This window comes from Micromonospora sp. BL4, from assembly GCF_003667505.1.
Taxonomy (GTDB): domain Bacteria; phylum Actinomycetota; class Actinomycetes; order Mycobacteriales; family Micromonosporaceae; genus Micromonospora.
Window position 1 is genome coordinate 1 of sequence record NZ_RCVJ01000030.1, and the last position, 98,018, is coordinate 98,018.

The window sequence follows — 98,018 nt, forward strand, 5'->3', positions numbered from 1 at the left end:
TTCCGACCCCTCGTCCTCGCCGCGGTCGCTCTCCTGGCCACCACCGCGGCGCTCGTCCTCCCGGCGCACCCCGACCGGGCCGAGGCCGCCATCGGCCCGATCACCTGGCAGGACGAGTTCAACGCCCCGGCCGGCGCAGCGGTCGACCAGAGCAAATGGCGCTTCGACATCGGCGGTGGCGGCTGGGGCAACAACGAGCGGCAGTACTACACCAACAGCACCAGCAACGCCGTCCACGACGGACAGGGCAACCTGGTCATCACTGCCCGCCGGGACAACCCCGCCAACTACCAGTGCCACTACGGGCGCTGCGAGTACACCTCGGCGCGGCTGCTGACCGCGTCCACCTTCACCCAGACGTACGGCCGGTTCGAGGCCCGTATCAAGATCCCGCGTGGCCAGGGCATCTGGCCGGCGTTCTGGATGCTCGGCACCGGCGGCGGGTGGCCCGACGCCGGCGAGATCGACATCATGGAGAACATCGGCCGGGAGCCCAACACCGTGTACGGCACCGTGCACGGGCCGGGCTACTCCGGCGGCGGCGGCATCACGGGCAGCCGCACCCTCGGCGGGCCACTCGCCGACGGTTTCCACACCTACCGGGTGGACTGGGAGCCGAACGTGATCACCTGGTACCTGGACGGGGTGCAGTACCACCGGGTCGACCCGGCACGGCTGAACGGTAACCGGTGGGTGTTCGACCACCCGTTCTTCATGATCCTCAACGTGGCGGTCGGCGGCAACTGGCCCGGCTACCCGGACGGCTCCACGCAGTTCCCGCAGCAGATGCTCGTCGACTACGTCCGGGTGTCCGGCTACACGCCCGGCGGTGGCGGCCCGGCCCCGGGCACCAGCCGGATCCGGGGCGCGCAGAGCGGGCGCTGCATCGACATCCCCAGCGCGAACCCGGTCGAGGGCGCCAAGCTGCAGATCTGGGACTGCAACACCACGGCGGCGCAGGCCTGGACCTTCGCCTCCGACGGGACCGTCCGGGCGATGGGCAAGTGCATGGACCCCGCCTGGGCCGGCACCGCCAACGGCACCGAGGTCAACCTGGTCTCCTGCAACGGCAATCCCGCACAGCGCTTCACCCTCAACGCCGCCGGCGATCTGGTCAACCTGAGCTCCAACCGGTGCGTGGACGTCCGGGACGCCAACCCCGCCAACGGCGGCAAGCTGCACCTGTGGGACTGCATCGGCGCGGCCAACCAGAAGTGGTCCCGCGTCTGAGGGCGCCATCAGCCAGCCAGTGGGCCGCCCGAGAAACTCTCGGGCGGCCCGCCGCGTGCTCCACGGATTCGACCGATGACGCTAGAGCTGCCGCGCTGCCCGCTATGTTCGGATTCGACCAATAAGTCCGGCAGCACCGGGAGTGAACTCATGTCGCACCACCTCGACACCCCTCTCGCCGCCCAGAGCGGTCAACTCTTCATCAACGACCTGTTCGTCTTCAACGGTGAGCGCGCCACCGTCTTCGTCATGGACGTCAACAGCTCGGTGACGAAGGCCGACATCAAGCGTGGCTTCCACGCAGAGGCACGCTACGAATTCAAGATCCACTTCAACGGCGGGGAGTTCGAGGAGTTGACCTACCGGGTCGCCTTCGGCGAACCGGACGGCACCGGAAAGCAGACGCTGATGGTGTACGAGCTCACCGGAGCGGATGCCCGCGACGACGCCGCGATGGGCACTCCCGTCGTCGAGGGTCGGACCGGTGAGGTGTCGAGCGGCGGGAACGTCCGGATCTGGGCCGGGCGGATCACCGACCCGTTCTACATCGACCTCGATCAGCTCGCGACCGTCAACGCCGCGTTCAAGAACGGCGCGAAGCTGGACCGCTCGGCGTGGAAGGCCGACGCGGCCAAGAACACCTTCGCCGGCACCACCGTCGAGTCGATCGTCCTCGAGGTCTCCCAGGACGAGCCGCTGCTGCGCGACGGCACGCAGATCGGAGTCTGGTGCACCACCAAGCTGGCGACCGACGCCGGCGGGTGGCGGCCGATCAACCGTGGCGGCCACCCGATGATGTGGCCGATCTTCTGGCCCACCGACACCGACTTCTCCAACCCGGCCAACGCCCGACACCCCAGCAACGACCTCAAGGAGGACGGCGACGAGATCGCGTCCGCGGTCGCGCGGGTGGTCGCGGCGAACGGGACCGCGCCGGATCCCCAGGCGTACGGCTGGAGCGTGGCAAGGCAGCTGTATCCCGACGTGCTGTCGTACCAGGTGGGGACGGCGGCCAACTACGGCTTCGCGGCCCGCAACGGCCGCACGCTGGCCGACAACGCGCCCGAGGCGATGTTCTCCCTGGTGCTGAACACCGGCGTGACCTCCGGCCTCACCCCGGAGGTGACCAAGGCCGCGCGCGCCGACGCCTTCCCGTACGTGGTGCCGGCCTGACCAACCCCCTACACCCGCCTGACCTGGCGTTTCGTAGACGTGAACGGCCGATCAACGATCGCCCGATTCGTCCGAAACCGCACATTTTGCGCCGTTAGGCTCCTGACGCTACTGATGGGCGATTTCACGACGAAGGAGACTTGATGCGCAGGAAACTTCTCGCCGGACTGGCCGGTGTCGCCGCCGTGGTGGCACTCGCGGGGCCGGCCGCGGCCGAGGACACGATCGTGACCCTCACCGTCGACGCGGCCGGTGGCCTCTCGATCACCGTGCCCGCGACGGCGAACATCGGCCACGGCGTCGAGGGCTCGACCGTTTCCGGTCAGCTCGGCCCGGTCACCGTGCTGGACCAGCGCGGGTCCCTCACCCCGAACTGGACCGCCACCGTCATCTCCACCGACTTCGTCACCGGCGGCGGCAGCTCCGGGGAGACGATCCCCAACATCAACGTCCTCTACTGGTCGGGTTCCGCGACGGCGACCGCCGGTGGCGGCACCTTCACGCCGGGCCAGCAGACTGCGGCGCAACAGCAGATCATCAACGTTCCCCGCACGGCGTTCAGCCACACGGGTGGCACCGGCAACAACTTCGCGACCTGGAATCCCACGCTGGTGGTGAACATCCCGGACGGAACCGTCGGGGGTACCTACACCGGGACGGTGACACATTCGGTGTTCTGAGCCGCTCGGCCGGCTGGTGCTGCTGGCCTCGATCGCTCTCGTGGCGCTCGGGGTACCGGCGGCGCCAGCCGTCGCCGTGCGGGAGCAGCGACACGAACCCGCCGGGGATCCCGCCGCGATCAGCATCCGGATGCTGGACATCCCCGCCAGCCGGGCCGAGGATCCCCGAGCCCGGGTCTACATAGTGGATCACCTCCGGCCCGGTACGACGATCAACCGCCGGGTCGAGGTGCACAACACCTCCGGGGACGAGCAGAAGGTCGAGCTCTACGCCGGGGCGGCGTCGGTCGAGAACAACGCCTTCACCGTTCCCGACGGTCGGGCCGGCAACGAGCTCAGCAAATGGATACGGCTGAGAACGACGAAGGTCGAGCTGGCTCCGGGCGAGCGGAAGCCGGTCGGCGTCGACATCGCCGTCCCGAGAAGCGCCTCGAAGGGCGAGCGGTACGGTGCGATCTGGGCGCAGGTCACCAGCGCGACGAAGGGGACCGGCAACGTCACCCAGGTCCACCGGGTGGGCGTCCGGGTCTATCTCGACATCGGTCCGGGCGGTGAGCCGCCGACGGACTTCCGCATCGAGGGGCTGGCCGCGCAGCCCGGAACGGGCGAGTTCCCGGTCGTCACCGCGAAGGTCACCAACACCGGCGAACGGGCGCTGGACATGACCGGCCACCTGTCGCTGAGCAAGGAGGCGGTCCGGGCCGGGCCGTTCAAGGTCACCAACGGCGTGACGATCCTGCCGGGCCAGAGCGGGCAGGTCCGCATCGAGATGAACCAGGCCCTGCCCGCAGGTGTCTGGGACGCGCGGGTTCTCCTCGCCAGCGGCACAGTGCAACGCACGGCGGACGGGCGGATCACCCTGCCCGTCGCGGCGCCGATGGTGGTCAAGGCGTCGACGGGGCCGGGCTGGCTGGTCTACTCGCTCGGCGCCGCGACGGCGTTGCTGGTGCTGGTCGCGCTGGCCGTCTGGTATTTCACCCGCCGCCAACGGGCCGGCATCGCGCGCGGTCGCCGGCTGGCCTGACTCTCGATTCACCCTGGGCTGCCCGGCCGTTCCTCCCGGAACGGCCGGGCAGTGTGGTCCGCCGGCACGTCCGGACCGGACGCCACCGCTTCGTGCCGTCGGAGGCGCCCATCGCGGAGATGTGCAGCGGCGATCGCCGGCTAGATCACCGAGTGCGTCACGGTCGCCGTGTACTCGCCGACCACCAGCCCCGGCGGAAGCGTCACCGACAGGGTGGGGCTCCAGGTGGCCGAGTTGGCCCCGCTGGGGCCGGACCAGCCCGCCGCCGTACGCGGGGCGTCCAACACGGCGCCGGGCTGCGGCAGGAAGGTGCCGACACCGCTGGTGGCGACGGCTGGCCCGGAGGCGTACCTGATGCTGTCGGTCGGGATGATCCCACCGCCCGCGCCGGTGCCGGTCGTCAACGCCGTCGTTGAGACGACACTGACCCAGCCGGCGGAGTCCGGGCCCCGGTCGTCGACCACGGTCACCGGGCCGAGCTGACCCGAGACGGCTGGCGTGTCCGAGGTGACCACGCCCAGCGAGGCGACGGCCGGCACGCTGATGGACAAGCCGCCCGCCGGGTCGACGACCATTTCGACCGGTCGGGTCGCGCTCTGGTTGAACGAGTCGCTCACCTGGACCGTGAACGACGAACTGCCCGCCGTGGTGGGGACGCCCGAGAGCAGTCCGGTGACCGGGTCGAGGGTCAGCCCGGCCGGCAGGCTTCCGGCGCTGACCGACCAGGTGAACGGGGCCGTGCCACCGTTCACGCCGAGCTGGTCGCGGTAGGGGACGCCGACCCGGCCGGCCGGCGGTGGCGAGAAGTTCAGCGTTGGTGGGGCGTTGACCGTCACCGCCGTGGAGGGCGCCGACTGGGCGCCGGTGCCGCCCGCGTTGGCGGCGGCCACCCGGAAGGTGTACGTGGAGCCCGCTGTCAGGCCGCTGACGACCTGGGTCGTGACGGCGCCGGGATAGGTCCGAGGCGCCTGCGCGACACCGCCGAGGTACGGCGTCACGGTGTAACCGGTGATCGCCGAGCCCCCGTCGGCCGGGGTCGTCCAACTCACCGTGGCCGCGTTGGTTCCCGGGGTGGCCGAGGTGATCGTCGGGGCCCCCGGCAGGGTGTACGGGACCACGGCCGCCGAGGCCGGGCTGGCCGCACCGGCGCCGTACGCGTTCACCGCCGTGACCCGGAACGCGTACGAGGCGCCCACGGTGAGCCCGGTCAGCGTCCGGCTGGTGGTGGAGGCGTCGAACGAGAGCGTCGGCTGGGTCACCCCGTCCCGGATCGGCGTGACGAGGTACCCGGTGATCGGGCTGCCGTTGCTCGTCGGCGCGGTCCAGCTCACGACGGCGCTGGTGATGCCCGGGACCGCGGTGGGCGCGGCCGGGGCGCCGGGTGCGGCGGCGTAGACATAGTTGGCCGACCCGGCGGAGCCTCGGGTGACGACGGTGACGTCCACCGCCGCCGGGGCCGACCGGGCGGGCATCGTGGAGATGCCCAGCGTGCCGTCGGTGTTGGCGGTGAAGCAGCCGGCGGCCGGGCCGGACCTGCACGGCAACAGCAGCACCGCCGTGCCGGCCCGCTGCTCGGCGGCCGTACCGATGGTGATGGCGGTGGCGCCGGTGAGGTTGCTGCCGCCGACGGTGACCGGGACCCCGCCGGCGATCGAGCTCTGGGCCGGCGTGACGGTGACGCCGCTGGGAGCGGTGGCCGGCGCGAGCGGCGTGGTGGACGTGGAGTAGCCCGGGTTCGCGTCGATCGAGGACGAGGTCGCTACCGTCGCCGTCTGGATCAGTGTCGGCGTCACACCGGTTCCGGTCACGGTCGCCGTGACCGTGACCGGTGGCAGGGAGCTACCCCCGGAAAAGGGCCCGTTGCTGTTCGTGCAGCTGATGGTCTGGCCCGCCGGTGGACCGCAGATCCAGCCGGAGCCGACCGCGCCCCGCGGCACGACGCCGGCCGGCACGGTCTGGGTGATCGAGATCGGGGAGTTCTCGGTGGCGCCGGGATCGACCCCGGCGGTGATCGAATAGGTGACCGGGTCACCGGGCTGCGGAGTGGCGCCGACCGAGCTGGTCTGGGACACGTTGAGATCGGGCACCGGATTGAAGGTGACCGCGCGGACGTTGTCGATCTCATGGAAGTCGGTCACCGAGCCGGTGGAGCCCACCCAGCCGAAGGCGAGCTGTCGGGGGAAGCCGGCGGCGGTCAACCAGGACGGTGATGGATACAGGCTCGGCGGCACGACCGGAAGCGCGCCCGCCAGGATGCGCGCTTCCCCGCCCACCGGCGTGAACCGGACCCGGTACTGCCCGGCGGGCGTGGTGAGGCCGGTGTCGGTGGTGAACGGGGAGGACGTGGTGTTGACGACCACCTCGACCGGCACCACCGACGCGGCCCGGGTGGCGGCCCGCAGCGGCAGGCCGGGCGTCGAGGTGCTCCCCGCGGTGCTGTTGACCGCGCAGTAGCCGACCCCGTTGCGGCCCGGACCACGGATCACGACCTGGCCGGGAACCCGCCCGTTGGTGGTCGAGATGTAGGGCGGGTTCGTGCAGCCGGTGCCCTGGTAGAGGCTGTTGCTGAAGTTGCCGAAGACGTCCAGCCCGATGCCCAGGTAGCCGTTGGACAGACCCACTGAGCCGCCGTTGAACGCCGCCGAATAGCCCAGCGATCCTCCCGGCTGGCCAATGATGGACGGGGACAGCGGGTTGGCCGGATCAACCGCGGCGAGCGCGAACGCGATGCCGTCCGCGCCCGGGTTGGTGCCGCCGTACTGGTAGGTGTTGAAGCTGACGTGCAGGCCCTGCGACGTCGGCACGCTGACCGCGCCGAACACCCCGCCCTCCCGCGTCGCGGTGGCGGGAGTGAGGCGCAGTTTGCCCGTGCCCTGTGGATCGGTGGACGTGGTGCAGCTCAGGAGCGGGCCGGTGGTCGGATTGCCCGCCGCGCTCAGGCAGGCTGCGTTGCTGGTGATCGAGGGTGGCACGCCCGGCACCGCCACCGCGCCGATGCCGTTCGCGGTGTTGTTGCGGAACGTCTGGTCGAACAGCACCGAACCGGCCGCCGAAGCCGGCCGTGGCGCGACCGCCAGGGCTCCGACGGTGACGGCGGCCACCAGCGCGGCGGCGCTCGTTCGACGCCGGCCCGGGAACGACATGCGTACTCCCAGCTTTCACTTCCATCTCAATCTGGACTATAGCCATGTTTGAGGCATCAAGGTCGCGTGCTGGGATAAAGACCATGAAAGCGGACCGACCTCGCCGGTCACGCCGGGGAGGTCGGTCCGCAGGGGGCTGGAGGCGCTGTCAGCCCTCGATGTCTCGCGGGTCGCGGCTGCGCGGGTACGTGTTCTTCTCCCCGATCGTGCCGTCCTGCTTCTTGATCACGTGCTCGACGCCACGGTCGGCTGCCATCTCGCGACCCTGGGCCTGCGCGTCGGCCTTGGAGTCATGCGTGGTGCTGGCCCGCTCGTTGCCCTCGGGCCGGTTCTTCCACTGCCCGTCCTCGTGGTACGTGTCGACGTCACCCTTGGTCATCGCCGGCTCCTCCCTGCGTCTGAACTGTCACCTCATCAGTTGCCCGGAGCCGTTCTGGGCAAACGTGGGTCGCAGGGTCCTCAACAGACGATGACGCTGCCCGTCACGTGGACTGGCAGTTGCTGCTCGTCCGCTTGATGATCTGTTCGCGCTCGTCGGTGGTGATACCCGACGGCTCCCCGTCGAAGTGCGTCTCCACCTTGTCCCAGCCGCGGCGCTGCTCGTAGTGCAGGTGGGGGGCGCCGGAGTTGCCGGTGCTGCCGAGCTTTCCGATCTGGTCGCCCTGGGCGACCCGCTGGCCCTCCCGGACCAGCGGCGGCTCCAGCAGGTGCAGATACTGGGTCTCCCACTTGCCGCCGTGGTCGATCTTCACCCAGTAGCCGCCACCGCGACCACGCGGGCCCTCCGGATTCTCCGGGTTACGCCCGCCCACCGACCCGTTGACGCCCGCCACCGTGACCGTGCCGGCGTACGACGCGAGCACCGGTCGCCCCCACGCCTCACCTTCGGTCGGAAACAGGTCGACGTCGAAGTCGTCGTGGCCGGGATAGGTGCTGAGCTGCCAGGTCTCGCCGCACGCGACGGGAAGTTGAAAGAGCGGACGCGGGCCGGGCGACCGCAGCATCGGTACGACGACCAGGGCGGTGCCGATGAGGGCCACGACCGCGACGACCGCGAGGAGAACCCGGACGGTGCGAGTGCGGACGCGGCGGTGGCTGCGGACTCTGGTGGGGTGGCCGGTCGTCACCGCACCGAGCATGGCAGACCCCGGCAACGCGGCGACTCCGGGTCACGCTCGCCGCCCGAGGTGACATTGCAGTCGTATCGCCAAACGGGTACGGTGGGATGCAATGCAGTTGCATTGAATACCAGAGAGGTCCCCTCATGCACGTGATCCCGCTGTCCGAGGCAACCCCCGACCTGGTCGACCTGGTGGGCGGCAAGGCGGCCGGGCTGGGCGAGCTGATCCGGCTGGGCGAACGGGTCCCCGAGGGGTTCTGCGTCACGGCCGAGGCTCACCGGGTCGGTGTCATCCCGCAGGCGGAGATCGTCGCCGCGTACGAGCGGCTCGGCGCGGGCCCCGTGGCGGTGCGCTCCAGCGCCACGGCGGAGGACCTGCCGGACGCGAGTTTCGCCGGGCAGCAGGACACCGTCCTGAACGTCACGGGCGCCACCGAGCTGATCGCCGCGATCGAAAAGTGCTGGGACTCCCTGCACACCGCCCGCGCGACCGCTTACCGCGAGGCCCGTGCCATCGATCACGAGGCGGTGCGGACGGCCGTCGTCGTGCAACGCATGATCACCCCTGCGGTCGCGGGAGTGCTGTTCACCGCGAACCCCCTGACCGGCCGCCGCGACGAGATGGCGGTCGACGCGGCGCCGGGGCTCGGCACCACCGTGGTGGACGGCGCCACGACCGTGGACCACTACGTCCTCGACGGCGTCGCCCGGGACGACGCGGGATGCCTGACGGCGGCGCACCTGGCGGAGCTGCGGACCACCGGTGCGCGGCTACAGGATCACTTCGGCCGCCCACAGGACGTGGAATGGGCGATCGACGGGGACGGCCTGCTGTGGTTGTTGCAGTCGCGGCCGATCACCAGCCTCTTCCCCCTCCCTCCCGGGACCGGCAAGCCCCTCCCCCGCGTCTACCTGGAGTTCGGTCACGTTCAGGGCATGCTGCAACCGGTCACGCCGATGGGCATGGCCACACTGCGGACCCAGATCGCCGCGATGCTCGCCTCGCTCGGCGTCCGCGTCGAGATCGTCGACATCGGCGGCCGCCTCTACGGTGACCTGACCGAGCTGGCCCGGAGCCGGTCGTCCCGCAAGCGCCTGGTCAAGCTCATGGCGGTCGACTTCGGCCCCCGGGCGCAGGCGGTGATGGAGCACGTCCTGACGGATCCGCGGTTCGCACCGACCACGGGCAGCACCCGACGCGGCGCGACGGGCGGAGCCGCGTCCCTGCGTACGGCCGGCCGCGCGGTGGTGGGGATCCTGCGCGCGCTGGCCCGTCCCGACGCGGCGCGGATCCGGATGTTCGAGGCGATCGAGCAGATGAGACAACGGTCGGCCGCTCCCGGCGACCTGCGAACCGCCGCCGACCGCCTGCGCTTCCTGCGGGCCGAGGACACCGAGGACAGCGCCGACGCCATCATGTGGCCCATCGTGGCGGGGATGCTCGCCGCCGCGTTGCCGGCTGCGCTGCTCAAGGGTGTCGCGAGCGCGGACGAGATCCACCGTGTGCTGGGCGGGATGCCGCACAACGTGACGATCGAGATGGATCTGGCACTCTGGCGGCTCGCCCGGGGCGCGGACGAGCACCGCCGACTCCTGCTCGACACCCCACCGGACGAACTGGCCGCGCGCCACCTGCGCGGCGAGCTGCCCGACATCGGGATGGCCGCGTTCCTGGACGCCTACGGTCATCGCGGCGTCGCCGAGGTCGACCTCGGCGTACCGCGCTGGGCGGAGGATCCGGCGCCGGTCTTCGCGGCGATCGCCAACTACCTGCGGGTCACCGACCTCGAGCAGGGGCCCGACCGGCGGTTCGAACGGGCCGCCGCGGCAGCCGAGACCGCGCTCAAGGACCTGGTCGTACGGGCCCGCCGTCGCCGGCCGGTACGCGGCACGATCGCCGGGTTCCTGCTCCGCCGCGCGCGGTCGTTGGCCGGCCTGCGGGAGGCCGGCAAGTTCGCCGGGCTGTACCCGCTGCGGGAGACGCGCCGGCAACTGCTGCTCATCGGCGCCGACCTGACCGGCGCCGGACTGCTGGAGCAGCCCGACGACATCATGTTCCTCACCCTGGACGAGGTGGAGGCCGCCGTGCACCAGGGCACCGACCACCGGGTCACGGTCGGTGCCCGCAGGGCGGTGCACCGCCGGGAGCTGCGCCGCAGGTCGGTACCGGTGGCGTTGCTGTCCGACGGCACCGACGTGGAGACCGTCCTGCCGGCGGCCCCCGCCCCCGACGGCACCCTCGCCGGTGTGGGCGCGTCGGCGGGCCGGGTGACCGGCCCCGCCCGGGTCGTGCACGACCCCGGCACCGCCCACGTCGAGCCCGGCGAGGTTTTGGTCGCCGCGACCACCGACCCCGGCTGGACGCCGTTGTTCCTCACCGCCTCGGCGCTGGTCACCGAGACCGGCGCGATCATGGCGCACGGCCCCACCGTGGCCCGGGAGTACGGCATCCCCGCCGTCATCTGCGTGCCCGACGCCACCCGGACCATCTCCACCGGTCAGCTCGTCACCGTCGACGGCGGCGCCGGAACCGTCACCGTCCACCGACCGCCGGCTCACGACCACGAGGACGAGGAATGACCGACACGAAGGTCCCGACGAGGGCGAAGGTGACTCCGCTGCTCCGCCGTGCGGCCGCCATGGAGGGAGCCATGTGGCGCAGCCTGTACGTGTGGGCACGGCGCAAGCCCCTGCCGCTGGCACCGGGCGACGACCCGTTCGGCTACCTCGGCGTGGTCAAGCCGATCCTCGGCATCTTCATCGCCCTGTCCGTCGTGGAGATTCCGATCTTCGACCTCATCGTCACCCACGTGGTGCCGTGGCGGCCGGCCCGCTGGATCGTGCTCGGCCTCGGCATCTGGGGTCTGCTCTGGATGGCCGGCCTCTACGCGAGCATGCAGATCCACCCGCACATCGTCGGTGACAAGGGCCTGCGGGTACGGCTGAGTTCGGGCATCGACATCTGGATCCCGTGGACGGACATCGAGGCCCTGCGCAAGCGTTACCGCTCGCTGCCCTCGAGCAAATCGGTGCAGGTCGAGCAGGAGGGCGAACGCCGCGTCCTGAACATCTCGGTCGGCAGTCAGACCAGCGTCGACGTCGTGCTGCGCCGGCCGACGACCTTCGACCTGCCCAAGGGCCGGTCCGAGCCGATGGACGAGCTGCGGCTCTACGCAGACGATCCCGACGGCCTCCTGCGCAGCGCTCGCGGCACCCCCGCGACCGGAACCGTCCGCCGGTAGCTGCCGCGCGCTGGCGGAGTGTCCGGGCCAACCACTCTGAGATGATCGAGGTCATGCCCAAGAAGGTCGATCACCAGGAGCGACGCACCCTCATCGCTGACGCGCTGATGCGGGTCGCCGCGGATCAGGGCCTGGAGGCCGTCAGCCTCCGTCACGTGGCTGCCGAGGCCGGCGTGTCCGCCGGCATGGTCCAGCACTACTTCCGCACCAAGGACGAGATGATGGCGTTCGCGCTGAGCGTGGTCCGCGAACGCGGCCAGATCCGGGTCACCGGGGCGATGGAGCGACTGGGCCCGGACCCCTCCCCCCGGCTGCTGCTGCGCACGATGATCGCCGCCCTGCTGCCACTCGACGAGCGGACCCGCGACGACGGCCGGGTGGCGCTGGCGTTCCTCGCGTACACCGCCGTGCGGCCCGCGGCCGCGCCCAGCCTGCGCGAGGACACCGCGCAGCTGACCGGGTTCATCGCCAGCCTCCTGCCCCCTCGGAACGCCGACGCCGCCGCGGCCGGCCTGCTGGCGCTCATGGAAGGGCTGGGCGTCTATCTGCTGGGTGGGCAGTACACCGCGGAGCAGGCCATGGCGGCGCTGGATGCCCACCTCGACCTGCTCTTCGGCGTCGACGCTGCCTGAGCAGCGGCCGACGGGAGCCGAACGCGCTCAGCAGCGGGGCACGTTCGGGATGTACCCGTCGTAGCCGGTCAGCACGTACGCGTCGGAGACGTAGCGGTTGGTGCCGATCCGGTTCCAGACGGCGGTCGTGCCGTACGGGCCGGTGACCGTGGTCCCGACGGCCTGGCAGTAGATGGCGACGGTGGCGCCGTCGGCGACCGAGCCGACGACCGGATAGCCGGCGCCCGGGCCGGAGCGCACGTTGAGGTTGGCCGACTCGGTGTTCACCGTGCCGGACCCGATGCCGGTGATTCCGTTCACCAGTTGCAGGTAGTAGGTCCAGTTCCAGTTCGGGCCGGGGTCCGTGTGCGTCGCGCCGGGCACCTCGACGTGCCCGATGATGTGCGCCCGGTCCCTCGGGATGCCGTACTTCGTCGTGAGGGTGCGGGTGAGCGCCGCCGACGAGCGGTACATCGCGTCGGTGAACCAGGCCGGGTTGTCGACGTACCCCTCGTGCTCGATGCCGATCGACTGGGTGTTGTAGGTCCAGTTGCCGGCGTGGTGGGCGATGTCCTTCTCCCGGACCGACTGGGTGACGGCCCCGTCGGAGGACCGGAAGGTGTAGTGCGCGCTGACCTTGGCCGCCGGGTTCTGGAACCAGCTGATGGAGCCGGCGTAGGAGCCCTGCGTCATGTGGATGACCACGCGGGTGACCGGGTGGCTGCCCGGGCGGCTGGCCACCGTGTAGTTGCTCGTGCTGGCCGGCGCCCACGCGGCCGGCCCGTAGTCGGTGCTGAGGGTGCCGATTCCGCCGAGCACCGCGGCCCGCTCCAGGACGCCCCGCCGGGGCGCGACCGGCCGACCCGCCACCGCCTCGCCGCGCGCCGAGGTGAATCCGGCGCGCAGCAGGTCGTAGACGTTGTCCGCGTGCAGCCGCGCGATCGACGGGTCGCTGGCGCCGCCGTACCGGGCGATCGGCGCGTACCAGGCGTTCACGTCGTCGCGGGTCGCGGCGGTGAGGCCGGCCTGATCGGCGTACGCGCGCAGCACGGCGGCCGCCCCGAGAACGTTCGCGGCGGGTTCGGTCCGCAACGCGGCCTGGCTCAGCCGGGTGAGCGCCACCGCCTCGTCCAGGGTGCGCACCTGCGGGTTGCTCGCCAGGTGCATGAGCCCGTACCCGCCGGCGGCGCTCGCCGTACCGGCGTGCATGTCCAGCCGCGACTCGGCGTACCCCAGCGCCAGCAGCAGGTCGCGCGGGACGTCGTACCGGGCGGCAGCGGTGTCGAACGCGGCGTTCAGCGGGCCGGACGACACCGGCGCCCCGGCCGGGTCGGCAGCCGCCGGTGACACGGCCACGACGGAGCCGGCCAGGGCGGTGGTCAGGGTGAGCAGGCCGCCGAGCAGGAGCCGACCCCGGCGGAAGGTGCGTACGGCCATTGCCACTCCTTGCGATGGATGGGGTCGGTCTGCCGGTGAGCCGCCGGCCTCGGCGGTCCGGCTAATCAGCACCAGCCGTTGACCGGACCGTTCACACCGGTCCAGAGGTAGGCGTCGGACACCCAACTGCCGTCGCTCAACCGGTCCCAGAGCGCGGTGGTGCCGTACCGCCCGGTGTGGGAGGTGCCGTTGGCGGAGCAGGAGACGGAGACGGTGGCGCCGTCGGCCAGCGAGCCGAGCGCTCCGTAGCCCGTGCCGGGCCCGGCGCGACGGGTCAGCGCCCCGCCGCCGTTCGCGTCGACCACCGCCTGGGTGAGGCCGAGCGCGCCGTAGTTGTACAGACCCGCTCCCGCACCGGCCCAGGCCGAACCGTGCCGTGCCCCGCCCTGGTACGCGGCGGCGCCGTTGGCCAACACCCACTTGCCGATGTCGTGGTCGGCGATCGGCACGTACGCGCTGTTCTGCCGCAGCCCGAAGTGGACGTGCCGACCGTAGGCGGCGCCGCCGCAGGTGACGTCGGTGCCGGTGTTGCCCAGGAAGGCGCCCTGACCGACGCTGGCGCCGTTGACGGAGATGCTGTTCCAGAGGTGGTAGTAGTCGGTCGAGTAGCCCCGGTCGTGAATGACCCGGATCCACCCCTGACACATCGTGTACGCCGCGCCGGCCCGGGCCGCTCGGACCACCTGGTCGCCGCCGGCCAGGTCGACCGAGCTGTACGGCGACTCGTTCCCGCCCCAGCCGTGCGGGCCGCTGGTGAGCGTCCACGTCTGGCCCACCGCGAACGGCAGGGCCATGCCGGTCCGGTAGTCCCCGCCCGCGTACATCGGGGTCGGGGTGGTGGTGAGAACGGTCCTCTCCCGACCGTTCACCAGGGGTGATTCGGCGGACAGGTCGCCGAAGGCCGCCTCACCGTCGAAGGCGACCCGCCACCCGGACGGGTCCTGCCGGGCGATGAAGACCGACCCGGTCGGGTGGGCGTCCTCCTGGCGAGGCGCGAGGGCGACGGCGGTGCCGAACGCCCACCGGCCGCTGGTGCGGCTGACGGTGATGCGGGTGTCCCGCGCGGCCACGGCCGTGTGCGGGTCGGCCGAGCCGAGCAGTTTGGCGGTCACCGCGGCGGTGAGGGCGGGGGTGTCGGCCGTAGCGGCGGCGGCGCTGGGCGCCGCCCCGATGAGGCTGGTGACCGTCAGCAGGGCCGTGGCCGCGCCGGCGGACCATCGTCGAGCGTGTCTCATGGTGACCTCGCTTCCGGGATGTGGGGTCAGGCCGGGACCACGGAAAGCCGGGGGCCGGCGGCGGGCGGCGTGCCGGCCAGGCTGAGCAGGGTGTGTCCGGTGGCGTTGTCGACCACGGCGACCCGCACCGCGTCGGGTTCCCGGTCGGTCAGTGGCACGGCGAACACCGCCGTCACCAGGCGGCCCTGGTATCGGGCGGCATGCCCGACGAAGCGCCAGTCGCCGTCGTCCCAGTGCTCGCGTACGTCGGAGCGGAGCAGCGGCGCCACCCGCCGGTAGGCGTCGCTGAGCTGCAGTTGCTGCACGGTGGCGAGCAGCGGCACGCCGGAGCCACCACGCAGCGGATGGGTCAGCCGGGCCCGCAGCCGGCGCAGCGGCAGCAGCCAGACGTGGTCCAGCTCCGGCGAGAGCGCCACCACGGCGGCAAGTTCGACGAGCAGCACGCCGACACCGGCCGGCGGCCGCCCGGCCAACGCGGTCGACCAGCCCTCGGTGGCCAGCAGAGCCAACCCGCCCGCCACCGCCAGCAGTCCGGCCCGTGCCAGGCTGCGCCCGGAGACCGGGGTGGGCCGGGCACTCAGGCAGCCGCAGGAGGAGGTCGGGGCGGCGCGGCGGGCGTACGCGAGGTAGCCGAGGAAGGCGACGGCCAGCACGGTCGCGGCCAGCGCCTCGGCGCGCAGGACGGGTGGCAGCAGGAGCAGCCCGCCGAGGGTCACTTCCATGCCGCCCAGCAGCCGGTACGCGGGCAGCGCCCGGTCCTGCCCGACCAGCCGGGCGAGCGCGGACCGGTTGGCGGCCGCTGCGGCGTGCGTGCTGACGAGCTTGACGCGGGCGGACCAGATCAGTACCGCGCCCACGACCAGTGGCTGGAGCGTCGCGATCAGGTCGATCATGATTCTCCCCTCGAATGTCTCCGGCGGGCGGCACGCCGATGCGCGGAGGCGCGCCGCCCGGGGGTCCGGTCAGGCGGCGGCGTAGACGGTGGCGATGTCGACCTCGTTGGTGTCCGGGTGCCAGGCGCCGAGCACCTGGACGTGCCGACCGACCCGCAGCAGCGACAGGTCGCTGACCGCCGGGGTGCCGTTGTAGACCGCGGCGGACCGGTCGGGCACGACGTGCGCGACGATCCGTCGACCCTGGTGGTCGAGGTGCAACACGTTGCGGCCGACCGCGGCGATGTGCCCGTGCAGGTTGACGATGTTGAGCCAGACGGAGTCGGCGGCGAGTGTGCCGTCGGGCAGGCGGACACCGCGGGCGTAGAGCCCGTCGCCGATGGCCACCTTGTCGAACGTGGTGGGGTGCAGCTTCCAGATGCTCGTGCCGTCGGTGATCCGGATCGAGTGCAGCACGGTGTCCGAGCCGGTGACCAGCAGCATGCTGCCGGAGATCTTGCTGATCCGACCCTCGGCGAAGTTCGGGTCGGGCGCGCCCGAGTCGATGGTCGCGGGTTCGGCGGCGAAGGCCGCCTCGGGGGCCAGCGAGCCGAGGCCGGTGGCCCCGACCACGCCGCCGAGCGCCGCGGTGGCGAGCAGCCGCCGGCGGTCCAGGGTCTGGTTCATGGTGGCGCCCTTTCGTTCAGACCGTGTCGACCGAGCAGGGCCGGAGCCCCGCGGAGAGACTGGCGATCGCGCTGTACGCGGCCGGGGTGAGATCGATGATCCGGTTGCTGCCGCAGGCGGAGCCGCAGCAGGTGCGCTCGCCGCAGAACAGGTCGGTCTGCGGCCCGCAGTCGGCGATCGTGGTGCCGACCCGGGCGCCGTTGCAGAGGTTGGTGGTGTAGTGCCGGAAGCCGCAGCCGCGCCGGGCCATCCCGGTCACCCCGCACCGGTCCGGGCGGGTGATGGCCAGACACGCGTCCGAGGTGTTCGGCCAGGCGTGCTGGTAGTTGCCCGAGCTGCAGGTGCCGCAGGCGCCGCCGCCGGCCGTGCCGCAGGGACCCCAGGCGCTGCCGCAGCAGAACCAGGACACCTCGCCTCGCAGAGCTGCCATGGGTGCCTCCTCTCTGGCATGAGGATTAACAGAGACGGATATCAATATTGATGACGATTGTTGTGTAGCAAACTGTCGAAGTCAACGGACTGATCGAAGGTTTTCTACGTACTGTTTGCCGCGTCCGGCGTCGGCACCCCTGGTGAACGGGCGAGGATGGGCCGATGAGCCGCGTTCTTCGGTCCTGGCCGGTGCTGGTGGAGGAGGCGCACCGGGCAACCCCCTTCGAGATCTTCTTCGGGACGGCCCTCTATCTCGTCGGCCGGTTCCTGTTCCTGCGGCTGACCGTCCGCACCTCGCCGGGTCAGCTCGTCGGGATCGGTGTGACGCTGCTGCTGGTGCCCGTCGCCGGGTTCGTGCCCGCACAGGTGGCCATGGGCCTGCTCGCCGCCTTCCTCGCCACCCTGGCCCTGTACGAGAGGCTGACCCTGACCGCGCTGGTCGACTAGCAACGTCGCGTCACCGACCACTGCGGATCGACGAGGATTGTGCCGGGCCCGTCCCGCGTGACAGTGTGCGGAGACTCGGGGCCGGAGGGGGCGGTTGCACATGCTGACGATCGATGAGGTGACCGTCGGGTACGGCGACGCGCCACCCGTCCTCCGGGACGTGACGGTGACGGTCCGCCCGGGTCGGGTGCTGGCGTTGACCGGGTCGTCGGGCGCGGGCAAGACCACCCTGCTCAACGCCATGGCGGGGCTGCTGCGGCCGCGCGACGGCGCGGTGACCGTCGAGGGACATCGGCTGCGCGACCGTGATCACGCGGTGGACCACCGGATCGTTCTCATCCCGCAGGACAACGGGCTGGCCCCGATCCTGACCGCCGCGGAGAACGTGCAGGTGGCCCTCGTCGCCGGCGGCGTGGCACCACCCGAGGCGCGCCGGCAGACCGCCGCGACGCTCGCTCAGCTCGGTCTCGCCGGCCAGGCCGACCAACTGGTCGAGGAGCTGTCCGGAGGCCAGCAGCAGCGTACGGCCATCGCCCGCGGCCTGGCGCTGCGCGGCGGCGTGCTGCTGGCCGACGAGGTGACCAGCGAACTGGACGCGGGCAACCGGCAACGGGTGCTGGATCTGCTGCACGACGAGGCCCGGCGGGGCGCGGCCGTCGTGTTCGCCACCCACGACGCCGAGGTGGCCGCCTCCTGTGCGGCGGAGCTGCACCTGGTCGACGGGCGGGCGGAGATCGTGCGCGGTTGAGACCCGGCCGGTAGGTAACCGGTCCGCATCGATCCGCACACGCGGGGCGGTGGGCGCGTTGGCTGCTCGATAGCGTGACCGTCAATGCTGGCCATCATCGGGGGAGCGCTCGCCGCCCGCCGGGCACAAGCCCTGGCGGTGCTCCTGCTCGCGGTGCTCGCCAGTGCCGCCGCCGCGGCCGCCCCCAGCTACGTGGCCGCGGCCGGGCGGGCCCTCGCCAGCGACGAGTTCTCCACCGCCGACCCGGACGAGCTACGGCTGCGGCTCGTCGACCCCACGGAATACCCGGGAATGCCGGGCAACCCGGCCAGAGGCGTGTTCGGCGTTCAGGTCGAGCGACTCGCGCCGGCCGGGTTCGCTGTCGTCCTCGGCGCGCAGAGCGGCGGCGTCGCCACCGGCCCGGCCGGGCGCATCACCTCCAACCTGATCTTCCGAACTGGCGTGTGCGAACGGGTCGCCGTTGTCGGCGCCTGCCCCCGGTCCACCGCCAAGGACCAGCTTCCCGAGGTGCTGGTCAGCACGAACACCGCTGCGCATCTGGGCGTGGCCGCCGGCGGCGAGTTCACCTTCGGCAAGGTGCCGGTGCGGGTGGCCGGCGTCTACCGCCCGCTGGACGCGACCGACCCGTTCTGGCTCGGCGGCGAATACCTTCGGCCACCCGCACCGGGCTCGGCGTCCGCGTCGGCCGTGGGCAGCGCAGCGGACGCCATCTTCACCGCCGAGTCCGCACCCCTGGCCGACGAACAAGCCATCCTGTATCGATCGACGGCCGACCTGTTCGTTACCGAACAGATGTTGTCCACCCGGTCGGCGCAGGACCTGCGGGCCACCGTCGCGGCGGTGACGCGCGACGGGAGCCGCGAGGGTTTCGGTGCCGGCACCGCACTGCCGCGCCTGCTCGATCGCATCACCCTGCAGCGTGAGCAGCTGGCCGCGGGGGTGACGCTGGGTGCCGGGCTGCTCGTCCTGCTCTGCTGGCTGGTGCTGTTCGTGGCGGTCAGCTCGGCGGCCGACGAGCGCCGACCGGAACAGGGCCTGCTTCTCCTGCGCGGGGTGCAGCGCCGACGGCTCTGGGCACTGGCGATCGGCGAGCACGCCGTGCCCGTGCTGGTTGCAATTCCCCTGGGCTGCCTGGGCGGCCTCGCCGCCGCCGACCTGCTCGCCGCGCAGACCCTGCCCGCCCGTGCCGATGTCATGGTGGACGCGACCGTGATCGGCTACGCCGCCGTCGGCGCCGCCGGCGCGCTCACCGCGGTGCTGCTGGCCCAGGTGCGGGCCCTGTCCGCACCGGTCGTCGACCTGCTGCGCCGGGTGCCGGCACGGATGCGGGGATGGCGGGCGACCGTCGGCGACATCGTCGCGGTGTCCATCGCGGTGGCCGCCGTGGTGCAGTTGCGCTCCGGCGGGTCGCCCTCGGGGTTGGCCCTGCTGGCACCGCTGGCCGGCGCGCTCGCCGCGGGCGTCCTGCTGGCGCGGGTCGCCATGATCGCCGGAGCGGCGGTGGGGGCGCGGCTGCTCGCCCGGGGCCGGACGACCATCGGCCTCGCCCTGGTCCAGGTGGCCCGCCAGCCACGCTTCCGGCCACTGATCGCGCTGCTCACCGTGGTTGTGGCGATGCTCGCCTTCACCGCCGCGACGAGCGAGGTCGCGTCGGCCGCCTACGCGGATCGGGCCACCGTCGAGGTCGGGGCACCCCGCGTGGTCGGCGTCGACGCGATGTCGCACCGGCACCTGCTGGAGTCCGTCCGGGCCGCCGACCCCGAGGGTCGCTTCGCGATGGCCGCGACGGTGAAGGATGTGGCCACCGGAGCCGGCACATCGGTGCTCGCCGTGGACTCCGACCGCCTGGCGATGGTGGCCGCGCCACACCCGTCGTACGGCGTGGCCCTGGCGGACGTCGCGCGAGAGCTCCGCCCGGATCCGCCGGGAGCACCGATCCTGCTGCGGGGGCGTCAGCTCACCGTGGCCCTGTCCGCGAGCTACGACGAGGAGGCCTTCGGCGGCAACCGTGTCCGCCTCTTCGTCTCGGTCGCCAGCAGGGCCGGCACCCGCCGGATCACCGCCCACAAGGACATCAAACCCGACCTGCGGGAATACCGCGTGGAGGTGCCCGAGTGCGCGCAGGAATGCCGGTTGGTCAACCTCGAGATCGTCGCTCCGGTCACCCCCGGCCCGTTGACGGTTCGCTTCGAGGAGTTGCGCACCGGTGACAGCGACGCCGAGCGGCTGACCGGTGCGGAGTTGACCGATGTTCGGCGGTGGCGGCAGTCAGACCCGATGGACACGGTGCTCACCACCACGAGTGGCCCGGATGCCGCTCTGGTTTTCGACGTGGCGGAGGGCCGACGGTCCCGGTCGCTGGGCATCGCCGTCGTCGATGCGCCGTTCCCGTTACCCGGTTGGTCGACTCGGTCCAAGGCGACGCCCGTGCACGGGATTCATCCGTACGAGGGGATCGACGGCTCGGTGACCCAGGCGTTGATCGAGGGCCTGGCGGACGGGCTGCCCCGACTCGGGCCATCCGGCATGATCGTCGACCTGGAGTACGCCGACCGGCTCGCCGTCGCCGGCCAGACCGGTGTCAAGGAGGTCTGGATGACGCCGACCGCGCCGCCGGACATCCTCGATCGGCTGCGGGCCCAGGGCCTGGTCGTCAAGTACGACCGGACGATCACCGGCGTGAGCCAGGACTTCGACCGGCAGGGTGCGGCGCTGGCGTTGCGATTCAACCTGTTCGCCGCGCTGGCCGGGGTCCTCATCGGAGCGGCCGGCCTGATCGCGGCGGCGGCGGCCGATCAACGCAACCGGGTCGCGATGCTGGTGGCGCTCCGACGGCAGGGGCTGCGCGCACGAGCCGTCCGCGGCGGCTACGGGTGGCCGGTCGCGGTCGCCACCGTGTCGGCCGGTCTGGCGACCCTGGTGATCTGGCTCCTCACCCGCGGTGGGCAACGCCTGTTCAGTGACGGCCGGTCGCCGGTCCCGTTGCCCGACTGGCCGGACGTCGGCCGACTGCTGTTGTTCGCGGCGCCCACGGTCGCGCTCTTCGCCGTCACCGCGGCGGTGCTCGGCCGGTTCGTCGCCGCCTCGGTTCGTCGCCGGACCGGCCGATGACCGCCGCACCGCCCGCGGAGGGCGTACCGGTCACCTGCCACCGGCTGATCCACATCTACTCGACCGGGACCGGGGACGTGGTCGCGCTCTCCGGGGTGGACCTGCAGATCGCCGCCGGCGAGATGCTCGCGCTGGTCGGGCCGTCCGGCTCCGGCAAGTCCACCCTGGTCTCCATCCTCGGCGGGCTCATGCGGCCCAGCGCCGGCCGGGTGTACGTGGGCGAGCACGACCTGTCCCGGCTCTCCCCCGCCGAGCTGGCCGCCCTGCGCGGGCCCACGGTCGGCACGGTGCTCCAGGGCGCCGAGCGCAACCTGCTGCCGTACGTGTCGCTGTCGCGCAACATCTGGTTGGCCCAGCGGCCGGCGGCGCGGCTCGCCGGGCGTCGGCTGGATCCCCCGGAGGCGATCCTGGAACTGGTCGGTCTCGCCGGCGCCGGCGCGCGCCGCTCCGGCGACCTGACCCCGGGGGAGCGTCAGCGGGCCGCGCTGGCGCAGGGGCTCGCCGCCGGGCCCGGCCTGCTCCTGGTCGATGAGCCGACCAGTCAGCTCGACGGCGCCGGGCGCGACGAGGTGCTCTCCGCGCTGGCCACCATCAACTCCGAACGGGGGACGACGGTGGTCGTGGTGACCCACGACGGTGACGTCGGCGCCCAGTTGGGCCGAGCCGTCACCATCCGGGACGGTCGGGTGGGCGCCGAGGGCCGCAACGGCCGGGACTTCGCCGTGGTGGCCGGGGACGGCACGATCCAGCTGCCCCCGGAGACGTTCGCGGCCTTCCCCGCCGGGACGCTCTTCGAGGTCGACCACACCGACGAGTCGATCACCCTGCACGCCACGGTGCACCCGTCGACGCCCCGCAACGACGAGGTGGCGAGGGGCAGCGGCCTCACGTGAGCGGGGACGGGGATTCGGCGCCGGGCAGCACCAGTTTCGGCGTACCGGACCCGTCGGCCGGGACGGTCCAGACATCGGGCCGGCCGTCGCTCTGGCGCAGCGTGTAGGCCAGCGTGCCGGCGTCCAGCCAGGCCGCCTGGTCGTCGACGCTGGCCGTCTCCGCCGTCGCGGTCACCCGCATGGTCGCCAGGTCGAGGACCGACAGCCGCCAGCCCTTCGCCGGGTCGGCGTCGATGGCCTGCTTGAAGGCGATCCGCGTGCCGTCCGGCGACAGCGACGGACATTCGACGTTCTCCTTCACCGTCTCCACCCGGCGGGCGGCGACGTCACCCCGCACGAGGTACCGCTTTCCGCCCGTGGACATGGTCGCGTAGAAGACGTTGTCGTCGGCGGTGAAGGTGACGCCCCAGTAGTTGATGTCGGGGTTGCGGTGGGGGCGGCCGTCCCGGGTGACGGCGAACTCCTCGAGTGACAGCACGGCCGCGCCGGTGGTGGTGTCGAGGATTCCGGTGCGCGTGGAGAACCCGCTGGTGGTGTAGGAGTCGCCGCCGACGAACGTGGTCCAGGAGACCATCCGGCCGGAGGACGAGACCCGCGCCCGGTTGGGCAGGCCCGGCACGGGCAGAGACCGCGTCGGTCGCAGCGCGGCGTCGAGGACGACGACCTGGTACGTCCAGGGTGTCTCCGGCTTCAGGCAGACGCCGGTGCCGGCCGCCGCGTACACCCGAAGGCATTCCAGGCCGGACACGGTACGCGGCCCGGCGGGGTCGGCCGCGGCGACGGACGAGACGTGCCGGTCGGTGATCGCCAGCAGGCGCGGCCCGGGCGTCAGGGTGACCGCCTGGTCCGTGCCGGCGGCGGGCGACGGGGTGCGGTCCCGTTGCGCGGCCGTGGCGGTGTAGGCGGCCGCCACGCTGCCCAGCAGCACCGCCGAGACGGCCACCACGGCGAGCTTCGTTCGGGTAGACATCGCGGTCATCGGGGCACCTTCCGGGTGAACAGGCGGGACGGGGAGGCCAGCAGGAGCACCGTGGCGACGAGAACGACGGCGACGGCGAGCGCCGCGAGCCGGATCGCGGCCTCCGGTCCCCACGCCTGCCAGGTGAGACCGAACAGGACCGAGGAGACGAGGTACGCCAGCGCCTGACCGGTCTGCACGAGCGCGATCCCGGTGGTCCGCAGCCGCGGTGGGAGCACCGGCCCGGCGAGCGCGATGAGCACGCCGTCGGTGGCCGCGTAGAACGTGCCGTACAGCGCCAGCGTCAGCGCGAGCACCGGCCAGCCGTGGACCGGGCCGGCGAGCAGCAGATACGTCGCGCCGAGGGCCGCGTAGCCACCCACCACCACCGGCAGCCGGCCGATCCGGTCGGCGAGCACACCGAGGGGAGCGGCGAGGACCAGGTAGGCCAGGCTGGTGCCCACCGCGAGCAGCGGAAACCACCGCAGGCCGAGGTCCTCGCAGCGCTGGAGCAGCAGGTAGACGAAGCCGTCGCCGATCGTGGCCAGCCCGAGCAGCGCCGCCGCGAGCAGCAGGCGGCGGGCGGGGCGGCTGCGCAGCAGGCCGAGCGCCTCGCGTACGGAGACCTTCGGGTCGTCCGGGCCGGCCGTCGCCGCGCCGGGCGGGCGTTCCCGGACGAAGAGCACGAGCACGACGACCGCCAGCGCGGCGACGCAGAAGCTGGTGACGAAGACCGCGTCGTACGACTGCCCGACGGCCAGCAGGACCGCGAACGCGGCCAGTGGCCCGAGGAACGCGCCGACGCTGTCCATCGCCCGGTGCACACCGAACGCACGACCCAGCGCCTCGGGTGGCGTGGAGAGCGTGATCAGCGCGTCGCGCGGTGCGCTGCGCAGGCCCTTGCCGAGCCGGTCGACGGCGATGACGGCGCCGATGGCCGGCACCGACCGGCCGGCGAGCAGCAGGCCGAGCTTGGCGACCGCCGAGAGCGCGTAGCCGACGCCGGCCACCAGCTTGCGCCGGCGGAACCGATCGGCGGCGAAGCCACCGACGACCCGCAGGAGGGCGCTCGCGCCGGTGTGGACGCCGTCGAGCACGCCGAAGGCCAGTGGGCTGAGTTGCAGACCCAGCACCAGGTAGAGCGGCAGGACGGCGGTCACCATCTCGGCGGAGACATCGGTGATCAAGCTGACCGTGCCCAGTGCGACGACGTTGCCGCTGACCAGGGCCAGCCCGCGGCGGGGCCGGCCGGAGTCGGGCGGGTCGGCGTCCGGCCGGGAGACGGTCGACAGGTACACGAGCATCTCCTCGAATCGGTGGGCTGACGGTCAGCCATCCTGCGGAACGAATCGGACCGGAGACAAGGGACCGACGGTGGCGAACAGACACGCGGCGGGTGAACTCGGGAAGAACATCGAAAAGTTTCGCTGCACGAGCGTACTGTTCATCTGGCCGTAGTCCGCCGGTTCGGCGACCTTCCTACGTTCCTTGCGCCTGACACACGCAGAGAAGGGGTCCTGGATGGACATTCGATTGCCTCGCCCGTCGGTGACGCTGGGGGCGGTCGCGGTGCTCGTCGCCGCCACCGCCGCCGTCGTCGTGACCGGCGCAGGAGCGGCCTCGGCGGCGACCGTGACCTTCACGCCGGTCGCCGACACCTACGTCCAGAGCGACACGGCGTCCACCAACTACGGCACGTCCACGCAGATCATCGTCGACAACTCCTCTGTCCGGCGGTCGTTCCTGCGCTTCACCGTGAGCGGCGTCAGCGGCACGGTGACCACGGCCAAGCTGCGGCTGCGCACCATCAGCGGCAACAGTGGCAGCGACTCCGGTGGCACGTTCCGGAAGATGTCGAACACGAGCTGGTCGGAGACCGGCACCACGTGGAGCAACCAGCCGGCCGTCGACGGCGCCACGCTCGGCTCGATCGGGGCGGTCGCCGGCAACACCTGGTACGAACTGGACGTCCGGGCCGCGGTCACCGGCAACGGCACGTACAGCTTCGGGGTGACCTCCGCCAGTGGCGACGGCGCCTACTACGACTCGCGGGAGAGCGGAGCCGACGCCCCGCAGCTGGTGATCACGACCGGGACCACGCCGCCGCCCTCCGGCGACCCGGTGCTGGTGGGCGCCGGTGACATCGCCAACTCCGGCTCCGGCGACACCGCCACGGCGGCGCTGCTCGACGGCATCCCCGGCACGGTCTTCACCACCGGCGACAACGTCTACAGCAACGGCACCGCGGCCGAGTTCAGCAGCTACTACGCCCCCACCTGGGGCCGGCACAAGGCGCGTACCCGCCCGTCGCCGGGAAACCACGACTACAACACCTCGGGCGCCACCCCCTACTACAACTACTTCGGTACGCAGGCCGGCCCGAGCGGCCGCGGCTACTACTCCTACGACCTCGGCAACTGGCACGTCGTGTCGCTGAACTCGAACATCAGCATGTCGGCCGGCTCCGCCCAGGAGCAGTGGCTGCGCTCCGACCTTGCCGCCAGCAGCAAGCCGTGCACGCTGGCCTACTGGCACCACCCGCTGTTCACGTCGAGCTCCAACCACGCCCCGTCGACGTCGACGCGTCCGCTGTACCAGGCGCTCTACGACTACAACGCGGACGTGGTCGTCTGGGGGCACAACCACGTGTACGAGCGGTTCGGCCCGATGAACCCGACCGGTGGCTACGACGCCAGCCGGGGCATGCGCAGCTTCGTCGCCGGGATGGGCGGTGCGGACCACTACGGCTTCGGCACCATCCAGCCCAACAGCGAGGCTCGCAACAGCTCGGCGTTCGGGGTCCTGAAGTTCACCCTGCACGCCGGCAGCTACGACTGGCAGTTCGTGCCAGTCGCCGGGCAGACCTACAACGACAGCGGCACCGGCAACTGCCACTGATCCGTCGATCCCGCTGCGCTGTTCGCGGCGCAGCGGGATCGCCGTCCCCCGGGCCCCCGGAGGACGTGGCGTCAGCGGGTGCCGGCGGCGCGTCGCTTGTTGTAGACGTCGAAGGCCACGGCGACGAGCAGGACGAGCCCCTTCACCACCGACTGGGTCGACTGGTCGACACCCATCAGCTGCATGCCGTTGCTCATCACCGCCATGATCAGACCACCGACCATCGCGCCCACCACGGTGCCGACGCCGCCGGTGACCGCCGCGCCGCCGATGAAGGCGGCGGCGATCGCGTCCAGCTCGAACATGTTGCCGGCGGCGGGCTGGGCGCCGTTGGACCGCGACGAGTAGATGACGCCGGCGACCGCCGCCAGGAAGCCCATGTTGACGAACATCCAGAAGTTGACGGTGCGGACCTTCACCCCGGACAGCGCCGCGGCCGAGAGGTTGCCGCCGATCGCGTAGACCTGACGGCCGAAGACGGTACGGCGGGTCAGCAGCCCGTAGACCAGGACGAGGACCGCCAGGACGATCAGCACGATCGGAAGGCCACGGGCGTGCGCCAACTGCCAGGCGAAGTACATGATGACCGCGCCGACCGCGACCACCCGGGCGACGAACAGCGGGAACGACTCCACCGGTTGCTGGTAGCGGATGCGCGCGACGCGGGTGCGGAAACCGCTCACCGCGTACCCGGCCACGGCGACGGCGCCGATCAGCAGCGTGAAGGCGTCGAAGCCCTGCCCGCCGAGCAGTCCGTTGAGGAACCCCGCCGCGACGCGCTGATACTCGGCCGGGAACGGCGACAGCGAGATGTTGTCGAGCACCCGCAGGGTGAGACCACGGAACAGCAGCATTCCGGCCAGGGTCACGATGAAGGCCGGAATGCCGGCGTACGCCACCCAGAAGCCGTGCCAGGCGCCGACCGCGACGCCGACGACGAGCGCGGCCAGGACGCCGACCCACCACGGGTAGCCCTGCTGGATCACCAGGACCGCGGAGACGGCTCCGGTCAGCGCGACCACGGACCCCACCGACAGGTCGATGTGCCCGCCGATGATGAGGATGACCATCCCGATCGCGAGCACCAGGATGTACGAGTACTGCAGGACGATGTTGGTGATGTTTCCGGGGCTCAGCGACACCCCGTCGGTCAGGATCGCGAAGAGCGCGACGATGACGACCAGGGCGACGTAGATCCCGCTCTGCCGCAGGTTGTTCAGCACCAGGGCCCGCAGGTCGCTCGTCCCGGTGTGCAGGGCGGCGGCCGGGGCGCTGTCCGGGGGCGTCGGGCGCTCCGTCGACGGGGTCTTGATGCTGGTCATCCGACGAGCTCCTTGTCCTTGGTCATCAGCTCCATGAGGCTCTCCTGGGTCGCCTCGCCGACCGGCTTCTCACCGGTGATCCGGCCGACGGCGAGGGTGTAGATGCGGTCACACATCCCGAGCAGCTCCGGCAGCTCGGAGGAGATGATGATCACCGCCTTGCCCTCGCCCACGAGCCGGTTGATGATCGTGTAAATCTCGTACTTGGCCCCGACGTCGATACCGCGCGTCGGTTCGTCCAGGATCAGCACGTCGGGGTCGGTGAAGAGCCACTTCGACAGGACGACCTTCTGCTGGTTGCCGCCGGAGAGCTTGCCGACCACCGCCATGACGCTGGGCGCCTTGATGTTCATCTCCCGCCGGCTCGCCTCGGCGACCTTGATCTCCTCGTTGCCGTTCACCCAGCCCAGCCGGGCCAGTCGGGCCAACGCGGCGGCGGAGACGTTGCGGCGGACGTCGTCGATGAGGTTCAGGCCGAACCGCTTGCGGTCCTCGGTGACGTAGGCGATGCCGTTGTCGATCGCCTCCGCGACGGTACGGGCCTTCACCTCCCGCCCGTGCACGAACAGCCGGCCGCTGATGTCCCGGCCGTACGACCGGCCGAACACGCTCATCGCCAGCTCGGTGCGTCCGGCGCCCATCAGCCCCGCGATGCCGACGACCTCACCGGCCCGCACGGACAGGCCGACGCCCTCGACGACCAGCCGGTCCTGGGTCGGGTGCCGCACCGACCAGTCCTCGATCCGGAGCACCTCATCACCCGGGGACGACACCCGGTCGGGGTAGAAGCTGTCCAGGTCGCGCCCGACCATGCCCCGGATGATCCGCTGCTGGCTCACGTCCTCGGCCCGCATGTCGAGGGTCTCCACGGCGCGCCCGTCCCGGATGACCGTGGTCGAGTCGGCGATCGCGGTGATCTCGTTGAGCTTGTGGGAGATCATGATGCAGGTGATCCCCTGCTCCTTGAGCTGGCGCAACAGGTCGAGCAGGTGCGCCGAGTCGACATCGTTGAGGGCGGCGGTCGGCTCGTCCAGGATGAGCAGGCGCACCTTCTTCGACAGCGCCTTCGCGATCTCCACGAGCTGTTGCTTGCCCACGCCGAGCTGGATGACGGGGGTGACCGGGTTCTCGTGCAACCCGACGGACGCCAGCAGTTCCGCCGCGTCGGCGTTTGCCCGGTTCCAGTCGATGAGCCCGCTGCGACCCCGCCGTTCGTTGCCGAGGAAGATATTCTCGGCGATCGACAGGTACGGCACCAGGGCCAGCTCCTGGTGGATGATGACGATGCCGTTGGCCTCGCTGTCGCGGATGCCACGGAACTGCATCGGCTTGCCGTCGAACAGGATCGCGCCGTCGTACGAGCCGGCCGGGTGGACGCCGGACAGCACCTTCATCAGGGTGGACTTGCCGGCGCCGTTCTCGCCGCAGATGGCGTGGATCTCCCCCCGGCGTACCGAGAGGGTGACGTCCTCCAGCGCGGTCACCCCGGGGAAGGTCTTCGTGATGCGGCGCATCTCGAGGATGGTGTCGTCCATGGTCACTGTCCTCTGTCAGGTTGGACGCGGTACGCCACGGCGTCGGGCCCGGCGGTGACCGCCGAGCCCGACGACGGCTTACTTCTTGGCTTGACCGGCGGCGACCTCTTCCGCCGTCCAGTAGCCGGAGTCGATCAGCGTAGCCTTGATGTCGTCCTTGTAGACGGTCGCGATCGGCAGCAGGTACGCCGGGACGACCTTGACGCCGTTGTTGTACGTCTGCGTGTCGTTGGCCTGCGGCTGCTTCTTCTGCAGGAACGCCTCGGCGGCGTTCACGGCCTGCTCGGCGAGCAGACGGGTGTCCTTGAAGACGGTGGAGCTCTGCACGCCGTCGTTGATCAGCTTGATCGAGGCGATCTCGGCGTCCTGGCCGGTCACCACGGGGATCTTCTTGGCCGCGGTGCCGTAACCGGCGTTCTGCAGAGCGGTGATGATGCCGCGCGAGATGCCGTCGTACGGCGACAGGACCCCGTCGACCTTGGCGCCGTCGTTGTAGCTGGAGGTGAGCAGGTCCTCCATCCGCTTCTGCGCGGTCTCCTGCTGCCACCGCAGGATGGCCACCTGCTCGATGGTGGTCTGGCGCGACTTCACCCGCAGCGTGCCGGCGTCGACGAACGGCTTGAGCGTGTCCATCGCCCCGCCGAAGAAGTACTGGGTGTTGTTGTCGTCGAGAGAGCCGGCGAACAGTTCGACGTTGAACGGGCCCTTCGCGGTGCCCTTCGAGCCGTCCTTGTTCTGCAGGCCGAGGCCGACCAGCAGCGCGGTGGCCTGGGCGACGCCGACCTTGTAGTTGTCGAAGCTGACGTAGAAGTCGACGTTCTTGCTGCCGCGGATCAGCCGGTCGTACGCGATCACCGGGATCTTCGCGTCGGCGGCGGCCTGCAACTGGCCGCTGAGGGCCGTGCCGTCGATCGCCGCGAGGACCAGGACGTCCGCGCCCTGGGTGATCATCTGATCGACCTGCTGCGACTGGGTGGGGATGTCGTCGCCCGCGTACTGGAGGTCGACCTTGTAACCCTTGGCCTCCAGCTTCTGCTTCACCGCGTTGCCGTCGGCGATCCAGCGCTCGGAGGTCTGCGTCGGCATCGAGACGCCGATGGTCAGGTCCCCGGGCTTCTCCCCGCTGGTGTCACCGCCGCTGCCAGCACCCTCGCCACTGCACGCCGCCAGGCTCAGCGCCAGCACCGCGCCGCCGAGAGCAACCAGGAACTTCCTGCCCACGGGCCTCTCCTCTCTGGACTCCCCCGCCGACCGCCGGGGCCACCTGTCATCTTCCCGGGAAGTGTTAGCGCTCACATATCGCACGTCAACACTTAATCGGAAATACCGGTGTCACGGTCTCGTAACGGGGACGGCCCGCAACTCGCCGGCGCGGCCTGCAACTGCCGGGACAGCCTGCGACCGCCGGGGCGACCTGCGACGGGGCCTCCGCTGAGCTGTCCCGAATGGACGGTGCGACTGCCCGGGGCGCCCTGCGACTGCCGGGGTGACCTACGTCGGTCGGCGCGGCCCTCGACTGGCCGGCCCGGCCCTCGACTGGCCGGCGCGGCCCTCGACTGGCCGGCGCGGCCCTCGACTGGCCGGCGCGGCCCTCGACTGGCCGGCCCGGACGGCGACTGGCCGGCACGACCGGCGCGACGTGCCGCTGCGCGACCTGCCAATTGGCCGGCGACCGGCGCGACATGCCACTGGCCGCTGGCCGGCGCGACCTGCCACTGGCGCAACCTGTCGCTGGCCGGCGCGACCTGCCACTGGCGGCGCGGACTTGGCGACCGTCCCGACAGCGGCCCTGCTGGTCTGCGCCGGATAGCGGGCCGCTTGATCGACTCGTCTTCACTGAACTCGGGGCATCCCTGACGCCCGGACACCGCGACATCAAGGAAACCGAGTCGATCAAGCGGCACGGAGCCGCCGGGACGGACCGACGGCACCCGACGGCGGACTAGTCCGAGCGCGACCCCGACCCCAGCGGGGTCCGACCCGAACGCGGCCCAACCCGAACGCGGCCCGACCCGAACGCGGCCCAACCCGAACGCGGCCCAACCCGAACGCGGCCCAACCCGAACGCGGCCCGACCCAGGCACCTCCCCGCCCCACATCTGGGAAAGCTCTACAGGAGACAGGTGTGAGGTCGGCCGACCGGCGACCAGGCAGCCACCGGCCGGTCGGCCACCCCCTGGGGACGTCCGCCCGAAGCCCCGCCGGTGATCGACTCGTCATCACTGATACCGGGGCATCCCCGACGCCCGGACACCCCGACATCAAGGAAAACGGGACGATCAAGCGGCAGGGAGCCGCACTCGACCGGCCTGAATCGGAGGTGGCATGTGTTTGGGCGCCGGTCAGCGGTCGCGCGGCGCGGCGACGCTGTCGCGGGCGACCAGGGTCGGGGCGATGGTCTGCCGCAGCGCCCCGCCGGTGCCCGATTCGACCTGGGCCAGCAGCAGCTGGATACTCGCCCGCGCCACCGCGTCGAAGTCCGGCCGGACGGTGGTCAGCGGCGGAATGAAGTACGCCGCCTCCGGCACGTCGTCGAAGCCGACCACGCTGATCTCGTCCGGCACCCGTCGACCGAACTCGTGCAACGCCCGCAGCACACCGAGCGCGAGATGGTCGTTGGCGGTGAAGATCGCGGTGACCTCGGGCATCCGCGCCAGCAGCTGCCCGGACCGGTAGCCCGAGGCCGCGGACCAGTCCCCCTGCATCAACGGTGGCGGGTCCGCCCCCGCGGCCAGCAGCGCGTCCCGCCAGCCTTCGATCCGCCCGACGCTGTCGAACCAGTCGGACGGCCCGGACACGTGCCAGACCGTGCGGTGCCCGGCGTCCAGCAGGTGCTGGGTCGCCGCCCGGGCACCGGCCACCTGGTCGACCGTCACCAACGGCACCGGGCGGCGGGGGTCACCGTCGACGGTGACCAGCGGGACGTCCTTCGGTAGGCGTTCCAGCGCCTCACCGGCCGATTCCACCGGCGCGATGACGACGATGCCGGCGACCCGGTGCGACAGGTGCCGCTCGACCGCGGCGGAGATGGAACGGTAGTCCAGGTCCCGTACGCTGCCCACACTCACCGCGAAACCCTCCTCCGCGGCGGTCTGCTCCAAGGCGGCCAGCAACGACGCCGGCCCGTACAGGGTCGTGTTCTGTGCCACCACGCCGATCACCTGCGACCGGCCGGTCACCAGCGCACGTGCCGCGCCGTTGGGCCGATAGCCCAGCTCCGCGATCGCCGCCCGCACCCGCAACCGGGTCTGCTCACGGACGTTGGGGTGCCCGTTGAGCACCCGCGACACCGTCTGGTGGGAGACACCGGCCAGACGGGCGACGTCCGTCATCGCCGGACCGTGCACGGCCATGTCACTTCCCCCGTCTGCGGACCCGAAGCCGCGGCCCGCTGACGCCGACCGGAGCGGTCGACCGATCCCTGCGCTCAGCCGTCGCGCCGGTGTCAAACCCCGGTTGACCAGCGCTGGATGGCCGACAGTCTACGCCAACGAACGCCCTGACCAGGCGTGCGGCCGGCCGGGGGCGCCGCCCCGGGCGACGCGGGCGTCTCCTGCCGGGGCAGGGCATTGGGCCGCCCGCGCCGCCTGTCTCGGTCACTGCTTCACCGCCTCGTGATCATGCTAGAAGCCGCGGGCCAGCCGGTAGTAGGCCTGGTTCCAGCGGATCTCGTCAGCGAAGCGGCGGGGCTCGGTGTCGGCGTCGATGACGACCAGTTCGGTACGGCTCATCTCCGCCAGGTCGTGCAACTCCTCCACGCCCACCGCCTGGGACAGCACGGTGTGGTGCGGTGCGCCGGCGGTGATCCACGCCTCCGCCGATCCGGGCAGGTCGGGTCGTGGCCGCCAGACCGCGCGGGCCACCGGCAGCCGGCGCAGCGGCTGGGGCGGCGCGACCACGTCGATCTCGTTGGCCACGAGCCGGAAGCGCTCCCCCATGTCGGCCAGGCCGAGCACCACGGCCGGCCCGGGCGCGGCGTCGAAGACGAGCCGGACCGGATCCTCCCGCCCGCCGATGCTCAACGGATGGATCTCCACGTTCGGCACGTCGGACGCGATGGTCGGGCAGACCTCCAGCATGTGGGCGCCCAGCACCAGCTCCTCGCCGGGGGTCAGGTCGTAGGTGTAGTCCTCCATGAACGACGTCCCGCCGTCCACGCCCACCGACATCGCCTTGAGGGTGTGCACCAGCACGGAGGTCTTCCAGTCGCCCTCACCGCCGAAGCCGTAGCCGTCGGCCATCAGCCGCTGCACGGCGATGCCGGGCAGCTGACGCAGACCACCGAGGTCCTCGAAGTTCGTCGTGAACGCCCGGAACCCGCCCTCGTCCAGGAAGGCGCGCATGCCCAGCTCCAGCCGGGCCGCGTACCGCAGGGAGTCGTGCTGCGCACCCCCGGCGACCAGACCCGGAACGACTCGGTAGGTGTCCTCGTACTCCTTGACGAGGTCGTCCACCTGCGCGTCGGTGACCTCGCCGACCACCTCGACCAGGTCGTTGACGCCGTAGGTGTTGACCGACACCCCGAAGCGCAGCTCCGCCTCGACCTTGTCGCCCTCGGTCACGGCGACGTCGCGCATGTTGTCGCCGAAGCGGGCCAGGCGCAGCGATCGCATCGCCGACCAGCCGAGCGCCGCGCGGGCCCACGCCCCGACCCGGGCGGTGACCCGCGGGTCGCTGACGTGCCCGGCGACGGTCTTGCGCGCGACACCGAGACGGGTCTGGATGTACCCGAACTCACGGTCGCCGTGGGCGGCCTGGTTCAGGTTCATGAAGTCCATGTCGATCTCGTCCCACGGCAGCACGACGTTGGCCTGGGTGTGCAGGTGCAGCAGCGGCGTCTGCAGCGCGTCCAGGCCGGCGATCCACATCTTCGCCGGGGAGAAGGTGTGCATCCACGCGATCACCCCGATCGCGCCCTGCGCGGCCGCGTCACGGCAGACCCGCTGAATGTCACCGCTGTTGGTCAGGACCGGCTTCCAGACCACCCGGGCGGGAATCTGCGGCGAGTCGTCGAGCGCGGCCGCGATCACGCGGGACTGCTCGGCCACCTGCCGGAAAGTCTCCTCGCCGTACATGCCCTGGCTGCCGGTGAGGAACCAGATCTCGGGTGCGGTGTGTGGTGCCATGGAGTTGCCTTCCGCGAGAGGGGCGATCACTTGTAACGGATTCCGATGAGCCGCTGAAGGAGGATGAACGCGAAGAGCAGGCCGCCGATCACGATCTTGGTCCACCAGGAGTTGAGGCTTCCGTCGAAGGTGATGAGGGTCTGGATCACACCCAGGACCAGGACGCCGAGCACCGTGCCGAAGACGTAACCCGAGCCGCCGGTGAGCACGGTCCCACCGATGACGACGGCGGCGATGACGTCCAACTCCATGCCGACGGCGATCAACGGCGCGCCGGAGAGGGTGTAGAAGGACAGCAGGATGCCGCCGATCGCGGAGCACAGGCCGCTGATCGTGTAGACGGCGATCCGGGTACGCCCCAACGGCAGGCCCATCAGCAGCGCCGACTGCGGGTTGCCGCCGATGGCGTACACGTTGCGCCCCAGCCGGGTGTAGGCCAGCGTGTACGCGGCGACGGCGACCACGACGAAGGCGACCAGCACGCTGATCGACACGAAGTTGCCCCGGGGGTCACCGATCCGCTCCTGGGACATCCTGGTCCAGAACCCGTCGGTGATCGGGATGGACGAGCCGGAGATGAACGTGCACATTCCCCGGGCGAAGAACATCCCGGCGAGCGTGACGATGAACGGCTGGATCTCGAAGAAGTGGATGGCGCAGCCCATCAGCAGGCCGAGCGTCGGGCCGATGAGCAGGGCGATGACGAGCACGAGCGCCGCCGGCAGCCCCTGCTGGAGCAGCGAGGCCGACACCATCGCCGTCATGGCGACGACGGACCCGACCGACAGGTCGATGCCGCCGGTGAGGATCACGAAGGTCATGCCCACCGCGACGACGAGCAGGAAGCCGTTGTCGATGAAGACGTTGAAGATGACCTGCACGTTGGAGAACGCCTGGTATTGGGACACCCCGATGCCGTACATCACCAGGAGCAGGACGAGCGTCGCCAGGACCGGTATCTGCCGCCTCGGCAGCCGGAACCGGGCACGGCCGGCGGTGAGCGATCCAGTGGTCATGCCGGCACCTGCTCCTTCGGCTTGTCGGCGATCGCGCTCGACGGCGGAACACTCCCCCTGCGGCGGGTGAACCGCGCCCGGAAGGCCGGCGCCTGGATGAGGCAGACCGCGATCACGACGACTGCTTTGAACAGCAGCGAGGTCTGCGGGGAGATGTTCATGGCGTACACGGTGGTGGTCAGGGTCTGGATGATCAGCGCGCCGAGGATGGTGCCGCTGAGGAAGAACCGGCCGCCGGCGAGGGACGTGCCGCCGATGACGACCGCGAGGATGGCGTCGAGTTCCACCCACAGGCCGACGGCGTTGCCGTCGGCGCTGGAGACGTTGGCCGTCATCATGAAACCGGCGACGGCCGCGCAGACGGCGCTGAGCACGTACGCGAGGAAGATGACCCGGCCGGACCGGATGCCGGCGAGCCGGCTCGCCACGGCGTTCCCGCCCACCGACTCCACGATCATGCCGAGCGCGGTGCGGCGGGTGAACGCGGCGACGAGCAGGGCCGCGGCGAGGGCGATGAAGATGGCCAACGGCAGGGTCAGCAGGTGGCCCAGCCCGATCGCCCGGAACGGCTCGGAGTTGATGGTGATGATCTGGCCCTGGGTGATCAGCTGGGCGAGACCCCGGCCGGCCACCATCAGGATCAGCGTGGCGATGATCGGTTGGATGCCGATCACGGCGACCAGCACCCCGTTCCAGGCGCCGAGCACGAGCGCGACCCCCAACGCCATCGCGAGGGCGGTCAACACCACGGCAAGGCTGTTCTGATCGGGCTGCTTGCTGATGTACATGCAGGCGATCGCCCCGCTGATCGCGCAGAGCGACCCGACCGACAGGTCGATGCCGCCGGTGGAGATGACCAGGGTCATGCCCAGCGCGACGAGGATCAGGGGCGCGCTCAGCCGCAGGATGTCGATCGGCGTGCCGTACAGGTGCCCGTCCTTGAGCTCGATCGACAGGAACCCGGGCCGGTAGATCGTGTTCGCGACGAGCATGACGACCAGCACGGCGGCGGGCCAGAACAGCCGGTGACCGGTCATCGTCCGGTAGCGGCTCATGGTGTCGTTCATCGGTCTGCCTCCTCCCGGTGGGATCCACTGGCGATCGTCTGCATGACGCGGTCCGCGTCGAGGCCGTCGTCGTTGGCGAGCTGGGCGACCATCTGCCGGTCCCGCATCACGGCCACCTTGTGGCTGAGGCGCAGCACCTCCTCCAGCTCGGCGGAGATGAACAGGACCGCCATGCCGCCGTCGGACAACTGCGTCACGAGCTTCTGGATCTCGGTCTTCGCGCCGATGTCGATGCCCCGGGTCGGTTCGTCGAGGATCAGCAGCCGTGGCTCGGTGATCAGCCAACGGGCCAGGAGCACCTTCTGCTGGTTTCCGCCGGAGAGGTTGCGGACCGGCACCTCCGGGTCGGACGGCCGGATGTTCAGCGCCTTGATGTACTTGTCGACCAGCTCGTCCTGCCGGCGACGTGGGATGGGCCGCAGCCAGCCGCGGGCGGCCTGCATGGCGAGGATCATGTTCTCGCGGACCGACAGGTCGGCGACGATGCCCTCCGCGCGGCGGTTCTCCGAACAGAAGCCGACGCCGTGGCCGATGGCCTGGGCGGGGGTACGCAGGCTGCTCGGCGTGCCGTCGACCGCGACCTGACCGCCGTCCGTCCGGTCGGCGCCGAACAACAACCGCGCCACCTCGGTACGCCCCGAGCCCAGCAGGCCGGCCAGGCCCACCACCTCGCCGGCGTGGATGGTGAGGCTGAACGGCTCGACCGAGCCCGCCCGGCCGAAGTCCGACACCGCCACCAGGGGGGTGCCCTCCTCCAGTACGGCCAGGTTCCGTCGGGAGCGCTCCTCGATGCCCTCCAGGACGTCGAGCTCCTTGCCGATCATCTTCTCGACGAGGCTGAGCTGGGGTAGCTCGGCGGTCGCGTACTCGCCGACGAGCCCGCCGTTGCGCAGCACGGTGATGCGATCGGCGATCTCGTAGACCTGGTCGAGGAAGTGGGTCACGAACAGGATCGCGATGCCCTCGTCGCGCAGTTGCCGCATGATGCGGAACAGCTGCGCGACCTCGACGGCGTCGAGGCTGGACGTCGGCTCGTCCAGGATCAGCACCCGCGCCTGGATGTCGATCGCGCGGGCGATGGCGACCATCTGCTGGATCGCCAGGGAGTACGAGCCGAGCGGCGCGCTGACGTCGAGGTCGAGGTCGAGGCGGGCCAACAGCGTACGGGCGCGGCGGCGGACCTCACCCCAGCGGACGGCGCCGAGGCGCCGGGGCTCGCGTCCGATGAAGATGTTCTCCGCGACCGAGAGGTTGGTGCAGAGGTTCACCTCCTGAAAGACGGTGCTCACCCCGGCGGCCGTCGCCTGCATCGGCCCGGTGAAGGACACCGGCTGGCCATCGAGGGTGATCGCGCCCTCGTCGGTGTCGTAGACGCCGGTCAGCACCTTGATGAGGGTCGACTTGCCGGCGCCGTTCTCGCCCATCAGGGCGTGCACCTCGCCGGGGAAGAGCCGGAAGTTGACATCGTGGAGTGCACGCACCCCGAGGAAGGATTTGCTGATCCCGGTCATCGTCACGACCGGACGGTTGTCCGTCATCCGATCAGGCCTGTTCTAGAGGTGGTGGGCACAGGGGCCGCCGCGCGAGCGCGGCGACCCCCGGGCGTCGATCAGTACTTGCGGTTGGGCAGAGCCTCCTTGGCCTGCTCCTGGGTGAAGGTGGTCTCCTCGGTCTCGATCCGAGCAGGCACCTCCTCGCCGGCGTGCACCTTCTTGGCCAGGTCCATCAGCTGCGGGCCGAGCAGCGGGCTGCACTCCGCGATGAAGTTGAACTTCCCGTCGGCGAGAGCCTGCATTCCGTCCTTGACGGCGTCGACCGTGATGATGGTGATGTCCTTGCCGGGCACCTTGCCGGCGGCGGTGATCGCCTCGAGCGCGCCCAGGCCCATGTCGTCGTTGTGCGCGAACAGCACGTCGATCTTCGGGTTGGCCTTGAGGAACTGCTCCATGACCTGCTTGCCGCCCGCCCGGGTGAAGTCACCCGGCTGAGAGGCGATGATCTTCAGGTTCGGGTTGGCGGCGATCGCCTCGCCGAAGCCCTTCTTGCGGTCGTTCGCGGGCGCCGCACCGGTGTTGCCCTGCAACTCCACGATGTTCACCGGCCCGGACGCGGTCTTCTTCTGCTCGATCAGCCACTCACCGGCGAGCCGGCCCTCCTTGACGAAGTCCGAGCCGAGGAAGGTCTTGTAGAGGGACTTGTCGGCCGAGTCGACCGAGCGGTCGGTCAGGATCACCGGGATGCCGGCGTCCTTGGCCTCCTTGAGCACGGTGTCCCACCCGGACTCCACGACCGGCGAGAAGGCGATCACGTCGACCTTCTGCTGGATGTAGTTGCGGATGGCCTTGATCTGGTTCTCCTGCTTCTGCTGCGCGTCGTCGAACTTCAGCTCGATGCCCGCGGCGGCGGCGGCCTCCTTGATCGAGGTCGTGTTCGCGGTACGCCAACCGCTCTCCGCGCCGACCTGCGAGAAGCCCAGCGTGATCTTGCCGTCGTCCGTGGACCCACCGCCGGTGTCGCTGTTGCCGCAGGCCGCCATGCTGCCGACGAGCAGCACGCTGGCGAGGACCGCGGCGGCGCGCCACGGAGCGGAGTTCGGTCGCATCTTCCTCATCGGTTCTCCTTGGCTCGGGGGTGCAGGGTGCCGCGACGACCGCCGACGTGGGGGCGGGCGGCGTACGCGGGTGGTGCGTGCGGTGCCATCGGTGATGCGGCCCGGCGGGCCGCGCCGGGGTCGCCGGTCAGGAACTCGCCGGTGCGGTCGGTTGTTGGCCGTAGGCGTTCTGGTAGCGGTGGTAGAGCGCGTCGATGTCCGCCTGCGCGATCGGCACCGGCTGCCCGAGTGCGCGCGTGAGGTGCGCGGTGCGGGCGACGTCCTCGCACATGACCGCCGCCTTGACCGCGGCGCGGGCGTCGCGGCCGATGGTGAAGACGCCGTGGTTACGCATGAGCACCGCGGGTGAGCGGTGCCCGGCGAGCGTGGTGACGATGCCCTTGCCGATGTCGTCCCCGCCGATCAGCGCGAACGGGCCCAACGGGATCTCCCCGCCGAACTCGTCGGCCTGTGCGGTGAGGTGGCAGGGAATCGCCTCGCCGCGGGCGGCCCAGGCGGTGGCGTACGAGCTGTGCGTGTGCACCACCCCGCCGACCTCCGGCATGGCGCGGTAGACGTAGGCGTGTGCGGCGGTGTCGCTGGACGGGGCGAGGTCCCCCTCGACGAGGACGCCATCGAGGTCGCAGACGACCATGGTGTCGGCCGTGAGGTCGTCGTAGCCGATGCCGCTCGGCTTGATGACCATGAGGTCCCGGCCGGGAACCCGCGCCGAGACGTTGCCGGACGTCCAGGCCACCAGGCGGTAGCGGGTCAGTTCGGCGTGCAGGCGGGCGACCGTCTCGCGCAGTTCGCTGATCTGTCGGGTCACGTCGGCGCTCATGCGACCACCTCCAGGGTGCTCTCGTGCGGGGCTGCGCCGGCCTCGACCGCGGCGTTGCGGATCGCCCGCAGGCGCAGCATGACGTCGTTGCCGCCACGACCGAAGTGGTCGTGCAGCGTCCGGTACTCGGCGTAGAGGGCGTCGTACGCGCGCGCCCGGCCCGGGTCCGGTCGGTAGACGGCCTCGTGCACCCGACCCATCGCCTGCGACGCCTCGTGGACCGACGGGTACTCGCCGGCGGCGACGGCGGCGTGGATCGCCGATCCGAGCGCCGGCCCCTGCGCGGAGACGATGATGTTCAGCGGCCGGTTGGTCACGTCGGCGTAGATCTGCATCAGCAGCTCGTTGGAGGTGAGACCGCCGGCGATCACCAGGTCGTTCACCGCCACCCCGGACTCGACGAACGCCTCGATGATCATCCGCGTGCCGTACGCCGTGGACTCCAGCAGCGCCCGGTAGACGTCCTGCGGCCGGGTGGCCAGGGTCATCCCGACGATCATTCCGCTGAGGTCGTGGTTGACCAGCAGGGACCGGTTGCCGTTCCACCAGTCCAGCGCGACCAGGCCGTGCGCGCCGACCGGCTGGCTGGCGGCCAGCTCGGTGAGGCGTTCGTGCGAGGCGAACCCGGCCGGGGCGGCGTGTTCGACGAACCATCCGAAGATGTCGCCGACTCCGCTCTGCCCGGCCTCGTAGCCCCACGCGCCGGCGCTGATGCCGCCGTCGACGACGCCGCACATCCCGGCCACCTCGGCGAGGTGCGGGCTGTTGACGACGTGACAGGTGGAGGTACCCATGATCGCCACGAGTCGACCGGGCTCGACGGCCTGCGCGGAGGCCGCGGTGACGTGCGCGTCCACGTTGCCGGCGGCCACCGCGATCCCCTCGGGCAGGCCGGTCCATGCCGCGGCGCGGGCGGTGAGCGCGCCGGCCCGGGCGCCGAGCGGCAGCAGCGGACCGTCCAGCTTGGCGACGAAGTCGCCGAAGTCCGGGTTGAGCGCGGTCAGGAAGCTCTGCGACGGGTGCCGGCCATCCTGCAGGATGCCCTTGTAGCCGGCCGTGCAGACGTTGCGGGTCTCGGTGCCGCTGAGCTGCCAGACGATCCAGTCCGCGGCTTCGATGAAACGCTCGGCGCGGTGGTAGACCTCGGGGTCCTCCTCCAGGATCTGGAGGCCCTTGGCGAACTGCCACTCGGCGGAGATCTTGCCGCCGTACCGGCCGATCCACGGCTCCGCCCGATCGTGAGCCAGGGCGTTGATCCGGTCGGCGTGCGGCTGGGCGGCGTGGTGCTTCCACAGCTTGACCCAGGAGTGCGGACGGTCGCGCAGATCCGGCGCCTCGCAGAGCGGCGTGCCGTCGGCGAACGTCGGCAGCACCGTGCAGGCGGTGAAGTCGATGCCGATGCCGACGATCGCGGCGGGATCCACTCCCGCGGCGGACACGGCCGCCGGAACGGCGTACCGCAGCACGTCGCGGTAGTCCTCCGGGTTCTGCAGGGCCCAGTCCGGCGGAAGCGGCCGACCTCCGGGAAGAGCGGCGCTGATGACTCCGTCGCCGTACTCGTGCACCGCGGTCCCCAGCTCGGCGCCGTCACCGACCCGGACCACCAGGGCTCGCCCGGACAGCGTGCCGAAGTCGACACCGACGACGTAGCGTTCGCCAGCTCCGTCCACAGGAATCATGTCCACCTCCACCATCGACGGGCTCAGTGTTAACGCTCACATCCACCCTCGTCAAGACACCTACCGGCAACAGCTCCGTAACGTCGACCGTGGTGGAACGCCGAAGGCCCGGCCTGGCGGCCGGGCCTTCGGGTCGTCGCGGTCGTGGACCGCGCGGCGTTGCGATCAGCGGGCGGGGTTGCGGTTGTACAGGGCCCTGGCCCAGAAGAAGCAGAGCACGGTGATGACGGCGCACCAGACGACCGCGAGGACCGCGTTGCTCCCGATGCCGGTGCCGAGCAACAGGCCCCGCAGGGTCTCCATGACGGGGGTGAAGGGCTGGTAGTCGGCGAACCACCGCACCGCGGTCGGCATCGAGTCGGTGGGGACGAACCCGCTGCCGAGGAACGGCAGCAGCACCAGCGGCATGGGCAGGTTGCTCGCCGTCTCGACACTCTCGCTGACCAGTCCGAGAGCGACGGACAGCCAGGTGAGCGCAAGAGTGATCATGGCGAGGACGCCGATCGCGGCGAGCCACTCGACCGGATTCGCGGTCGGCCGGAAGCCGACCAGCAGTGCCACACCGGTCACGACCGCGAGACTGAGCAGCGTCTGGAGCAGGCTGCCCAGCACGTGGCCGGTGAGGACCGACGGTCGGAAGATCGCCATGGTGCGGAACCGGGCGATGATGCCCTCGGTCATGTCCATGGCGACCGAGATGGCGGTGCCCTGCGCCCCGCTGGCCACGGTGATGAGCAGGATCCCGGGGGTGACGTAGTTGGCGTACTGGGCCCGGTCGCCGGTCGGCCCGAGGCCGGCGCCGAGCGTGCCACCGAACACGTAGACGAAGAGCAGCAGGAGGATGACCGGCATGCCGATGAGCAGGAGGGTCATCGACGGATAGCGCCGCATGTGCAGGAGGTTGCGCCGCAGCATCGTGCTCGAGTCGCGGGCAGCGAGGGTGAGAGTGCTCATCGCGCCATGGCCCTTTCGTTGTCGGGTCGGCCGGTCAGGGTGAGGAAGACGTCGTCCAGGTCGGGACCGTGCACGGTGAGACCGGCCACGTTCACCGCGGCGCGGTCGAGCTGGTCGAGCAGGGCTCGCAGCGATCCGACCCCACCGTCGCTCGCGACCTGGAGGGTCAGCGCCGCGTCGTCCCTGGTGGCCGCCGGGAGCAGGCCGCTCGCCGCGTCGAGCCCCGCCGGCTCGGCGAACTGCAACACCACGTGACCACCGGGGATGAGCCGCTTCAGCTCGTGCGGGCTGCCCTCGGCGATCAGGCGGCCGTGGTCGAGGAAGGCGATCCGGCTGGCGAGTTGATCGGCCTCCTCCAGGTACTGGGTGGTCAGCAGGATGGTGACGCCGTCGGCGACGAGGTCACGGATGATCTGCCACATCGCGCGGCGGCTGCGCGGGTCGAGGCCGGTCGTCGGCTCGTCGAGGAAGATGACGCGTGGATCGCCGACCAGGGTCATCGCGAGATCGAGCCGCCGGCGCATCCCGCCGGAGTACGTCGCCGCCGGCTTGTCCGCCGCCCCCGTCAGGTCGAACTGCTCCAGCAGCTCGACGACGCGTCGGCGGCCCGCCACGCTGCCGAGGTGGCGCAGGTCGGCCATCAGGCTCAGGTTCTCCCGACCGGTGAGCAGGTTGTCGACGGCGGAGAACTGGCCGGTGACGCCGATCAGTCCGCGTACCGCGTCGGGATCGCGGGTCAGGTCGTGACCGCCGACGCGGGCGTCGCCGCCGTCGGCACTGATCAGGGTGGACAGGATCTGGACGATGGTGGTCTTGCCGGCGCCGTTGGGGCCGAGCAACGCGAAGATCGTTCCTTCGGCGATCTCCAGGTCGATGCCGTTGAGCACGACCTTGTCGCCGTAGGACTTGCGCAGGCCGGTCGCGACTATCGCGGGTCGGGAAGGGCTGGACATGGTCTCCTCGATTCGTGGACGGGGGTGTCGACGCGCGGCCGTCAGGCGCGGCGGATCATGATGTCGCCGTAGGAGGTGCTGGCCCGGACCTCGACCGTGTCGTCGGTCTGCGCCGGGCTGTCGGTCGCGTCGAGCGCGTTGTGCACCCGACCGTGGCGGGAGCTGACGTCGAGCCAGGCGGCGGTCCCCCGGCGGACGCCGACCTCGATGGCCCCGTAGGAGGTCTCCAGCTCGATCGACCCCCGCACGACCTCGCCCAGCCGGACGTTGCCGTAGGCCGTGCGTGCCGCCACCGAGGCCATCGGCTCCTCGACGGTGATGTCGCCGTACGCGGTGTTGACCCGGACGTCGCCGTTGCTCTGGCCGATCCAGCAGTCGCCGGAGGAGTTCTTGATCTCGGCGGTGCCGTCGACCGCGCCGATGCGTACCTTGCCGGAGGACGCCTTCACCCGGGCTGATCCGGTCACGTGCTCCACGGCGACCTCGCCGTGGCTGGTGTCGATGTCCAGCGGACCGGTCCGGTCGAGCCGGATCGCGCCACCGGTCTTGAGGTGGCACTCGCCGAGCCGCCCCTCGCAGCGGAACGCCGCCCAGGACGCCCTGGCGTTCACCCGCGACCCACTCGGCACCTCGATCAGGAGGTCCACCGAGGGGCCGGCGCCGGGACCGAAGCGGCGCCAACTCTTCGGCGCTCTGATCACCAGTTGGCCGGCGGCGTACTCGACGGTGGTCTGCTCGGCGGCGCTCGCGTCGGCCTTGCTCGACGGGTCACGCGGCCGCACCTGGACGACCGTGTCGGTGCGGTCGGTAGCGGCGATCCACGCGTCCCCGACGGGCAGCTCGATCTGGACGGAGATGGGCTCTGGCGTATCGAAAACAGGCATGGTGGTCTCCCGGAATGTGGGCAGCGGGCGAGGGACGGGAAGAAGAAGGGGTACGGGGGTCAGCGCGCCCAGCCGGTGAAGTGCTGGCCGGAGCGCGGCTCCACCCGACGTGTCGGGCGACGGTCCGGGTCGCCGGCCCCGATGGCGCCGGCGACGGCGCGCACGAGCCAGGCGTTGACCGACAGCCCGGCCCGGCCGGCGGCGTCCTCGACGCTGGCCTTCAGGTGGTCGGGGAGTCGGAGGTTAATCCTCGACGTGCCGCCGTCGTCGCCGCCGGGTGCGAGCACCGGCGCCGGCAGCACCGACGGGCCCGCGTCTTCGCCCGCCCCACCGGCCGGTGGGCTCGCCGGCGTCACCACGAAGTCGGGCTCACGCCCGCGCAGCCGGACGTGCACCGACCCGGGGGCGAGTTCCCGGGTGATCTCGTCGGCCGCGTCGGACAGCGCTTCGAGCAGCGTGAGTCGGGTCGCCGCCTCCAGTTGGGTGGAGAGCCGCTCGGCCAGCGCCCGGCCCTCCGCGTCGACGCCCTCCGCGGCGACGGCGAACTCGTTACGCAGGTTCTCGACGTACGGCTTCAGATCCATGACGCCATCATGGCACCACTTTGGCTCACAGTGCAATACCGCTGGCTCACCTTGATGCCATCACTGGAAAATCGGGTGCCATCCGAATGGACCGTCCCTGCTCACCCACCGGACCGGGCGGGCGGCCTCAGCTCACCGAAGGCGCGTCGGACCACCCGGTTCGCCACCTCCTGGGTCAGCCCGGTGGCCACCAACAGGTCGCTGACGGTCGTGCGGACCTGCGCGACGACGACCGCGCCCGAGAAGCCCACCCCCTCCCGGTAGGCGTCGCCGGCCGCGCAGACCGCCCGTAGCGCCTGCTCCCGCGCCCGCCTGGGTTCGTCGCCGGCGGCGAACTGCCGCTTCATCAGCCGTACCGCCTCGGCAAGGTCGGTGACCGCCCTCGGCATCGGCTCCGGTATCGGCTCGCCGTCCTCGATCAGGCTCACCGACCTGCGGATCAACGTCCCGCTGTTGCGCATCGCGCGGTCGATCGGCTCCGCCGCCTGCGCGTACCGGCCCACCGGTCCGCGGCGTTGGTGCCAGTGCACCGGCGACAGCGTGCTGGCCTCCCGCGCGCCCTGGGTCGCCTCGATGAGCGCCTTCAGCTCGTCCTTGTTCTGCCGCAGCTCGCCCATGGCGGTACGTGCCGGAGCGGCATCGTGGCGGGCCAACGCGCCGGCCGTGGCATCGAGCTGGGTACTCAGGAGATCCAGCGCCGGCCGTGCGGCCCGGTTGAGCACCCGCAGCGGGTTCAGCGGCAGCAGTACGGCGGTGACCAGGAGCGCCACCGCTCCCCCGACGAGGGCGTCCACGAAGCGGGGGATCTCCAGGTCACGCACGGACGGGCTGAGCGTGGCGATGAGCACCGCTGTCGCCCCGGCCTGGATGACCACCGCCGCGCTCCCGGCGAGAAACAACGCGACGACGATCGCCAGCACGACGATCAGGGCCAGTTGCCACCAGCCGGTGCCAATCACCACGAGCACCAGGTCACCGATCAGCACCCCGACCGTGACGCCCAGGACCAGCTCCACGGTGCGGCGCAGGCGTTGGCCGACCGACGCGGCGAGGGTCGACACCGCCGAGATCGGCGCGAACACCGGCTGCGAGATGTGCAGCACCTCCTGCACCACGAACCAGGACAGCGCCGCGGCCAGGCCCGCCTGCACGGCGAGCCCGCTGAGGGCGCGTGCCCGAAGCAGCCGGTCCCGCAGAGCGGCCACCGTACGGCCGCCGAGCCGGGCGGCGGTCGCCGCCAGGCCGGAATGGTCGGTGGCGTCGGCGCGGGGCGGGGTGCTCCCGTCACCGCCGTGCCGATCGGCGTCGACCATGGGGGCACCTACCCCGCCATGACCGGATCAATCCTGGCCGCCGTCGCGGCAGCGCCCGGGGGCGGTCAGCCACGGTTGGAGCCCTCGCGGTGGGGTAGACGCCGGTCTGTCACGGGGATGGCCGCCCTGCGCGGGATCGCGTGGCCAGGGCTGCCGGGCGGGTCGGGGGGCGATGTCGGATGGATCAGCGGGGTTGAGCCGGCCGGAGATGACCGGCGGCGTCGTGGAGCTGCGGGTGCACGGGGTGTCCGGCGCGAGTGCCGCCCACGTGTTGGACCTGCGGCAGACAGCGCAGGTGGCCGGCGACCGCAATGGGGGCTTCTACCGGCCCCGCCCGCTCTGCGAGGACACCGCCGGCGTGCGAGGAGTCACGCTGGAGGCGTACCGCTGGGGTGACCTGCCCTCCGGGACCGTGGCCCGCACGCTGGCGCTGGTGTTCCTGCTGCCCTTCATGCTGGCCAACCTGGCCATCTGGATGCGGCCGGCCGACCCTGGCTCCGCGCCGCTGGTCAAGTCCCTGTGCCGGGTGCTGGCGCTCACGGTGACCGCGCTCTACGTGCTCGCGATCGCCAGTGTCGCCCTGGACCTGATCGCCTGGAAGTGCCCGACCTCGCCCCGCTGCCTGGCCGGGCGCAGCTGGCTGTCCTGGTTGGGAGGGCAACCGGTCGGGCTTCGGCTGGCGCTGCTCGCGGTGCTCCCGGTCACCGCCATCGGCCTGATCTGGCGGATCAGCAACCGCCCGGGAAGGACGTTCGACGCCTTTCACGCACCCGAGAAGGCGGTCTCCGATCGTCCGCTCGGCACGGTCGGTCAGTGGGACGCCGAACCGCTGGTGGGTCGGCTGCGCTCCATCCACGTGGCGACGGCGTTCGCCACCCTCGACCTCGTTCTGCTCCTCGCCCGAACCGGAGCCGGCGCCTCGGTCGTCACGGTCGCGCTGGTCATCGTCACCGGGGCGGTCCTGGTCGCCTGCGTGGCGCTGCTCTGCACGCCCTCGATCATCGACCGGGGCGCCGCCGACCGGCGGCTCGACGGGGTCACCCGCGCGCTGCGGACGATCGCCATCATTCTGACCGTCGTGGTCGTGACCCACGTGCTGGCCAGCCCCGCTCGGTGGCACGAACAGGGCACGTTACCGGGCTACGACGCGACCCTGACCTGGCTCTTCGTCACCCAGACGACGCTGCTGGCCATCCTGGGAGTGGTGCTGCTCTGGCGCCGGGACCGGCGGGCGGGCGTCACCCCGCTGTTCGGGCTGGGCGCGCTGGTGATCATGGCCGTCGCGGTCAGCCTGGGGGTGGCGTACTCCGCCGAGCTGGTGCACCGGACGGCGGACTTTCTGGATCGCGACCTGCCGACCGGGGAGGGCATCGCGAACATCTCACCCCCGGCGTACACCTGGGCGATCTACGGATTCGTCCGCGCGGTGCTGATCACGCTGATCGTCGCGCTCCTGATCATCCTGTTCTCCCGTCGCGGCCGGTACCGCGCCGCCGCGGCGATCGTCGCGCTCGACTACCCCGACCCACCCCCGGAGACCGAACCTCGGCTACGGCAGGTGCGGCAGGCGATAGCCCGGGCCCGGTTCACCGAGAAACTGGTGCCGCTGGCCGTGGTCTACAGCTGCCTCGCCGGACTCGGCACGGCCACCACCGCCTTCGGCCTGCTGGAGCTGTTCCCGAGCGACCTCATCAATCGGAACACCCGGGTGCCGGCCGACGTGGTCACTTTCGGCATCGCGTTCGGCAGCTGGGTCATCGCGGCGATCATCCTCAGTCTGATCATCGCCGGGGTCTTCGCCTACCGGAGCATCCCGTTCCGGCGCCACGTCGGCGTCCTCTGGGACCTCGGCACCTTCTGGCCCCGGGCCGCCCACCCGTTCGCGCCACCCTGCTACGCCGAACGGGCCGTGCCGGAACTGGCCCGACGGATCACGTACCTGGTCACACAGGGCAACGCGGTGCTGCTCACCGGGCACAGCCACGGCTCGGTCCTGCTCGCCGCGACGGTGCTTCAGCTGCCACCGGAGGTCGGCAGCCGGGTCGCCCTGCTCACCCACGGGTCGCCGCTGCGCCGGCTCTACGGTCGGATCTTCCCCGCCTACGTCGACGACGCGGCGCTGCGCGAGATCGGGGGCCGGATCGGCTGGCGGTGGGTGAACCTGTGGCGCGACACCGACGGCCTCGGCGGCTGGATCTTCTCCGCCCACCGGCCCGGGGAACGCGCCACCGTCGACGGCCCACCGGCCTCCGTGGACCGCCGACTGAGAGATCCCAGCGATGTGGTGACGCCGCCCGGCGACAGCGTCCCCCCACCGATCCAGGGGCACGGCCCGGACGAGTCCGACGAGTCGTTCGCCGCCGCGGCGCGTGAGCTGGTGCAGCGCCTCGTCGGGCCGGCGGATCCGCCCGGCACCGCGACGTAGTGGAGTCCCGCTAGGCCGCCCGCGCGCGCCAGTCGTCCAGGCGCGTGTCGGCGACGCGGGCGCCGTCGACGGGGACGAGGGAGCGCTCGCCAAGCGTGGCGCCGAAGTACCGGGCGGCGGGGTCGGTCACCACCGAACGGGAGTCGGACCGCGACGCGAGAAGGGATCGGCCCAGCTCGTCGAGGCGGAACTGCTCCGGTCCGGCGATCTCGACCGTGCCGTTCATGGGTGCGCCGACCGCGACCTCGGCCACCGCGGACGCGACGTCCTCGGCCGCCATCGGCTGGATGAGCACGGGCGCGAGGCGTACGGTGTCGCCGTCCGTGGCGGCGTCGATGATGCCCTGGACGAACTCGAAGAACTGCGTGGCGTGCACCAGCGAGTAGGGCAGCCCGGACGCGGCGATGAGCTTCTCCTGGGCGACCTTGGCCCGCATGTAGCCGCTGTCCGGGAGCCGGTCCGAGCCCACGATGGAGAGGGCCACGTAGTGCCCCACCCCGGCTTTCCCCGCGGCGGCGAGGAGCGTCCGGGTGGACGTCTGGAAGAACTCCAGCACGGCGGCGTCCTCGAACGAGGGGGAGTTCGACACGTCGACGAGGACGTCGGCGCCGCCGAGCACCTCATCCACGCCTTCGCCGGTCAGCGTGTTCACGCCGGTCTTCGGGGACGCCGGGACGGCCTCATGACCCTGCGCGCCGAGTTTGCCCACGAGCTTGGAGCCGATGAGACCGCTGCCGCCGATAACGACGATCTTCATGAAACAGCCTTCCTGCTGTCCGCTGACGGATCACCCCCGGTTCGGACGGGGCCACGACGACACCAGGCTACGTACCTGCGGATACCCCGCGTGGAGACATCACGGGTCATGATTGCGTGCGTATTGCAGGATGGGGGACCGCGATCGCATCGCATCTGGAGGTCCACGTGGCTGCGGTATCCCACCCGGTGTTCGCCCGCGTCTACGAGCGGCTCAGCGTGGCGATGGACCGCGCCGGCACCGCGGCGTACCGGCGGAGCCTGGTCGCCGGGCTGTCCGGCCGGGTGATCGAGATCGGCGCGGGCAACGGCCGCATGTTCCCCCACTACCCACCCGCGGTCACCGAGGTCCTCGCGGTCGAGCCGGAACGACGTCTGCGTGCCGCGGCCGTCCGGGCCGCGCAGAGCGCACCGGTACCCGTGACGGTCGTCGACGGCCTGGCCGAGGCACTACCGGCCGGCGACGGCGAGTTCGACGCCGCCGTGGTCGCGTTGGTGTTGTGCACCGTTCCCGATCAGGCGGTCGCGCTCGCCGAGATCGACCGGGTGCTGCGCCCCGGCGGTCAACTGCGGTTCTTCGAGCACGTCGCCGTCGAGGGCTCCGGCGGGCTGCGCCGGGCCCAACGGCTGCTCGACGCGACGCTGTGGCCGAAGCTGTTCGCCGGCTGCCACACCGGCCGCGACACCACCGCCGCCATCAGTGCGGCCGGGTTCGTCATCGAGGAGCTGCACCGGTTCCGGTTCCCCGCCAACAGCAACAGCCCGTCCTCGCCCTGCGTCGTCGGACGCGCCACCAGGCCGGCGCCGACCAGCTGGCGCTGAGAGCCGCCCGCGCGACGAAAGTCGGTTGCCGCGCGCGGCGGGCTCGGAAAGAGTGGCGTCCATGACGTACTGACGGACAACACCTCCTGCCCCGGCCACCGGTGACACCACCCCGGTGCCGTGCTGCCGTCCGTCCGTACGTTTCCTCAGAGGTGAGCGTCTCTTGTCTGCGCACCACTCCCGTCGGGAGTCTCTGCCCCCGTCCACTCCGGCGACCGTCCCGGTGTTCGCCTCCCCCGTCAGCCGGATCGAGGCCGCTGTCCGCACGCGGCAGCTGGCCACGCTCGACGGCATGATCCATGGTGCCGCGATGCCCGACCTGCGACCGGAACGGACAGCACCCGTTCGCGCCGCCACGACGTCGACCGTGCCGTACCCGTTCCCGGTGGGGTGCGGCAGGGCGGTGTTCCCCATCCGGCTCAAGCGCGTCGTACCCGAGCGCCTGGCCGTGCGGTTCCCGGACCTCGACCGTGCGCTGGAGCGGGCGGGAGGGCGACGACCGGGCCTGGGCCCTCGCGCGGGGCGCCATTCCGGCCGGCCTCGGGACGGACGGCCGGGGCAACCACTTCGTCGAACGTACGCGCGTCGACACCGCTTTCGACCGCAGTCACGCGGCATGTCCCGGGCTCGGCGCCGGTGACGCCGCCCGCTGCCGTGCCGCCGTCCTTCCCCGCGTTTCCGCGAGAAGTGAGCATCCTTGTCTGAGCACCACTCCCCTCGGGAGTCCCTGCCCCCGTCCACCCCGGCGATCGTCTCGGTGTTCGCCTCCCCCGCGAGCTGGATCGAGTCCGATGCCCTCGACCAGTGTCAGCAGGTGGCGGCCCTCGACGGCATGATCCACGTTGCCGCCATGCCGGACCTGCACCCCGGCAAGGGCGCACCCATTGGCGCCGCCATGGCTTCGACCGTGTTGTACCCGTTCCTGGTGGGCTCCGACATCGGGTGCGGCATCGCCGTGTTCCCCATCCGGCTCAAGCGCGTCGTACCCGAGCGGCTCGCCGCGCGGTTCCCCGACCTCGACCGTGCGCTGGACCCCGACCGGGACGCCGACGACCCGGCCTGGGCCGTCGTACGGGGTGACATCCCGGCCGGCCACTCGGAGGGCCTCGGGACGGTCGGCCGGGGCAACCACTTCGTCGAACTCGCCCGCGTCGACACCGTCTTCGACCCCGGTCACGCGACCCGTCTCGGGCTCTCCGCCGGTGACCTCGTGCTCATCGTGCACACCGGCTCGCGTGGCCTGGGCGAACGGATCCTGCGGGCGCACACCGAGGTCCACGGGGCCGGCCCGGCCCCCGATCCGGCCGCCTACCTGGTCGAGCATGACGACGCGGTGCGCTGGGGATCGCTCAACCGGCGGTTGCTCGCCGCCCGGGTCGCGTACGCCCTGGGGGCCGAGCCCACCGAGCCGATCGTCGACCAGTGCCACAACCTCGTCGAGGTCCGTGACGGGGTCTACCTGCACCGCAAGGGGGCGGCTCCCGGCGACGGCCGGGACGTGCTCATCGCCGGCACGCGGGGCACCTCGTCCTACCTCGTGGCCGCCCACGCCGGGCCGGACGCCAACCACTCCGTGGCGCACGGCGCGGGCCGCAAGATGTCCCGCGCCGACGCCCTGCGCCGGGGCCGGGCCAAGCACACCGTCGACGAGCTGCGCCGCACTCCGGTGGGATCGCTGGTCGTGTGCGGCGATCGGCAACTGCTCTTCGAGGAGGCGCCCACGGCGTACAAGCGCATCGAGCAGGTGATCGCCGACCTCGTCGACCACCACCTGGCCACGCCGGTGGCCACCACCACTCCCCTGGTCACGTACAAGACGGCCGATCTGGGGTCCACGCAGCGGCCGGACCGCCGGGACCAGCGCCGCAAGCGAGGTCGGGTGTGAGCGTCGAGCTGTTGTTGTCAGCCGGGCGTGGCCCCCGGGAATGCGCCTGGGCGCTGGCCCACCTGCTGCGCCGCCTGGAGGGCGAGGCCATCCGGCGGGGTCTGACGGTTCAGCGGGTCCGGGCCGTACCCGGGGACCGGCCAGGCACCTACCGCTCGGTCCTGATCCAGATCTCCGGCGCCGCCGCCGAGGCGTTCGCCGCCTCGTGGACCGGGACCCTGTGCTGGCAGGCGCCCAGCCCCTACCGGACGAGCGCCGGCCGAAAGAACTGGTACGTCATCGCCCAGCCACCCCGGCCCGACACCGCGCCCACGCCGTTCGCGGAGTCGGATGTCGACATCGTCGGCTGCCGTACCGGCGGCCCCGGCGGCCAGCACCGGAACAAGGCCAGCACGGCGGTACGGGCGACGCACCGCCCCTCGGGCATCGTGGTGGTGGTGGACGAGGAGCGGCAGTTCAGCCTCAACCGCAGCCTCGCCCTGCGGCTGCTGCGCGAGCGCATCGAGCGCGGCGACGAGGCGGCCCGGCGCGCCGTCACCACCGCCCGTTGGCGCGTCCACGACGAGCTGGTACGCGGCAACCCCACCCGCGTCGAACGGCCGGAGCCGGCGGGGCACGACGCGCCACGGCGACCCTCGTAGGGTGGTGGCATGGCTGAGCGATCTCTGACCTTGATGGCGGTGCACGCGCACCCCGACGACGAGGCGACGAGCACCGGTGGTGTCCTTGCCCGCTACGCGGCGGAGGGGATCACGACGGTGCTCGTGACCTGCACCGACGGGCGGTGTGGCGACGGCCCCGGCGGGGTCAAGCCCGGCGACCCGGCACACGACCCGGCTGCGGTCGTGGCGCTGCGCCAGGCCGAGTTGGAGGCCAGCTGCGCGGCGTTGAAGGTCACCCACCTGGAGACGCTCGGCTACGCCGATTCCGGGATGATGGGCTGGGCGACGAACGACCTGCCCGGGGCGTTCTGGACCACGCCGGTAGACGAGGCCGCGGACCGGCTGGCGGAGCTGATCCGCCAGTACCGGCCGGACGTGGTCGTCACCTACGACGAGAACGGCTTCTACGGCCACCCGGACCACATCCAGGCCCACCGCATCACCATGGCCGCTGTCGAGAAGACGGACATCCCCGCGAAGGTGTACTGGACCACGGTGCCTCGTACGGCTTTCGCCGAGTTCGGCCGGGTCATGCGGGAGCTCGGCGTCGAGTGGGAAGAGCCGGACGCGTCGTCGGGCGAACCGGAGCCGCAGCTCGGCCTGCCCGACGATGAGATCACCACCTGGGTGGACACGAGCACCTACGGCGAGCAGAAGTTCGACGCGTTGGCCGCGCATGCCAGCCAGACCGAGAACATCTTCTTCCTGCAACTGGGCAGGGAGCGGTTCACCGAGCTGATGGGCATGGAGACCTACGTCCGGGTCCGCGACACCACCGGCGCGCCGCTGCCCGAGGACGACCTCTTCGCCGGCCTGCGCTGAGGCGTCGCCCGGACGCGGCGCGACCCGCCCGGGGACCTTTCACCGCCGTGCCCACCGCGGCGTACGTCGCGGTGGCCGAGGCCCTGGCCATCCGGTCGACCCGCGGTGATCCGGCGGGCCGGTAGGGCGACACGTGTGGCCAGCAAACGGTTGTTCGGGCAACACATCTGGCGATCAACACACCGCTGCTAGAGTGGGCACATGTCCGACATCGACCCGTGCGATCTGCCCGCCGACCGCCAGCGCGGCTCGAACTTCGGGTGGTCGCTCGGCATGGTGCTGCGTCGCTGGCACGAGTACGTCGAGGAGGCACTGAAGGGCCTGCCCCACGGCAGCCGTGGCTACCACATCCTGGCCGTGGTCGTTCATGAAGACGTGCCGACACAGGCTGCCCTGGCGTCCCGGCTCGTGATCGACCGCAGTGTCCTGACGTACGTGATCGACGACCTGGAGAACGCCGGCCTCATCGAGCGACAGCTGGACCCGCGCGACCGGCGTGCCCGGCGGATCGTGGCCACCGAGCGCGGGCGGCAGGCGCTCGCCGACGCCGAGAAGCGGGTCGCGCACGCCGAGGACCACGTGCTGGCCGGGCTGTCCGAGGAGCAGCGTGCCACCTTCCGCGACTCCGCCAACCGCGCCGCCGAGGCGATCCACGCCGCCGCACCCGGCACGGACCCCTGCGCCGCGGTGACCAGCGTCATCGGCCCGACGGAGCAGGTGCCGGGCTGACCCGGCCCGACCGATCTCAAGCAGCATCGTCGAACTCCTCTCCGGCCTGCCGGGCGGGCGCCGGTGGAATCGGGAAGTTGCGGTTGAAGACGTTGTCCGGGTCGTACGTGGCCTTGACGGCGCGCAGCCGGCCGAGGGTGGGCTCGGGAAAGGCGTCCAGGAGCCGCTCCGGGCTGGTGTCGGACTCGAAGCTGAGGTACATGCCGTCGAGGTGCTCGTACAGGTCGGCCCAGAGCCTGTCGAGTCGGGGCCTGCGCTCCGGGACGGTGGCGGCGAGCACGGAGAAGTTCTGCTCCCGGTGGGGGTAGGCGGTGGCCTCGCGGGCGATGTCGTTGACCGCACCCCCGACAGAACGGACCTGCATGACCATCACGTCGCCGGAGCGGATCATCGTCGCCATGGCCTCCGCGGCCTGCGGTGTGAGGTGGTGCAGCAGCCCGCTGCGCGTGTCCGAGAGTCCCTGGCCCCGGTGCTGGTTGCCGGGCGGTGCGACGAGCGCCGGGTACGGCGCGAGCTGGGCCTGCTGGTCGAGGACCGGCCCGATCTCCAGGAACGGACTCAGGGCGGACTGCGCGGCCTCGATGTCGTCTCCGGCGTAGACCAGGGTGACCTGGGCCATCGGCGGGTTGCCACGCCGTCCGGGGAACAGGGACAGGAAGCTGGTCAACTCGCGCGGCGCGTCCTCGACGAGCCGGCCCCAACGACCGAGCAGGCCGGCGGCGTCGCTCGCGTCGATGACGAGCTGGCCGAACACGACGTTGTCGACCTCGTACGCCTCCAGTTCGAGGGCCGTGACGACGCCGAAGTTGCCGCCGGCGCCGCGGATCGCCCAGAACAGGTCGGGATGGTGGTCTGCGTCCACCCGGAGCAGGCTGCCGTCCGCGGTGACGATCTCCGCGGCGACGATGTGGTCGATGGTCAGGCCGTACTTGCGCACCAGGTATCCGACACCGGCGGTGGTGGCGAGACCACCCACGCCCACGTCGCCGTAGTCGCCCGAGCTCATCGCCAGCCCGTACGGGGCGAGCGCCCGGGCGACGTGTCCCCAGCGGGCTCCCGGCTCCAGGCGGATCCGGCGGGTGGCCCGGTCGAGCACCTCGACCTTGTCCATCGTGGACATGTCGATGACGATCCCGCCGTCGTTCGTCGACCGGCCGCTGATGCCGTGCCCACCGCTGCGCACGGAGAGCGGAAGCTGCTGCGTGCGCGCGTAGGCCACGGCGTCGATCACCTCGGCGGCGTCCCGGGGTCGGATCACCAGGGCCGGTGAGCCCTGCCAGCTGTAGCTGTGGCGCACCCGCTCGTACTCCGGGTCGCCGGGCTCGACGGACCTGGCGGCCAACGACGCGGGCAGTGCGTCGTAGTCGACGCCGGGCTGGCGCCGCGCCAGGGCGACGCTCGACCGGGCCCGGCTGGTCGAACTCCCGCCTCCCGTGCGCTCCCTGGCCACGGCCTCCCGCAGCGCGGGGGCGATCTCCTGCCCGAACGCCTCGATGAGGCGTGGGTCGTCACGGCCGATCAGGAAGGTGCTGAACCCCTCTTCCAGGACCAGCGGGAGGAGCTGCTCGACCCACTGCTGGGCGGGTCCCTGCAGGAAGCCCCGGCTGCGCGACGAGACGTCGACCGTGAACACGTTGAGCAGCCGGCGGATCTGTCGCGGGTCGCGTCCGGCCGCCGACGCCGCCTCGTCGATGAGCCGGTTGGCGGTGGCCCGGTCCGGCGACCGGAGGTACTCCTGCGTCGGCAGCCAACCGTCGGCCTTCTGGCCGGTCAACTCCAGCATCCGGGGCTGGTAGGCGCCGAGCCAGATGTTGATGTCGTGCTCCGGTGCCGGGCCGCGCTGCATGCCCGGAATCGGGTAGTACTTTCCCTCGTGCCGCAGCGGCCCGGCGGCGCCGTCGTCCCAGACGCCGCGCAGGACGTCGATCGCCTCGCGCAGCGCCGCGACGCCCTGACCCGCGGTCAACCGACGTGCGCCCATTCCCTCGACTCCGTCCCAGAAGGCGCCGGCGCCGAGGCCGAGCTCGAACCGGCCGTGCGAGAGCCGGTCCAGGCTCGCCGCGGCCCGGGCCAGGACGGCCGGTGGGCGCAGCGGCAGGTTCAGAACGTTCGCGGAGACCCGTAGCCGCTCGGTACGGGCGGCGACCCAGCTCAGCAGAGTCCAGGTGTCGAGGAATTCGGCGTTGTAGGGATGGTCCTGGAAGGTGGCGAGGTCCAGTCCGGCCGCCTCGGTCAGCTCAGCCAACGCCACGACCCGGTCCGGGTCGTGCACGGTCGGCGTGAGGAACGTCCCGAACAGAAGATCGTGTCCGTAATCGGGCATTGCCGTACCACCAATCTGACTCGCTTCTCGGAAACCTGTTGATCCACAACTCATTTGCCCGGCAGCTCATTCCGTGTCGGCATCAAATGTGTTGGGGGCAACATGAGTTGCCAGACAAACGGTTGGCGCGAGTGGCCGGAGCGAGCGGCGACCTCTCCACAGCCGTGGAACGATCAACCCATGGCCACTACCGACATCCCGGCGGCGATCCGCGCCTTCGTCGACGCGACGAACCAGGGCGACCCGGAGGCCTTCGCCGCCTCGTTCACCGACGACGCGTACCTCAACGACTGGGGCCGCGAGTACCGGAGCCGGGACGGCGTGCGCGACTGGGACCGCACCGACAACATCGGCAAGCAGTCCCACTTCGAGATCGTCGGGATCGAGCAGGGCCCCGACCCCGACAGCTACGTCGCCACCCTCACGGTGACCGGCAACGGCCACAACGGCACCGGCCCGATGACCTTCCACCTGCGCGACGGTCTGATCGCGAGCCTGCGGATCAGCTGACGCGAAGGCCGTCCGTCGCTGACAGTCGATCGACGCGCTGCTATTTGTTAAGAGAGTTTCCTGATGCTCGCGGCACCCTCGGGTCGATCGCGCCGCACGGGGGGCCAACCGTCCCGCCGGCGGACCGCCGCCCTTCCCCCGAGGAGCAGCATGCTTCGCAAGAGGACCGCCGCCCACGTCGTGGGCGCGCTGCTGATCGGCACCGCCGCGCTCGGCTACGGCCTGCCGTCGGCCAGCGCGGCGGCCGCAGGCCCGATCACCGGCCTCGGCGGCAGATGCGTCGACGTTGCCGGGGCCAACCCGGCCAACGGCACCCCGGTCCAGCTCTACGACTGCAACGGCAGCGCGGCCCAGACGTGGACGGTCGGCAACGCCGACAGCTCGGTCCGGGCACTCGGCAAGTGCCTGGACGTGGCCGCCGCGTCGACCGCCAACGGCGCCAAGGTGCAGCTGTACGACTGCAACAACACCGCCGCTCAGAAGTGGACGGCCAGCAACGGCGCCCTGGTCAACACGGGCTCGGGCAAGTGCCTCGACGTCACCGACCGGAGCACGGCGAACGGTGCCCGGTTGCAGATCTGGAGCTGCTCCGGCGGCACCAACCAGCGGTGGACCCTGCCCGGCGGCGGCACCCCGCCCCCCACCACCCCGGCCGGGCGCAACCTCGACGACCCGGCGAAGAAGGACGTCGCCATGCAGCTCGTCTCGGCGGCGGAGAACTCCTCGCTCGACTGGCGCGCGCAGTTCTCCTACATCGAGGACATCGGCGACGGGCGGGGCTACACCGCCGGCATCATCGGCTTCTGCTCCGGCACCGGCGACATGCTCGAACTGGTCGAGGCGTACACCCGCACCAAGCCGGGCAACGTGCTGGCGTCGTACCTGCCGGCGCTGCGCGCCGTAAACGGCACCCCCTCGCATGCCGGCCTCGACCCCAACTACCCCCGCGACTGGCAGACCGCGGCCACCGACCCGGTGTTCCGGGCCGCGCAGGAGGCCGAGCGGGACCGGGTGTACTTCAACCCTTCGGTACGCGACGGCAAGACCGACCAGGTCCGGGCGCTCGGCCAGTTCGCGTACTACGACGCGGCGGTGATGCACGGGTACGAGGGCATGCGGGCGATCCGCAACCGCGCCCTGGCCCGCGCGAAGCCCCCGGCGCAGGGCGGCGACGAGCGCGCCTGGCTCCACGCCTTCCTCGACGAGCGGGTCATCGAGATGAGGAAGGAGGCGGCCCACTCGGACACGTCCCGCGTCGACACGGCCCAGCGGGTGTTCCTCAACAACGGCAACTTCGACCTGAACACGCCACTGGTGTTCGCCGTCTACGGGCAGCAGTTCCGCATCGGCTAGCGCCCTTGCCTTGACGTCGGCGACAAGGTTTAGCGTGGTCGTGACGGGCGGGCACAGGGGGTCGGATGCTGATCGGTGAGCTGGCGGAGAGGGCCGGGACGAGCACCCGCGCCCTGCGCTACTACGAGGCGCACGGGCTGGTACGCCCGGAGCGCTCCGCCAACGGCTACCGCGTCTACGACGAGGCGGAGCTCCGGGTCGTACGGGAGATCCGGGCCCTGCTCGACGTCGGCTTCGGCCTCGACGACGTTCGTCCGTTCGTCGCCTGCCTCCGGGCCGGCAACACGTCCGGCGACGTCTGCCCGGACTCGGTCACCGTGCTGCGGCGCAAGCTCGCCGAGGTGGACGCCTATCTCGACCGGCTCGGCGCGGTACGCCAGCAGCTCCACACCCAGCTCACCCACGCCATCGCGCACCGGGAGGAACCATGCCCCAGGAAACGGCAGTCGGCTCGCTAGTCACCGTCACCGACGACACGTTCGCCGAGCTGGTGCTCGCCAGCGACCGGCCGGTGGTGGTCGACTTCTGGGCCGACTGGTGCCCGCCCTGCAAGGCGATCGAGAAGAGCCTGGTCGAGCTGGCCGGGGAGTTCGGCGACCGGATGGTCGTGGCGAAGCTCAACTCGGACGAGAACCCGGAGGCCACCCGGCGCTACGCCGTCATGTCCCTGCCGACGCTGCTGGTCTTCCGTCAGGGCGAGGTCGTCGGCTCGACCGTGGGGTCCAGGCCGAAGACCCACCTCCGGCAGATCCTGACCACACAGGCCGACCTGTAGCGGTCAGCGGCGGCTGAGCTCCGCCTCAAGTCGCTGGATGAGCGTCTTGCGGGCCTTGCCGCCGCGCTCGTTCCGCAGGGCGGACCGGAGCTGTCGCGTGTCGAGGCCACGGACCAGTTTGGCCGCCTCGGCGACGGACATCTCCGACATCCGTCCGGCCGTCGTGGCGTCCCGGCGGGCTCGGCTGGCCGGTCTCGTGTTGGCCACGAACTGCTTGCCGGTCCGCGACGCCTTCCGCTTCTTGGTGTCGGTGGCGCGCTTCTCGTCCTCCGACAGCTCCTCCCAGGCCTTCTTCGGCAGGTAGCGACTGGTGGTGTCGCCGTGCCGGGCCCGGGTGTCGCCCTCTCTGGTCTGCCAGTCCTCCGCGCCCCACCGTTGCAGGGACTTCTGCCGCTCGTCCTTGGGACCCAGGAATCCGCCGCCCCGTCTCTTGTACTCCTGGGTGACCAGTTGCGACTTCCGCGCCGACCACTGCCCCGGCCTGCCGCCCTTGTCGGAAGCCTTGATCTCTTCCTTGATCTGCTCTCTGAGTTCGGGCTTCGTGTACCGCGCCATGAACGGCAGCTACCCGGGACCGCACGGCCTATGCCTCCCGCGCGGCGGCTTGACCTCAACCTCACGCGAGGTTCTAGCCTGCTTCGCGGAGGTACGGCATGAGCATGGAAGTTACCGCGTGGACGTCCCTGCACCACGCGATGAACGCGCAGGACGAACGACCACTGTCCCGGGCGACCCTGAAGCGCATCGCGCGGTTCGCACGACCACACCGGCCCCTGATCATCAAGTTCCTGTTGTTGAGCGTGGTGACGGCGGTCCTCACGGTCGCGGCGCCGGTGCTCGCCGGTCGGGTCGTGGACGCGATCGTCGACGGCGCCGACAGCGGCGTCGTGATCCGGTTGGCGGTGCTGATCGCCGTGATCGCCCTGGCCGAAGCCGGTCTGGGGCTGTTGACGCGGTTCCTGTCCGCCAGCATCGGCGAGGGACTGATCGTCCAGCTGCGGACCGCCGTCTTCGACCACGTCCAGCGCATGCCCGTGGCGTTCTTCACCCGGACCCGCACCGGTGCGTTGGTGAGCCGCTTGAACAACGATGTGATCGGCGCGCAGCGGGCCTTCAGCGACACCCTGTCGGGTGTGGTCGGCAACGCGGTCACACTGGCCCTGACGCTGGCGGTGATGCTCAGCTTCTCGTGGCAGATCACGCTGCTGGCGCTCGTACTGCTGCCCATCTTCGTGCTTCCGGCCCGGCGGATGGGTTCGCGGCTGGCCCGGTTGCAGCGCGAGGCGGCCGAACACAACGCGGCCATGAGCACCCGGATGACCGAGCGTTTCTCGGCACCCGGCGCGACACTGGTCAAGCTCTACGGACGTCCGGCCGAGGAGTCGGCCGAGTTCGCGGCGCGGGCGCGCCGTGTACGCGACATCGGCATTCGCACCGCCATGCTCCAGTGGGTCTTCATCACCGCGCTCACCGTCGTCGGCTCGCTGGCGCTGGCCCTGGTCTACGGGCTGGGCGGTCTCTACGCCCTGCGGGGCAGCCTCGACGCCGGCACCGTGGTCGCGCTCGCGCTGCTGCTGTCGCGCCTCTACGCGCCGTTGACGTCGCTGGCCAGCGCCCGGGTCGAGGTGATGAGCGCGCTGGTGAGCTTCGAGCGGGTGTTCGAGATCCTCGACCTCAAGCCGCTGATCCTCGACAGGTCCGATGCCCGGCCGCTCCCGGACGGACCGGTCGCGGTGGAGTTCGACGCCGTACGGTTCGGCTACCCGTCGGCCGACAAGGTGTCGCTCGCGTCCCTTGAGGATGTGGCGAAGCTCGATACGCGCGGCGGCGAGGAGGTGCTGCACGGCGTGTCGTTCCGCGCCGAAGCGGGGCAGATGGTCGCCCTCGTCGGTTCGTCCGGGGCGGGCAAGTCGACGATCGCCCAACTCCTGCCGCGCCTGTACGACGTCGAGGGTGGCGCGGTGAAGCTCGCCGACGTCGACGTACGCGACCTGTCGGCCGAGTCGATCCGAGCGGCGCTCGGCGTGGTGACCCAGGACGGGCACCTGTTCCACGAGAGCATCCGCGCCAACCTGGTGTTCGCCCGGCCGGATGCGACCGAGGACGAGATGTGGGACGTGCTGCGACGGGCTCGGCTCGACACCCTGATCCGCTCACTTCCGGACGGGCTCGACACCGTCGTCGGTGAACGGGGGTACCGCCTGTCGGGCGGGGAACGGCAACGCCTCACCATCGCGCGACTGCTGCTGGCCCGTCCCCGTGTGGTCATCCTGGACGAGGCCACGGCGCACCTGGACTCCACGTCGGAAGCCGCCGTGCAGGACGCCCTCGCCGAGGCCCTGACCGGCCGGACCAGCGTGGTCATCGCGCACCGGCTGTCCACCATCCGTGCGGCCGACCAGATCCTCGTCGTCGAGGACGGACGCATCGTCGAACGCGGGCGACACAGCGAGCTGCTCGCCGCGGGTGGCCGGTACCAGGATCTGTACCGCACCCAGTTCGACCAGGACGGGCCGCCGGTCCAGGAGGAGCGCGTCGCGGCCGTCTGAGCGGTGCGCTCGTACCGCCGCCCGCCACGGTGAGCCCGTGGTGGGCGGCGGCAACCCGGCGTCAGTCGTCGTCGCCGGACTTGTCGTCGTCGTCATCGTCCTGGTCGTCGTCGTCATCGTCATCGTCCTGGTCGTCGCCGTCGTCGTCGGCCGGCTCCTGCTCGGCCTTGAGCACCGTGCCGTTGTCCCGGTCGACGTCCACCTCGTGCTCGGTGTCGCCCGCGACGATCTCGACGCTCCAGACCGGTCGGCCGTGCTCCTGCTCGGCCTCCACCTCGGTGATCTGACCGCCGCCGGCCCTGGCGAGCGCGATCTCGCCGGCACGCTGCTGGTCCACGGCGCCGCTGGGGCTGCCGCTCGACGGCGTGCCGCTGGAGGGCGTACCGCTCGACGGTGCGCCGCTCGATGGCGTACCGCTGATCACCGGCGCGGGGCTGGTACCCCGGGTGGCGCTGTCGTCCGGTGCGTCGGTGGCCGTCGGGTCGACGGTCGCGGCGGCGAGTGCCGTGCCGGTGGCCCGCGGGTCGCCGGCGGCGCTGACGCCGACGGCGACGCCGGCCACGGCCAGCACCGCCGCTCCGCCGACCGATGCCAGGAGCAGAGAGCTGCGCTTCATCGTGATGTCCACCTTTCCTCGGTTGTCGACTTCGAGGATCGGCTGGATCGGGATAGCGCCGCGCTGTCCGGACGCTAAGGCCGGGTTAAGCCGTCTCCGGCGGACCTGGACGCGCCGTCCGCCGCGGGTCGCCCCGCCGTCGACGGCCCGAGCCGGAGCAGCACCTGCGCCCCGCCTGCCGGACCGGTACGCAGTTCCAGCCGGCCGCCGCCGGCCTGTGCGGCGCGTCGGGCGATGTCCAGGCCGAGGCCGGTCGACCCGGCCGGGCTGGCACCTCGCCGGACCGCCCCGGCCGGCATCCCCGGGCCCTCGTCGGTGACGGTGAGCAGCACCTCGCCCTCGTCCCGGGCCAGCCGGACGGCGAAGGGCGTGCCGTCGGGGGTGTGCGCGAAGACGTTGCCCAGCAGGGCGTCCACGGCCGCCGTCAGGTCGTCGGCGGGCACACCGACGGGAAGCGGGCCGGGCGCCAGGTCCAGGGTGACGGTCCGGCCGGTGTCCTCGGCCAGCACCGACCAGAACGCGACCCGGTCGCCGACGATCGTCGCGGCGTCCGAGCCGACCGTTTCCGTGGCCGGTGACCGGCGCCAGCGGGCCTGCCGGATCAGCCCGGTGACCGCCCGTTCCAGCCCGTCAGCGGCGGCCGTGATCCGGGCAGCGTCGTCCGGGTCGCGCAGCGACTCCGCCTCCAGCCGCAGCGCCGTCAACGGCGTACGCAGCCGGTGCGAGAGGTCGGCGACCTGCTCCCGCTCCTGGAGCAGGAGCACCTGGATCCGGCCGGCCAGGTGGTTGAGCGCTCCCGCCACCTCACGTAGCTCCGCCGGGCCGGCCGGCACGACCCGGGCGTCCAGCTCGGCGTTCGCCAGCCGGTGCGAGACGGCGGACAGGTCGCTGATCGGCCGGACCAGGGTGCGTGCCAGCCGGTCGGCGACCACCAGCCCGATCACCACCAGGACCACTCCGAGCAGGGCCAGCACCAGCCACGCCCGGGTCACCCCGGCGGTCAGCTCGTGCCGCGGCACGACGGTCCGGATGACCGCGGTGCCGTCCGCCCGGCCCTGCACCGCGATCACCACCTCGCGCCCGGCCGCCGACTCCCCGGTGAGGCTCTGCCCGCGCGCCGCCAGGGCCACCGCGGGCGTACGGGGAGTCTGGGCGCCGAGCACCGTGCCGTCCGGCAGGAAGACACTCACCGGCCGTCCGGCCTCCGCGGCGAGTTGCTCGACGGTGAGCCGGATGGTGGCCGCGTCGGCGGTGCCGACCACCGGCACCAGACTCTGCGCGTCGGCGGTGGCCCGGACGGTGGCCCGGTCCTCGGCGACCGTGCGGACCAGCAGCGCCAGCGGCACCAGGAACGCGATGAGGGTGAGCACGCTGACCGCGGCGACCAGCAGCGCGAGTCGTGCCCTCACGGCTGCACCGCCGGCGCTTCGAGACGCACCCCGACACCACGCACGGTGTGCAGGTAGCGAGGCTGCTGGGCGGACTCCCCCAACTTGCGACGCAACCAGGACAGGTGCACGTCGACGGTCTTGTCGGCGCCGCCGTACGGGATCTGCCAGACCTCGGTGAGCAGCTCACGTTTCGTGACCACCTGACCGGGTCGACCGGCGAGGTGATGCAGCAGGTCGAACTCGCGGGGCGTCAGCTCGACCGCCACCCCGTCCAGGGTGACCTGCCGGGCCCGGGGATCGACGCGTAGCCCACCGACGACCAGCGCGGAATCCTGCACGTCGGCACCGGCGGGACCTCGCCGCAGCACCGCCCGGGCGCGGGCGTCGAGCTGCGCCGCGGTGAACGGCTTGATCACGTAGTCGTCGGCGCCCGCGTCGAGCACCCGTACGATCTCGGCCTCGTCGTCGCGGGCGGTGGCCACGATGACCGGCACCGTGCTGACCGCCCGCAGCATCCGCAGCAGCTCGCGGCCGTCCAGGTCGGGCAGGCCCAGGTCGAGCACGACGAGGTCGGGCCGGTCCTCCAGCGCGTCGCGGAGCCCGGCCATCGCGGTCGAGGCCGCGGCCACCGCGTGGCCGCGTTCCCGCAGGGCACGGATCAGCGGGGTACGGATGGTCAGGTCGTCCTCGATGAGCAGCAGGCGGGCCACAGCTGGCAGGCTAACCGCTGCCGCTGCCAGCGAGGCGGACGTTAACCATGCCTTAGCGTCCCGATGTGCCGACGACAAGGACGGATCGGGGATAGTCAGAGGATGGGCCGTCGTTCGATCCTCGTCGCCGCCGGATGGGTGGCCACCGCCGCCGTGGCAACCCTGATCGGGTTGGGCGCGATCCGGCTGGTGGGCGAGAGCCTCACCGGCACACCGGGCGGGGTGCGCAGCGCGGCCGAGATCGAACGGGCGCTCGCCTCGCCGGAGCCGGTGCCCACCGGCACGACGGGCGCGGGCTCGGTCGGGCCGGGCACGACGAGCCCCGCGCCAGGCGCCAGCTCCGGGGTCCGCCGGGGGTTCGCCACCGACGGCGGCACGGCGGTGGCCGAGTGCGGTGCCGACGGCGTACGCCTGGTCTCCTGGGCGCCCGCGCAGGGCTACCGGGTCCGGGACGTGGACCGGGGTCCGGACGACGACGTCGAGGTCACGTTCCAGGGATCGGCCCGGGAGTACGAGTTGAAGGTGCGCTGCATCGGCTCGGAGCCGGTGGCCGTCGACGACGACTAGGGCGTTGGGCGTTCGCGGTCCGCGGCCCTGCCGATGGCGACCATGCGCAGGGTCTCCTCTCGACGGCGCACGAGCAGCGCTCCGGCCAGGAACGTCACCGGTGGGACGAGGACCAGCCGTGGCCGGCACGGAGGTCCGTGCCGGCCACGTCCCGGTGGTGGTTCAGCTGGTGTACGCCTCCACCTCCCAGAGCGAGTGGCCGTATCCGGTGCCCCGGGCCGTCCCGTAGATCCGCAGGTAGCGGCCGTTGGCGCCGAGCGCGGTGTGCTCGTCCACGCCGCCGTCGGCCCCGGTCACCGTCTTCACGGTGGTCCAGGTGGTGCCGTCGTTCGAGGTCTGGATCTGGTACGCGCTGCTGTACGCCGCCTCCCAGTTCAGCTTCACCCGACCGATCGCCGTCGGGCTGCCGAGGTCGACCCGGATCCACTGCGGGTCGGAAAACGCGCTCGACCAGCGGGTGGTGAGGCTGCCGTCCACCGCCCGGGCGCCGGCCACGTCGGCCCCCTCGTTGCTCGACGTCGTCGCCGGCTTGTTCAACAGCAGGTTGCCGCCGGTCGGGTTCCCGGTGCTGCCGTACACCTCGAACTCGAACAGCGAGTAGCCCCAGGCGGTGCCCCGGGTGGTGCCGGTGAGCCGGACGTACCGGCCGGAGCCGGTGAGCCCGGTCAGGTCGTCCACTCCACCGTCGCCGCCGCTCACCGTCCGAATCGTGGTGAAGTTGACCCCGTCCGGCGAGGTCTGGATCTGGTATCCGCTGCCGTACGCCGCCTCCCAGGTCAGCTTGACCCGGTTGATGCTGTGGCTCGCGCCCAGGTCCACGTCGATCCACTGCGGGTCGCTGAACGAGCTGCCCCAGCGGGTGCCGAGCGCACCGTCGAACGCGTTGGCCGCGACGAAGGCGCCCTCGAAGCTGGACGCGCGCGCCGGCTTGCCCCGGGCCAGGTTGGCGCCCGGCTCCGGGTCCGGGTCGGGCCCGGGACCGCCGGGGCTGGTGGAGAGGGTGAACTCGTCGATGTCGTACATCCCGCCGCCGCCCTTGAACACCAGGAACAGGGTGCGCGTGCCGGTCGGGGCGGTGACTCCGCCGGTGAATGCGGCGAACGTGCCGTGCCCGCCGGTGGGTGTCACCGTGGTCGAGCCGACCAGCGGCCCGGTGGGCGAGTCGACCCGCAGCTCCAGCGTGCCGCCGGCACCGGCGGGGGCTCCGGCGCGGACGCTGAACGACTGGACGCCGGTCAGGTTGTAGGGGCGGAACGAGATCCAGTCGTTGTTGTCGACGTAGCCGACCGCCGCGCCGCCGTGCCCGGCCGCCCCGGAGACGATCTGCACGCCGGACGAGTCACCGAAGTGCTCGGCCTGGCGTACCCGTGGTTGCAGGACCGCCTGGGTGTGCGTGGTCAGCGGTGGCTGGCCACCCCCACCCAGGTCGGTGTACTCGGCGTCGATGATGCCGAAGATGTTCGCCGCGGTGTCGTGCTCGCCGTCGGCCGAGGTCTGGATGACCCCGGTGCAGCCCTGCACGCTGCCGAGCTGGTGGCCGTGCGCGTCGTGCCCGAGGACGTAGTTCACCTTCACCCGGGCACAGTTGACCGCGCCGTCCTGGGCGTCGCTGACGGTGACGGAGAACGGCACCGCGTCCCCGAAATTGAAGGTCTGCCCGTTCAACGGGGTGTTCACGGTGACCACCGGGGCGCTGTTGCCGACCGTGACGACCACGCTCGCGGTGGCCGTCTTGCCGGTGGTGTCCCGGACCGTCAACGTCGGGCTGCGGGTCCCGTTGGTGGTGTACGTGAAGCTCGGGTTCGCCGCGGTCGAGTCGGTGGTGCCGTTGTTGTCGAAGTCCCACGCGTAGGTGAACGGGTCACCGTCCGGGTCGAGCGTGCCGGCCGACGAGAACGCCACGGTCAGTGGCGCCGTGCCGCTGGTCGGGGTGGCCGAGACCATCGCGACGGGCGCTCTGCCCTCGCGGGCGTACTCGATGCGGTACAGCGCCGAGTTGGCATCGCCGTTGAACCAGCCGGTGCCGTAGTCGAGCACGTAGAGCGCGCCGTCCGGGCCGAACTCCATGTCCATGACCTGCGTGCCCGTCCACGGGAACGGATTGATCTTCAGCGGTTGGCCGGCCGGGTCGAGCTTGATGTTCTTGATCCAGCGGCGTCCGAACTCACCGGCGAAGTAGGTCCCGTCGTAGTACGCCGGGAACGCTACCGGGGAGGTGTTGTTCGGGTCGTACCGGTAGACCGGGCCACCCATCGGGGACAGGCCGCCGCCGGTGAACTCCGGCGGCGAGCCGGAACCGCCGTACGGCAGCCACGCCGGAACGGCCGGCGGCAGCTGGGTGATGCCGGTGTTGTTGGGCGAGTTGTTCACCGGCCCGCCCGCACAGTTGAACTTCGGCCCGGACGGGCCGGACGGGAAGGTGTAGTCGTTGTACGCGTCGTTGCGCGCGGTGCAGTACGGCCAGCCGTAGAAGCCGGGCCGGTCGATCCGGGCGAACTCGACGTTGCCCGCCGGCCCGCGGTTCGGGTCGGCGGTGCCGGCGTCGGGACCGTAGTCGCCGAGGTAGACGATGCCGGTGGCCTTGTCCACGCTCATCCGGAACGGGTTGCGGAAGCCCATCGCGTAGATCTCCGGGCGGGTCCGCGCGGTGCCCGGGGCGAACATGTTGCCGGCCGGGACGGTGTACCCGCCGGCCGCGCTCGGCTTGATCCGGAGCACCTTGCCGCGCAGGTCGTTGCTGTTCGCCGAGGTGCGCTGCGCGTCGAAGGCCGGGTTCCGCCCGGCCCGCTCGTCGATCGGGCTGAACCCGGCCGAGTCGAACGGGTTGGTGTCGTCGCCGGTGGACAGGTACAGGTTGCCGGCCGCGTCGAAGTCCATGTCACCGCCGACGTGGCAGCACATGCCCCGGCTCGTCGGCACGTTCAGGATCAGCGTCTCGCTGGCCAGGTTGACGGTGTTGTCCGCGTTCACCGTGAACCGGGCCAGTCGGTTGACGCCGTCCCAGCGGGCGAAGTCGGCCGGGGTGCCGGTGGCCGGTGCCCCGCCTCCGGGAGTGTCCAGTGGTGGCGCGTAGTACGCGTACACCCAGCGGTTGGTGGCGAAGTTCGGGTCGGCCTTGATGCCCTGCAGGCCTTCCTCGTCCCCGGTGTAGACCGGCAGCGTGCCGGCGACCTTGGTGTTGCCGGCCGCGTCGGTGTGCCGGATCACGCCGTTGCGCGAGGTGTGCAGCACGCCCCGGTCGGGCAGGACGGTGAGGCTCATCGGCTCGCCGGTCTCGGCCGCGCCCTTGGCCAGCTCCACCTGCTGGAAGTTGCTGGTGACCGTGGGGCCGCAGTCCGCGTCGACCGCGCCGGCCACGGTCATGATGCCGCCGAGCAGGTGCTGGCGGAAGTTCGCGTCGGTGTACGAGGCGTCGGTGTGGCCGAGGCCGGTGTACCAGGACCGGCCGCCGGAGTAGTTCTGGCACCAGGAGATCGGGTGGTCGTACCCCATGCTCCCGCCGGTGTAGGTGCTCTCGTCCAGGGTGGCCAGCACGTGCACGTTGCCCCGCGGGTTGGCGCGGTAGTTGTACCACTCGTCCAGCCGACTCCACCGCTGCGGCAGCGTCGCGGTGGACGGGTGCACCTGGTCGGCGACCTTGATGGTGGCGGTCTGGTCGGCCGGGTGCGAGGCGAAGTACGCCCCGACGAGCCCGCCGTACCAGGGCCACTCGTACTCGGTGTCGGAGGCGGCGTGCACGCCCACGTATCCGCCACCGCCCTGGATGTAGCGCTCGAACGCGGCCTGCTGGGCGGCGTTGAGCACGTCGCCGGTGGTGGACAGCCAGATCACCGCGGCGAACCGGTCCAGGTTGGCGTCGGTGAACTGGGCCGCGTCCTCGGTGGTCTCGACGGTGAACCCGTTGGCGGCACCGAGCTGCTGGATGGCGGTGACGCCCGGGGTGATGGAGCCGTGCCGGAATCCGGCGGTCTTGGTGAACACCAGCACGGTGAACGGTGCGGCGCTGGCCACGGGTGGCACGGCGACAATGCCGCCCACGACGAGGATCGCGCTCAGCACGGCGCCGAGCCACGATCTCAGGGATCTGCGCACGGTAGGTCCTTTCGCGGTGCGGGGGACGGCGTGCGCCGATCACGCCTGGTGGTGGGCAGGGTGGTGTCGAGCCTGGTGGCGGTCGCCCGGCAGGCCGTTCGCCGCTGACAGTGCGACACATGTGAATGCATCGTTGCCGCTGGATCACGGGCGCGTCAAGCACTCTCCCACCATTCGTGAGAGCGCTATCTGCGCTGGTCAGGCGCGACTCCAGCAGGCGAGATCAGATTACGGTTTTCGGGCCTGCGATTCGCCCGGGCACGCGCCGCGACGCGTAGCCTGGGCTCATGGGGACGCTGCGCTTCGCGAGGGATTCCGGTGGCTGACGCGGACGATGTTCGCCGTCTGGCGCTGGCCCTGCCGCAGGTGGTGGAGATCGACAGTGCGGGCTTCGACTTCCGGGTGGGTGGCAAGGGGTTCGTCTGGTCCTATCCGGAGCGCAGGCCGGGCAAACCACGCCTGATCCGGACCGATGTCGCGGTGCTGTTCGTCGGCGACCACGCCGAGAAGGAGGCTCTGCTGCTCGGGGAGCCCGATCTCTTCTTCACCACGCCCAGCTACGACGGTCTGCCACTGGTGATGCTCCGCCTGGCGGAGGTGGGAGTCGACCGCCTGCGAGAGCTCGTCACCGACGCGTGGCGGATGCGCGCGCCGCAGGCGCTCCTCGACGACCTCGACGACGGCAGCCTTCGTCTGGGCTGACCCCTGCGGGCCGGGGTGGCGGGCTCAGTCGCGACGGCTGCCGCGGTCCTCGAACTCGTACGTGGTGGTCAGGGCCTCCGGCAGGTCGGGGACCAGGGCGTTGGTGCCGTCCACGACCTGGACGTAGCGCCTGCCCTGAAAGATCGAATAACTGCCGTCCGGGACCTGCTCGATCGTGAAGAGCTGCGTCCGCGCGCCCGGGTCACACACCCGCCCGCGGACGCTGCCCGGTGCGGCGTCGTGCACGACGGTCATGCACACCTGGCTGGCGCCGCGCGCCGAGGCCAGCATGATCCGGAACTCGTCCCCCTCGGGGCGCAGGACCCACAGGGCGCGGTCGTCGATGCCCTGCTCGGTGGTGGCCCGCACCCGGTCGTCGTCCCGGCCGACCGCCAGCGCGGCCCGACCGATGCCGGGCACCACGATCAGGACCTGCCGCCGGCCACCGAGGATGTCCTGCGGTCCGGCCGAGGCCGTCGCGGATGGGACGACCGACGGCGGGACCGAGCCCGCAGGGCCGGCGGCCCGGTCCGGCGCCTGGTCTCGTGCCGGCAGCAGCGCGACGCCAGCGGTCACGACCAGCAGCGCCAGCCCCGCCCCGTAGACGGCGGTTCGGCGCCGCCGGCGGCGCTCGCCACGGCGGCGCAACGTGCCCGCCGCGGGCAGCGTCGTGACTCGGCGGACCGCGTCGGCGATCGCCGTCAGGTCCTGGTGCGGATCAGTCATGGGAGGTTTCCTCCTGCCGCGCCTCGTCCAGCATTCCGGCCATGGCTCTCCGGCCGCGGGCGAGGTACGTCTTCACGGTCCCGACGGGCGCCTGCATCTCGGCTGCCACCTCGGCGACGCTGAGATCGTTCAGGTGGTGCAGCACGACGGCGCGGCGCTGGTTGGCGCTTAGCCGTTGCAGCGCCTGGAGCAGGGCGACATGGTCCTCGTTGAGTCCGGGCACGCTCTGGTCGACGGCGGCCCGACGGTGCGCGCGGATCCGGTTGAACGTCTTGCGCCAGCTACTCACCGCGGCTCGGGAGGCGACCCGGCGGACCCACGCCTCGGGGCTGTCCGCCTCGCGTACCGTCGGCCAACGCTGCCAGGCCCGGGTGAAGGCCTCGGCGACGGCGTCCTCCGCCTCGCTACGGTTACCGGTGAGGGCATAGACGTGACCCACGATCCGGCCGGCGCAGGCCGCGTAGAGGGCGTCGAACTCCTCGGCGTCACGCATCTGACCTGCGCTTTCCGAGGTCTCGTCCCGTGGTCACCGGCGCATGTAACCGGGAGGGAGACCGGGTCGCGCCCGCGCGGTGTGCGATTGTGGCGACCGTCACACACCAAATGATCAACCCGCCGACCGTGCCAGACGTCATCGTGCCGCCCCGGGAGAGGCCCGTGGCGGAGAGGACGATGTGCGACGACGGCAACGACGCGCCCTGACAGCCGGGGTGCTCGCGACAGCGCTGGCGGCGGCGGGCCTCACGGCCGCTCCAGCGGACGCGCAGGAGAAGCCGGCGGCGGCGGTCTCCGGACCGCGCGGCACCTTCACGTTGATCACCGGGGACCGGGTGTCGCTGGACGCGGGCGGCCAACTGCGGATCGAGCGGGGACCGGGACGGGCCGGCATGCGGTTCGTGAGCAGCCGGGAGGCCGGCCACCAGTACGTCATCCCGGTCGACGCGATGCCGATGCTGCGCGACGGGCGGCTCGACCGGAGGCTGTTCGACCTCACCGCGCTCGGCGAGTTCGGCTACGACGACCGGACGGCGGAGTTGCCGCTGCTGGTGGCGTACCCGGAGAACATGGCGGCGCAGGCGCGGTCCGCCGCAGCCGGAGCCGCGCGGGTACGGGCCGACCTGCCCGCCGCGCACGCGCTGGCCGTGCGGGCGGGCCTGGACGACCGGGCCGAGCTGTGGTCGTCACTCACCCGCGGCACGTCGTCGGCCCGCGCGCTCGCCGCCGGGATCACCCAGATCTGGCTGGACGGCAAGCGCCGCGTCTCCCTCGATCGCAGCGTGCCGCAGATCGGCGCGCCGACGGCCTGGCAGGCGGGCTTCGACGGTGACGGCGTGACCGTCGGGGTGCTGGACACCGGCATCGACGCCAGCCACCCCGACTTCGCCGGGCAGATCGCCGCGATCCACGACTTCACCGGCGGGAACGACCCCGGCGACACGGTCGGCCACGGCACCCACGTGGCGTCGACCATCGTGGGCAGCGGCGCCGCCTCCGGCGGCCGGTACCGCGGCGTGGCACCGGGCGCGAAGCTGGTCGTCGGCAAGGTCTGCGCCACCACGGAGTGCCAGGACTCGGACATCATCGCCGGGATGCAGTGGGCCGCGCCGCAGGCCCGGGTGATCAACCTGAGCCTCGGCGACACGGACACGCCGGCTCTCGACCCGCTGGAGACCGCGGTCCAGGACCTCAGCCACCGGTACGGCACCCTCTTCGTGGTGGCCGCCGGCAACGAGGGCAAGCCGAAGTCGGTCATGACGCCGGCCTCCGCTGACGACGCCCTCGCCGTCGCCGCGGTCGACGCCGACGACCAACGGGCCTACTTCTCCAGCCGCGGTCCCCGCGTCGGCGACAACCACATCAAGCCCGAGATCAGCGCGCCCGGCGTCGACATCGTGGCGGCCGCCCCCGGTGGCGGGTACGCCCCCATGTCGGGCACGTCGATGGCGACCCCGCACGTGGCGGGCTCGGCCGCCATCCTGGCCGGGCAACACCCGGACTGGTCCGGTTCTCAGCTCAAGGCTGCCCTGATGGGCTCGGTCAAGCCGTCCGTCGACGACAGCTTCTACGAGCAGGGCGCGGGCCGGGTGGACATCGGGCGTGCCGTCGCCCAGCCGGTCGCCGCCGAGACCGCCGCGATCGACTTCCCGGTCCAGCGCTGGCCCCACGCCGACGACACCCCGTTCTCCCAGGTTGTCGGATACCGCAACGCGGGCACGGCTCCGGTCACCCTGTCGTTGACCGTCGGCCCGGCCCCCGCCGGCATGATCACTGTCAGCCCGGCCACCCTGGTCGTGCCGGCCGGCGGCCACGCCGAGGCGACGATCACCGTGGACACCCGGGTGGACGCCCCCGACGGCGTGTACCAGGGCGCGCTGACCGCGACCGGCGCCGGCGACCTGCGGGTACGGACGCCGTTCGCGCTCAACCGGGAGATCGAGAGCTACGACGTCCGGCTCGACCACACCGGACGCGACGGCAGACCGGCCAGGGAGTACGAGACCGTGGCGGCGAACCTGACCACCGGCGAGTTCACCACCCTCGGCGGGCAACCCGGCGGCGGCACGATGCGGCTGCCCAAGGGCCGCTACGCGCTCTACAGCACGATCCACGACGGCAGCGCGTCGAGCCTGCTCGTGCAGCCGGTCCTGGACGTACGCGGCCCGGTCACCGAGGCGCTCGACGCCCGCACCGCCCGACCGGTCTCGCTGACCGTGCCCCAGCGGGACGCCGCAGCGCTCGCGATCAACGTCAGCGCGAACTGGAACGACAACTTCCGCTACCCGGGGGTCCAGCTCAGCGGGGTGTCGTTCGCGGACGTCTTCTTCGGCCGGATCGGGCCCGCCGTCACGGCCCCCGAGTTCGCGGCGACACTGGGCGTCGGGCTCGCCCGTCCTGGCCCGGACGGGACGTTCCGGAACAGCCCCTACACGTACGACCTCGCGTACGTGCGCCAGGGCGACATGTTCACGGGCCTGACCAGCAAGCTCTCCCCGAAGAACCTGGCCACCGTCAAGACCACCTACCGGAGCCAGTCCAGCGCCGCGACCGCCACCCGCTTCCACCGTGCGGCCTCCCCCGGCGGCCCGGGCCCGATCGGTTCGAGCACCTCGTTCGACCTGCCGTTCCACGCCACCGAGTACCACAACACCGACGGCGGCCTCGTCTGGACGTCCACGTTCGTCGAGGGCGACAACGTCACCACCCAGGAGTCCACCTTCCGGGCGGGTCGGACCTACCACCAGACCTGGAACGCGGCGCCGTTCGGGCCCACGGTGACCCAGCCCCCGGCCTGGTCGCCGCTCGGTTACGCGGGCCGCGACGGGGACACCATCTCGGTCGCGTCGCCGCCCCTCTTCGGCGACGCCTCCGGCCGCCCCGCCAGCCGTGACGACCTCCAGCTCCATTACCGCTTGTCGCGGAACGGCAAGGAGATCGCCACCGCCGACGGCTCGTACGCGGACTTCCCGGTGCCCGCCGGCAAGGCCACCTACCGCCTGGAGGCGACCGTCACCCGCGGCGCTCCGGACACCCTGTCGACGTCGGTCTCGGTGGCCTGGACGTTCACCTCGGCGCACACGTCGAAACCGGAGCCGCTGCCCTTGACGACGGCCCGGCCGACGCCCGCGTTGGACGACACCAACACGGCCCGGGCGGGCCGGGCGATGGCCATCCCCGTGGCGCTGGACCGGCACCCGGGTTCGGCGGCCGCGCCGAACCGGACGCTCGCCGTCTCCGCGTCGTTCGACGACGGCAGGACGTGGGTCGCCCTGCCGGTCCACCGTGGCGTCGCGCTGATCACCCATCCGCGGCGGCCCGGCTTCGTGTCGCTGCGCATGACAGCTACCGACACCGCCGGCAACACGGTGACGCAGACGATCCAGCGGGCCTACCGGATCGCCTGACGCACGGCCGGTCCGGGGTGGACGGCGGCGGGTCGCCGTCCACCCCGGGCCGGACCACGAGGGCAACCACAGCCGCCCCCGGGTCACGCCGGCCGCCCGCCGAACGCCCACCTGCGCACCTCGATGTCCGCGTAGCGGTCCGGGCGCGCGCCGTGCCCGGGTCCGGCGCCTGGACCAGCGCGGCCGTGCCCAGCCAGGTCGCGCCGTCGTCGCAGCCGGTTCCGGTGCGGCCACGACCGCCACGGCCGGTGACTACCGCTGTCGGAGCAGCCCAGCGATGAGCAGCTCGACCAGGCGCCGGGCGTCGTAGTTGGGGTCGCTGTCGGCGCCGATACAGAGATTGCCGACGCCGCGCATCAGTTCGTACGCGTGCGTACCGGGGCGTATCTCGCCGGCCTCCGCGGCGGCGTCGAGCAGTTGGGTGCACACGGGCACGAGGCGGTCGAGGAAGTAGGCGTGCAGCGTGTCGAAGCCGGCGTTGTCGGGTTGCAGCGCGCCGGCGAGCCCGCGCTTGGTGACCAGGAAGTCGACGAAGAGGTCGATCCATCGCCCGAGGGCGGCGTGCGGGGTGGCGCTGCTCGCGAGCAGGGCCGGACCGGCCTCGGCACAGGCCTCGACCTGATGCCGGTAGACGGCGATGATCAGATCTGCGCGCGTCGGGAAGTGTCGGTAGATCGTGCCCGTCCCGACGCCGGCCCTGGCCGCGATGTCGCGTACCGGCGCTTCGACACCGGATGTCACGAAGACCGCGGCGGCCGCGTCGAGCAGGGTCTTCTCGTTGCGTACGGCATCGGCCCGCTTGCGCTGGGACGCGCCCGCACTCCTGTCAGCCTGGGTCGCCACGCTGTTCCTTCCGTCACCGACCTTGCTAAACGGAACACTGTTCCGTATCGTTTAACGGAGCAAGGTTCCGTTTCCTCATGATGCCAGAGCAGGGACGGACGACCAAGCCAGCGTCACCACCCCAACGTCACCGAGCAGTGAAGGAACACGTCATGCAGTACCGCACCTTGGGCCGCACCGGTGTCCAGGTCAGCTCTCTCGCGCTGGGCGCGATGAACTTCGGCAGGATCGGCCAGACGACCCAGGAGGAGGCCACCGCCATCGTCGACGCCGCTCTCGAAGCCGGGATCAACCTCGTCGACACCGCCGACATGTACGGCCAGGGCGAGTCGGAGCAGATGGTCGGCAGGGCCATCGCCGGCCGCCGCGACGACATCGTGCTGGCCACGAAGGCGGGCATGCCCATGGGCGACGAGCGCAACCAGCAGGGCGGCTCGCGCCGCTGGCTGGTCACCGAGTTGGACAACAGCCTGCGCCGTCTGGGCGTCGACCACGTCGATCTCTACCAGGTCCACCGGTGGGACCCGCGGACCAGCGACGAGGAGACGCTCTCAGCCTTGACCGACCTCCAGCGTGCCGGGAAGATCCGCTACTTCGGCTCCTCGACCTTCCCCGCGTACCGCATCGTGCAGGCCGAGTGGGCCGCCCGGGAGAACCACCTGAGCCGGTACGTCACCGAACAGCCCGGCTACTCGATCCTGCAGCGCGGAATCGAGACCCACGTCCTGCCCGTGACCGAGCAGTACGGACTCGGCGTGCTGGCGTGGAGCCCGCTCGCCTCGGGCTGGCTGTCGGGCGCGATCCGCGAGGGTCAGGAGATCGCCACCAACCGCTCCGCGTTCATGCCGCAGCGCTTCGACACCACCATCCCCACCAACCGCGCCAAGCTCGACGCCGTCGAGCAGTTGGCGAAGGTCGCCGACGCGGCCGGTCTGACGATGATCCAGCTCGCGCTCGGGTTCGTCACCGCACACCCCGCCGTCACCAGCGCGATCATCGGCCCCCGCACCATGGACCACCTGCACTCGCAGCTCGCCGCCGCGGACACCGTGCTCACCGCTGACGTGCTCGACGCGATCGACGCGATCGTCCCGCCCGGCGTCGACCTTGCCCCACAGGAGAAGTTCGACACCCCGCCCGCCCTGCTCGACCCGTCACTGCGGCGCCGCTGATCGCTCCCGCGCCGGTCGGCCGGGCACGATCGCGCCGGCCGGAGCCGCCACCGCGTGGTCGGGCGACCGTCAGGCCTGCCGGCGGACGAACGGCGCGGTCTGGTCGGCGACGTCTCCGTACTCCGCCGGCAGCTGGGTGACCACCTGTTCGTAACCGGAGGGATCGAGGGCGTCCCGGAGGACGTCGAAGACCGCCGTCACGCCGTCCTTCGCCGCGTCCGCGTCGAGGTCCGCCCGGCCGCTGACCCGGTCGACGAAGACGTCGAGGCCGAACCGTTCCGCGGTCTCGCTGCCGCCGAAGGCGTACGCCCGCAGCCCCGCGGGAAGCTGGCCGGCCAGGTCGCGCGCCTCCCCGCCGTCGATCCGTTCGGCCAGGGTGGTCAGCGTGGCCTGCGTGACGGCGGTCGCCTGCTCCGACGACATCCCGGATCGCGTCGCCACCAGGGTGAGGAACTCGTTGTCGTTCACCGTCCGACCTTCCTCTCGCCGTTGAAGCGGTCGAGTTCCCAGGCGCCGTGCCGACAAACGAGGTCACGCGCCGGGCTCATGGTGGCGGCGGTTTGCCGCGGATGCGCTCGGGAAGCCAGCGATCAGACAGGTGCGGAGCGCACCTGTGCCGTGGTTGAGGGGAGAGCGACATGGCGGACCGCGACAAGCTCCACGACATGCGCCAACAGGCCCACAATGCGGGCATCGAGGGCAACTCGAAGATGACCGAGGACCAGCTCCGGCAGGCGCTGCGCAAGGTCGGCAAGGGCACCGAGCCGCAGATGGCCAAGCGGCAAGCCAAGGGCTGACCTCTCGCGGTCGGCGCCAGCACCGAGCCTGCGGTGCTGGCGCCACCGCCGCGGACCGGCTCCCGGCCGTAGCACTCCTGGCCCCAGCGGGGGATTCCGTGGCGACACTCAGCAGAGCCTGGGCGAGCTCTTTGAGGTCGGCGCCCGTGCGGTGGTCGACGAGGAGGAACAGAACATGACCAGGATCGGCATCATCATCGGCAGCACCCGGCCGGGACGGAACGGCGCGGCCGTGGGCAAGTGGGTGTACGACATCGCCAAGCAGCGCACGAATGTCGAGTTCGAGCTCGTGGACCTGCTCGACTACAAGCTGCCGCACCTGGACGAGGTGTACCCGCCGTCGATGGGCCAGTACCAGCAACCGCACACGCTGGAGTGGGCCAGGAAGATCGCGTCGTTCGACGGATTCGTCATGGTGACGCCGGAGTACAACCACTCGACGTCCGGCGCGCTGAAGAACGCGATCGACTTCCTCTACAGCGAGTGGAACAACAAGGCCGTCGGGTTCGTGAGCTACGGCTCGGTCGGCGGCGCACGGGCCGTCGAGCACCTACGGCTGATCTCCGCCGAGCTGCAGTTGGCCGACGTGCGGTCCCAGGTGGCGCTGTCGCTCTTCACCGACTTCGAGAACTACAGCGTCTTCAAGCCCAACGACTTCCAGCGCGACGCGCTGAACCTGACCCTCGATCAGGTCGTGGCCTGGAGTCAGGCCCTCGCGCCCCTGCGAGCGAGTTGACGCCCCAGGTGCTCGCGGCACTGCTCCTGGCCGCGAATCTTCGCCTCCCTCATTCCTCGTCGTGCGGGTCGAGACGCGCGCGAAGCGCTCCCGCGATCTCGCCCGCCGCGACGAGCTGATCCGGTGTGAGGGCGTCGACGAAGAGTTCGCGGATGGCGCGCAGGTGCGGAACGGTGGACCCCTGGAACGCCTCGGCTCCGACCGGCGTGAGCAGCACCTCCGCCCCTCGGGGAACGGTGGGGCACTCCTGACGGCGGATGAGGCCACGCCGCTCCATCCGCCCGAGGTGGTGGGAGAGGCGGCTCCGTTCCCAACCGATGTGTGTCGCGAGTTCGGACGAGCGCATCTGCCGGTCCTGCGCCTCGCTGAGCGCGAGCAGGACGGCGTAGTCCCCCGGCGAGAGCGAGGACTCGACCTGGAGGCGGGATGCGAGCTGGGAGCGGAGTGCCGCCGTCGTCTCGATGAAGTCCCGCCAGATCCGTAGCTCCTCCGCGGTCGGCAGTTGGCGTCCTCTCCGCCGCTCGGGTGTGGCCCTTGTCATCTACGTCTCCTTGGTTGACGTGTCAATTGGCAGGTTAGCATCATTGACGCGTCAACCTCTCAGACCTCTTCCGGAGGTCAACGGGTGGGACGGTCCGAGGAGGAGACATGACGGCCGAAGGCTTCCAACTGGGGCTCAACTCGTTCGGGGAGGTCGCCACCGATGGCGGCCGCGTCCTGAGCGACGCCGAGACCGTGCGACTGCTCGTCGACGAGGCGCGGCTCGCGGAGTCGGTCGGCCTCGACGTGTTCAGCCTGGGTGAGCACTACCGCGAGGGCCACAACGACTCGGCCACGCCGGTGCTGCTCGCGGCGATCGCGACGGCGACGCAGCGGATCCGCCTCGGCACCTCGGTCACGGTGCTCAGCACGAACGATCCGGTACGGCTCTACCACGAGTTCGCCACCCTCGACGCGGTGTCCAACGGCAGGGCCCAGATCGTTCTCGGCCGGGCGTCGGCCACCGAGTCGTTCCCACTGTTCGGCTACGACCTGGCCGACTACGAGCGGTTGTTCGAGGAGAAGCTCGACCTCTTCGTACGGCTCCAGCGGGACGAACCGGTCACCTGGTCCGGAACCGTGCGCAGCCCCCTGACCGCGCAGCGGCTGCACCCGCGGATGCGGACAGGCGGCATCCCGACGTGGATCGGCGTCGGCGGGAGCCCGAACTCGGTGGTCCGCGCCGCCCACTACGGGCTTCCGCTCATGATGGCGATCATCGGCGGGCGCCCGCAGCGCTTCGCCGGCAACGTCGATCTCTATCTCCGGGCGCTCGAACAGGCCGGGCATACTGTCCAGCCGATCGGGCAACACTCGCTCGGCCTCGTCGCGGACACCGACGAGGAGGCGGTGGAGACGTGGTGGCGGTACTGGCAGCCGGTCGTGGCGGCGCTCGCCGAGGAGCGCGGCTTCTACAAGCCGGACCGCGCGCGCTACGAGGCCGAGATCGACCACGGCGCGCTGTTCGTCGGGTCACCGGAGACGGTCGCGCGGAAGATCGCCACAATGGCCCGCGATCTGCGACTGAGCCGCTTCGACCTCAAATACGACATCATGCACCTGCCTCGCGAGGCACGCGCGCGGACCATCGAGCTGCTGGGCAGCGAGGTCGCGCCGCGGGTCCGGGAGCTGCTGGCGAAGGAGCCCACCAATGTCTGACCTCGAGTTCGGCCTCGACACCTTCGGCGACGTACCGGAGGACGACTCGGGTAAGCCGATCTCCTACGCTGCCGCCATCCGGCAGGTCGTCGACGAGGCGGTGCTCGCCGACCAACTGGGCGTCGACGTCATCGCCCTCGGCGAGCACCACCGGCCCGAATATTCGGTGTCGACGCCGGAGACCGTGCTGGCCGGTATCGCCACCCGCACGTCGCGGATCCGGCTCGCCTCCGGGGTGACCGTGCTGAGTTCGGACGACCCGGTCCGGGTGTTCCAGCGCTTCGCGACGGTCGACGCGCTGTCGCACGGCCGGGCCGAGGTCATCCTCGGTCGCGGCTCGTTCACCGAGTCGTTCCCCCTGTTCGGCTACGACCTGCGCGACTACGACGTGCTGTTCGAGGAAAAGATCGAACTGTTCGTGAAGCTGCTGGACGAGCAGCCGGTCACCTGGAGCGGCACCAAACGGGCTCCGCTGGAGAACGCGGACGTCTTTCCGAAGACGGAGTCGGGTCACCTCACCACCTGGGTGGGCGTCGGCGGCTCGCCGCAGTCGGTCGTGCGTACCGCCCGGTACGGCCTCCCGCTCATGCTCGCCATCATCGGTGGGGCTCCCGAGCGCTTCGCGCCCTACATCGACCTCTACCGGCGGGCAGCCGAGCAGCTCGGCACGACCGCGCACCCGGTCGGGATGCACTCCCCCGGCTTCATCGCCGACACCGACGAGGAGGCGAAGGAGCTGTTCTGGCCGCACTACCGGGTCATGCGGGACCGGATCGGGCGGCTGCGGGGCTGGCCGCCGATCCGTCGCCAGGAGTTCGACGCCGAGGTGGAGCACGGTTCCCTCTACATCGGCTCACCGGAGACCGTGGCCCGCCGCATCGCCGGGGCGATCCGCAGCGTCGGCGTCGGCCGCTTCGACCTCATCTACACGGCGGGAGCCCAGCCGGTCAGTGCCCGGATGCGTGCCGTCGAGTTGTACGGCACCAAGGTGATCCCCCTGGTCCGTGACATCCTGGCCAGCTGACCCACCCCTCGAACACCGCCTCGGCACCCCGGAAGGAAGACATGAACGGCAACGGCCGGAACAGGCCACAGACCCTCGCTGTCCTCGGCGCCGGCAAGGTGGGCACCGTGCTCGCTCGACTCGCCGTCGCCGCCGGCTACCGGGTGCTCGTCGCCGGCTCCGGTGACCCGGCGAAGATCGCCCTCACCGTCGAGGTGCTCACGCCCGGGGCGGTCGCCACCAGCGCGGCCGACGCCGCGGCCAGCGCCGATGTCGTCATCCTCGCCCTTCCATTGGGCAAGTACCGCAACGTTCCCGCCGAGACGCTGCGCGGCAAGCTCGTCGTCGACGCGATGAACTACTGGTGGGAGGTCGACGGCATCCGCGACGACCTCACCAACCCGCGCACCTCGTCCAGCGAGACCGTCCAGGCGTTCCTGTCCGACGCCCGGGTCGTCAAGGCGTTCAACCACATGGGGTATCACGATCTGGAGGATGAGGCGCGGCCGGCCGGAGCGGCCGGCCGCAAGGCCATCGCGATCGCCGGCGACGACGCCGCCGACCTCGCGCTGGTCGCGTCCCTCGTCGACGCGCTCGGCTTCGATCCGGTCGTCGCCGGTCCCCTCGCCGAGGGCGTACGGCTCGAACCGGGCAGCGAGTTGTTCGGCGCCAACGTGAGCGCTGACGAGGTGCGGGTCATGCTCGACCGCTTTCCCGAATCGGAGCGTGGGCGGACCATCGCCTCGGCGCGATCCTCGACGTCGCAGGAGACGACGTAGTCCGTCAGCAGCCGGCGCGTACGGCCTCGCGCGCCGCACGGGCGAGCTGCTCGTCGTGCGGCCGGCCAAGCTCACGGGCGAGCCCGATGGTGCGGTCGAGCAGCGCGAGCGCCTCGTCACAGCGACCCGCCACGCGGGACGTCTCGGCGTGGGTGTGCAGGAAGTCGATCTCCATCTGCACCTCCGCCAGCGGTTCCAGCAACTCGAAGGCACGCCGGTGGTGTTCGAGAGCCTCCTCGGGTGAACCCATGATTCGCAGCGCGACGCCGAGATAGTTGTGGCACCACGCCTGGTTGTGTTGCAGGTTGTTCTGCTCGGACAGCCGCAACGCGTCGTGCAGCGTCCGCAGTGACTCCGCCGGGTCGTGCGCAGCCAGTGCGACGCCGAGGGTGACCAGCCCGGTGATCCGGGCGGGCCCGTCGGCCAGGGCGATCGAGGCCCGGGCGAGTTCGACGGCTTCGCTGTGCCGCCCGAGGCGTAGGGTCACCCATCCGTCGAAGGCCAGCGCCTGGGCCTGCCCCGCGCGCCGCCCGATCCTCTCGAACAGCTCGCGTGCCCGCCGGAAGCGCGCCTGTGCCGCTTCGAGGTCGCCGAGATCCCGGCGGACGAGGCCGATGCGCAGCGCCAGACCGGCCGCCAGGTCGTCGTCGTCCGGCCCGGACCGCTCGGCCAACTCGTAGGCGGACAGCGCCTCGGTGAGGCGTCCCGCGGCGGCACGGGTGTAGCCCAGGTCCGCGAGCAGCGCGGCCCGCTCCTGGTCGCGGCCGAGACGTGCCGCGGCGGCCGCGCCGGCTTCGAGCAGTCGTGCCTGGTCGTCGGTGCCGCGGTGCCGGAAGAACCAGACCCGCATGGCCTGCGGCAGGTCGGCCACCACCTCGTCCATGCCGAGCCGCACGGCGGCGTCGAAAGCGGCGATCAGGTTGACGTACTCAAGATCGAACCAGGCCATGGCCGCCGCCGGATCGCCCGGTGACGGTTCCTTGCGGTACGGCGAGGGCAGCGTCCGGTCGTGGGCGACCGCCTGCGCCAGATAGTGCGTCAGGACGCGGCGCAGGGCGGCTTCAGCCTGCGGCTCCTCGTCGGCGGCGAGGTCCGCCGCGTACTGCCGGATCAGGTCGTGCATCCGGTACCGCCCGGGCGACAGCTCCTGGATCAGGTGGGCGTCGACCAGCTCCTCCAGCACCGCGCCGAGCCGGGCGGGCGGCAGGTCGGCGAGCGCGCCCGCCACCGCCGCGTCGAAGTCGGCGCCCGGCAGCACGCCCAGTAGCCGGAACATGCGGCGCTGCACGGCGTCGAGCTGCCGCAGCGACATGCCGAACACGGAGTCGAAGCGGTTGGCGGTGTCGCGCAGCCGCTCGGCCAGCACCGCCACCGTCCAGCCCGGGCGGTGGCGAAGCCGTGCGCCGGCCATCCGGAGCGCCAACGGAAGCCCGCCGCACTGCCGCAGCACCTGACCGACCGCTTCCTCCTCGGTGAGCGCGACCCCGGCCGCCCGGCCGAACAGGCTCGCCGCGTCACGGTCGGCCAGTGGCTCCAGGGACACCGGCGGCACACCGTCCAGGCTGACCAGCCGGTGGCGGCTGGTGATCAGGACCGTCGACTTTCCCGCGCCGGGCAGCAGTGGGCGCACCTGCTCCGCGTCGAGCGCGTTGTCGAGCACGACGAGCACCCGACGGCGGGACAGCTCCGACCGCCAGAGCGCCGCGCGTTCGGCGGCGCTGGCCGGCGGCTGCGGGACATCCAACGCGGCCAGCAGCCGGCCCAGCGCCGCCTGCGGCTCCAGCGGCTCCTGGCCCGGGGTGAAGCCGTGCAGGTCGAGGTAGAGCCCGCCGTCCGGGTACGACGGGGCTAGCCGATGGGCCACGTGCACGGCCAGGCTGGTTTTGCCGACGCCCGGCATGCCGTCGACCGCGACCGCTCCGGCCGTCCGCAGCAACTCTTCGACCAGCGCCGACTCCGCCTCCCGCCCGGTGAAGTCGAACAGGTCGCCCGGCAGGTCGTTGCGGCGCGGGACATGTGCCGGGCCGGCCTGAGCCGCCTCGGCCCACACCGCGCGCAGTGGCCGGGGGTCGCGGCCGACGGCCCGGCACAGCGCCACGACGGCCTCCCACGGCGGCACCAGCCGACCGGTCAGATACCGGGACAGCGACGAGCTGCTCAGGCCCGACTCGCGGGCGAGGGAGCGCAGGCTGAGCCCGCTCAGCTCCTTGATCCGGGCCAGCTGAGCCACCAGTCGCTCCTGGGGGCTGGACACCTGCAACACCGTACCGTCCCGGCCCGCGCGAGCGGATCGGCGCTGCGTCTGCCCTGCTGGACAGGGGTCTTCGTGTCCCACGGTGTCCCACGGACCGCGCGTGTCCCGGCACGCCGGTGGTCGGATGACTCCCGTCAGGAACACGGACGACGAAGACGAAGGAGAAGCGATGTCGACCGAGCGCATGCCGAACCCGGCGGTTCTGCTCCCCGACGCGATGGAGGCCCTGATGGCCGTCAACAGGGCGGTCGCGGGCGGCGGGCTGGACGGCAGGCTGCTGGCGCTGAGCCACCTGCGGGCCAGCCAGATCAACGGCTGCGGCCCGTGTGTGGCCGGCGGCGCCCACCAGGCCCGTCAGCACGGTGCGACCGCCGACCAGGTGCACGCCGTCGCCGCGTGGCGGGAGACGCCCTGGTTCAGCGACGAGGAGCGCGCCGCGCTGGCGCTGACCGAGGCCGTGACGCGGCTCGCGGACCGGCCGGACCCGGTGCCGGACGAGCTGTGGGACCTGGCCGCCAAGCACTTCGACCAGAAGGAGCTGGCCGCGCTGCTGCTCAACATCGCCATCACCAACGCCTTCAACCGGCTCAACGCGCCGACCCGTCAGCAGGCGGGCGCGTGGTGACCGGTCCCTGACCCGTGACCGCTTCACCGACCAGTACCACCCGACGCCACGATCACCGAGAGGACATCTGACATGTCGACCACGACGAAGACCACCACCGCCAACAACGAGCAGTACGACGGCTTCACCGAGGAGGAGCGCGGCGCGATGAAGGAGCGCGCCAAGGAGCTGAAGACGCGCCCCAGGCGGGGCGCCAAGGCCGACACGGAGCCCGACGTGCTCGCGAAGATCGCCGAGATGGCCGAGCCCGACCGGCTGATCGCCGAGCGGCTGCACGCCGTGATCAAGGCGAACGCGCCGGTCCTCACCCCGAAGCTCTGGTACGGCATGCCGGCGTACGCCCGCGACGGCAAGGTGGTCTGCTTCTTCCAGAGCGCGGCGAAGTTCAAGACGCGGTACGCGACGCTCGGCTTCAATGACCAGGCGAACCTCGACGAGGGCACCATGTGGTCGTGCTACTTCGCGCTGACCGAGCTGACGGCCGACGACGAGGCGCGGATCGCCGCGCTGGTGCGGCAGGCGGTGAGCTGAGGACCCGGTGCTTCTCGGCGGGAGGTCGGACGTGCCTACGCCGACCTCCCGCCGAGGTGCCCAGCGATAGTGATCCACGTCACTCGGGATGAACTTTCACCCGTCGGTCACGTCCGGAACACCTGGATACCTCTCGAGTTCATCCAGGGAGCATGATGCCTTCAGTTCGCAAGTTATCGGCGCTGGCACTGGTGGTGCTGGGCGTCTCGGCGGTGGCTCCGGGTGGTGTGCCGGCCTCGGCGCAGCCCCGCGCCGCGAAGCCGGCGACCACACCCACGGTCGCGTCCAAGCCCCGGACGGTCACTCTGCTCACCGGCGACACCGTCCACCTCAGCACGGTGGACGGCCAGACGGCTGTCGACGTCGTGCCGGGCAAGGGACGGGAACGGATCCCGTTCATCACCCACAGCGCCGGCGAGGACGTGCGGGTCATCCCCGCCGACGCCGTCGGCCTGCTCAACCGGGGCAAGCTCGACGAGCGGCTCTTCGACATCTCGACGCTGGTCCAATTCGGCTACGACGACACCCGGGCCAGCCTGCCGCTCATCGTCCAGCACGGCGGCGCCACCCCCGCCGGTCTCGCCGGCGCCCGGACCACCCGGGAGCTCACCGGGGCGAGCGCCGTCGCGGAGAGCCGCGCCGACGCGGTGTCCTTCTGGAACAGCCTCACCGCCGCCAGTGGCACCGAACGGCAGTTGCGGCCCGGGTTCGACAAGATCTGGCTCGACGGGCTGCGCCAGCCCTCCCTCGACGTCAGCGTCCCGCTGACCGGCGCGCCGCAGGCCTGGCAGGCCGGCTGGACGGGAACGGGGGTGAAGGTCGGCGTGATCGACACCGGCGTCGACCAGACCCACCCCGACCTGACCGGCCGCGTCGCCGCCGCGGAGAACTTCACCGCCGACCCGGACGCCCTCGACCGGGTCGGCCACGGCACCCACGTCGCCTCCACGATCGCCGGCGGCGGGGACGCCTCGCAGGGCCGGTACAAGGGCATGGCGCCCGGCGCGTCCCTCTACAGCGCCAAGGTGTGCGTCCAGGAGGGCTGCCCGGAGTCGGCGATCCTGGCCGGCATGACGTGGGTGGCGCAGCAGGGCGTCAAGGTCGCCAACATGAGCCTCGGCGGCCCGGACAGCCCGGGGACCGACCCGATCGAGGCGGCCCTGGCCGACCTCACCCACCGCTACGGCGTGCTCTTCGTCGTCGCCGCGGGCAACGACGGCGCGGGCGGCGAGTCCACGGTGGACTCTCCCGGCAGCGTGGACGAGGCGCTGACCGTCGGGGCCGTGACCAAGACGGGCGAGCTGGCCGAGTTCTCCAGCCGGGGCCCGCGTGCGGGCGACGCCGGCATCAAGCCGGACATCACCGCGCCCGGCGTCGGCATCGTCGCCGCCCGCAGCTCGACCTCCGACCTGTGGCCGGACGACGAGAACCCGCAGTACACCAGCATGAACGGCACCTCGATGGCGACTCCGCACGTGGCCGGCGCGGCGGCGATCCTGACCCAGCAGCACCCGGACTGGACGCCGGAGCGGATCAAGTCGACGCTGATGTCGGCCGCGCAGCCGAACACCGCCATCGGCGTCTACGAGCAGGGCGCGGGCTTCCTCGACGTCGCCCGGGCGATCCAGCAGACCGTCACGGCGAGCCCGGTCAGCGTCGCCTTCGAGCGGACCACCGCCGCGCAGACGCGCACCGTCACGTACGCGAACAGCGGCACGTCCGCCCGTACCCTGGCGGTCGCCCTCGACGCCAAGGACGCGGACGGCGCCCCGGCGCCGGCGGCCCTGTTCAGCCTCAGCGCCTCCTCGGTGACGGTTCCGGCCGGCGGCACGGCCACCGTGACCGTCACCGCGCAGGCCGGCGCCAACCTGCCCGACCGCTACTTCGGTGGTGAGCTGACCGCCACCGGCGGCGGTACGCAGGTGCAGACCCCGGTCGCGCTCGACATCGCCCGCCGCCAGCTGACCCTCAAGCTCATCGGGCCGGACGGCGGAGCGCCCCGGGCCGACCAGGGCTGGGTGACCGTCCTGACCGACCTGGACCGGCAGACCCTCCTGGTGCTCGACGACCCCACGGTTGCCACGCACCGCGTCCGCGCGGGCCGCTACCTGGTGCAGACCTACCTGCAGACGGGCGACCCGAACGGCCCGCAGATCACGTCGCTGGTGCGCCCGAGCCTCGACCTGAGCAGGGACCAGGCGCTCACCGTGGACACCCGCCTGGCGAAGCCGATCGCGGTGTCGGTGCCGAACCCGAAGGCCACCGCGGTCTTTCAGGAGTCCGGCTGGACGATCCGGACCGAGCAGCCGCAGATCTGGGGCAGCAACGACCCGTACGGCGTGCTGATGAACGTTCCGTTCGACCACGTGCGGACCGCGCAGATCGGATCCGGTAAGACGCCCGGCTTCGTCTCCTACGTCAACGGCATGTGGGGCCAGGTCGCCCAGGACGGCAGCCTGCACAACAGCCCGTACGTCTACCGGGTCTACTTCTACGAGCCCGAGAAGATGATGAACGGTCTGACCCGCAAGCTGCGCGCGGGCGACTTCGCCACGGTCCGCTCCCGGATCAGCGCGGACGTGGCCGACGTGCCGGTGGCACGGCTCGCGGTGGCGCACGCCCCCGGCAACTCGCCGATCAGCCGGTCGAACGACGGCCGCCAGACTCCGCCGAGCTTCACCTACGACGTGCCGAACACCATCACGGAGTACTACAACCAGGACAAGAACGCGGTCTGGCAGTCGACCTCGGCCCAGCAGGGGTACACGTACTACCAGTCGCCGTGGACCAGCTACAAGCCTGGGCGCACGTACACCGTGAAGTGGGCCAACGGCGTGATCGGCCCGGTCTTCCCGGAGCCGAACTTCGGCCAGCAGTTCGCCACCCGCTACTGGGGCGACACGATGGGCGGGCCGGGGCCGCTGCACGGCGACGGCGCCGGGCACATGGGCTTCCGGCACGTCGTCGGCGGCAGCGTGCAGGTGGACCTGTACCGCAACGGGGTCAAGATTGGCGACGCGAACCAGACGCCCTGGACGTGGGACGTGCCCGCGGCGAAGGGTGACTACCGGCTGGCCGCGACCTTCCGCAGCGACCCGGCCTTCACCCTGTCGACCGTGGTCGACGCCGAGTGGACCTTCAAGTCCGGGCACGTGTCGGACGGCGACCTGGTGAAGCTGCCGATGACGGCGATCCGGTACACCCCGGAGCTCGACATCGACAACAAGGCGCCGGCCGGCCGGCTGTTCGCGCTCCCGATCTCGCTCGACCGTCAGGTCGGTGCGGCGCCGGGCCGGACCACGAGCCTGACCGTCGAGGCGTCCTTCGACGACGGCCGGACCTGGCGGAAGCTGTCCGTGCTGCGGTCCGGCGAGAAGGCGGTCGCCTGGGTGCACAACCCGGCCGGCACCGGCTTCGTCTCGCTGCGCTCCGCCGCGAAGGACACCAGCGGCAACACGGTCAAGCAGACCGTGATCCGCGCCTACCGGTACTGAGGTTGACGACCCGGACGCGGCGCCGCACCGGCGCCGCGTCCGGGTCACCGGTGCCAGAGCAGCCGGTCGCGGATCCGCCGGGCCATCGGCGAGTCCGTTCCGTCGAGCTCGGCGAGGGCCTCGCTCCACGCCCGCCCGGCCAGCGCCGGGTCGCCGTTGGCGGAGTGGAAGTCGCCGATGGCGACGAGCACCTCCGCGGTGTGGTGGGGGGCCCGGGCGCCGCGGAAGGTGTCGATCGCCTGCTGCCAGGTCGCCATCGCGTGCGGGAGATCGTCGATCATCGAGTACGTGTGCGCCAGCCAGGTCTGGGTGGTGCCCAATCCGTGCAGGTCTCCGAGGGCCTCGAACTGCCGTCGCGCCTCGACGAACATGACCAGCGCCGTGCCGTGCCTGCCCAGCCAGCCCTGTGCCCGGGCGATGACCAGCAGCGCGTTGGTGGCTCCCCGCACGTTGCCCTCGGCGTGGAAGAGTTTCCGCGCGGCCTCGGCGTGCCGGATCGCCTCGGGGTAGCGCCGCTGGTCCAGCCGGATCTCGGCGATGTTGTTCTCCACGTGGCCCTGCTCGGCGCGCCGACCGAGCCGGTCGAAGAGCGCCCGGGCGTGCTCCAGGTGGGACAGCCCGCGGTCGAGATCAGCCAGGAAGTAGCAGGCGCCGGCGAGGCTGCGGTGCAGCAGCGCCCGAGCGGCGGGGTCGTCCCCGGCCGTCGCGAGCCCGGCGCTCACCACTTCCGCCCACTGCGTGAACTGCGCGGTGTCCTGGAAGAAGTTCTGCATGGCCAATGCGATCTGCCACGCCCCGCGAGGCCGTCCGCGCTCCTTGGCCCGCGCCACGATGTCGGTCAGCACCCGTTGCTCGGCGGCGAACCAGGCCATCGCGTCCGCGCGATCGGTGAACCCACGCCCGGTGATTCCGCGCCCGGACGGCTCCGGCCGCGCCAGCGGCACCTGCGGCAGCAAGGGCAGGTGCGCCGCGTACGCGCTGAGCTGGTAGTGGTCGTGGACCCGCTCGACGGCGGCGTCCCGCTCGGCCGCGTCGTCGTGCTCCTCCCCGAGCTCGACGGCATAGGCACGCAGCAGATCGTGCATTCCCCACCGGCCGTCGACGGGCACAACCAGCAGTTGCGCCCCGAGCTCGGCGAGCAGGCCGCGGGCGGAGCGCAGGGACAGGCCGCCCAGAGCGGCGGCGGCTTCCGTGCTCAGCCCTCCGGCCGGGTGCAACGGGAGCAGCCGGAAGAGCCGGCCCGCCTCGGGGGTCAGCGCGCGGTAGGACCAGGAAAAGATCGACTCCAGATCGGCGTGCCCGTCCCCGAAGCCGGCCAGCCGGCCGTCGGCCTCGGCCAGCTCACCGGCGACCGCGGGCAGGCTGAGTCCGGGCCGGCCGACGCTGCGGGTGGCGACCAACGCCAGGGCCAGCGGCAGCCGGCCGCACCGCGCGATGATCTCGTTGACGGCGTCCGGGTCGACTGCCGCCGCGTCGCCGAGTCGTCGGGTGAGCAACTCCCGGGCCTCCGCATCGGTCAGCAGGTCGAGGTGGAGCGGGTGGGTGCCCGCCGGGCCGGCGACACCGGTGATCCGGCGGCGGCTGGTGGCGATGACGAGACTGCCGCCGGTGCCGGGCAGCAGATGCCGGATCTGGTCCCAGTCACGACAGTTGTCGAGCAGGATCAGCATCCGGCGCTCGGCCAGGATGCTGCGGTAGAGGCCGGCCTGGGCGTGCAGTTCGGCCGGGATGGCGGCCGGCGCCACCCCGAGGGACCACAGGAAGCCGCGCAACGCCTCCGCCGGTGTCATCACCGAGTCGCCGGAGTCGAAACCGCGCAGGTCCGCGTGCAGCTGCCCGTCGGGGTAGCGTGCGGCCAGCTGATGGGCCAGATGCACGGCGAAGGTCGTCTTCCCGACGCCGGGCATTCCGTCGATGACCAGCGCGGTGGCTGGCCGGTCGCCGGCCAGCAGCTCCTGCGCGGCGGCCACGACGCTGTGCCGACCAACGAAGTAGGGGTGGTCGGCCGGCAACTGCGCCGGCGGCTCGGCCCCGGTCGACCGCGACACCTCCAGCGCGGCGCCTCCGACGCCGCGCCGCGACCGGAGCCCGTCGGTCGACGCGTCGTGGTCGAACAGGCTGTCCCGGGCCGCACGCAGGTCACCGCCCGGCTGGATGCCGAGCTCGTCGGCGAGCCGGTACTCGATGTCGGCATACGCCGCGAGGGCCTCGGCCCGCCGCCCGTCCGCGGCGAGCGCGAGCAGCAGGCGCGCCTGCAGTGCCTCGTCCAGCGGCTCGTATTCGGCGGCGAGCCGGATCGCGGGCAGCACCGCGTGGACGCATCCGGCCCGCAGCGCGGCGTCGGTCGCCGCGCGGGCTGCCGCGAAGCGCTCGCCGTCGACGGCGACGAACTCCGGGTGGGCGCGGCCGCCGGCCTGCAGACCCGAGGCGCACCGGTCACGCCACAGCGCCAACGCCTCCCGGTAGAGCTCCACGGCCGGCTCGCCGGAGCTGCCGCCGGCCCGGGCAACCAGACGCCGGAAACGCAGCAGGTCGAGGGACTCCCCGTCGATCCGCAGCCGGTACTCGGCGCCGTCACGGATCAGTACCGAGCCCGCCGCCCGCGTCGGCAGACCCGGCTCGAAGCGCCGCCGGAGCATCCCCACGTGCCGGTGCACCACATTGACCGCGCTGGGCGGAGGGTCGGCTTCCCAGAGCAGGTCGACCAACTCGGCGACGCTGACCGCGCCGCCGGCCCGGGCGAGCAGCAACGCCAGGATCAGCCGCTGCTGCCGGGTGCCCAGGTCGATCTCGGACGGGCCACGCCAGGCCCGCACCGGGCCGAGGACGGCGAAGGAGAGTGTGCTGGTCATGGTGCGGCGATCCGTCTGGGGCTGGTTACCACGATCGCCAGAGCATGGCAGGGCTCGCACCGCGAGACGGCGCGTGTCGCGGCAGTGTGAGCTTCCGCTCAGGAGCCGGGCTGTCGGGTCGTGGAGCCGTCCCTGCTCAGGCCGCGTCCAGGCCGGTGCGCAGGGCGCGCAGCGCGTAGTGGGTCCGGGACTTCACCGTGCCGATCGGCACTCCCAGCCGGCCCGCCACCTCCTCCGGTGACCGCCCCACCAGGTACACCTCGGAGAGCAGACTGCGCTGCGCCGGGCTCAACCGGCCGAGCGCGTGCCGGATCGCGTACGACGCGAGCGCGGCGCCGGTGGTGTCGTCACGAGCGGGAATCCAGGTCATGTCGACGAGGTGGACCTCGGCCGGGCGGCCCCTGCGCAGCCGGACGCCGTCGATGACGAGCCGCCGGGCGACGGCGACGAGCCATCGACGGGCCGATTCGGGCTCGGCCGGCACCGAGTCGAGGTGCCGCCAGGCCCGCAGCATCGTCTCCTGGAGCAGATCCTCAGCGGTCTGCCGCTGGCCGCGGGTCAGCACGAGCAGGAGGCGCAGCACGGCACGGGCGTGGCCCGTGTGCAGCGCCGTCATGCGCTCGGCCCGGCCGGCCGGTGATTCTTCGGGTGCCCGCAGCACGGCATCTCCCCCACAGGCAGGAGCAACGGTGAATGCGGCACGAGCCTAGGGACGAGCGATGCGAATGGACTGACGCGTAAGTGCGAATCGAGTGCCGTCGCCGAACGCCATCGGTCACGGACGGGACGTGACCGCCGCGAGCAGGCTGGCCAGCCGCCGCCCGGTGCGGGTCTGCGCGTACGGGATGAGGGCCTGCGCCTCCTGCCACGCCCGCACCGCGGCGTCCTGGTCGCCGGCGGCGGCGAGGGCGTCGCCGAGCAGCGCCAGCACCTCCGCGGCCGGCGCCGAGGCCGAGGCCTCCTGGTAGGCGGCGGCCGCCGCACGCCAGCAGTCGACCGCCTCGCCGAGCTCCCGTCGGGCGGAGTGCACCCGGCCGAACACCTCCCACGCCTCGGCGATGCCCAGCCGGTAGCGCGCCGCGCGCGACAGCTCCATCGCCTGCTCGGCGCAGCGCACGGCCTCGTGCTCCCGGCCCAGTTCGACGTAGCTCGCCGCGATGATCACCAGGACGTCCGCGAGCAGTCTGTCGTCTCCGGCCGTCCCTGGCCCCAGCGCCCCCGACAGCGCCCGGACGACCTCCTCATGTCGGCCCTGGGCACTCAGAATCATCGCCCGGTTGATTCCCGCCCGGGTCATCTCCTCGTACAGGCCCAGCCGGGCGAGCAGCTCCACCGCCTGATCGAGATGCCCGACCGCGATGTCGTGCTCGTGCCGGAAGTAGGCCGCGCCGGCCAGGCTGCGGTGCATCCGGGCCTGTCCGACCAGGTCGCCGCCCGCCCGGGCGGCTGCAAGGGCCACCTCGCCGGTCGTCGTCCAGTCGGCCCACCGGCCGCTGAAATCGAAGAACTGCTGCATGCCCAGGGCGAGCTGCCAGGCCTCGGTGTGCCGGCCCTGCCGGGCGGCCCGGCCGACCAGCGTGATCAGGACCTGCCGCTCGGCGGTGAACCAGCGCATGGCGTCGCCGTGGCCGGCGAAGCGCAGCGGGGTCTCGGCCGGCCCCGGCTCGATCATCGGGTGGTGCTCGGAGGTCAACAACCGTCGGTGCGCCTGATAGCTGGTGGCCCGGTAGAACTCCAGGCAGCGCAGCTCCGCGGCAGCCCGCTCGGCCGGGTCGTCGTTCTCCTCACCGACCTCCGTGGCGTAGGCCAGCAGCAGGTCGTGGGTGCGGTAGCGGCCCGGCACGTCCTCGCTGATCAGGTGCGCGCGGCTCAGCTCGCCGAGCAGTGCCCGCGCGTTGCGCAGTGGGACGCCGGCCAGGCCCGCCGCGCCGGCGATCGAGATGTCGGGGCCGGGATGGATCGGCAGCAGCCGGAAGAGCCGGGCGGCCGCGGCGGAGAGCGCCTGGTAGGACCAGGAGAAGACGGCACGCAGGCCGGTCCGCGGGTCGTCGCCGTCGAAACCGTCCAGGCTCTCCGGCGTCTGGGCCAGCTCGGCGGCGATCTGCGCCGTTGGTGTCTGCGGCAGGCTCGCCGCGCGAGCGGCCACCACGGCCAGCGCGAGCGGCAGCCGGCCACAGCTGGCGATGATGGCGTCGATCGCGGCCGGGTCCGCCGCGACGCGGCCGGCGCCGAGGGGCTTCCGGAGCGCCGCGCGGGCCTCGTCGACGCTCGGCAGGCCGACCGGCAACGGGTGGGCGCCGGCCATGGTCAGCAGGGTGCTGAGCCGGCTGCGGCTGGTGACGATCACCAGACAGCCGGGGCTGCCCGGCAGCAGGTGCCGGATCTGCTCGGCGTCCCGACAGTTGTCGAGCAGGATCAGCAGGCGTCGGCCGGCGAGGCTGCTCCGGTACATGCCTGCCTGGGCGTGCAGCTCGGCCGGAATGCTCTCCTGGGACATCCCGAGCGCGCCGAGGAAGCCGCGCAGCGCCTCGGACGGGCTCATGGCCCGCTCTTGCCCGTCGTATCCGCGCAGGTCGACGTAGAGCTGCCCGTCCGGGTAGTCGACGGCGAACCGGTGGGCGAGGTGGACGGCGAGAGCGGTCTTGCCGATCCCGGGCATGCCGTCGATGGCGAGCACCGCCGGCCCGCCCGGTCGGGCGACCGCCGCGCGGGCCTCGCCGATGAGGTCGTCCCGGCCGGTGAAGAAGGCCAGGTCCGGGGGCAGCTGCGCGGGCCGGGGCAGTGGCGACGACACCGGGGTACGCGCCGGCCGGGTGCGCTGGTGCAGCAGCCGGTCGTACGCCTCGCGCAGCTCCTCGCCCGGATCGATGCCGAGGTCGTCGGCGAGCCGGCGACGCACCACCCGGTACATCTCCACGGCTTCGGCCTGGCGGCCGTGGGCGGCGAGCGCCAGCAGCAGCCGACTCTGCAGCGACTCGTCGAGCGGGTGCTGCTCGGCTGCCTGCCGCAACGGCGCCAGCACCGCGCTCATCCGGCCGCAGCGCTCGGCGGCGTCGGCGGCCTCGCGCACGGCTTCGGCGCGTTCGGCCTCCACCGCGAGGAACGCGGGATGCAGGCGGGAGGCCGGTTCCAGGCCCGCGGCGCACCGGCCGCGCCACAGCCGCAGCCCGTCGAGGGAATGCCGCAGCGCCGACTCCGGGTCGCCGTCCTGGAGGCTGCGCCCCGCCAGCCGGCTCAGCGACCGGAACCTCAGCAGGTCGAGGGACTCCTCGTCGGCGCGCAGCCGATAGCCCGACAGCTCGCGGAGGATGTGCCGGCCCGCCGACCGGGTGGGCAGGCCGGGTTCGAGCAGCCGCCGGAGCACCCCGACGTGCCGGTGTACGACGTTCGCGGCGCTGCGCGGGGCCTCCTCGTCCCAGAGCAGGTCAACCAGCTCGGCCAGGGAGACCGGTGCACCGGCCCGGGCCAACAGCAACGCGAGCACCAGGCGCTGCTGGCGGGCACCCAGGTGCAGCTCGGCGCCGGCGCGGACGACCCTGATCGAGCCGAGCACCGAGAACCCGATCGTCTCGCCCGACTCCGCCGCCCGCACACCGGCAACGGTAACCGGCGGATTCGTCGGCCCGGCCCGCGACCACGGGCGCGGGGACGACGCTGGATGTCCTGGACGGCGGGATTCTTTCGCGGGCCGCCGGCTCAGCGCCGCAGGGCGGTCGCACCCCGCATGTGGGACAGCTTCTCGGGATTGCGCACGGCGTAAAGGCCGGTGATGAGGCCCTCATCGATGCGTACCGCGACGACCGTGTCGATCTCGCCGTCCAGCCGGAGAGTCAACGCCGGGTAGCCGTTGACGTGGGCCGGCTCCAGCGACATGGCAGCGATCCTGACCTTCCTGCTGGCCAGCAGGCGCGCCACCTTGCCGGCGCCGGCGACGGGCCGCAGCAGTGCCTGCCGGACACCACCGCCGTCACCCACGAGCACGACGTCCGGGGCGAGGATGTCGAGCAGGCCCTGCACGTCGCCGGTCTCGACGGCCCGCCGGAACGCCTCGAGCGCACCCCGGGTCTCGGCCGGGGTGACCACCCCGCGCGGCCGGCGCGCCGCCACGTGCACCCGTGCCCGGTGCGCTATCTGGCGGACCGCGGCCGGGCTCTTCGAGACGGCCTCGGCGATCTCGTCGTAGCCCACATCGAACACGTCGCGCAGGACGAACACCGCCCGCTCGGTCGGCGCGAGCGTCTCCAGCACCAGCAGCATCGCCATCGAGACGCTCTCGGCCAGCTCGACGTCCTCGGCGACGTCGGGCGTGGTCAGCAGCGGCTCGGGCAGCCAGGAGCCGACGTAGGACTCCTTGCGGCGGCCAAGCGTACGCAGCCGGCTGAGTGACTGTCGGGTGGCGATCCGGACCAGGTACGCCCGCTGGTCCCGCACCGTCTCCAGATCGACGTCCGCCCACCGTAGCCAGGTCTCCTGGAGGACGTCCTCGGCGTCGGCGGCCGACCCGAGCATCTCGTAGGCGACGGTGAAGAGCAGGTTTCGGTGGGTGATGAACGCGTCGGTAGCGGGGTCGGGTCCGCGACCCTGCCTCGGGACTGCGTTTCCAGCGTCCGGAATTGCGCCGACCATGCGTCACTCCTGTCGCTCCGATCCCGCCTGCGTCGCCCACAAGACGCCGACGGGTCACCTGCTGTGACACCGGGCGTTCGTGAGGGGCGGGGCGTCACCAGCGACCGACCCGACCCGACGCCTCGCGTCGTCACTCGGGCGGCTTCTCCCCGGACTGCTCGCTCGCCATGTACGCCGCGTACCAGTCGGGCCAGTTCTCGTCCCGCTCGCCGGTGCGCTCCTCGTGCTCGCCGTGGGCGGCGGCCGCGCGTCGGAGCGCGCTCGCCAGGTCGGTCGCGGAGCCGAACGACGTCACGCCGCCCTCGACGCGCCCGGGAAGCCTGGTCGTGATCTCCTGCATCAGCCAGGTGTTGCCGTCCGGATCGCGGAACGTGGCGCGGGAGAAGTAGCTGCGCCGCTCGGGATCCAGCCCGTCGACCGGGCCCTTCGGGCCGACGTGGAAGATGTCGCTCACCTCGACACCGGCCGAGACCAGGGCGTTGCGGGCCGCCTCGACGTCGGACACGATCAGGTACGCCTTGGCCGAGCCGGGCGCCGCCGAGGTCAACTCCGAGCCGAACTGCACCGAGCACCACGAGCCGTGCGGCGTGAACTGGACGATGCCAGGAGGTGTCTGGTCGAGCCGCCACCCGAGCCGCTCGTAGTACTCCTTCGCGCGGTCGACATCCGACACCGGGATGACGATCACCTCGAGCTTCACGTCGAGGTTCTGGACGCTCGACGTCCCACTCGCGTCGCGCTGGGCATCCTTCGGGCTCATCGCGGCCTCCCTGGATCGAGTGCGGCGCCGTCAGCGCGCGAGCCACCGCTCCCACGAGCGACGTCGGCTCGATCACCACGCTACTGGCTGCGCCCCGCCCGGGTGCCTCGTTCCCGGCATCAGCCGGGCGACATCCTCGTCGCCCTGCGCACTCCGAGCAGAGCGATGAGGGCGAGGAGGATGACGGCGACGGAGTACTCGTCGGCGGTCCGGGGCACGCCGCCGGCGTAGACCACGAGGAAGCCGGCGATCACGGTGGGAAGGCCGAAGCCGACGTAGCAGACGACGTAGAGCACGGACAGCACGCTGGAGCGTTCGTGCGCCTCGACCAGCGGCATGACGGTCTTGAGGCTGCCCTGGAAACCGGCGCCGAAGCCGACGCCCCCGAGCGCGAGCCCGACGAAGAACCCGGGAACGGACTCGGCCATGGTCGACACCAACGTGACGACCATGCCCAGGATCAGCGCGGCGATCCCGGTCAGGATCACGGTCCGCGCGGCGGTGTTCCGCAGCAACAGGACGGCGATCGACCCGAAGAGGGCGAAGACGAAGAGGACCAGACCGCCGACCACGATCGACGTGTTCATGAGGGCGCGCACGAGCGCCGGGCCGAGCGCCCCGAAGAAGCCGGCCAGCGCCCAGACCGCAAACAGCACCGGAACGACCACCAGCATCGGCCCGCGCACCGAGCGGGGCAGGTTGATGTCCGGACGCAGGCTGCGCCGCGCTCCCGCCATCCGCGTGACGGTCTCCGGCATCAGCGCGACCCCGAGCGCCTGGAGCAGCAGAATCACGAGAAGGACGACGTACACCAGCTGGGTCGGGGCGGGCAGGAACTGGATGAGCAGCGCCGAGAGCAGCGCGCCGCTACCGGTCCCGATGCCCGGGGCGATCGAGTTCGCGAGCGTGCCCCGGGCGCGGTCGATGTCGAGCATGGCGGCACCGATGGCGCCGGTGGCGGCGCCGGCCGCCAGGCCCTGCACGAGACGGGCGGTCAGCAGCGTGGGTACGCCGTTGGCGAAGACGAAGACGACCAGCGAGAGCATCTGCACCACGATCGCGACGGCCAGGACCGGACGCCGGCCGACGTGATCGGACAACTTGCCGAACGTGAGCAGGGACGCCAGCACCGCGAGCGCGTAGACGGCGAACACCACCGTGGTCGTCACCGGCGAGAAGTGCCAGCGCTCCTGGTAGATCCCGTACAGCGGGGTGGGGGCCGCCGACGCGGCCAGGAACGACACGAGGATCGACGCGAGCAGCACCAGTGAGGTGCCCGGCGAGAGTCGTGCCCGCCCCGCGATACCCATGTCGGTGCTCCTCGGCTGCGCTGGAAGCGGTCAGGCCTGGAAACCCCGCTGGCTGTAGGGCCGCAGCGGCGTACCCGGTGTGCTCCGTCGTATGCACGCTCCCGCACCCGCCCGCGCGTCCCGGCCACCCGCTCCCCCGCAGCCGAAATCCGGACGGTCGGGCAGCCGGCCGGGCGGATGGGCGGATGGGCGGCGCTGGTCCGGCGAGTCGTCGTACGGTCGGGGCATGGATGCGCCGGCCGGGTCGGGCACGGCCACCGGGCTGTCCCTGATCGGACTACGCCTTCCGGGAGGACGTGTGTTCGCCAATTCCGAGGAACTGCTGCGGTACCTCAAGAACGAGGACGTGAAGTTCGTCGACGTTCGTTTCTGTGACCTGCCCGGTGTGATGCAGCACTTCAACCTGCCGGTCGAGT

The 98,018-nt window shown here is 71.7% G+C and carries 81 protein-coding genes and 1 pseudogene; 37 read left to right on the forward strand and 45 right to left on the reverse strand.

What is annotated here, in order from left to right:
* The 4 genes from EAD89_RS00250 to EAD89_RS00265 form a co-directional block, all read left to right on the forward strand.
* Positions 1 to 1,230, forward strand: a 1,230-nt coding sequence (locus tag EAD89_RS00250) for a family 16 glycosylhydrolase (RefSeq protein ID WP_368666165.1), incomplete at its 5' end; no start/stop codon positions are given.
* 150 nt (positions 1,231 to 1,380) lie between these two features.
* Positions 1,381 to 2,403, forward strand: coding sequence for a DUF4331 family protein (locus tag EAD89_RS00255; protein WP_121674265.1), 1,023 nt, complete (start codon positions 1,381 to 1,383; stop codon positions 2,401 to 2,403).
* A gap of 143 nt (positions 2,404 to 2,546) precedes the next feature.
* On the forward strand, positions 2,547 to 3,083 hold the full coding sequence (locus tag EAD89_RS00260) for a hypothetical protein (protein WP_121674266.1): 537 nt from the start codon (positions 2,547 to 2,549) through the stop codon (positions 3,081 to 3,083).
* 40 nt (positions 3,084 to 3,123) lie between these two features.
* On the forward strand, positions 3,124 to 4,107 hold the full coding sequence (locus tag EAD89_RS00265; RefSeq protein WP_147457457.1) for a hypothetical protein: 984 nt from the start codon (positions 3,124 to 3,126) through the stop codon (positions 4,105 to 4,107).
* A 140-nt stretch (positions 4,108 to 4,247) separates the two neighbouring features.
* Here the strand turns inward: EAD89_RS00265 and EAD89_RS00270 are convergent, their stop codons facing one another.
* The 3 genes from EAD89_RS00270 to EAD89_RS00280 all read right to left on the reverse strand — a co-directional run bounded on the left by EAD89_RS00270 (position 4,248) and on the right by EAD89_RS00280 (position 8,389).
* Positions 4,248 to 7,250: a fibronectin type III domain-containing protein gene (locus EAD89_RS00270; RefSeq protein WP_121674267.1), complete on the reverse strand. Its 3,003-nt coding sequence runs from the start codon at positions 7,248 to 7,250 to the stop codon at positions 4,248 to 4,250.
* Between the two features lie 148 nt (positions 7,251 to 7,398).
* Entirely contained in the window at positions 7,399 to 7,629 is a 231-nt protein-coding gene (locus EAD89_RS00275; RefSeq protein ID WP_121655762.1) for a DUF2188 domain-containing protein, read from the reverse strand.
* Positions 7,630 to 7,732: 103 nt separating this feature from the next.
* Positions 7,733 to 8,389 carry a M23 family metallopeptidase gene (locus EAD89_RS00280; RefSeq protein ID WP_121655763.1) on the reverse strand — a complete coding sequence of 219 codons (657 nt, stop codon included), beginning with the start codon at positions 8,387 to 8,389 and terminating at the stop codon, positions 7,733 to 7,735.
* Between the two features lie 125 nt (positions 8,390 to 8,514).
* On the opposite strand from EAD89_RS00280, the gene EAD89_RS00285 reads away from it, so the two are divergent.
* Genes EAD89_RS00285 through EAD89_RS00295 form a run of 3 tightly spaced genes read left to right on the forward strand, consistent with a single transcriptional unit; the run spans position 8,515 to position 12,244 of the window.
* Entirely contained in the window at positions 8,515 to 10,950 is a 2,436-nt protein-coding gene (locus EAD89_RS00285) for a PEP/pyruvate-binding domain-containing protein (RefSeq protein ID WP_121674268.1), read from the forward strand.
* The gene (locus EAD89_RS00290) at positions 10,947 to 11,612 is read left to right on the forward strand and encodes a hypothetical protein (protein ID WP_121674269.1); all 666 of its coding nucleotides are present in this window, start codon (positions 10,947 to 10,949) and stop codon (positions 11,610 to 11,612) included. Before EAD89_RS00285 ends, EAD89_RS00290 begins: the two co-directional genes overlap by 4 nt.
* Positions 11,613 to 11,665: 53 nt before the next feature.
* Positions 11,666 to 12,244, forward strand: a complete 579-nt coding sequence (locus tag EAD89_RS00295; RefSeq protein ID WP_121655781.1) for a TetR/AcrR family transcriptional regulator — start codon at positions 11,666 to 11,668, stop codon at positions 12,242 to 12,244.
* 27 nt (positions 12,245 to 12,271) lie between these two features.
* On the opposite strand, the gene EAD89_RS00300 is transcribed toward EAD89_RS00295, so the two are convergent.
* From EAD89_RS00300 to EAD89_RS00320, 5 genes are all read right to left on the reverse strand, one after another.
* Positions 12,272 to 13,660, reverse strand: a complete 1,389-nt coding sequence (locus EAD89_RS00300; RefSeq protein ID WP_121674270.1) for an N-acetylmuramoyl-L-alanine amidase — start codon at positions 13,658 to 13,660, stop codon at positions 12,272 to 12,274.
* Positions 13,661 to 13,725: 65 nt separating this feature from the next.
* Positions 13,726 to 14,895, reverse strand: a complete 1,170-nt coding sequence (locus tag EAD89_RS00305) for a peptidoglycan DD-metalloendopeptidase family protein (protein WP_121674271.1) — start codon at positions 14,893 to 14,895, stop codon at positions 13,726 to 13,728.
* A 26-nt stretch (positions 14,896 to 14,921) separates the two neighbouring features.
* The gene (locus EAD89_RS00310; protein WP_199733370.1) at positions 14,922 to 15,788 is read right to left on the reverse strand and encodes a MauE/DoxX family redox-associated membrane protein; all 867 of its coding nucleotides are present in this window, start codon (positions 15,786 to 15,788) and stop codon (positions 14,922 to 14,924) included.
* Between the two features lie 69 nt (positions 15,789 to 15,857).
* Positions 15,858 to 16,454: a cell wall protein gene (locus EAD89_RS00315; RefSeq protein WP_121655768.1), complete on the reverse strand. Its 597-nt coding sequence runs from the start codon at positions 16,452 to 16,454 to the stop codon at positions 15,858 to 15,860.
* Positions 16,455 to 16,470: 16 nt separating this feature from the next.
* Complete coding sequence (locus EAD89_RS00320) at positions 16,471 to 16,884, reverse strand: hypothetical protein (protein ID WP_121655769.1); 414 nt, start codon at positions 16,882 to 16,884, stop codon at positions 16,471 to 16,473.
* Positions 16,885 to 17,048: 164 nt separating this feature from the next.
* On the opposite strand from EAD89_RS00320, the gene EAD89_RS00325 reads away from it, so the two are divergent.
* The 4 genes from EAD89_RS00325 (at position 17,049) to EAD89_RS00340 (ending at position 22,085) form a co-directional block, all read left to right on the forward strand.
* On the forward strand, positions 17,049 to 17,333 hold the full coding sequence (locus EAD89_RS00325) for a hypothetical protein (protein WP_121674272.1): 285 nt from the start codon (positions 17,049 to 17,051) through the stop codon (positions 17,331 to 17,333).
* Positions 17,334 to 17,433: 100 nt separating this feature from the next.
* Positions 17,434 to 18,081 carry an ABC transporter ATP-binding protein gene (locus EAD89_RS00330; RefSeq protein WP_121655771.1) on the forward strand — a complete coding sequence of 216 codons (648 nt, stop codon included), beginning with the start codon at positions 17,434 to 17,436 and terminating at the stop codon, positions 18,079 to 18,081.
* A gap of 84 nt (positions 18,082 to 18,165) precedes the next feature.
* The gene (locus EAD89_RS00335) at positions 18,166 to 21,192 is read left to right on the forward strand and encodes an FtsX-like permease family protein (RefSeq protein ID WP_121655772.1); all 3,027 of its coding nucleotides are present in this window, start codon (positions 18,166 to 18,168) and stop codon (positions 21,190 to 21,192) included.
* Positions 21,189 to 22,085 (forward strand): ABC transporter ATP-binding protein, encoded by an 897-nt coding sequence (locus tag EAD89_RS00340; protein WP_121655773.1) that lies wholly within the window; start codon positions 21,189 to 21,191, stop codon positions 22,083 to 22,085. Before EAD89_RS00335 ends, EAD89_RS00340 begins: the two co-directional genes overlap by 4 nt.
* On the opposite strand, the gene EAD89_RS00345 is transcribed toward EAD89_RS00340, so the two are convergent.
* Both EAD89_RS00345 and EAD89_RS00350 read right to left on the reverse strand, forming a co-directional pair.
* Positions 22,078 to 23,064 carry a PD40 domain-containing protein gene (locus tag EAD89_RS00345; RefSeq protein WP_121655774.1) on the reverse strand — a complete coding sequence of 329 codons (987 nt, stop codon included), beginning with the start codon at positions 23,062 to 23,064 and terminating at the stop codon, positions 22,078 to 22,080. The genes EAD89_RS00340 and EAD89_RS00345 overlap by 8 nt on opposite strands.
* A complete protein-coding gene (locus EAD89_RS00350) occupies positions 23,061 to 24,341 on the reverse strand; it encodes an MFS transporter (RefSeq protein ID WP_233578083.1) in 1,281 nt (426 codons plus the stop codon). The genes EAD89_RS00345 and EAD89_RS00350 overlap by 4 nt, the downstream gene beginning before the upstream one ends.
* A 223-nt stretch (positions 24,342 to 24,564) precedes the next feature.
* Here EAD89_RS00350 and EAD89_RS00355 point away from each other — a divergent pair, with 223 nt between their 5' ends.
* Positions 24,565 to 25,941 (forward strand): DNRLRE domain-containing protein, encoded by a 1,377-nt coding sequence (locus EAD89_RS00355; protein ID WP_121674274.1) that lies wholly within the window; start codon positions 24,565 to 24,567, stop codon positions 25,939 to 25,941.
* Between the two features lie 71 nt (positions 25,942 to 26,012).
* Here EAD89_RS00355 and mmsB read toward each other — a convergent pair whose 3' ends face one another.
* The 16 genes from mmsB to EAD89_RS00440 form a co-directional block, all read right to left on the reverse strand.
* On the reverse strand, positions 26,013 to 27,263 hold the full coding sequence (mmsB, locus tag EAD89_RS00360; protein ID WP_121655777.1) for a multiple monosaccharide ABC transporter permease: 1,251 nt from the start codon (positions 27,261 to 27,263) through the stop codon (positions 26,013 to 26,015).
* Positions 27,260 to 28,798, reverse strand: coding sequence for a multiple monosaccharide ABC transporter ATP-binding protein (gene mmsA, locus EAD89_RS00365; RefSeq protein ID WP_121674275.1), 1,539 nt, complete (start codon positions 28,796 to 28,798; stop codon positions 27,260 to 27,262). The genes mmsB and mmsA overlap by 4 nt, the downstream gene beginning before the upstream one ends.
* Positions 28,799 to 28,876: 78 nt before the next feature.
* Positions 28,877 to 30,019, reverse strand: a complete 1,143-nt coding sequence (chvE, locus tag EAD89_RS00370) for a multiple monosaccharide ABC transporter substrate-binding protein (RefSeq protein WP_121655779.1) — start codon at positions 30,017 to 30,019, stop codon at positions 28,877 to 28,879.
* Between the two features lie 1,121 nt (positions 30,020 to 31,140).
* Entirely contained in the window at positions 31,141 to 32,130 is a 990-nt protein-coding gene (locus tag EAD89_RS00380) for a LacI family DNA-binding transcriptional regulator (RefSeq protein ID WP_199723425.1), read from the reverse strand.
* Between the two features lie 291 nt (positions 32,131 to 32,421).
* Complete coding sequence (araA, locus tag EAD89_RS00385) at positions 32,422 to 33,924, reverse strand: L-arabinose isomerase (protein ID WP_121674276.1); 1,503 nt, start codon at positions 33,922 to 33,924, stop codon at positions 32,422 to 32,424.
* A 26-nt stretch (positions 33,925 to 33,950) separates the two neighbouring features.
* Positions 33,951 to 34,940 carry a galactofuranose ABC transporter, permease protein YjfF gene (gene yjfF / locus EAD89_RS00390; RefSeq protein ID WP_121654828.1) on the reverse strand — a complete coding sequence of 330 codons (990 nt, stop codon included), beginning with the start codon at positions 34,938 to 34,940 and terminating at the stop codon, positions 33,951 to 33,953.
* A complete protein-coding gene (locus EAD89_RS00395; RefSeq protein ID WP_121674277.1) occupies positions 34,937 to 36,007 on the reverse strand; it encodes an ABC transporter permease in 1,071 nt (356 codons plus the stop codon). Before EAD89_RS00395 ends, yjfF begins: the two co-directional genes overlap by 4 nt.
* Positions 36,004 to 37,545 (reverse strand): sugar ABC transporter ATP-binding protein, encoded by a 1,542-nt coding sequence (locus EAD89_RS00400; protein ID WP_121674278.1) that lies wholly within the window; start codon positions 37,543 to 37,545, stop codon positions 36,004 to 36,006. The genes EAD89_RS00395 and EAD89_RS00400 overlap by 4 nt, the downstream gene beginning before the upstream one ends.
* Before the next feature lie 71 nt (positions 37,546 to 37,616).
* Positions 37,617 to 38,618: an ABC transporter substrate-binding protein gene (locus tag EAD89_RS00405; RefSeq protein ID WP_199723424.1), complete on the reverse strand. Its 1,002-nt coding sequence runs from the start codon at positions 38,616 to 38,618 to the stop codon at positions 37,617 to 37,619.
* A 127-nt stretch (positions 38,619 to 38,745) separates the two neighbouring features.
* Positions 38,746 to 39,438: an L-ribulose-5-phosphate 4-epimerase gene (locus tag EAD89_RS00410; protein ID WP_121674279.1), complete on the reverse strand. Its 693-nt coding sequence runs from the start codon at positions 39,436 to 39,438 to the stop codon at positions 38,746 to 38,748.
* A complete protein-coding gene (araB, locus tag EAD89_RS00415; protein ID WP_121674306.1) occupies positions 39,435 to 41,117 on the reverse strand; it encodes a ribulokinase in 1,683 nt (560 codons plus the stop codon). The genes EAD89_RS00410 and araB overlap by 4 nt, the downstream gene beginning before the upstream one ends.
* Positions 41,118 to 41,282: 165 nt before the next feature.
* The gene (locus tag EAD89_RS00420; RefSeq protein ID WP_121654823.1) at positions 41,283 to 42,071 is read right to left on the reverse strand and encodes an ABC transporter permease; all 789 of its coding nucleotides are present in this window, start codon (positions 42,069 to 42,071) and stop codon (positions 41,283 to 41,285) included.
* The gene (locus EAD89_RS00425) at positions 42,068 to 43,024 is read right to left on the reverse strand and encodes an ATP-binding cassette domain-containing protein (RefSeq protein WP_121674280.1); all 957 of its coding nucleotides are present in this window, start codon (positions 43,022 to 43,024) and stop codon (positions 42,068 to 42,070) included. The genes EAD89_RS00420 and EAD89_RS00425 overlap by 4 nt, the downstream gene beginning before the upstream one ends.
* Before the next feature lie 41 nt (positions 43,025 to 43,065).
* Positions 43,066 to 43,908 carry a DUF4097 family beta strand repeat-containing protein gene (locus tag EAD89_RS00430; protein WP_121674281.1) on the reverse strand — a complete coding sequence of 281 codons (843 nt, stop codon included), beginning with the start codon at positions 43,906 to 43,908 and terminating at the stop codon, positions 43,066 to 43,068.
* 59 nt (positions 43,909 to 43,967) lie between these two features.
* Positions 43,968 to 44,492 carry a hypothetical protein gene (locus tag EAD89_RS00435; protein WP_121654820.1) on the reverse strand — a complete coding sequence of 175 codons (525 nt, stop codon included), beginning with the start codon at positions 44,490 to 44,492 and terminating at the stop codon, positions 43,968 to 43,970.
* Between the two features lie 101 nt (positions 44,493 to 44,593).
* Entirely contained in the window at positions 44,594 to 45,805 is a 1,212-nt protein-coding gene (locus EAD89_RS00440) for an FUSC family protein (protein WP_121654819.1), read from the reverse strand.
* A 172-nt stretch (positions 45,806 to 45,977) separates the two neighbouring features.
* Between EAD89_RS00440 and EAD89_RS00445 the strand changes: the two genes are divergently transcribed.
* Positions 45,978 to 48,230, forward strand: coding sequence for a hypothetical protein (locus tag EAD89_RS00445; RefSeq protein ID WP_199733371.1), 2,253 nt, complete (start codon positions 45,978 to 45,980; stop codon positions 48,228 to 48,230).
* A gap of 10 nt (positions 48,231 to 48,240) precedes the next feature.
* On the opposite strand, the gene EAD89_RS00450 is transcribed toward EAD89_RS00445, so the two are convergent.
* Complete coding sequence (locus EAD89_RS00450) at positions 48,241 to 48,987, reverse strand: SDR family oxidoreductase (protein WP_121674283.1); 747 nt, start codon at positions 48,985 to 48,987, stop codon at positions 48,241 to 48,243.
* A gap of 167 nt (positions 48,988 to 49,154) precedes the next feature.
* Here EAD89_RS00450 and EAD89_RS00455 point away from each other — a divergent pair, with 167 nt between their 5' ends.
* The 6 genes and pseudogenes from EAD89_RS00455 (at position 49,155) to EAD89_RS00480 (ending at position 53,906) form a co-directional block, all read left to right on the forward strand.
* Entirely contained in the window at positions 49,155 to 49,808 is a 654-nt protein-coding gene (locus EAD89_RS00455) for a class I SAM-dependent methyltransferase (protein ID WP_199733372.1), read from the forward strand.
* A gap of 163 nt (positions 49,809 to 49,971) precedes the next feature.
* Positions 49,972 to 50,395, forward strand: a pseudogene (locus EAD89_RS30885) (RNA ligase RtcB family protein); the annotation flags it as partial.
* 110 nt (positions 50,396 to 50,505) lie between these two features.
* Entirely contained in the window at positions 50,506 to 51,693 is a 1,188-nt protein-coding gene (locus tag EAD89_RS00465) for an RNA ligase RtcB family protein (protein WP_121674284.1), read from the forward strand.
* Entirely contained in the window at positions 51,690 to 52,334 is a 645-nt protein-coding gene (gene prfH, locus EAD89_RS00470) for a peptide chain release factor H (protein WP_121654815.1), read from the forward strand. The genes EAD89_RS00465 and prfH overlap by 4 nt, the downstream gene beginning before the upstream one ends.
* Positions 52,335 to 52,343: 9 nt before the next feature.
* Positions 52,344 to 53,177, forward strand: coding sequence for a PIG-L family deacetylase (locus EAD89_RS00475; RefSeq protein WP_121654814.1), 834 nt, complete (start codon positions 52,344 to 52,346; stop codon positions 53,175 to 53,177).
* Positions 53,178 to 53,378: 201 nt separating this feature from the next.
* Positions 53,379 to 53,906 (forward strand): MarR family winged helix-turn-helix transcriptional regulator, encoded by a 528-nt coding sequence (locus tag EAD89_RS00480; RefSeq protein WP_121674285.1) that lies wholly within the window; start codon positions 53,379 to 53,381, stop codon positions 53,904 to 53,906.
* A 16-nt stretch (positions 53,907 to 53,922) separates the two neighbouring features.
* Here the strand turns inward: EAD89_RS00480 and EAD89_RS00485 are convergent, their stop codons facing one another.
* On the reverse strand, positions 53,923 to 56,229 hold the full coding sequence (locus EAD89_RS00485) for an LLM class flavin-dependent oxidoreductase (RefSeq protein WP_121674286.1): 2,307 nt from the start codon (positions 56,227 to 56,229) through the stop codon (positions 53,923 to 53,925).
* Between the two features lie 180 nt (positions 56,230 to 56,409).
* Between EAD89_RS00485 and EAD89_RS00490 the strand changes: the two genes are divergently transcribed.
* The 4 genes from EAD89_RS00490 to trxA all read left to right on the forward strand — a co-directional run bounded on the left by EAD89_RS00490 (position 56,410) and on the right by trxA (position 58,867).
* A complete protein-coding gene (locus tag EAD89_RS00490) occupies positions 56,410 to 56,739 on the forward strand; it encodes a nuclear transport factor 2 family protein (protein ID WP_121674287.1) in 330 nt (109 codons plus the stop codon).
* A 150-nt stretch (positions 56,740 to 56,889) separates the two neighbouring features.
* The gene (locus tag EAD89_RS00495; protein ID WP_121674288.1) at positions 56,890 to 58,092 is read left to right on the forward strand and encodes a chitosanase; all 1,203 of its coding nucleotides are present in this window, start codon (positions 56,890 to 56,892) and stop codon (positions 58,090 to 58,092) included.
* 65 nt (positions 58,093 to 58,157) lie between these two features.
* The gene (locus EAD89_RS00500) at positions 58,158 to 58,550 is read left to right on the forward strand and encodes a MerR family transcriptional regulator (protein WP_121654809.1); all 393 of its coding nucleotides are present in this window, start codon (positions 58,158 to 58,160) and stop codon (positions 58,548 to 58,550) included.
* Positions 58,520 to 58,867 (forward strand): thioredoxin, encoded by a 348-nt coding sequence (gene trxA, locus EAD89_RS00505; protein WP_121654808.1) that lies wholly within the window; start codon positions 58,520 to 58,522, stop codon positions 58,865 to 58,867. Before EAD89_RS00500 ends, trxA begins: the two co-directional genes overlap by 31 nt.
* Positions 58,868 to 58,870: 3 nt before the next feature.
* Here trxA and EAD89_RS00510 read toward each other — a convergent pair whose 3' ends face one another.
* Positions 58,871 to 59,422 (reverse strand): DUF5872 domain-containing protein, encoded by a 552-nt coding sequence (locus EAD89_RS00510; protein WP_121654807.1) that lies wholly within the window; start codon positions 59,420 to 59,422, stop codon positions 58,871 to 58,873.
* 98 nt (positions 59,423 to 59,520) lie between these two features.
* Between EAD89_RS00510 and EAD89_RS00515 the strand changes: the two genes are divergently transcribed.
* Positions 59,521 to 61,416, forward strand: coding sequence for an ABC transporter ATP-binding protein (locus EAD89_RS00515; RefSeq protein WP_121674308.1), 1,896 nt, complete (start codon positions 59,521 to 59,523; stop codon positions 61,414 to 61,416).
* A gap of 61 nt (positions 61,417 to 61,477) precedes the next feature.
* Here EAD89_RS00515 and EAD89_RS00520 read toward each other — a convergent pair whose 3' ends face one another.
* The 3 genes from EAD89_RS00520 to EAD89_RS00530 all read right to left on the reverse strand — a co-directional run bounded on the left by EAD89_RS00520 (position 61,478) and on the right by EAD89_RS00530 (position 64,133).
* Entirely contained in the window at positions 61,478 to 62,032 is a 555-nt protein-coding gene (locus tag EAD89_RS00520) for a PepSY domain-containing protein (RefSeq protein ID WP_121674309.1), read from the reverse strand.
* A gap of 74 nt (positions 62,033 to 62,106) precedes the next feature.
* Positions 62,107 to 63,441, reverse strand: a complete 1,335-nt coding sequence (locus EAD89_RS00525) for a HAMP domain-containing sensor histidine kinase (RefSeq protein ID WP_121654806.1) — start codon at positions 63,439 to 63,441, stop codon at positions 62,107 to 62,109.
* Entirely contained in the window at positions 63,438 to 64,133 is a 696-nt protein-coding gene (locus tag EAD89_RS00530) for a response regulator transcription factor (RefSeq protein ID WP_121654805.1), read from the reverse strand. Before EAD89_RS00530 ends, EAD89_RS00525 begins: the two co-directional genes overlap by 4 nt.
* A 102-nt stretch (positions 64,134 to 64,235) precedes the next feature.
* On the opposite strand from EAD89_RS00530, the gene EAD89_RS00535 reads away from it, so the two are divergent.
* A complete protein-coding gene (locus EAD89_RS00535) occupies positions 64,236 to 64,700 on the forward strand; it encodes a septum formation initiator (protein ID WP_121654804.1) in 465 nt (154 codons plus the stop codon).
* Between the two features lie 162 nt (positions 64,701 to 64,862).
* On the opposite strand, the gene EAD89_RS00540 is transcribed toward EAD89_RS00535, so the two are convergent.
* A complete protein-coding gene (locus tag EAD89_RS00540) occupies positions 64,863 to 68,792 on the reverse strand; it encodes a ThuA domain-containing protein (RefSeq protein WP_121674289.1) in 3,930 nt (1,309 codons plus the stop codon).
* A 318-nt stretch (positions 68,793 to 69,110) separates the two neighbouring features.
* Between EAD89_RS00540 and EAD89_RS00545 the strand changes: the two genes are divergently transcribed.
* Positions 69,111 to 69,494, forward strand: a complete 384-nt coding sequence (locus EAD89_RS00545; RefSeq protein ID WP_121674290.1) for an MmcQ/YjbR family DNA-binding protein — start codon at positions 69,111 to 69,113, stop codon at positions 69,492 to 69,494.
* Between the two features lie 24 nt (positions 69,495 to 69,518).
* Here EAD89_RS00545 and EAD89_RS00550 read toward each other — a convergent pair whose 3' ends face one another.
* On the reverse strand, positions 69,519 to 70,220 hold the full coding sequence (locus tag EAD89_RS00550) for a hypothetical protein (protein ID WP_121674291.1): 702 nt from the start codon (positions 70,218 to 70,220) through the stop codon (positions 69,519 to 69,521).
* A complete protein-coding gene (locus EAD89_RS00555) occupies positions 70,213 to 70,713 on the reverse strand; it encodes a SigE family RNA polymerase sigma factor (protein WP_121674292.1) in 501 nt (166 codons plus the stop codon). The genes EAD89_RS00550 and EAD89_RS00555 overlap by 8 nt, the downstream gene beginning before the upstream one ends.
* Positions 70,714 to 70,930: 217 nt before the next feature.
* On the opposite strand from EAD89_RS00555, the gene EAD89_RS00560 reads away from it, so the two are divergent.
* On the forward strand, positions 70,931 to 74,122 hold the full coding sequence (locus tag EAD89_RS00560; RefSeq protein WP_121674293.1) for a S8 family serine peptidase: 3,192 nt from the start codon (positions 70,931 to 70,933) through the stop codon (positions 74,120 to 74,122).
* A 252-nt stretch (positions 74,123 to 74,374) separates the two neighbouring features.
* Here EAD89_RS00560 and EAD89_RS00565 read toward each other — a convergent pair whose 3' ends face one another.
* Complete coding sequence (locus EAD89_RS00565) at positions 74,375 to 74,965, reverse strand: TetR/AcrR family transcriptional regulator (protein ID WP_121654797.1); 591 nt, start codon at positions 74,963 to 74,965, stop codon at positions 74,375 to 74,377.
* 152 nt (positions 74,966 to 75,117) lie between these two features.
* On the opposite strand from EAD89_RS00565, the gene EAD89_RS00570 reads away from it, so the two are divergent.
* Entirely contained in the window at positions 75,118 to 76,137 is a 1,020-nt protein-coding gene (locus EAD89_RS00570; RefSeq protein WP_121674294.1) for an aldo/keto reductase, read from the forward strand.
* Between the two features lie 69 nt (positions 76,138 to 76,206).
* Here the strand turns inward: EAD89_RS00570 and EAD89_RS00575 are convergent, their stop codons facing one another.
* Positions 76,207 to 76,605, reverse strand: a complete 399-nt coding sequence (locus EAD89_RS00575; protein ID WP_121674295.1) for a DUF2267 domain-containing protein — start codon at positions 76,603 to 76,605, stop codon at positions 76,207 to 76,209.
* Positions 76,606 to 76,775: 170 nt separating this feature from the next.
* On the opposite strand from EAD89_RS00575, the gene EAD89_RS30335 reads away from it, so the two are divergent.
* Together EAD89_RS30335 and EAD89_RS00580 are read left to right on the forward strand one after the other, a co-directional pair.
* Complete coding sequence (locus EAD89_RS30335; RefSeq protein WP_158610692.1) at positions 76,776 to 76,934, forward strand: hypothetical protein; 159 nt, start codon at positions 76,776 to 76,778, stop codon at positions 76,932 to 76,934.
* A 175-nt stretch (positions 76,935 to 77,109) separates the two neighbouring features.
* The gene (locus tag EAD89_RS00580; RefSeq protein ID WP_121674310.1) at positions 77,110 to 77,670 is read left to right on the forward strand and encodes an NADPH-dependent FMN reductase; all 561 of its coding nucleotides are present in this window, start codon (positions 77,110 to 77,112) and stop codon (positions 77,668 to 77,670) included.
* Between the two features lie 49 nt (positions 77,671 to 77,719).
* Here the strand turns inward: EAD89_RS00580 and EAD89_RS00585 are convergent, their stop codons facing one another.
* Positions 77,720 to 78,211 (reverse strand): MarR family winged helix-turn-helix transcriptional regulator, encoded by a 492-nt coding sequence (locus tag EAD89_RS00585; protein WP_121654795.1) that lies wholly within the window; start codon positions 78,209 to 78,211, stop codon positions 77,720 to 77,722.
* Positions 78,212 to 78,318: 107 nt separating this feature from the next.
* On the opposite strand from EAD89_RS00585, the gene EAD89_RS00590 reads away from it, so the two are divergent.
* The 3 genes from EAD89_RS00590 to EAD89_RS00600 are packed head-to-tail and all read left to right on the forward strand — an operon-like array spanning position 78,319 to position 81,150.
* Positions 78,319 to 79,368 (forward strand): LLM class flavin-dependent oxidoreductase, encoded by a 1,050-nt coding sequence (locus EAD89_RS00590; protein WP_121674296.1) that lies wholly within the window; start codon positions 78,319 to 78,321, stop codon positions 79,366 to 79,368.
* Positions 79,361 to 80,392, forward strand: a complete 1,032-nt coding sequence (locus EAD89_RS00595; RefSeq protein WP_121654793.1) for an LLM class flavin-dependent oxidoreductase — start codon at positions 79,361 to 79,363, stop codon at positions 80,390 to 80,392. Before EAD89_RS00590 ends, EAD89_RS00595 begins: the two co-directional genes overlap by 8 nt.
* 41 nt (positions 80,393 to 80,433) lie before the next feature.
* Complete coding sequence (locus tag EAD89_RS00600) at positions 80,434 to 81,150, forward strand: NADPH-dependent F420 reductase (protein WP_121674297.1); 717 nt, start codon at positions 80,434 to 80,436, stop codon at positions 81,148 to 81,150.
* A gap of 4 nt (positions 81,151 to 81,154) precedes the next feature.
* Here EAD89_RS00600 and EAD89_RS00605 read toward each other — a convergent pair whose 3' ends face one another.
* Entirely contained in the window at positions 81,155 to 83,404 is a 2,250-nt protein-coding gene (locus EAD89_RS00605) for a tetratricopeptide repeat protein (RefSeq protein ID WP_233578084.1), read from the reverse strand.
* A 169-nt stretch (positions 83,405 to 83,573) separates the two neighbouring features.
* On the opposite strand from EAD89_RS00605, the gene EAD89_RS00610 reads away from it, so the two are divergent.
* The 3 genes from EAD89_RS00610 to EAD89_RS00620 all read left to right on the forward strand — a co-directional run bounded on the left by EAD89_RS00610 (position 83,574) and on the right by EAD89_RS00620 (position 88,054).
* Entirely contained in the window at positions 83,574 to 84,029 is a 456-nt protein-coding gene (locus EAD89_RS00610; protein WP_121654790.1) for a carboxymuconolactone decarboxylase family protein, read from the forward strand.
* A 72-nt stretch (positions 84,030 to 84,101) separates the two neighbouring features.
* Positions 84,102 to 84,560, forward strand: a complete 459-nt coding sequence (locus tag EAD89_RS00615; protein WP_121674299.1) for an iron chaperone — start codon at positions 84,102 to 84,104, stop codon at positions 84,558 to 84,560.
* A gap of 155 nt (positions 84,561 to 84,715) precedes the next feature.
* A complete protein-coding gene (locus tag EAD89_RS00620) occupies positions 84,716 to 88,054 on the forward strand; it encodes a S8 family peptidase (RefSeq protein WP_121674311.1) in 3,339 nt (1,112 codons plus the stop codon).
* 44 nt (positions 88,055 to 88,098) lie between these two features.
* Here EAD89_RS00620 and EAD89_RS00625 read toward each other — a convergent pair whose 3' ends face one another.
* The 6 genes from EAD89_RS00625 to EAD89_RS00650 form a co-directional block, all read right to left on the reverse strand.
* Entirely contained in the window at positions 88,099 to 90,906 is a 2,808-nt protein-coding gene (locus EAD89_RS00625) for a BTAD domain-containing putative transcriptional regulator (protein ID WP_121674300.1), read from the reverse strand.
* 136 nt (positions 90,907 to 91,042) lie between these two features.
* Complete coding sequence (locus tag EAD89_RS00630) at positions 91,043 to 91,567, reverse strand: sigma-70 family RNA polymerase sigma factor (protein ID WP_199733373.1); 525 nt, start codon at positions 91,565 to 91,567, stop codon at positions 91,043 to 91,045.
* Between the two features lie 114 nt (positions 91,568 to 91,681).
* Positions 91,682 to 94,498: a BTAD domain-containing putative transcriptional regulator gene (locus EAD89_RS00635; protein WP_121674302.1), complete on the reverse strand. Its 2,817-nt coding sequence runs from the start codon at positions 94,496 to 94,498 to the stop codon at positions 91,682 to 91,684.
* A gap of 104 nt (positions 94,499 to 94,602) precedes the next feature.
* Positions 94,603 to 95,532, reverse strand: coding sequence for an RNA polymerase sigma-70 factor (locus EAD89_RS00640; protein ID WP_121674303.1), 930 nt, complete (start codon positions 95,530 to 95,532; stop codon positions 94,603 to 94,605).
* 130 nt (positions 95,533 to 95,662) lie between these two features.
* A complete protein-coding gene (locus EAD89_RS00645) occupies positions 95,663 to 96,292 on the reverse strand; it encodes a VOC family protein (protein ID WP_121674304.1) in 630 nt (209 codons plus the stop codon).
* A gap of 119 nt (positions 96,293 to 96,411) precedes the next feature.
* The gene (locus tag EAD89_RS00650) at positions 96,412 to 97,602 is read right to left on the reverse strand and encodes an MFS transporter (protein ID WP_121674305.1); all 1,191 of its coding nucleotides are present in this window, start codon (positions 97,600 to 97,602) and stop codon (positions 96,412 to 96,414) included.
* A 226-nt stretch (positions 97,603 to 97,828) separates the two neighbouring features.
* On the opposite strand from EAD89_RS00650, the gene EAD89_RS30185 reads away from it, so the two are divergent.
* Positions 97,829 to 98,018, forward strand: a 190-nt coding sequence (locus EAD89_RS30185) for a hypothetical protein (RefSeq protein ID WP_147458724.1), incomplete at its 3' end; no start/stop codon positions are given.

Excerpts from the sequence above, each read along its gene's own strand:
- EAD89_RS00555 (WP_121674292.1), bottom strand. The coding sequence starts at position 70,713 with ATGCGTGACGCCGAGGAGTTCGACGCCCTCTACGCGGCCTGCGCCGGC.
- araB (WP_121674306.1), bottom strand. The coding sequence starts at position 41,117 with ATGATTCCTGTGGACGGAGCTGGCGAACGCTACGTCGTCGGTGTCGAC.
- EAD89_RS00255 (WP_121674265.1), top strand. The coding sequence starts at position 1,381 with ATGTCGCACCACCTCGACACCCCTCTCGCCGCCCAGAGCGGTCAACTC.
- EAD89_RS00590 (WP_121674296.1), top strand. The coding sequence starts at position 78,319 with ATGACGGCCGAAGGCTTCCAACTGGGGCTCAACTCGTTCGGGGAGGTC.
- EAD89_RS00335 (WP_121655772.1), top strand. The coding sequence starts at position 18,166 with ATGCTGGCCATCATCGGGGGAGCGCTCGCCGCCCGCCGGGCACAAGCC.
- EAD89_RS00520 (WP_121674309.1), bottom strand. The coding sequence starts at position 62,032 with ATGAAGCGCAGCTCTCTGCTCCTGGCATCGGTCGGCGGAGCGGCGGTG.
- EAD89_RS00485 (WP_121674286.1), bottom strand. The coding sequence starts at position 56,229 with ATGCCCGATTACGGACACGATCTTCTGTTCGGGACGTTCCTCACGCCG.
- EAD89_RS00640 (WP_121674303.1), bottom strand. The coding sequence starts at position 95,532 with ATGGTCGGCGCAATTCCGGACGCTGGAAACGCAGTCCCGAGGCAGGGT.
- EAD89_RS00275 (WP_121655762.1), bottom strand. The coding sequence starts at position 7,629 with ATGACCAAGGGTGACGTCGACACGTACCACGAGGACGGGCAGTGGAAG.
- EAD89_RS00395 (WP_121674277.1), bottom strand. The coding sequence starts at position 36,007 with ATGAACGACACCATGAGCCGCTACCGGACGATGACCGGTCACCGGCTG.
- EAD89_RS00420 (WP_121654823.1), bottom strand. The coding sequence starts at position 42,071 with ATGAGCACTCTCACCCTCGCTGCCCGCGACTCGAGCACGATGCTGCGG.
- EAD89_RS00430 (WP_121674281.1), bottom strand. The coding sequence starts at position 43,908 with ATGCCTGTTTTCGATACGCCAGAGCCCATCTCCGTCCAGATCGAGCTG.
- EAD89_RS00480 (WP_121674285.1), top strand. The coding sequence starts at position 53,379 with ATGTCCGACATCGACCCGTGCGATCTGCCCGCCGACCGCCAGCGCGGC.
- EAD89_RS00440 (WP_121654819.1), bottom strand. The coding sequence starts at position 45,805 with ATGGTCGACGCCGATCGGCACGGCGGTGACGGGAGCACCCCGCCCCGC.
- EAD89_RS00500 (WP_121654809.1), top strand. The coding sequence starts at position 58,158 with ATGCTGATCGGTGAGCTGGCGGAGAGGGCCGGGACGAGCACCCGCGCC.
- EAD89_RS00410 (WP_121674279.1), bottom strand. The coding sequence starts at position 39,438 with ATGAGCGCCGACGTGACCCGACAGATCAGCGAACTGCGCGAGACGGTC.
- EAD89_RS00300 (WP_121674270.1), bottom strand. The coding sequence starts at position 13,660 with ATGGCCGTACGCACCTTCCGCCGGGGTCGGCTCCTGCTCGGCGGCCTG.
- EAD89_RS00330 (WP_121655771.1), top strand. The coding sequence starts at position 17,434 with ATGCTGACGATCGATGAGGTGACCGTCGGGTACGGCGACGCGCCACCC.
- mmsB (WP_121655777.1), bottom strand. The coding sequence starts at position 27,263 with ATGACCAGCATCAAGACCCCGTCGACGGAGCGCCCGACGCCCCCGGAC.
- EAD89_RS00515 (WP_121674308.1), top strand. The coding sequence starts at position 59,521 with ATGAGCATGGAAGTTACCGCGTGGACGTCCCTGCACCACGCGATGAAC.
- EAD89_RS00305 (WP_121674271.1), bottom strand. The coding sequence starts at position 14,895 with ATGAGACACGCTCGACGATGGTCCGCCGGCGCGGCCACGGCCCTGCTG.
- EAD89_RS00345 (WP_121655774.1), bottom strand. The coding sequence starts at position 23,064 with ATGACCGCGATGTCTACCCGAACGAAGCTCGCCGTGGTGGCCGTCTCG.
- EAD89_RS00405 (WP_199723424.1), bottom strand. The coding sequence starts at position 38,618 with ATGAGGAAGATGCGACCGAACTCCGCTCCGTGGCGCGCCGCCGCGGTC.
- EAD89_RS00650 (WP_121674305.1), bottom strand. The coding sequence starts at position 97,602 with ATGGGTATCGCGGGGCGGGCACGACTCTCGCCGGGCACCTCACTGGTG.
- trxA (WP_121654808.1), top strand. The coding sequence starts at position 58,520 with ATGCCCCAGGAAACGGCAGTCGGCTCGCTAGTCACCGTCACCGACGAC.
- mmsA (WP_121674275.1), bottom strand. The coding sequence starts at position 28,798 with ATGGACGACACCATCCTCGAGATGCGCCGCATCACGAAGACCTTCCCC.
- EAD89_RS00280 (WP_121655763.1), bottom strand. The coding sequence starts at position 8,389 with ATGCTCGGTGCGGTGACGACCGGCCACCCCACCAGAGTCCGCAGCCAC.
- EAD89_RS00535 (WP_121654804.1), top strand. The coding sequence starts at position 64,236 with ATGGGCCGTCGTTCGATCCTCGTCGCCGCCGGATGGGTGGCCACCGCC.
- EAD89_RS00315 (WP_121655768.1), bottom strand. The coding sequence starts at position 16,454 with ATGAACCAGACCCTGGACCGCCGGCGGCTGCTCGCCACCGCGGCGCTC.
- EAD89_RS00550 (WP_121674291.1), bottom strand. The coding sequence starts at position 70,220 with ATGACTGATCCGCACCAGGACCTGACGGCGATCGCCGACGCGGTCCGC.
- EAD89_RS00610 (WP_121654790.1), top strand. The coding sequence starts at position 83,574 with ATGTCGACCGAGCGCATGCCGAACCCGGCGGTTCTGCTCCCCGACGCG.
- EAD89_RS00400 (WP_121674278.1), bottom strand. The coding sequence starts at position 37,545 with ATGACGGACAACCGTCCGGTCGTGACGATGACCGGGATCAGCAAATCC.
- EAD89_RS00295 (WP_121655781.1), top strand. The coding sequence starts at position 11,666 with ATGCCCAAGAAGGTCGATCACCAGGAGCGACGCACCCTCATCGCTGAC.
- EAD89_RS00625 (WP_121674300.1), bottom strand. The coding sequence starts at position 90,906 with ATGACCAGCACACTCTCCTTCGCCGTCCTCGGCCCGGTGCGGGCCTGG.
- EAD89_RS00310 (WP_199733370.1), bottom strand. The coding sequence starts at position 15,788 with ATGATCGACCTGATCGCGACGCTCCAGCCACTGGTCGTGGGCGCGGTA.
- EAD89_RS00495 (WP_121674288.1), top strand. The coding sequence starts at position 56,890 with ATGCTTCGCAAGAGGACCGCCGCCCACGTCGTGGGCGCGCTGCTGATC.
- EAD89_RS00570 (WP_121674294.1), top strand. The coding sequence starts at position 75,118 with ATGCAGTACCGCACCTTGGGCCGCACCGGTGTCCAGGTCAGCTCTCTC.
- EAD89_RS00620 (WP_121674311.1), top strand. The coding sequence starts at position 84,716 with ATGCCTTCAGTTCGCAAGTTATCGGCGCTGGCACTGGTGGTGCTGGGC.
- EAD89_RS00615 (WP_121674299.1), top strand. The coding sequence starts at position 84,102 with ATGTCGACCACGACGAAGACCACCACCGCCAACAACGAGCAGTACGAC.
- EAD89_RS30335 (WP_158610692.1), top strand. The coding sequence starts at position 76,776 with ATGGCGGACCGCGACAAGCTCCACGACATGCGCCAACAGGCCCACAAT.
- EAD89_RS00325 (WP_121674272.1), top strand. The coding sequence starts at position 17,049 with ATGAGCCGCGTTCTTCGGTCCTGGCCGGTGCTGGTGGAGGAGGCGCAC.
- EAD89_RS00475 (WP_121654814.1), top strand. The coding sequence starts at position 52,344 with ATGGCTGAGCGATCTCTGACCTTGATGGCGGTGCACGCGCACCCCGAC.
- EAD89_RS00425 (WP_121674280.1), bottom strand. The coding sequence starts at position 43,024 with ATGTCCAGCCCTTCCCGACCCGCGATAGTCGCGACCGGCCTGCGCAAG.
- EAD89_RS00340 (WP_121655773.1), top strand. The coding sequence starts at position 21,189 with ATGACCGCCGCACCGCCCGCGGAGGGCGTACCGGTCACCTGCCACCGG.
- EAD89_RS00585 (WP_121654795.1), bottom strand. The coding sequence starts at position 78,211 with ATGACAAGGGCCACACCCGAGCGGCGGAGAGGACGCCAACTGCCGACC.
- EAD89_RS00290 (WP_121674269.1), top strand. The coding sequence starts at position 10,947 with ATGACCGACACGAAGGTCCCGACGAGGGCGAAGGTGACTCCGCTGCTC.
- EAD89_RS00260 (WP_121674266.1), top strand. The coding sequence starts at position 2,547 with ATGCGCAGGAAACTTCTCGCCGGACTGGCCGGTGTCGCCGCCGTGGTG.
- EAD89_RS00600 (WP_121674297.1), top strand. The coding sequence starts at position 80,434 with ATGAACGGCAACGGCCGGAACAGGCCACAGACCCTCGCTGTCCTCGGC.
- araA (WP_121674276.1), bottom strand. The coding sequence starts at position 33,924 with ATGGCACCACACACCGCACCCGAGATCTGGTTCCTCACCGGCAGCCAG.
- EAD89_RS00450 (WP_121674283.1), bottom strand. The coding sequence starts at position 48,987 with ATGAAGATCGTCGTTATCGGCGGCAGCGGTCTCATCGGCTCCAAGCTC.
- EAD89_RS00645 (WP_121674304.1), bottom strand. The coding sequence starts at position 96,292 with ATGAGCCCGAAGGATGCCCAGCGCGACGCGAGTGGGACGTCGAGCGTC.
- yjfF (WP_121654828.1), bottom strand. The coding sequence starts at position 34,940 with ATGACCACTGGATCGCTCACCGCCGGCCGTGCCCGGTTCCGGCTGCCG.
- EAD89_RS00380 (WP_199723425.1), bottom strand. The coding sequence starts at position 32,130 with ATGACGGACGTCGCCCGTCTGGCCGGTGTCTCCCACCAGACGGTGTCG.
- EAD89_RS00490 (WP_121674287.1), top strand. The coding sequence starts at position 56,410 with ATGGCCACTACCGACATCCCGGCGGCGATCCGCGCCTTCGTCGACGCG.
- EAD89_RS00435 (WP_121654820.1), bottom strand. The coding sequence starts at position 44,492 with ATGGATCTGAAGCCGTACGTCGAGAACCTGCGTAACGAGTTCGCCGTC.
- EAD89_RS00355 (WP_121674274.1), top strand. The coding sequence starts at position 24,565 with ATGGACATTCGATTGCCTCGCCCGTCGGTGACGCTGGGGGCGGTCGCG.
- EAD89_RS00320 (WP_121655769.1), bottom strand. The coding sequence starts at position 16,884 with ATGGCAGCTCTGCGAGGCGAGGTGTCCTGGTTCTGCTGCGGCAGCGCC.
- EAD89_RS00270 (WP_121674267.1), bottom strand. The coding sequence starts at position 7,250 with ATGTCGTTCCCGGGCCGGCGTCGAACGAGCGCCGCCGCGCTGGTGGCC.
- EAD89_RS00445 (WP_199733371.1), top strand. The coding sequence starts at position 45,978 with ATGTCGGATGGATCAGCGGGGTTGAGCCGGCCGGAGATGACCGGCGGC.
- EAD89_RS00595 (WP_121654793.1), top strand. The coding sequence starts at position 79,361 with ATGTCTGACCTCGAGTTCGGCCTCGACACCTTCGGCGACGTACCGGAG.
- EAD89_RS00580 (WP_121674310.1), top strand. The coding sequence starts at position 77,110 with ATGACCAGGATCGGCATCATCATCGGCAGCACCCGGCCGGGACGGAAC.
- EAD89_RS00510 (WP_121654807.1), bottom strand. The coding sequence starts at position 59,422 with ATGGCGCGGTACACGAAGCCCGAACTCAGAGAGCAGATCAAGGAAGAG.
- EAD89_RS00285 (WP_121674268.1), top strand. The coding sequence starts at position 8,515 with ATGCACGTGATCCCGCTGTCCGAGGCAACCCCCGACCTGGTCGACCTG.